This is a genomic window from Pseudomonas sp. B16(2017) (genome assembly GCF_002113205.1).
Lineage (GTDB): Bacteria > Pseudomonadota > Gammaproteobacteria > Pseudomonadales > Pseudomonadaceae > Aquipseudomonas > Aquipseudomonas pharyngis.
On the sequence record NZ_NEKA01000007.1, the window covers coordinates 282,641 to 376,160 of the forward strand.

A 93,520-nucleotide genomic window follows, 5' to 3' on the forward strand; every position below is an offset into this window, starting at 1 on the left:
AATCATGACTGCCTGTTCATGCGACTGATCCGGGCGCGGGCAGTTCACTTTGACTGGCTGCCCGCGCCCGATGGACAGTCAATCGACGAAGACGATCTCGTAGGGCAGGCGCATGCGCTCCAGAATTGACTTGGGCAGCAGCGGCGCGATTCCGATCGCCGGTTCGCCATTGAGCTGGCTGGCGTAGGCATGGGTGGCGTGGCTCTTGCGTGCGACGGTCCAGGTGTCGAGGCGCAGCTTGCGCGCGCGATGCCACGGAATCTGTCCCTGATCGCGTTCCGGCCAGTGCCAGGCCCAGACCGGCACGTCGTGGTAAGTGGCGCCGACCTGTTGCGCCGCTTTGGCGCTCGCCCGGCCGACCACTTCATGATCGGCGGTGCCATCTTCGCACCAGGTGCTGAAGACCACATCACCGGGGCGCAGGTAGCGGGCGATGAAATCGGTCAGTTGGGTTTCCTGGTCGAGCAGGGCCTTGTCGGTAAAACCGCCGCGCACCCATTTCAGGCTGTGCATCGGCAAACCGAGGCGGCGCAGGGCTTCGACGCTTTCCTGCGGGCGGAAAACGCTCAGGCGTTTTTCCGACCACTGGCGCGAGCCCGGATGACTGGCGCTGCCATCGGTGATCGACAGCAGTTGCAAGGGATGTCCGAGGCTGGAAAGCAGTTGCAGCAAACCGCCGCAGGTCACCACTTCATCGCCGGGGTGCGGGGCGATGACCACGGCGCGGGCGCCGGGTGGCACCAAAGTGTGGGTATTGATGACGGGAATGTTGTCGAGCTGCGGGGCGCTGTTCCAGATCTGCGCCGGCAGACCGCTCTCGCTGAGGGATAACGGTTTCATGAGTGATACGTCCTTGTTGTGTCTCGCCCTCAGTCGCACAAGCGCCGGTCTCCAGGCGTGTTCGACCCGTGAAGGCTGGTGGATAGCCCTGCAGCGCTCCGAACCCTGGATTGCTGCGCAGCAGAGTATTGCTCAAGACGGGCGGTTCGTCGCGTCACAGATCAATCTGATCCGCTTTTTTTTATTCAGTCTGTGCCAACTGTCGCAGATAGTCGCCAAAACCACCGCGTGCGCGGCTGTCCAGACGGGCGCTGGTAATGACCTGCGGCCGATGGCTCCAGGCGATGCTGGCCCCTGAACGTTCGAGCTGACGCACCAGCTGCACGTCTTCATCGCAGGACAACGGCTCGAAGCCGCCGGCGCGGACGTAGGCTTGTGCGCTGACACCCAGATTGGCGCCATGGATGTGCCGGTGACCCTCACAGGGCTGGTAATGACCGTGATAACGAATCTGCGCTGCTTCATCGAACCCGTCATGCCAACGCTCGACCGTCACCGTGCCGCACACGGCATCGGTGCCCAGCCCCAGTTGCGCCACCAGCCAATCCTCCGCGACGCGGCTGTCGGCGTCGGAGCAGGAAATCCAGCGCGCACCGCGCTCAAGCAATTGCTGCGCACCGATGGCCCGCGCCTGGCCGACATTGCGCGCTTCGATGCTCAAAGCTTGCACCGGGTATTGGCTGACGATGTGCGCCGAACGATCGGTGCAACTGTCCAGAACCACCAGAATTTCCACTGGCTCACCCGCCAGCATGGGATGTCCGCCAGCCCGCAGTGCGGCGTGCAGGCAGTCATCGAGCCACTCTTCTTCGTTGTGTGCCGGGATCAGGATGCCAATCATCGCAAACCCTCCAGCGCGGCCACCGAACGCGGTTCGCGGCTCCAGACTTCCAGCAGGAAATCCGCTTCCTGATGCAGGACCAGTCGTGGCATGTGCAGCTGTTCGTGAATCAGGTCATGGACCTGGCGAGCATTGAGCGGGCAGCCATCGATGGGCGGGCGCCAGTGACAGGCCAGCAATTGACCGTCTGCCGTCAACGAATCGCTGATGCGACGGATGACCTCTGTCAGATCCTGTCGATCAAGGTAGTAGCCGATTTCGCTGAATACGATCAGGTCGAATTTTTCCTCAGGCCAGTCAACAGGAAGGCGACCCTGCCGCACCTCGGCGTGGTCGAACAGGCTCAGCCGGGTACGCGCCAGATTCACCGCGGCGGCGCTTGTATCGCAGCACAACAGTCGATCACAGCGTTCGGCCAGCGCGGCACTCAGTTCACCGTTGGCGCAACCCGGTTCGAAGATCGCGCGGTAATGCGGGCGGGGCAGTGCCGCCAGGGTCACCAGGCGTTTACGCTGCTCGTACCAGCGCTGGCGAAATCCCCAAGGGTCGTTATTGCCGGCGAACAGGCCTTCGAAGTAACGATCCTCGACGCTCATAGAAAGACCACCTCGAACGGTTGCAGCAAACGGTCGATGACATAGGGCGCGAGCACCGGTGGCAGTCCCGCGTCGGGATCACCCTCCAACTGACTGGCGAAGGCATGCACTGCGTGACGCTTGCGCGCGACCTGCGCCGGGTTCAGCAGAATCTTGCGCGCCCGCTCCCAGGGCACGATGGCGTCTTCCGGCGTCGCCCAGTGCCAGGTCCAGACCGGCAGTTCGTGGCAAATTGCACCCACACGGCGCGCCGCCTCGATGCTGGCACGGCCGACAGCCTCATGGTCGCTGTGGCCGTCTTCGCGCCAGGTGGTGAAGATCACGTCGTCGGGTTGCAAGTAGCGGGTCAAGTAGTCACACAGCATCGACTCGCGCGCGGCGACCTGAGTGTCGGGGAATCCGCCGCGCAGCCATTGCACCTGATGCATGGGCAGGCCGAGGCGACGCAGGGCCTCGGCGGACTCCTGCGGGCGCACCACGCTCAGGCGCTCCACCGGCCAGCGCTCCGAGCCAGGGTGACTGGCGCTGCCATCGGTGACCGAAATCAGTTGCAGGGTGCGGCCCGCCGCGGCGAGCTGTTGCAACAGCCCGCCGCAACCGAGCACTTCATCATCCGGGTGCGGCGCGATCACCACGGCCCGCGACCCCGGCGGAACCAGGTCGAGAATGTCGATGCTCTCCACCGCTGCCAGATGACGCGAGCCCTGCCACTCATGCAAGGAGGTTCCTTCACCGATGATCGGATTGCGCTTCATAGGGCCCAACCCTCGCGCGGTTGCTGCGCAGCCAGTTGGCCCAGTACTGCCAGATCCCGTTCGGCATGGCTCTGGCGCAGATACACCGGCAGGTCGGCCGCCAGGCGGGCAAAGTGCAGGTCCTTGCAGAACGGCCCGGCGCCAAGTGCCCGGCCAGTCTCGCGCATGACCTGTGCAGCGGCGTCCTCGACCACGGCACGCACACGCCGGGCCAACAACTCGGCGTCGGCTCCGGGATTGCTGTCGATGTCCAGGGCACTGACGCGCAGCACCTGTGCGGCGCCGTGCAGCGCGCTGTCGACGGCGCCGAGACTGGCCAGTGCGTGAGGGTCCTCACGCCGCGCACAGTCTTGGCGCAAGCGTTCGCCGATCGCCCTCGCGGCGCCGTACCAGCACGCGGCGATCCCGATCCCGCCGTGCCAGAAACCCGGACGTTGCAGGTAGTCGCCAGGATCGCCGATCGCCTGCGCCTCGACCTCATCGAACAGCACCTCGACGCTGCCGGTGGCGGCCATGCCGACCGCTTGCCAGCCTTGATCGGTGACGGTCACCCCCGGTTGGTCGAGGGCCACGGCTACCAGTTGCTGATGATCGTCCTCATCCCACGCCGTCAGCAGGGCATGACTGAGCACTGCCGCCCCGGAGCACCAGGCCTTGCGTCCATTCAGCCGCACCATTTGCCCCGAACGGCTGACCCGAACCCGCGCCTGCGGTGGTTCGGCTGCCCACATGCCCCACGTGCTGCCGGGCGTCGGCGAGCCACCGAGTTGTTCGATGATTGCCAACGCATCGGTATGGCCTTCGTAGAGTTTGCACAGCCCCAGATCGTGCCCACCGACCTCGGACAGCCGTTGCCAGCGCTCCAGCGTACGACCGCTGCCGGGTAACGGCAGGCGATCGAGGCCGGCCTCGACCAGTTGCCGCAGACACAGGCCGAGGGCGGCAGTGTCGCGGTAGTCCGGCGCGTGCCGTGAGAGATAGGCGGACAAGTTCATGTCAGTCCTCTTCATCACGTTGCAGTTCAAACAGCAGCAGCGAGCGTCCGGTGACCGAGTACTCATGACCGAACTCAAAACGCTCCTGGCCACGGATCGATGGCTGGTTGGTATCGATCATGCACGTCCAGAAACTGCCTTCAGGCACTTCCGGCAAGGTGAAGTTGACGATGTCGTGATGGGCGTTGACCACCAGCAGCAACGTGGCGTCGCCACCCTTGCGGCGGATCCCGGTTTCCTGGGCACGGCCGTCAAGCAACATGCCCATGCAGCGATTCTGCGCGTCATGCCAGTGTTCGGTGGTCATTTCCGTGGCGTCCGGCGCGAGCCAGGTCACGTCCTTGACGCCGATGTCCTCGTTGTATTCGCCGACCAGGAACCGCCCGCGTCGCAGGATCGGATACGCCAGGCGCAACTTGATCAGGCGTTTGACGAATTTCAGCAGCGCTTTGCCGTCCTCGCTCAGGTCCCAGTTGACCCAGCCGATTTCGCTGTCCTGGCAGTAGGCATTGTTGTTGCCGTCCTGGGTACGAGCGAATTCGTCACCGGCCACCAGCATCGGCGTGCCTTGGGACAGCAACAGGGTGGCGAAGAAATTGCGCATCTGCCGGTGGCGCAGCGCATTGATTTCCGGGTCGTCGGTGGGGCCTTCGACGCCGTGGTTCCAGGACAGGTTGTTGTTGCTGCCATCCTGATTGTTTTCGTCGTTGGCCTCATTGTGCTTGTCGTTGTACGACACCAGATCGTTGAGAGTGAAACCGTCGTGGGCGGTAACGAAATTCACCGACGAATAAGGCCGGCGACCGCGCTGGTTGAACATTTCCCCGGAGGCGGTCATGCGGCTGGCGAAATCGGCGAGCTGGCCGTCGTCGCCTTTCCAGAACGCCCGCACGGTGTCGCGGAACTTGTCGTTCCACTCGACCCAGCCCGGCGGGAAATTGCCGACCTGATAACCGCCGGGGCCACAGTCCCAAGGCTCGGCGATCATTTTTACCTGACGCAGCACCGGATCCTGGCGGCAGGCCACGAGGAAACTGTGCCGTTCATCAAAGCCGTCGTGATAGCGACCGAGGATGGTCGCCAGGTCGAAGCGGAAGCCATCGACATGCATTTCACTGGCCCAGTAGCGCAGCGAGTCGGTGACCATTTGCAGCACGCACGGGTGGCTCAGGTCGAGAGTATTACCGGTGCCGGAATCGTTGATGTAGAAGCGTTTGTCGTCCGGCATCAGGCGATAGTACGAGGCGTTGTCGATCCCGCGCATCGACAGGGTCGGGCCTTGCTCGTTGCCTTCGGCGGTGTGGTTGTAGACCACGTCGAGAATCACTTCGAGATTGGCGTCGTGCAGGTGCGCGACCATCTCCTTGAATTCGGCAATCTTGCCGCTGGCCAGATAGCGCGGGTCCGGGGCGAAGAACGCGATGCTGTTGTAACCCCAGTAATTGGTCATGCCCTTGTGCAGCAAGTGCTGGTCATTGACGAAGGCATGGATCGGCAACAGTTCGACGGTCGACACCCCGAGTTTGCGGATGTGCTCCAGCACATCGTCGACCATCAACCCGGCAAACGTGCCGCGCACATTCTCCGGCACCGAAGGGTGGCGCATGCTGATGCCGCGCACGTGGGTCTCGTAAATGATGGTCTTGTCCCACGGCACGCTGACGCGATGGTCGTGGCCCCAGGTGTGCGCCGGGTCGATGACCTTGCACTTGGGGACGAAGGGCGCGCTGTCGCGCTCGTCGAAACTGAGGTCGGCGTCCGGGTGGCCGATGGTGTAGCCGAACAGTGCTTCGGACCATTTCAATTCGCCCACCAATTGCTTGGCATAGGGGTCGATCAGCAACTTGTTGTGGTTGAAGCGGTGGCCGTTGGCCGGGTCGTAGGGTCCGTAGACCCGGTAGCCGTAGATCAGGCCCGGATGTGCATCGGGCAGATAGCCGTGGTAGATCTCGTCGGTGTATTCCGGCAGCTCGATGCGCTCGAGCTCAACTTCGCCGGCGTCGTCGAAAATGCACAGTTCGACCCGGGTGGCGTTGGCGGAGAACAGCGCGAAGTTCACCCCCAGACCATCCCAGGTCGCGCCGAGCGGGAAGGGCAGGCCTTCACGGATGCGCGAGGGTTCGGCGTGCGCGGCGGGCTCGGCTTTCTTTGGACGGGTCATAGGTGCTCCTGCAAAAAATCGGGGGGTAGGTGTTTTTCGAGGACGAGCGAGCCCTCGGTGGCGAGCGAACCCGCCACACGGTTATTCAAATCAATGGTTCGGGGGGCGTCAGACCGCAGGCGGCTTGCGCGGCGCGCGGGGCTTTTTCTCGGTGGCTTTTTCGCCCGGAGGAATCACTTTGGCAGCACCGGCGGGCTTGGCCTTCGTCGTGGTGGCTGTCTTGGGTTTGGCAGCTGTCCCTTTGCCGTCGAGCGCTTTGCTGGTGGCGGTCTTGCCGGCGGTTTTACTGCCGGCGGCTTTTGGCGATTTTTTCGGCGCCAATGCCTCGGCTTCGGCCAGTTTGCGCGCCATCTCCCAGTGGCGGGCGTCCTGGCCCTCGGGTTTACCTTCGGATTCCCAGATCTGATAGGCGAATTCGCGGATGCGTTTATCGTCGGTACTCATCGCAATGCTCCTGAACTGAACTCATGCTGCTAGACGTGTTGGATAAGCAGATTGACCGGGAAATCCCCCAGCGCGGCGCTGACCTGCAGCTCCCTGTTTTTTGTGACTGCGGTGCTCGAAAAAAGTCCCTTCGGATTTTCGTCAGAGGTGTCGAACGGTAAAACCACCCGCGTATCGCCCCAGCGCAGCGCGTCAACCATCGGCACAGCACTGTTTTCCAGCAAGGTTGAGCAACGGATTGGCACGATCACGATGATCCGTCGCTCCCCATGCTCGCGGGCAAACGCGAGCACGTTGTGCGCCTGGCTGCCCAGCACCTCGAGGGCCTGGTACGAACCCTGGCGAAACAACTCGGTGTGGTCGGCGCGCAGACGCAGCACCTCGGCGATCAATGCTTGCTTGATTCGCCCGTCGCGCCAGCTCGCCAACAGCTCCTGAACCGGCCCGGGTGCCTCCAGCGCCTGCTGCCTGGCGGCGTAGTCCACTGGCCGGCGGTTGTCCGGGTCGACCATGCTGAAGTCCCAGAACTCGTTGCCTTGATACAAGTCCGGCACTCCCGGCACCGTCATGCGCAGCAAGGTTTGCGCCAGACCGTTGAGGGCGCCGGCGGCGGCGATGCTGTTGAGGGTCTTGGCCAGCGCTGCGCGCAGCAGTTCGCCTTCAGGAGCCAGCAGTAATTGTTCGGTGAACGCCTGGGCTGCGTTTTCGTAGGCTTCGTTCGGCGCGCTCCAGCTGCTTTGCAGCTTGGCTTCGCGCAGGGCTTTCTGCTGCCACTGCCAGACACGTTTGGCGTAATCGGCGAAGCCCGCCTGATCGTCGTCACGCAACTCCAGCGGCCAACTGCCGAGCAGCGCCTGATAAAGGATCAGTTCGTCCGCAGACGACGGCAGCTGATCGTCATGGCGCAGCGGTCGGGCGAGGGCGCGCCACAGCTCGATCTGTTCGGCGTACCAATGGCTGCGCTCGCTGAGCACGGCCAGCCGCGCGCGGGTGTCTTCCCCGCGTTTGTGGTCGTGGGTGGCGGTGGCCAACAGATTGTCGGGAAAGCTCTCCAGACGTTGCAGGTTCACCGCGTGAAAGTCGCTGACCGGCGCACTGAACTGCTCGGTGTTGTAGCCGACGTCATTGCGCGAAAGCAGCACCGCCGAACGATACAGCGCGGTGTCTTCCACCGCTTTGGCGGCGGCCGGCGAAGTGAGCTGTTGAAAGCGCACGCAGGCATGGCGCAGGATTTTGCGCGAGCGCCCACGGGGTTTGCGCCGCCATGGCTGGCCACCGAGCCAACCGGCTACGGAATCCAGCACTGGCCAATCGGCTTCGCTCAATGTCTGCCGTGCACCGTCCATGGCCTGCTGGAAAAACACCTCGTCCCGGGCCGAGCGGCCCATCGGGGTGATGTAGGTGCGATAGACCGGGAAGTGCACGATCAGCGCCTGCAGCACCCGGCGGATCGAGCCGAGCGTAAGGTCGCGTGTCATCAGGTCGTCGCGCGCCACTTGCAGCAGGGCGTGGGCGACGCTTTCGCAATCGCTGGCCAGCGAACCGTTGAGGATCTGCTGGCGCGCCAGTTGGGCTTCTTCGATGAACGCGGCGGGGCGCTCGGTGCGGCGTTGCCACAAGTCACCGAGCACGTGTTCGCCGTCCGGGTCGTGTTGCAGCAGCGACAGCTGGTTCATGAATTCGTAACCGGTGCTGCCGTCCACGGCCCAGTCGGTGGGCAGGGTTTCGCCGTCGCCGAGAATCTTCTCGACGTAGATCGGCAAGTGCCGGCCCGGCGCCAGGTGATCGAGGCGGCGGCGCAGCTTGCGGCAGTAACCGCGTGGGTCGGCGAGGCCGTCGATGTGGTCGATGCGCAGGCCGTCGATCAAGCCCTCGCCGATCAACTGGAAAATCTTGCCGTGGGTGGCCTCGAACACTGCCGGACGCTCGACTCGCAAACCGCCGAGTTCGTTGATGTCGAAGAAGCGCCGCCAGTTGATGTCGTCCGCCGCCGTGCGCCAGCTCGCCAGACGATAGCTTTGCCGCTCCAGCAATTGGTGCAGGCGCTGAAAACCGTCTTCGGTCTTCGAATCGTAGTGCGTCAGGTTGCGCTCAATGGCCTGCAGAATCTGCGGGTCGCTGGCCAGTTGCTGAAGTTCTTCCTTGAGCGGAATCGCCAGCGCGCGAGCGTCGGTCTGATAACTGAGCGCGCTGAAACGTTCAGCGAGGGCCCTGAGGGCTTCGTTCGGTGTGTCAGCGGACCTGAGCAGTTCGCCGTAGTCGCCGGGGCAGATGGGGAAGTGATGCTCGTAATGCTCGACATGGAAGGTGCCACTTTCGGCGTTGAACACCAGCGGCAGAGTCGCGTCCTGCAACGCGACGCCATAGTCACTGCCGAGAAACGGCAACAGCAACTGGCCTTCCATCAATGGGTCGGGCGAGTGCCACTGAATGTCGAAGAACTCGCCGTAGGGGCTGAGCCGTCCCCATTCCAGCAGATCGAGCCACCACGGGTTGTCCCCGCCACCGACTGCCATGTGATTGGAGACGATGTCGAGGATCAGCCCCATACCGTGCTCGCGCAGGCTGGCGACCAGACGACGCAAGGCTGGCTCGCCGCCAAGTTCCGGATTGACCCGGGTCGGGTCGACCACGTCGTAGCCATGCATGGAGCCCGCACGGGCGGCGAGCAACGGCGAGGCATAAATGTGGCTGATGCCGAGTCGGGAGAAATACGGCACCAGCGGCACCGCCTGATCAAGGGTGAAACCGCGATGAAATTGCAGGCGAACCGTGGCGCGCAGTGTCGGGATAGGCAATGCACTCATTGGTCACGCTCGGCTGCTTGAAGGCGGGCACACGCCAATAGTTCCAGGCGTCTTGCGGCGTCTACACCGTCGAGCAGTGTCTCACTGGTGGCCGGCAAGCGGCGCGACCAGTTCGGGTGGGTGTCGATGGTGCCGGGCAGGTTGGCCTGTTCGTCGAGCCCCAGCGCATCTTCCAGTGGCAACAGCACCAGCGGCGCGCGAGTGTGGCCGAGGAAACGCACAGCGGCGTCGACCACCTGATCGGCCTCGTGGGATTCCTCGCGAAAGTTCTGCGGGTCCTGGCTCAAGGCACTGCGCAGGCCTTCACGCTCGCGTTCACGATAACGGCGCCAATCGATTTCGCCGTTGGCATCGACCAGCCCGAGCCGCGCGTTCCAGTCGATGTCGCGGCCATGCCACCAGCCATTGAGCGTCGGCAGATCGTGGGTGCTGGTAGTGGCCAGTGCGTTGTCCGGCCAGTCGAGGATCGGTTTGAAATGGGTGTTGTCCTGTTCGAACAACAGCACGCGCATGCCGAGCATGGCGCGGGCGATCAGTTTCTCCCGCAGGCCGTCGGGTACGGTGCCGAGGTCTTCACCGAGCACTATCGCTTGATGACGATGGGATTCGAGGGTCAGCAGACGCAGCAAGTCGTCCACCGGGTAATACAGGTACGCACCGTCTGCCGGGGCGGAACCGTTGGGGATGACCCATAACCGTTGCAGGCCCATGACGTGGTCGATGCGCAGCCCGCCGGCGTGGGCGAAGTTGGCGCGCAGCATCTCGATAAACGCGCGAAAACCGTTGCGCACCAGGCCTTCCGGGGAAAACGCGGAAATACCCCAGCCCTGTCCGGAGCGATTGAGAATGTCCGGAGGCGCACCGACGGTCAGCGAGGCGAGCAGTTCGTCCTGAAAACTCCAGGCCTGGCTGCCGGCGCCGTCGGCACCCACCGCCAGGTCAGCAATCAGGCCGATGCCCATGCCGGCGCTGCGAGCGGCGGTCTGGGCACGTTCCAGGCAGCGGTGAATCAACCATTGGCAGAACGTGAAGTAACTGATGCGCTCGGCGTATTCCTCGGCAAATGCGCCGAGCGCTGCGCCGCGCGGGTCGTGCCAGTGTTCTGGCCATTCGCGCCAGTCGAGGCTCTCGCCACGGGCGGCGCGCATTTCCTGGATGGCTTCGAAGCGGCAGTGGTTTTCCAGCGCTTCACCGCCGGCATCGCGGAAACTGGAGAAGTCGGCGTGCAACGGGTGTTCGCCGCTGATGAAGCCGTCGTACAAGGCTTGCAGCAGTTTCAGTTTGGCCTCGGCCGCTTTCGGCCAGTCGACCAGTTTCAGGTCTTCCAGTTGCTTGAACTGGTCGGTCAGGCCGGCGGCGTCAATCGCATCACGCAGCGCGCGCTCGCCGAGGATGGTCCCCGGTGCGGCATACAGCGGATTGAGAAACAGCCGACTGGACGGCGAGTAAGGGCTGTAGCGCCCGGTGTCGGCGCTGAACATCGCGTGCAATGGGCTGATCGCCAGTGCATCGGCACCCCGTTCGCCGGCCACCCGGGCCAGTTCTTCCAGGGCCTGGGTATCGCCGAAACCGCCATCGCCAGGGCGACGCAAACCATAAAGCTGCACGCTCAGGCCCCAAGCGCGCGGGATCGGACTGTCCACCGCGTCACCCACGCTGAAGCAGCGTTCCGGCGCCACGGCCAGGGTGAATTGCTGATCGGCGATGTGCACTTGCTGATAGCCGACCGGAATCTCTCCGGGCAGTATCGACTCCGCATCAAGCCGCAGGCTCAAGCGCGAGCCATCTTCAAGGTGAACCTCACAAGGGGTTTCTGGTTCGAAATAGCGGGCCAGATCCAGGCCCTTGCCGAGATCGGCAGTAAGCAGTGGCGGCAGTTGGCGATTTTCCTGTACCTGTTGCAGTTCAAGCAGGCTGGCGTCGATTTCCTGGGCAGTGCTGGCCGGGTGGCCGAGACCGATCAGCACATTGCGAAGCACGGCCGGGGCGACTTTTTGGGCTCGCCCGTTGGCGTCGATCCAGTCGACGGCAAGGCCGGCTCGGCTGGCGAGAATTTCCAGTTGCGCATCGCTCATAGGCGCTCTCCATCCAAGGGGGGCAAAGGGGTTGCGGCCGTGAGGCTGACGAGCGCGCAATACGGGGGCAGAAGGCCCTTATCCGACATCTCGGCAGCGGGGGGCTGTTGAAACAGCCACACCGCGCCGGTCCGTGGAGGGTTGACCACTGCCGTCTCGCTGAGGTTCAGGTCAATTCGCAACTCACTGCCATCGCCCAGACGCCAGCGTGCGCTGACCGCACCACGGCCCAGCATTTGCGCGCCAAGGGCCTGGGTGCCGGACAGGTTCGGGATGATGTAGCGGTGACGCAATTGCAGCAGGTGACGATAGAGCTCATTCGTTGCCTGCTGGCGCGGTGTGCCATTACCGGACCGCGTTGGCCGCGAGGCGTGGAAGGTCGATTCGGCGTTGGGGTCGGGTATCCGTTCGCGCTTATGCGGGTCGGTGAACGCACTGAATGCAGCGAACTCGTTGCGACGGCCTTCTCGTACCTGTTTCGCCAGTTCGCCGTGGTGGCTGGTGAAGAACAGAAACGGTTGCTCGGCGGCATATTCATCGCCCATGAACATCAGCGGAATCATCGGCGACAGCAACAGCAGCACCGTCGCCGCCTCGAGCGCGCGCGGATCGGCCAACTGATGCAGGCGCTCGCCGAAGGCACGGTTGCCGATCTGGTCATGGTTTTGCAGAAACAGTACGAAGGCAGTGGACGGCAGATGCTCGCTCGGTTCGCCGCGTGGTTCGCCGTGGCGGGTGATATGCCCCTGAAACACGAAACCCTGGCTCAGGCAGCGGGCCAGTTGTTCGGTCGGTTGCAGAGCGTAGTCGGCGTAGTAGGCATCGGTTTCGCCCGTCAACAACACATGCAAAGCGTTATGGCCGTCGTCATTCCATTGGGCGTCGTAATTTTCTTCCAGCAGGCTCGATTGGTTGAGTTCGTTCTCGACGGTCAACCATACATGACGGGCAGGGTCGACCTGCTGGCGGACACGCTGCGCCAGTTCGGGCAGGAAGTCCTGACTTTCTATTGCATGGACGGCATCCAGGCGCAAACCGTCGAAACGGTATTCCAGCAGCCACATCAGTGCGTTTTCGACGAAGAAGTCCCGCACCTCACGACGGCGAAAGTCGATGGCCGCGCCCCACGGGGTGTGTTTGTCTTCGCGGAAAAAGCCCTTGGCGTAGCGATGCAGGTAGTTGCCGTCCGGACCGAAATGGTTGTAGACCACGTCGAGAATCACCGCCAGACCGTGGCCATGGGCGCTGTCGATCAGATGCTTGAGTTGTTCCGGAGTGCCATAGGAGGCTTGTGGCGCAAAATGCAGTACGCCGTCATACCCCCAGTTGCGATAGCCGGGGAATTGTGCGATCGGCATCAGTTCGATAGCGGTGATGCCCAGGGCGGCCAGTCGGGCCAGATCCTTTTCGACCTCATCGAATCCGCCTAGCGCACCCACATGCAACTCGTAGATCACCGCTTCATTCCACGGCCGACCTCGCCACGTTACGTGTTGCCATGGATAGGCGTGGGGATCGACCACCACGCTGTGACGGTCGATATCACCGTCCTGCGCCCTGGAGGCCGGGTCGGGCACCTCCAGTTCGCCGTCGATGTTGAAGCGGTAGCGGCTGCCGGCAGGGCAGCGGGTCTTGATGACAAACCAGCCATCGCCCTGGGGCAGCATGGGCAGCGACTGGCCGTTGCCCAGCTCGACGCTGACGTAAAACGCATCCGGCGCCCACAGCGCAAATTGTGTGTGGTCGGCATCCAGCATGATCGCGCCGTGGGGCCAGCTTTCAGGTGTCCGTGACGGCATTGTTGTAAAGCTCCCTGGTTATTTGTGGTGCGTTTTTCCCAGCGACTTGGCCACCAGTTGTTCGTAGAGTTCGGCGTAGGGTTCGACCGCCTTGCACCAGTTGAATGGCGCGGCCATTGCCCGGCAGCGCATGGCGTTGAGCAGTTCGGGAAAGGCAAATACCTTGAACGCGCGGCTCAGGGCTTCGCGGTAGCTGTCGGCGGTCGATTCGTTGAACAGGAAACCGGTAACACCGTTTTCGATGGTGTCGGCCAGCCCGCCGGTGTTGCGCGCGACCGGCAACGAGCCGAAACGCTGGGCGTACATCTGGCTCAGACCGCACGGTTCATAACGCGACGGCATCAGCAGGAAATCGCTGCCGGCGAACATCCGCCGGGCGTCGGTTTCGTTGAAGCCGATGCGCACGCCGATCTGGCCGGGGAAGCGCAGCGCCAGTTCGCGCATGGCTTGTTCTTCTTCCGGCTCGCCACGACCGATGATTGCGATCTGGCCACCGTTCTGCACGATGTATTCCGACACCGCCTCGGTCAGGTCGAGGCCTTTTTGATAGACCAGCCGCGAGACCACGGCAAACAGCGGACCTTCCGATTGTTCCAGGCCGAACAGTTCGCGAACGTGGGCGGCATTGACCGCTTTGCCTTCCCAGTCGCCGATGGCGAACGGTGCGAACAGGTGCGGGTCGGTGGCGGCGTCCCAGCTTTCATCGATGCCGTTGGGGATGCCGCTGAGCAAACCTTGCTGGGTCTTGGCAGCGAGAAAACCGTCGAGACCGCAGCCGAAATCCGGTGTGGTGATTTCCTGCGCGTAGGTAGCGCTGACCGTGGTGATATGGCTCGAATAGGCCATGCCGGCCTTGAGGAACGACATTTTGCCGTAGAACTCCATGCCTTCCTGTTGCAGGGCATGGGCGGGAATCCCGAGTTCGGGGCATGAGCCCAGGCTGGTCACGCCTTGATAAGCGAGGTTGTGAATGGTGAACAGGGTCGGCGTGCGTTGCCCGCGCCAGTGCATATAGGCAGGCGCGAGACCGGCCGGCCAGTCGTGGGCGTGCACCAGATCCGGGCACCAGTGGATTTGCGCGAGGTTGGCGGCGATATCGGCTGCGGCCAGACCCAGACGAGCGAAGCGAATGTGGTTGTCCGGCCAGTCGCGACCATTGTTGGCGCCATACGGGCCACCGTCACGGGCGTAGAGTTCAGGGCAGATCAAGACATAAATGACCAGACCGTCGGGCATGTCCATGCGCCCGATCTTGCAGGGTGGCAGTGCAGCGTGGCCACCCAGTTCGCCGATGATGTGGATCGGATTTTCGCTGTTCATGACCTGCGGGTAACCCGGGATCAATACCCGCACGTCATGCAGATGTGCCATCGCGCGGGGCAGGGCGGCAGAAACGTCTCCCAGACCGCCGGTTTTCACCAGATCGGCGATTTCCGAGGTCACGAACAACACTTTTTTCTTGTTGGGGTTCTGACTGGCTATCGGCGTCAGTGTCTTGGTGATCGGGACGCTGATCGATCGGCTGCCGGGAACGCTTAAAGTGCTCGATTCACCCATCGGCTGATGAGCCCGTTCTCCCTGAATTTCCAATGCCGCACTGATCATATGAATCTCCCGTCTTTTTGATCTGATTCTTGTCTTGAACATGCGATGTCCATGGCCAGGTCCTGTGGCCGGGCGCAAACACGCCACGCATGAGTGAGCAAAACGCTACCCAACACGTGCAAGCAGAATGGGTGAGGGGGCCATTGCAAGACTTGAACCAGTCGCTTTGGCCCTGCCTATCAGATGACCCGCCGCGATCTGCAAAAGTTTCGACGAATTTTTGACTTTGTGACCGGCCGGTTTTACCCCGCGAAAACCAGTCTAGGCCAGATCCTAGAGCGGGCCAGGGCAATTGGATGAATTGTTCGACAATCTGTTGCAGGCTCACGAAATCCGTGGCTTCGGGAGGGGGTGCGCCCCGACGAAGTGCATGTCTGGCGGGTTCGGTGACGCAAAGTGGTGACCGGCCAGTCACGATTTCGGGCGCTGGGAAAGTGCGGGCGCACTGTTGCGGTGCGGACAGCTGTGTTGGCGGGCAGACAGTGGGTGCTGCTTCGCGGGCAGGGATTGCCCGCGAAGGCGAGGGGACTCAGTTAAGCAGGCGGATAGATTCCCCGGCTGACCACCCTCGAATGTCTTCGATCATCTGCGAAAAGAACAACTCATAGTTCTGGCGGCTGACGTAGCCGACATGAGGCGTGGCCAGCACATTGTCGAGGGTGCGAAACGGGTGCAGTGCCGGCAGCGGTTCCTGATCGAACACGTCAAGGGCCGCACCGCCGATACGCTGTTTCTGCAAGGCCTTGATCAGCGCCGCTTCGTCGACAATCGGCCCGCGCGCCGTGTTGACCAGCAGGGCGGTCGGCTTCATCCAGTCCAGCGCCTGGGCATCGACCAGGCCCCGGCTGCGATCGCTGAGCACCAGGTGCACCGACAGCACGTCAGCCTGTTCGAACAATTGCTGCTTGCTGACATAGGTGACGCCAGCCTGTTCGGCGCGTTCGGCGGTGAGGTTTTCGCTCCAGGCGATGACGCGCATGCCGAATGCCTGACCGAACTGCGCCACCCGCTGGCCGATGCTGCCGAGCCCGAGGATGCCCAGGGTCTTGCCGTGCAGGTCGCCGCCCAGACCTTGCTGCCACTGGCCGGCGCGCAGGGCGTTGGCTTCGCTCACCAGATTGCGGGTGGCGGCCATGATCAGCGCCCAGGTCAGTTCCGGCGCTGCGTGTTTGTAGCTGTCGGTGCCGCAGACCTTGATCCCGAGGCGGGCCGCGGCCGGCATATCCAGCGCCGCGTTACGCATGCCGCCGGTGACCAGCAGCTTCAGGTTCGGCAAGCGTTTGAGCAGGTCTTCGTCGAAGCGTGTGCGTTCGCGCATCACGCAGATCACTTCGAACCGGCCCAGACGTTCGGCCAGCGTGGCGTTGTCCGCCGGGTACTCATGGACGAAGGTGACTTCGCCGAGACTGTCGAGCACCGACCAGTCGACTGCGCCCCGCGCGACGTCCTGCCAGTCATCGATCACCGCAATCTGCACCGCCATCAGCGTTACCTCTTCAACGAACGGGATTGGTTTTGTCCAGCCAGCCGAGCAGCGCCTCGTGGAACTTCGCCGGCTCTTCCATCTGCGGGGCGTGGCCCATGCCGGGGAATTCCACCAGCGTGGACTGAGGAATCAGTTTCGCCACCTGCTTGCCCAGCACCTCGTAGTGACCGATTTTCGCCTTCACTTCGGGCGGCGCGATGTCCTTGCCGATGGCGGTGGTGTCGGAGGTGCCGATCAGCAGCAGGGTCGGCATCTTCAAATCCTTGAACTCGTAGTACACCGGCTGGGTGAAGATCATGTCGTAGATCAGCGCCGAGTTCCATGCGACCTGAGTCTTGCCCGGACCGTTGCTCAGGCCGGCGAGCATGTCCACCCAGCGGTCGAATTCGGGTTTCCAGCGGCCGTCGTAATAGGTCGTGCGTTCGTAGTCGCGAATGCCCTGGGCGGTGACTTTCAATTCGCGCTGATACCACTGATCGACGCTGCGGTAAGGCACGCCAAGGGCTTTCCAGTCTTCCAGGCCGATCGGGTTGACCAATGCCAGTTGCTCGACTTGATCCGGGTATTGCAACGCGTAACGGGTGGCGAGCATGCCGCCGGTGGAGTGGCCGAGCAGGGTGGCCTTCTGGATGCCCAGCGCCTTGAGCAATTGTTGGGTGTTGGCCGCCAGTTGCTGGAAGGTGTACTGGTAGTGATCGGGTTTGCTGGAGGTACAGAAACCGATCTGATCCGGGGCGACCACCCGGTAACCGGCTTCGCTGAGGGCCTTGATCGAACTGTCCCAGGTCGCGCCGCAGAAATTCTTGCCGTGCATCAGCACCACGGTGCGCCCGTTGGCCTTGCCGTGGGCGGCGACGTCCATGTAACCCATCTGCAGCGACTTGCCCTGAGACTGAAAGGCAAAGTGCTTGAGGGTGTAGGGATACTCGAAACCCTGCAATTGCGGGCCGTATTGCGGGCCTTCGGCATGAGCGAGCAGGGGCAGGGCGGCGGTCAGCAGCAGGCCGGGCAGCCAGCGGGTCAGCGATACAGACATAGGACAACTCCACAAGAAATCGGCCGATGCTGGAACGGCCGGATTAGGGCGACGTTAAACACAGGCAATCCCCGGGCCCGATCGTTCAACCGAGCCAGCCGAGGGTGAGCATCGCCAGCACCCCGTAGCGGGCGCCTTTGGCGAGAGTGACGATCAACAGAAAACGCCCGAGAGGTTCGCGCATGACCCCGGCGATCAGCGTCAGCGGATCGCCGATGACCGGCAACCAGCTGAGCAGCAACGACCAGTGACCGTAACGCTGATAGTGAACGCGGGCTCGCTCCATATGCCTGGGGCTGACCGGAAACCAGCGCCGGTCCTGAAAGCGTTCCAGCCTGCGCCCCAGCCACCAGTTCACCAGCGAACCGAGGACGTTGCCCAGCGTCGCCACGGCCAGCAGCCCCCAAAGCCAATAGCGCTCGCTGACCAGCAGCCCGACCAGTACGGCTTCCGATTGCAGCGGCAACAGCGTCGCCGCACCGAACGCGGCCAGGAACAGCCCGAGATAACCCGCCGTCATCAATGGGCCGGGTAATCCGCCACCACCACATCGGCACCGTCTTTCTTCAGGCCGATCACTTGATACGCGTCGCTCATGCCGTCCATTTCCATGCCCGGCGAGCCCATTGGCATGCCCGGTGCGGCAACGCCCAGCAGGTCGTCACGTTTGCTCAGGGCCAGCACCTGTTCCGCCGGAACATGGCCCTCGACGAATTTGCCGTTGATGATTGCCGTGTGGCAGGACGCCAGACGTGGCGGTACGCCGTGTTGCTGCTTGAAGCTGCTCATGTCGCTTTCGACGTGGTCTTCGACCTTGAAGCCATTGGCTTCCAGATGGCTGATCCACTTTTTGCAGCAGCCGCAGTTGGCGTCGCGGTGGACTTCGATCGGAATAAGATCGGCGGCTTGCGCCAGGGAGGAGATGAACAGCGCGCTCAGGGCGGCCAGACGCAGATGGTTTCGCATGAATGGCTCTCGGCTTAGAGGAGAAACGGTCAAAAAAGGAAGGCATTTTGACCGGTTTTTCCTGCCGGGCATCAACGGAGTGTTTCCAAGTGATACGAGGCAGGCCTGCCAACATGATCGTAGATCAAAGCTGACAGGCCACTGAGCGCAAGATGACAAAACGGTCAGCGAACCTTGAACCGCCCCATGATCGCGCTGACCCGGCTGTTGGCTTCCAGCAACTGGCGGGTGTTGAGTTCGCTGGCCTGACCGCTTTCCACCAGCTCATCAACCATGTGGCGGATCTGCACCATGCTGCGGTTGATCTCCTCGGTGACCGCGCTTTGCTGTTCGGCGGCAGTGGCGATCTGGGTGCTGAGGCTGTTGATGTGGCTGACCGAACCGGCCATCTCGTCGAGGCCACTGTTGACTCGCGCCGTGGCATCGGCGGCCGACTGGCAGCTGGCCTGGGTGTTTTCCATGGCGCTGACCGACGAGCTCACGCCCTGGGTCAGACGGCTCAACATCTCGTTGATTTCGGAGGTGCTGGCCTGGGTGCGGGCGGCAAGGGCACGCACTTCATCGGCCACCACCGCAAAGCCGCGACCCTGTTCACCAGCGCGGGCCGCTTCGATGGCAGCGTTGAGCGCCAGCAGGTTGGTCTGGCCGGCAATGGCGCCGATCACGCCGAGGATTTCGGTGATGCGCTGGGCGTCCTGCTGCATGCTTTCGACCTTGTGGGTGGCGCTGGCCACTTCGTCGATCAACGCCACCACGCTGCTTGACGCTTCGCCAACCACCACGCGCGAGCGGTCGGCGTTTTCATTGGCGCGTTGGGTGAACGCGGCGGTTTCGGCAGCATTTTGCGCCACGCTTTCGGCGGTCGAACTCATTTCATTGATTGCAGTAACCGTCTGGTCGGTTTCCGAGGCGTGGCGCAGCAGAATCTGGCTGGTGTGCGCCGAGGTGCGTTGCAGGTTGTCGAGGCTCGAGGCCATGGCGCCGGTGGCCTGGGTGACTTCGCCGATCATGTTCTGCAGGTAGGTGATGAAGGTGTTGACCGAATGCCCGATGGCGCCGAGTTCATCTTCAGCGCGTATGGTGATGCGTCGGGTCAGGTCGGCATCGCCGCTGGACAGCGAATCGATGTTGGCTTTCAGCGCTTTCATGCGCGAGACCAGTTGGCGGATCGCGTAGACCTGCAGCAGCACGAGCAGGATCACCAGCGGAATCTGCAACAGGCTCAGGCTGCTGAGCACGTCATCACGCTGGGCGGTGAGCATTTTGGTCGGCAGCGCGGTGGCGAGGAACCACGGGGTGCCTTCGATCGGGCGCATGAAGAAGGTGCTGGCTTCACCGTGATTGTCGAATTCGACGCGCTGCGCCTGATCGCGGTTTTGCAGCCCGGCCTTGACCTGGCTGGCGAAGGTCGAGCCACCGGCCAGTTCGCTGATGTTCTTCAGCACGATCGGCCCGCTGATGCGCGAGCTGTTGCTGATGATCTTGCCGTCAGCCTCGACGATCAGCATTTCGGCGTTGAGGTCTTTTTCCTTGCGCGCCACCAGATCGTTGAAGAAGCCCAATGTCACGTCGATGGTCGAGACGCCCCAGGCGCTGCCGTTTTTCTGGATGGCCATGGCGCAGTTGGTGCGCGGTTCGGCGCTGGCGTCATCTTTATAGGCAGCGGCCCACGCGCATTGGCCGCGCGGGGTCTGCATGCCGCCCTTGTACCAGCTCTGGTCGTAATAGTTGGGGGCTGCGTCGCTGTTCCAGAAGGTGTTCACCGCCAGTTTGCCGGAGGCGTCGCGGTGCCAGAACGTACTGAACTTGTTGCGTCCGGCCTCACGCTGGCCGGGCAACGGCCAGATGCCGCCGCCGAATACTTTGAGCTCGCCGTATTGATCCACCAGCCCCGGCAACACGGTGTCGATGGCTGCGCTGTCGAGCAGCGGGATGGTCTGGGTGATGCTGCGCTGTTGCGCCTGGACCTTGTTCAGTTCGCCCTGGATCTGCTCGGCCACTTCAGCAATGCGATTGAGCACCACCTGTTCTTCGGTATGGCGCAGCTTGGGCGCAACCAGCTGGCTGATGCCAACCACGGTCAGCACCGACAACAACAGAATGAACAGAACCAGAAACAGCGTGTAGCGAGCCTGAATGGTGCGGAATGCGGGCATGGAAACCGGTCCTTGAGCAGGGATTCTTATTGTGGGCAGGGGGAAAACAGCGCGGGTTTCCTAACGTATCGTCGCGACTTCGGGAAGCTTTAGGTACTTGCGTCCTAAAAGATGCAATCCCGACCGATGGAGCGTATCCGGCCTGATACACGAGGACTAACTGTCCCGAACATTAGAGCGATAAACCCACTTTCATCACATTGTCATGAATGCTCTGGTCCCGTATTTCCGGGGCTGTTGTCGGTTTGTATCGTGAATGTACGAAAATTGTAAAAAAGTGCAGAAAGGAGTTGGTGCCATTAGTTTGCCGGCCGATACTCCGGGCAACTCAAAAGTCGTCCAACAAGGAATTTTTCATGTTTTCCTCGCAAGGAGCCTGCTCATGACTATCGGCTATACCGGTGCCTGGCAACCCAAGGCGGGTTTGCTGGTTCGAGACACAGGAAGCTCGAGCAAACCGGTTTCCCAAAGCGTGAAGGTCAAGCAGATGCTGGCTCTGGTCGGCAACGACCCCAACGCAATCAGCATCGCCGAGATGGACAAGCAGGGTCTGCACAAAAACATCAAGGGTTTCGATCCCACCAATGTTTCGGCCAAACAATTGGGCAGCCTCAGTGCAATGCTGCGCAGCCGTGGCCTGATTTCCGAAGTCACGTCCATTACTCTGCTCAACGCCGGCGACAAGTTTGATCGCTTCGGCATTCAGAAGGATCCGGACGCCAAGTTCAATGCGCTGGAGTACTTCGCGACGCAACTGGATACCATCCAGAACAACAATCTCAAGGGCAACAAGTACGCCAATACGTTGATCCCCGAGTACAAGAAAGCCATCTATGTGCTGCAGAATTTGCAGACCTACGGTCAGGGTGGGGAGCGCAAGCCTCCTACCGACAAGGGTGTCAGCGCCAAGGCGTGATCACGCAGGCCCGCCCGGTTAACGGAGCGGGCCTCGTCGTTCATGGCACATTGAGTTCCCGACGCCGCATGTCTTCCTGCAGACGTTGCATCCGCGGACAGTGCAATGTCAGCGTTCCTGGCTGGAACCCGCGATGAAACAGGGCCAGCCATCCCGAGCCTTTTTCATCGGGCGCCAGCCCGGTGAAGGTGAAGTCCATGGTCGACAACTGGCGCCAGGCACTGTCGAAACCCTGCGCGAGTCTGAGCCTGATCGAAATCAGCCAATGGTCCGGCAACTGCTGCAGTTGCTTGAGCAATCCGTCGTCAAGCGATTCCAATACGCCGTCATAGCGCCCCCAACGCTGATCCAGTTGTATGGGGTCGCCGACCCAGGGTGATGGGTTGTCCCGTGTCCCGAACATGTCGACCATCTGCTGCATGAACTCGCGGCAGCCATCCGGCCATGCGAGGCTTGGCAACGGTCGCTGGTATCCGTCGATCTGGAGATAGCCGAGCACCAACGACTCCGGCACCGGTTCGCCAAAGGGCGAAGGGGCATGATCGGGTAGCAGCCCGGTGTTGTGAAACCCCAGACGGGCGGCCATCCGTTGCGTGTAGGGATGGTGGGTCATCTGCTTGATCGTCACGCCGTGGCATCCGAGCGCCTGGGCATGAACCAGCAATTGCCGGCTCAGTCGGGTGGCCACGTTCTGGCCACGGCTCTGCGGATCCACCACGCTCAATGCGAGTTCGGCAATGCGCGACTCCTTGTCGCGAATCAATGCCGCGTGCCCCAGAATCTTTCCCTCCGACACCGCCACCAATGAATGCCAGCGACCGCCGACATGGTTCTGCGTGATCATGCGCGGCAGGTAAACATGGGGCTGAGCGTATTGGTTGGCGTAGACCTTTCTGAAAAGCTGGCTGACGGCACGGGCGTCGCTGTTACGGTAACTGCGCAGGATCAGGGTTTCCATCAACGGTCCTCCCGGTGCAGATTGTCGTATACCCGCAGATCGACTACACGCTGCTGTTTACCTGACCGAGGATGGCGTGACAGTGACTGAATCGTGCAGCGCCGGATCTGCAATTCGAGCAAATGCCCGGTGCTCAACTCTTCGATCAATGGATAGTCTTCGATCAACGCACGGTGCAGTAACCGGTCTGCCTGCTCAGCCATCGCAGACAGGGCATCCGGTACCCAGCGCAGGCGCAGAATATCCCTTGTGCCTTCCTGTTCGATCACCAGTTGCCAGTCTTCACTGCCGGTAATCTGCTGTACGGTTTGGCCGATGGCCTGAGGCAGGAGGGTCAGTATGCCGACACGAACCCGCTGACTGTCGGCACAGCGTCCCATCAACGCGAATTTGCGCCGAGGAACATTACCGGGCTCTCGCCAACAGGCGCGATCGCCGACCGGATAGCGAATCAACGGCATCAAGCGACGGGTCATGTTGGTCACCACCAGTCGTCCCACCCGGTTGCACCCGTCAATCACCTCTCCGGTTTCTTCGTCGAGAATCTCCAGCACGCTATGGTTGTCCGCCGCATGATGTTCGCCCAACGCGCAGTCACGTTGACTGGCGCCGATGAAACCGGCGTCGACACTGGCATAGCCCAGAGACGCAATGCGCGCACCGGGAAAGATACGGCCCAATCGTCGCAGTTGTGCCGGGAACAGACTTTCCCCGGCGTAGAGCAGGGTGGTCACGCCCTCGAGTACCCGCCCGTGCTGCTCAAGCCAGGCCGCAAAGGTCAGCAAATGGGCGGGCAGTCCGGCCAGCACATTGATTCGGTGCCGAACGACGGCATCGGCGAGGATGGCCGAGTCGACATGACCGGTGAACGGAAATTCGACGATATCCGTTTCCACATGCGCCAGCGCATCGTGGGTGAAGATGAAACTGGCGTAGAGGTCGCCAGCGAAAAACAGGTTGGCGATGCGGTCGCCCGCGTTCAACTGGCCGCTGAGACTGCGACCGAAATCCGTCACCAGTGTTTGCCATTCCTGGCGCCGGAAAATCGAGAATTTGCCGGCGCTGGTGGTTCCCCCCGTCTTGAATACCAGTGCGTTTTCCAGAGAGCCGGTCAGTGCAGGCCAGTGGTCGAGATCCTGGCTGCCTTCCCAGTAGGCAGCGGGATCGATCACCGGCAATTCAGCCAGCGAAGTGACGTGCTCGGGCACATCAGCGAAGTGGCCTGCGTAAAAGCTTGAATGGCGACGGGCAAACGCCACGAGCTCGTTCAACTCAATCCTTGTGTTCATGTTGCATTCCTTGCAAGTCAGTGGGCGGGACCACGCTGCGGTTGTCGATCACCTGCGGCGTCTTTCCGCTGTGTTTGTTTCGGGCGAACTGATCGATCGCACAGTGTTCTGCGTCCACCGTCAGCAGTCCCGTGCGGATGAGGGTCGCCAGCGTCGGGTAATTCAGCAGGCGGTCATGAACTTCGCGGGCGGGCAGCGAACTGCGAAACCGCATCCGCTCCAGCCCGTCGGGTGCGTGCTCCAGGACCAGCTGGAACTCGACCTGCAGATGCCGAGCCAGTGTTTCCAGACAGATGAAGTCCGTGCCGATGCGCAGCAGCCGGCCGTGACGTTGCAGCAGCTCGAAGCGTGGAGCCGGCAGCCCGCATGGACACCGGCCGGGTATCCAGCGGCCGCTGTCGCCAAGGTCGTATCGCTGAACGTCCTGGCCTTGTCGTTCTATCGAGGTGAACACCAGACGGCCGATTTCATCGCCATTCACCGGCTGATCGGCTTCAAACGCGACGATTTCCAGATGTTGAATATCGCTCATCAGATGGAATACGCCATCAGACGTTGCCGGGCAGGCATGACCGAGCGGCCCGGCATCGACGCTGCCGTAAATGGCCGAACGGATCAGCCTGACGCCACAGCTGTGCATCAACGCAAGGCTCTGTTCGCCGGGATGCTCACCGCCGAGAAAGACCTTTTCGATGCCGCCATAGTCACGCAATCGTGACTGCTCGTTTAGAAACAGACGATGCAGGGTGCTCGGCATGCCGACCAGTGTGGTGACGCGTTGTTCGATGATCAAACGGGCGATTTCGCGGTAATCGTCATCGGCGGGCGCGCCCATCGGCAGATGAGTGACACCCAGTAGCTCCAGCACTTTGGAAAAGCTGAAGAAGCCGCCATACAGCCCGCCACTGAAGAACAGGTTCATCACGCGGTCGCGGGCCGGGTCGAGGCCTGCGGCAAACAGCCCGTCGGCGGCGGCACGCATTTGCCGATCAAAATCGCGGTAACTGAAACCCGACAACACCGGAACGCCGCTGCTGCCCCCGGAGCGGAAGTACAGGCGGGCCGCCGGATTGATCGGGCGGGCGATAAACGTTTCCTTTGTCATGATCGGGCGACCTGCGACGCCGGGCGGCACCGGTAGCGGATCGAGCGTGGCACAGGCCGTCAGTGTCGCAACCGGCAGGCTGACCGAGACCCGCCGACTCAGGCGCTGCAAGGCATAGACACCGTCGTGGGGTTCGCCCTCGTAACCTTCGTGAATCGATTCAACGGGGGCGATTCGCGTGACGCCTGCTGCGATCAGCATCTGCGAAAGTTCTGCTGTCTCGTGTTCGGAGCAGATCAGGGCGCAGCTTTGCAGCATGTTTCGCCAAGGCACGAGCGCCTCGATGACTTGCGTTCGTGGCAGTGGTTTGAGCAGCACACTGCGAAACAGCGGCGAGGGCGCGAGTTGCTGGTCATGCGTCCAGATCACCCGCCAGCCCGGTGCTTTCCAGACATGTCCGGGGGGGCCGACAAAACTCTGGGTCAACTGCGCGATCGCCGTGTCTGTGGTGATTTGCGACGCCTCTTGAAGTGACGGCATCAAGGCCGGCCAGTGCTGGGCCCGACGTTCCAACGCCTTTGCCAGGCCCGCGCCGATGATGCGCAGAACAGCTTCGTCATCGCTGTCCACCAGCAGCCATTGCGGGCTGGAACAGGCCTGTTGGTCGAGACGACAGACTTCATCCGCCACCGCGTCCAGCGCCTCTGGCGAGGCGGTCTCGGGAGTCAGGTAAACAAAACTGATCCGATGACCCCAGTCGATCCAGCGACAGCCGGCCGGGATCTGCCGGCGGATGGATTGAAGCGCCGATTCGCCGCCCCAGGCTGAAATGCCGTTGGCGCGTTCGCAGAGTTGGCCGATTTGCTCGGTCGTTGCTGGTATGACCGCGACGTGTCCTGCGATCTGGCCGGTGGCGTCGCACTGAGTCAGCGCATGGAGCAAGCGAGCGGTCAGGCCCTGGTCACTGCTGCTGGGGCGCAGCCAGTTGACGTTGCCGGCCAGCAGGCTCTCGATCACGGCGCAGAAGGCCAACAGCGGTGCATTGCCAGGGGTGATGTGCACCACCAGACCCAGCGGGCTCCAGCGTTCGAAGTGCGACTCGCGATAGTCGATGCGGCGCAAGGCATCCGGTTGCTCCCCCAGCTCACGTTGCAGTTTGTGCTGCAGGGCATCAGGCTGGCAGAACTCGATCAGGGATTGACGGTGTTCAGGTTCAAGAGGCAGATCCGGATCGTGCAGTCGGGTGGAGAAAACCGCTACCGCATCGAGGACTGTCCCACGCTGGAGTGCCGTGCCCAGTCGCTGTGGCAGGTCCAGATGAAGTTGCTCCAGTGCGGCGTCGAGCCGGTAGTCGGGGTGAAGCTGTCCGTTGATCAGATACATGTCAATGCCTCCCCAGCAGTTCAGCGGCGGCCAGGGCGCAGCTTCTGCCGGCCGTGGTCGCGGCGCGGCCATGCAGTTCGAACCAGTCTGCAGATAGACCGCAGCCACAGCTGGCGCCTGGATGCAGGGTGGCCAGATCGCTCATGACCACGGCGTGGGCCGGACTCGATGAAATGTAGGGCGAGACGAAACTCAGCAAGCCTTGACGGCCATACGGCAGAACCGTGAAGTCGGACGGATTGCGCACGAAGACCTGCGAATAGACGGGCACATGGAAATGATGATGAGCACATTCAAGGTAAGGCACCGGATGCTCGACCGCGCCGTAACCGTCACGGCAGCGAGAGACCTCAAGGCCCAGTTGTCGGTGCATGCGCTCGTACAGTTGCTGACGGGGAATCTCCTGCGCGGCATGGGTTTTCCAGCCACCCCCGAAGAGTGCCAGCGAGTCCGGTGTCAGTTGCAGTTCGCGAACGCCGGTGGCCCGCATGCGTTCAAGGGTCTGCCAGAGAAAGGCGGGAAAGCCGAGAATCCGTACGGGCAAGCCTTCTTCGGCGAAGGATTGCAGGGCGGCAATGACGCCGAAACTGTCGAACTCGTGGCCGCCGCCGGTACGGCGCAGGGCATAGGCCACTCGATTGACGGGGGCGAACCGACACAGGAACTGGTCAGTAAAGGAGGTTCCCAGGCTGATCGTGCCCTCCGGCTCATAGCTCAAAAGCAAGTAGTTGCACGGGGTTTGCGGGTTGCTCCAGCCATAATGGTGAAAGATGCGTTCGACCATGTACTGGGCGGCGCCCAGGCTGCGTTCGTCGTAACGCATGCGACTTTTCTGACCGCTGGTGCCTGAGGATGTCAGCTCCAACGCGTGGGTACCGGTGGGGCTGAGCAATAGGTGCTGCTTGAAAAAACTGGCGAAAATCGGCGGTAGACGCGACCAGTCGTCGAGGGTGTTCAGATTGTCCACGGTCAGCCCGTTGGCGTTCAGCCAGCGTTCGTAGCCCGGGGTATGCAGGCTGTGGAAACGGCTGATCTCGACCATGGCCTGATCGAACAGCCCGTCCGGCACAGAGTCCGGGCAATAGGGGTGCGTCAACGCGCAGAGCTTGTCGCTGTGGGGGAAATGGAACATCAGAAGTCCTTATCGTTATGGTGAACGGTCGGCCTTGCCGCAGCAGGCAAAAACCGGTTGAGCAGGGGCAGGCACAGCAGGCCGCCGACCGCGGCCCACAGCGCAAAGAAATCGAGGCGAAGGCCGCCGCCGATGGCGGCAATCAACGATCCACCGGCACCCATTACGGCAATCGAAATCATGCCGATCGCGGCCGAGACCAGTCCTTTGCTGTCATCGCTGCAAAACAGCGCCAGCCGATACAGGGCTGCGTTGCTCATGCCCAGCCCTACGGCGTACAGCGCGAGGCCGGCAATCAGTGCGGTGAGGGAGAGACCGGTCATGGCAACGGCCACCAGGGTCAGCAGCCCCAGGCAGTACGGCCACAGTGCCAGGCGAATCAATTGCGGCAATTCACGTGTGGGCAGCAACCGGTCGAGAATCAGATTGCCGAGAATGACGGCTGAAAAGACCGGTATCTGCCACAGGGCATATTCCCGCGTTGTCAGCCCCAGTGACTGGATCAGCAACAGCGGTGCAAGACCGATCCAGGCGATCAGCGGCAGGCTCATCAGGCCAAGTGCAACGCAGGTCCCGAGAAAGTTTTTGTTGCGCGCCAATGCAAGGTATCGAACACCGATCTGGCGAAGGGAAAAGGCCATGGGCGGTTGCTGAGTGCCATCACGACGGACCACGCCGATGGTTTCGGGCATGCAGGCGTACAGTCCGGTCCATGCAAGTACGGCAACCAGGGCCAGGCCGAGAAACAGTTCGCGCCAGCTGAGCCATTCCAACAACAGACTGCCCAGCAGCGGACCGATCAGCGGCGAAAGCAGTGCAACATTGCCGAGCAGCGCCATCAGGCGCACCGCATCGGCTTCGCAGAATACTTCCTGAAGTGCGGGATAGCTGACAGCCACCACAAACCCCAGCCCCATGCCCTGGATAAGCCTTAATGCGTTGAAAACTTCAATACCGGGCGTAAAGACTGTCGCTGCACACGTTGCACCGAACAGTGCGCAACCGGCCAGCAACAACGGGCGTCGACCGAACCGGTCGGCAAGCGGTCCGATCAGCCATTGCAGGCACACTCCACCGATCAGGTAGAGATTGAAAGCGTTGGGGATATGACGGGCATCGGCTTCAAGATCCCGAGTGACGGTGAGCATCGCCGGCATGACCATGTCGCTGGCCATGTAGGTCAGCCATTCGAACAGCATGATGGCGAGGCAGAAACCGAGCGCCTGCCGCGGCGAGAGATTGATGAGAGTTCTTTGCATACGCTTCCACGGGATTCGAGAGAGAGCGCAAAGGGTAGAGGCGGGGTCAGACTGTTCCTACGTCATTGCTGTGACGCTCTATGACGGGGGGTTGCGTGATGTTGCACAAGTCGGGATGCCTACTCGCAAGAGCGAATTGCCTGACAAGATAATGGGGGGAGTCTTAAGAAAAATGCCCACATTCCTGTGGGCATTTCGGCTGACACTAAATCAGTTGTTGCATTTGAATGAATGGACGCTGGCATCCTTCTCGCAACATGACTTAACGATGGTCGTAGTAGCCCGGACCTTGCGGCGCGTAGTGGCGATGGTCGCCATGCCAGCCGCCGTGGGGAAAAATGATGCAGCCGCTCAGGGTGAGCAGTGCAAGGACAGGAATCAGCCAGGTGATTCGACGCAGCATTTCGAAAATCCTCATGGTTAAAGCCGCCTGAAGCCAAAGCTCTTCATCGGCTGTAACATGAGACCCCGTTTGCAGCGGCATATCCCCGTGAAAGGGTATGTGCATGGCATCGACGCCGATACAAACCCGATACATTCCAACGGTTCAGGAACCTGTAATGACCCAGAAGCAACGCTTGAAATATTCGATTCTGATCGCCCTCGCCGTACTGCTGATCATGCTCGGCCTGTCCTGGCTGCAAAACGCCGGCAAGCTCAGCGAGCAAACGTTCCAGTACATCGCCATCGGTGTGGCGGTGGTGGTTGTGGTGATCAACGGCGTGATGCGCCGCAAGGTCAAGCCCTGACGGCATCTGCCGGGCGCTTCAATCGTGGTTGAGCACGGCGGCAGCCTGGGGATGGAGGCTGTAGCTCTTGTCGTCGTTGAACGTGATCACGCCTTCGGCGCACAGGCGCTTGAGTACTTCGCGCACGCTGAGGAAGGACAAGGGAATGTCCAGATCCAGCAACTGGCTGTGAACACCACGCACACCCAGACGACGGTCGTCCTCGGCGGCGACCAGCAGGGTGTCGATGACTTTGAGGCGAATCAGGCTGGTGCGCAGGCCGAAGCTTTTAAGCAGCATACGGATGCGTTCATTGCCGTGACGCTCGACCCGTTGCCCGAATACGTCGGCGTGTGAACCCATGGGCGCTCCTTGTGGGGTCTGGCTACCTTCCGATGGTAGGGGTGGGTTGTACATGCGATTACTCCTTTCAGAGCCTGATCAGGAAAGGTTTTTCGTGCTCTCCCTAAACAAGACGTTTCAGCTCGACAAATCATGAAGCGGAAAATGTAGAAAATTTGTCGTGGTTTTGTCTTTTCCCCGTGATTGCGGCACGAAACAGGTGTGTGACCGACTAAATTTTTTTTCCACGGCTTCGTTTTCTGGACAGGCTCATTGCGTGTGACGCGTGGGTGATTTCAGAGCGAGCCGGGTCCGACGTGTTCACGGTGGCGGGCGGTTCGCTCTTCGGCATTTCGATCAGGAGCGAGCGTGACTATTTCCAGGCAATTCACCGGACTGACCCTTGCCGGCCTGTTTCTCGGGCTGAGTCTGTCGGCGCAGGCGTTCAGCCCTTCCGGCCAGACCGGCGCCGATATCCGCCGCACCGGTTTTGGCGTACCGCACATCCGCGCGGAAAACGAACGTGGTCTCGGGTTCGGCATCGGTTATGCCTATGCGCAGGACAACCTGTGCCTGCTGGCCAACGAAGTCGTGACGGTCAATGGCGAGCGGTCGCGGTACTTCGGGCCGGAGCAACTGACAGTCGAAGAGCGCGAGAACCGCGTCAGCGACGTGTTCTTCCAGTGGCTCAACACGCCGCAGGCAGTGAACGCTTTCTGGCAGGCCCAGCCGGTCGAAGTGCGTGATCTGGTGGAAGGTTATGCCGCCGGCTACAACCGTTATCTGGCCGAACGCCGTCAGCAGGGCTTGCCACAACAGTGCCAGGGTGAATGGGTGCGCGATATCGCCGCCGAGGACCTGGTGAAGCTGACCCGTCGTCTGCTGGTCGAGGGCGGGGTGGGCCAGTTCGCCGAAGCGCTGGCGGGTGCTACTCCGCCGCAGGCCACTGCGAAGATTGAAAACGATGCGCGGGCCTATCAACTGGCGGACACGCGCCTGCAACGCTTCGCACTGGACCGTGGCAGCAACGCCGTGGCGGTCGGCAGCGAGCGTTCGTTCAATGGCCGTGGGATGCTGTTGGCCAACCCGCATTTCCCGTGGGTCGGCGGCATGCGCTTCTATCAGATGCACCTGACCATTCCGGGCAAACTGGATGTGATGGGCGCGGCGCTGCCGGGCCTGCCGGTGATCAACATTGGCTTCAACCAGCACCTGGCCTGGACCCACACCGTCGATTCGTCAAAGCATTTCACCCTGTATCGCCTGCAACTCGATCCGAAGGATCCGACCCGTTACCTGCTCGACGGCCAGTCCTTGCCGATGAACAAGCAGACGGTCACCGTGCAGGTCAAACAGGCGGACGGTCAGGTGGTGCCGGTCTCGCGGGATGTCTACAGTTCGCAGTTCGGCCCGATTGTGCAATGGCCCGGCAAGCTCGATTGGGACAATCAGTTCGCCTATAGCCTTCGCGATGCGAACCTCGACAACGATCGGGTGTTGAAGCAGTGGTACGCCATGAACCGCGCCGGCAATCTCAAGGATCTGCAGGATTCGGTGCACACGATTCAGGGCATCCCGTGGGTCAACACCCTGGCCGTGGATGACAAGGGCCAGACGCTGTACATGAACCTGTCGGTGGTGCCGAACGTCAGCGCCGACAAACTGGCCAGGTGCAGCGACCCGCGCGCCGGTCTGAAAATGATCGTGCTCGACGGTTCCAACAGCACCTGCACCTGGGACATCGACCCGCAAGCCGCACAGAAGGGCATTTACGCTTCCAGTCAGTTGCCACAATTGTTGCGCAAGGACTTCGTCCAGCACTCCAACGATTCGGCCTGGCTGGCCAACCCGGCGCAACCGCTGACCGGCTTCTCGCCGCTGATCAGTCAGGACGGCCAGCCATTGGGCCTGCGCTCGCGCTTTGCGCTGGATCGTCTGGCGACCCTGAGCAAGAAAGGCCCGGTGTCGGTGCAGGATCTGCAACACATGGTGATGGACGATCAGGTATTCCTGGCGACTCAGGTGGTGCCGGACCTGCGAAAGTTCTGTGCTTCGCAGTCTGAGGCCGCGTTGAAATCGGTATGCAGCAGCCTGAAGGCGTGGGATGGTCGGGCGAATCTGGAGTCGGGCGTCGGCCTGGTGCATTTCCAGAACATCATGCAAGCGATGCAGGAATCGCCGCAGGCCTGGCGCGTGGCGTTCGATCCCAAGGATGCTCAGCACACCCCGCGCGGGCTGGCCGTTGAAAAACCGGAAGTGGCCAAGGCACTGCGCGAGGCCATGCTGGCGTCGGCCGAATCGGCGGTAAAAATGGGCCTGAACGCCAGCACCCGCTGGGGGGATGTGCAGGTGGTCAGCAGTGGTGGCCAGCAAACGCCGATTCACGGTGGTCCGGGCACGCTCGGCATCTACAACGCCATCCAGAGCGTGCCCCGTGAAGACGGCAAGCTGGAAGTGGTCAGCGGCACCAGTTACCTGCAAGTCGTGACGTTCGATGACAAGGGACCGCATGCCCAGGGCCTGCTGGCATTCTCGTTATCCAGCGATCCGGCGTCGAAGTATTCCCGGGATCAGACCGAGGCCTTCTCGAAGAAACAGTGGAGTGTGTTGCCGTTCACCGAACAGCAGATCGAGGCCGATCCGCAATATCAGGTGCAGACCGTGCGCGATGACCTGGAAAAAACGGGGAAAGTCGCGGCGCAGTAATCAGCTGTTCAACCTGCGGACAACCGCAAAAGCACAAGGCCGCTCCCTCACGGGAACGGCCTTCAGTTTTTTGGCGGTTGCTGCGGCATCGGGTTGATCACCGGGTTGCCGTCCTTGTTGCGGGTCAGGAAGACCGGCAGGACTTTGGGCAGAGAACTGGCGAAGCTGTTCAGTTCCTTGATGTTGTAAATGCCGCCGACCCGGATCGAACCGGTGGCGTTGTCGGCCAGCATCAGGGGCTTGTCCAGGTAACGGTTGATCTGCGGCAATGCTTCGTTCAGCGGCAGGTTGTCGAGCACCAGTTTGCCGCTGCGCCAGGCCAGTGCGTTGTCGTTGGCATAGGTCTGGCTGATCTGCGGAGTGAAATCGCCATGCCTGTAGCGTGCCTGCATCGAAGGCCCCAGGCGCAGACCATCGCCGGGCAATTGAGTGTTGCTGGTGACCAGCACGGAACCCTCGATCAGGTTGACCTTCACCTGATCCTCATACATCCAGACGTTGAAGCGTGTGCCGGTGACGCGAATCCTGCCTTCGGCGGCCCTGACGACGAACGGGTGGCTCAGGTCGTGGCTGACTTCAAAGAACGCCTCGCCCTTTTTCAGGGTGACGCGACGCTCGTCCCTGTAATTGCTGTAGGTCAGTTCGGTGTTGAGATTCAGCTCGACCTGGCTGCCATCGCCCAGGGTGACATGGCGGACATTGTCGGTGGCCGCGAAATGCTGATAGCTGTCAGGCAGCCAGCCGAGGTTCCATCCGGTCCAGGCCGCCAGCGGCAAAGCCAGTGCGCAGACGCAAGCCGCTACGGCGTACTGGCGCCATGACCGGGTCGCCGTCGGATGAATCGGCAGGGCCGGTGCCGTTGCCGGCCGGGGCAGGTGTTCAGCGACGTCCCAGATTTCCAGCATCGCCTCATACTCGAACGCGTGAAGCGGGTGCGCATCGCGCCATTGCTCGAACGCCATGCGCTCTTCAGCGGTGCAGTCAACGGCGTGCAGGCGCATGCACCAATGCGCGGCGGCATCGGTGATTGCATCGTATTCGGCTTCCGAGAGAGGGTTCTGGGTCATTGACTCATCCTGATTTCGCGCATTCTAACCTTGGGCGGAAGGCGCCGAGAACAGCCGTCATGGCATTTACCCATCAAACGTGGAACTTTTTTTCGCTGCAGCGCCCCAAAAAACAGGACATCCCGCGAACATTAACCATAAATGGAGTGAAAACATGATCAAAAGAACCTTGGCCGCTGTGGTTGCAACCGCCAGTCTTCTGAGCGCAGGCGCGGCACTGGCCGACCGCCCGGGCGCAGGATGGATCACCATCGAAAAGGCCATCGAAACCGTGAAAACCAAGGCCGGATATGTCGAGGTCTACGAAATCGAGGCCGACAACGACGGCTATTGGAAAGGCGAAGGACGCAAGGCCGACGGGATGGTGTACGAATTCCGTATCGACGGCGCCTCCGGCAATGTCCTTCGCGATCAGAAAGACTGACCCCCACGGTTGTGGAGCGATGCGCAGGTGTCGAGCCTGCGCATTTTTTATGCGTGAATCAAACGCTCGGATCGGCTCCAGCTGGCCGACCCTTTCTACCCGGTGCTTTGGGCGACATTGATGTGATCGAGGGCAAATTCGACGAGGTTTCTGGCGGGGCCGGCCAGTGTCAGATTGGGATTGATCTGAATGTGAAGGGTATTGAGCCCGCTGTCTGGAAATCGGCTGTCCATTGCGGGGTTGACAGGCCACCGGCCAGCCGTGGTTAATCCTCTGGCGGGTTGTTCGTTCGCTGTTGTTCCCTCCAATAATTACTCTGGAGCTTCAGATGTCTGCGCCACACGATCATGCGGTCTCGTCCAAGGTGTCCCTGGACGAGCTGACTCAACTGCTGGAAACGATTTTCACCCGTCACGGCACCTCGGCCGAAGTCGCCAGAACCCTGGCCGCCAATTGCGCCAGTGCCGAGCGGGACGGTGCTCACAGTCACGGCGTATTCCGGATTCCCGGTTATGTCTCGACGCTCAACAGCGGCTGGGTCAACGGCAAGGCCGTGCCGAAAGTCGAGGACGTGGCTTCAGGGTTTGTCAGCGTCGACGCCGGCAACGGTTTTGCCCAGCCTGCGCTGGCGGCGGCACGTCCACTGCTGATGGAAAAGGCCCGCAGTGCCGGGATTGCGGTGTTGGCGATCCGCAACTCCCACCACTTTGCCGCGCTGTGGCCGGACGTCGAGCCTTTTGCCGATGAAGGTCTGGTGGCGTTGAGCGTGGTCAACAGCATGACCTGCGTGGTACCCCACGGTGCCGACCGGCCATTGTTCGGCACCAACCCGATCGCCTTCGCCGCACCCCGGGCTGACGGTGCGCCGATCGTGTTCGACCTGGCCACCAGCGCCATCGCCCATGGCGACGTGCAGATCGCAGCGCGCAAAGGCGAGAAACTGCCGGCGGGCATGGGGGTCGACAGCCTCGGCCAGCCGACCTGCGACCCAAAGGCGATTCTGGAAGGCGGTGCATTGCTGCCGTTTGGCGGACACAAAGGCTCGGCGCTGTCGATGATGGTCGAGCTGCTGGCCGCCGCGCTGACCGGTGGAAATTTCTCGTTCGAGTTCGACTGGAAGAACCACCCCGGCGCCAAGACCCCGTGGACCGGTCAGTTGCTGATCGTGATAGATCCAAGCAAGACCGCCGGGCAAAGCTTTGCCGAGCGCAGTCAGGAACTGGTGCGGCAGATGCACGGGGTAGGGCTCAAGCGCTTGCCGGGGGATCGGCGGCATTTGCAGCGGGCCAAGTCACTGGCCAAAGGGATCGAACTGGATCAGCAGACCCTGGCGCAGTTGCGTGAACTGGCCGGCGAATGAGTTTTTGCCGGGCATGAAAAAGGCGAGCCCGAGGGCTCGCCTTTTTTGTTCGCGCTCAGCGGCGACCGAGCAACAATCCGACCACCAGGCCGAACCCGGCGGAAATCGCCACGGTCTGCCACGGGTGCCCGCCGATGTAGCTCTCGGTGGCGTCCACCGCCGGTTTGGTGCGGTCACGCACGCTGGTGACCGAATCCAGCGCCTGCTGCAATTTCTGGGCGATTTGCCCGCGCAGGGTCTCCGCTTCCTCGCCGACCAGGGATGCACTGCTCTTGAGCAGTTTTTCCGACTCTTCGATCAGCGCCTGAAGTTCGCTGAAGGCCTGGTCCTTGATTTGGTCTTCGGCGGCTTGAACGGCGGTTTTCCGGGCCATTGGGTGACTCCTTGCAGGTGAATGGACAGTGAACAATGGAGTGTGGCGCGCCTTGAAAAGTTGCAGCGATTTTCCATCCGGAACAAAAACCAGCGTCAGAGGTTTCCGTCCAGCGTGTAAGATGTCGCCATTTCATGCAGCAGGTAATTCCCGATGAGTTTCAATCTGGCCGACAAATCCCTCGCAGAGCGCGCCGCGCTGGAAGATGAGAAATCCCGACTGTTCGAACTCTGGCAGAACAATCTGGGCAAAGCCAAGGGCGAGGCCGCGCGGTTGTTCGGCGAGCGCTCCAAGCGCAAGGGTAAATGGGCCGAGTTCGTGCGCGCGGAACTGGACGGCATGTCGCCGCCGGAATTCGCCAACATGGTGCGCAGTGAAGTCAATCGTCTGATGGCGGCCAACAAGTAATCACTCGGACCTGAAACTGGCGCCTATCGCTTCGCGCACCGTCAGCACCACCGGATCGATCTGGGTGCTGGTGCGCCAGCCCAGTTCGATCGGGTAACGCGGCAGCGCCAGCGGGCAGGGCAGCAGTGCCAGCCCGCTCAGTGAGGCAATGGCCTGCGCCGCGTGGGTCGGAATGGTCGCCACCGCCTCGCTGCCCTTGAGCAGATGCGGCAACGCGGCGAAATGCGTGGTCGAGGCGCAGACCCGGCGAGTCCGGCCCAGCGCCGCCAGCCCTTCATCGGTGATCCCGATAAAACCGCCAGACGACACCAGCAGGTGCTCGCGGGTGACGAATTCTTCCAGATCGATCTGCTGCTGACCCGGCGCCAGGCTCGCCGGATCCACCAGACACGCGTAACCCCCTTCACCCAACACCTGACGGCTGAGCAGCCGCTCGGCAAATCCGCCGGCGGTGATTGCCAGATCGATGCTGCGTTCCATCAGCGCCCGGGCGACGATCTGGCTGTGGGTCTGGCGGAAGATCAGCCGCAGTTTCGGTGCGCGACGGGCGATTTCCTCGATCAGCCGACGGCCGTAAGCGATCTCGAAGTCATCCGAAAGGCCCACAGTGACCGAACGTCCTTCGTAATGATTGGCGGTCGGGTCGACCATCGCCAGGCTTTGCCGGCATTTGTTCAGGGCATCGCTGACCACCGGTTTCAATTGGTTGGCCTTGAGCGTCGGCGCCAGGCCGCGGCCGGTGCGCACGAACAATTGATCGCCATACACTTCGCGCAACCGGCGCAAGGCCGCGCTGACCGCCGACTGGGTCACGCCCAGGCGCAACGCCGCGCGGCTGGCACTGGACTCTTCATGCAGGGCTTCGAAGACTTTCAGCAGGTTGAGGTCGACGGTTGCGATATTCATTTGGCTCATATCATTCAGCAGTGGATCGATCTTTATTCATGATCCCGTGGCGCCGGAGAATGAGCAACACCTGAACTTAACGGAGTGACCACCATGCCCAAATCAATCGTTGCCGCCCTGCAGATCGGCGCCTTGCCCGGTGGCAAGGCTGAGACCCTGGAGCAGATCCTGAGCTGGGAAACCGCGATCATCGAGTCCGGCGCCGCGCTGGTGGTGATGCCCGAAGCTTTGCTCGGCGGTTACCCGAAAGGCGAGGGGTTCGGCACGCAGCTGGGTTATCGCTTGCCGGAAGGCCGCGAGGCCTACGCCCGTTACTTCGCCAACGCTATCGATGTGCCGGGGGCGGAAACCGAAGCGCTGGCCGGGCTGTCGGCGCGTACCGGGGCCAACCTGGTGATCGGCGTGATCGAGCGGGCCGGCAGCACTTTGCATTGCACCGCGCTGTATTTCGACCCGCAGGCGGGCTTGGTGGCCAAGCACCGCAAACTGATGCCCACCGGCACCGAACGGCTGATCTGGGGCAAGGGCGACGGCTCGACGCTGCCGGTGCTCGACACTCAGGTCGGCAAGCTCGGCGCAGTGATCTGCTGGGAAAACATGATGCCGCTGATGCGCACGGCGATGTACGCCAAGGGCATTGAGGTCTGGTGTGCCCCGACAGTGGACGAGCGCGAGATGTGGCAGGTGAGCATGCGCCACATCGCCCACGAAGGGCGCTGTTTTGTGGTCAGCGCCTGTCAGGTGCAGGCCTCGCCGAATGAGTTGGGCGTGGAAGTTGCCAACTGGCCGGGGGATCGACCGCTGATCGCCGGCGGCAGCGTGATCGTCGGGCCGATGGGCGATGTGCTGGCCGGGCCGTTGCGCGGCGAGGCCGGCTTGCTCACCGCCGAGATCGACACCGCCGAACTGGTGCGCGCCCGCTACGACTACGACGTGGTCGGCCACTATGCGCGCCCGGATGTGTTCGAGTTGAGCGTCGATGAGCGGGCTAAACCGGGCGTGCGTTTCACGGTTTGACGGATTGTCGGCGCCGCCATTCTTCGCGGGTGATTTCCCAGATTTCCCGTGGGAAGCGACCGCCGACAAAGTCGTCCTCATCGGTGCGGATCAAGCGCATGCCACTGCGCTCCGAGAGCTTTCGCGAACCGAGGTTCGGTGCGGCTTTCGGTACGCGCATCAACGGTTGATCGAGGGTTTCGAACCAATACCGGGTCACGGCTTCGCTGGCTTCGGTCATCAGGCCCTGACCCTGCCAGGCCGGGGCGAGCCAGAACCCACGGTGGTTGTCCGGCTCGTCCATCAGGCTGATGTTGCCGATCAATTGCTCTGGCGCCGATCTTAGGCGAATCGTCCAGTGCCACTCTTTGCCGGCCGCAACGGCAGGCAGCGCAATGTCGCACAGGTAGGTGAGGGCGCCGTCGTCCGGGTAAGGCCAGGGCACGAAAACGTTTAGATATCGCACCACTTCCCAGTGGGGAAATTGCTGCTGGATGGCCTCGGCATCCGCGAGTTCAAGCGGACGCAAAATCAGCCGTTCGGTGTACAGCGTGGGCGTGTCTTGCATAAACCACGACTTCCATGTTCTGACAGTGGGCCGTGCAGACTACCGCATCTTTACCAGGTTGCGGCACTGGCCCTCGGCAGACTGAGCTTGCCGGTATCGACAAAGCGCATCGTGCCAAACAGCCCGCCCGCCAGTTTGCCGCGCAGCACATAGGGCAGGTTGTCGAGAGTTTGGGTCTGGCTCAGGCCGAGGGTCTGGCGCAGCACCGAGAACGCGGAAATGCTCACAGGGACGCTGACAATGGTTTCGGAAAACCGTGGAATCGAGCCGCTCTGATCGCTCACACCCGACGCCAGCGAGTGGCCGTTGACCTCCAGATCCAGCGCGATGCCGTTGTAGTCGATGGGCGTTTCGTTGGGGTTCTGCACCCGCAGCTTGATCGCGAAGCGTACTTCCAGATCCTGGCTCGGCAGCGGTTCGAGGCCGACCACGTTGATGTTCACCGGGTCGCGGTTGGGAAACAGCGCGCAGGCGCTGAGGGAGAGCAGAAGCAGGGACAGGATGACGGCTTGGAGGCGGCGCATTGATGCTCTCTCATTGAAAAAGGGCTGAACCGTTGCCGGTATCAGCCCTTTTTGATGGAGCGGACAGGATCAACGGTTCAACTGTGCGACAGCGGCGTTTGTTGCGGGTTCAGCTTTGGCCGGCAGGTCGGGGTTTTCCATGACCTGAAGGATAGAGGCTTCCGGATCGAAGTCATCCTCTTCCAGTTCGATGAATTCTTCCGGCAGGAAGATATTCAGCACGATGGCACACAGCGCGCCGACGGTGATCGGCGACTCGAAAATATTGCGCAGCGCCTGCGGCAGCTCGCGCAGCACTTCCGGCACGGCGGCGATGCCCAGGCCCATGCCGACGGAAATCGCCACGATCAGCATGTTGCGCCGATGCAGGCCGGCCTCGGCGAGGATCTTGATTCCGGCCACCGCCACAGTGCCGAACATCACCAGCTCTGCGCCGCCGAGCACCGGTTTCGGCATCAGTTGCAGCACCGCGCCGATCATCGGGAACAGTCCCAGCAACACCAGCAGACCGGCAATGAAGAACGCCACGTAGCGGCTGGCCACGCCCGTCAGCTGAATCACCCCGTTGTTCTGGGCGAAGGTCACCATCGGCATGCTGTTGAACACCGCCGCCATGGCCGAGTTGAGGCCGTCGGCGAGCAGGCCGGACTTGATCCGGCGGATGTACAGCGGGCCTTTGACCGGCTGCCGCGAGATCATCGAGTTGGCGGTCAGGTCACCGGCCGCTTCCAGCGGCGACACCAGGAAAATCACCGCCACCGGCACGAACGCCACCCAGTCGAAGTTGAAACCGTACTTGAACGGCACCGGCACGCTGACCACCGGCACTTCGGGCAGGTTGGCGAAATCCACGGTGCCCATCAGCCACGCCACCACGTAGCCGAGGGTCAGGCCGATGACGATTGCGCCCAACCGCAGGAACGGCACGTCGACCCGGTTCAACACCACGATGGTGCCCAGCACCAGCGCTGCCAGGAACACGTGACTGGCCGCGCCCAGATCCGCCGCGCCGAAGCCGCCGGCAATGTCGGTCATCGCCACTTTGATCAGCGACAGGCCCATCAGCGTGATGATGGTGCCGGTCACCACCGGGGTGATCAGCATGCGCAACTTGCCGATGAACTGGCTCAGCACCACTTCGATGAACGCGGCAAAGAAGCACACGCCGAAGATCGTCGAGAGGATTTCATCGGTGCCGCCGCCCCGGGCCTTGACCATGAAGCCGGCGCTGAGAATCACGCTGATAAAGGAAAAACTGGTGCCTTGCAGGCACAACAGCCCCGAACCGACCGGGCCGAAGCGCTTGGCCTGAACGAAGGTGCCGAGGCCGGAAACGAACAGCGCCATGCTGATCAGGTACGGAATTTCGCTTTGCAGGCCGAGGGCGCCGCCCATGATCAGGGTCGGGGTGATGATGCCGACAAAGCTGGCCAGCACGTGTTGCAGGGCGGCAAACACCGTTGCGGTGAAGTGCGGACGGTCGTTGAGGCCGTAGATCAGATCGTTGTTGCGCGGGGCTTTTTCAGAGACGGTCATGGTGGTTTGCGTGCCGCAATGCGGGGCCGGGTCGGAAAATGGGTGCGCAGGATGCCGTAAGCGGGAGACGAGGGCAACGCATTAAAACTGCCCAAAAGGTCAGGTTCGACCAAAGGCTGACAGCAGGTCTTCTTCAAAAGCCTTCTGCGCATCGCCGGGCACTTGCGCCCGATGGCGGGCCAGATGGAACGCCACGTCAAAGCTCAACTCGCCTTCGCGCACTGGCCGCAACAGGCCCTTGTCCTGCCATTGGCGGGCGTAATGGTTGGGCAGATAACCGACGTGTTTGCCGGACAGAATGAAGGCAAGGGTGCCTTCGACCTGTTCCGAGCGTGCCGAGCAGACCTTGCCCTGAAATGGCTCGTCACTGCGCAAAAACCGATACGGGTGATCGACCCGGTCGCAGGCCTGCAACGCCGCGTCATCAGGGGCCTCGTCGGTAAACAGCGGATGGCCGGGCGCGCAATACAGATGCTGGGTTTCGCTGAACAGTTCGCGGTAGTCGAACGCGCTCTGTACCTGGGAGAAGTAACCGATGGCCAGGTCCAGCCGCTGTTGCAGCAGCAGGCGCTCCATTTCGCCGGGCATGGCGCTGATCAACTCGATGCGCACCGATTCGTCCCGCTCGCGAAAGCGCCGGATCGCCTCGGCCACCCGTTGCAGCACCGTTTGATCGACCGCTTCCGACAGGCCCAGGCGCACTTCACCAATCAAGCGCCCGGCGACGCCGTTGGATTGATGGCGGAAGGTTTCGATCGAATCGAACAGCGCCCGCGCGGCAATCAACAGTTGCTCGCCCTTGGGCGTCAGGCTGAAACCGCCCTTGCCCCGGTTGCACACCCGATAGCCGAGACGGGTTTCAAGCTTGGCCATTTGCTGGCTGATGCTCGACTGGCTCAGCCCCAGTTCACCCTGGGCTGCGCTGAAACCATTGGATTCGACCACGCCGAGAAACAGCCGCAGAAGCTGAAGATCGACATCGTGGAGCTGACCGAGCATCACATTACTTCTGGATAAAGTCAGGTTAACAAACTTGATATTTTTCGAATGTATCCGACGGCGCATCCTGCCACCACTTCCTTCGGTCAGGTGTTCGTCATGGCTCCCGTCTTCAAGCTGTGTTTGCCCGCGTTGTTGCTTACCGTCTCCATCGCCGCCCAGGCCGAAGAGAAGACGCTCAATCTCTACAGCTGGGCCGATTACGTGGCGCTGGAAACCTTGCAGCGCTTCGAAAAGGAAACCGGCATTCACGTGCGCTACGACACCTTCGATACCTCAGAGGTGCTGGAAACCAAGCTGCTCACCGGTGGTAGCGGTTATGACGTGGTGGTGCCTTCGTCCAGCGTGCTGGCCCGTGGGTTGGCCGCCGGCGCGTTGAAGGAAATCCCTCACGAAGGGCTCAAGGGTTACGCCAATCTCGATCCGGATCTGCTGGAAAAACTGTCAGCGGTCGATCCCGGTAACCGTTACGGCGTGCCTTACACCTGGGGCACGCTCGGTCTGGGCATGAACGTCGAAGCCGTGAAGCAGCGGCTGCCCGACGTGCCGCTCAACAGCCTCGATCTGCTGTTCAAGCCCGAATACGCCAGCAAGCTCAAGGATTGCGGGATCGCGATTCTCGATTCGCCACAGGAAGTGATCGGCCTGGCGCTGCACTATCTCGGGAAAGATCCCTACAGCACCGACAAGAAAGATCTGGCCGCCGCCGAAGCCTTGTTGCAGCAGTTGCAGCCATCGGTGCTGTACGTCGCCACCGGTCGGCAGATCAATGATCTGGCCAACGGCAGCGTCTGCCTGGCGCTGACCTACAACGGTGACGCGAGTATGGCCGCCGATCAGGCGCGCAAGGCCAACAAGCCGTTCGAAGTCGCTTACCGGATTCCCAAGGAAGGCACGCTGGTGTGGCAGGACAACCTCGCCATCCCGAAAGACGCGCCCCACCCCGAAGCCGCAAGGACTTTCATCGAGTTCATGTTGCGCCCCGAATCCGTGGCGGCGCTGACCAATACGCTGTTCTTCGCCACTGCCAACCAGGCCGCCATGCCGCTGGTGGATGAGGCGGTGCGCAGCGATCCGGACATTTTCCCAAAACCCGAAGTGCGCGAGCGGCTGTACGCCGACCACAGCATGAGCCTCAAGGACATGCGCCAGCGCACACGCCTGTGGACCACTTTCCGTAGCCGCCAATAGCCTTTCATAACAACAGGAGCACACCGATGGACGTGCCAGTGCAAAACGATCAGGCCCTGACCCGTGACAGCCTTTACGGCACTGCTGCCGAAAGCACTTACGCCGGGATCACCAGTTTCATGCGCCGACGCTACAGCCGCGACCTGCGCGGCGTGGACGTGGCGGTCAGCGGTGTGCCGTTCGACACCGCCACCAGCAACCGTCCTGGCGCTCGTTTCGGGCCGCGCGGGATTCGCGTAGCGTCCACCGGGATTGCCTGGGAACGGCACTGGCCATGGACGTTCGACCCGTTCGATCATCTGGCGGTGATCGATTACGGCGATTGCGACTTCGATTACGGCTCGCCGCACACCATCCCGGAAAGCATCGAAGCCCACGCCGAGCACATCCTCAGCTCCGGCAGCGCCATGCTCACCTTCGGCGGCGATCATTTCATCAGCTATCCGCTGCTCAAGGCCCATGCGCGCAAGCACGGCACGTTGTCGCTGATCCACTTCGATGCCCACAGCGACACCTGGCCGGACGAGGGCGGCAAACGGGTCGATCACGGCACCATGTTCTGGCACGCAGCGCGGGAAGGGTTGGTGGATCCGGCGCGTTCGGTGCAGATCGGTTTGCGCACCACCAATGACGATCATCAGGGCTTTCAGGTGCTCGATGCGCGGCAGGTGCATCGCCGTGGTTGCGAAGCCATTGTTGACGCGATTCGCGCGCGGGTCGGCGATCACCCGGTGTACCTGACGTTCGACATCGATTGTCTGGATCCGGCCTTTGCGCCGGGCACCGGTACGCCGGTGTGCGGCGGCCTGAGCACAGTGCAGGCGCTGGAGATCCTTGGCGGCCTGCGCGGGATCAATCTGGTGGGCATGGACGTGGTGGAAGTGGCGCCGGCCTATGACCATGCGGATGTGACGTCGCTGGCGGCGGCAACCCTGGCCATGGAGATGCTTTGCCTGTACGCGGCCAGGCATAAAGTCGACGCGTGATCCCCTCCGAGCCTGGTGAAAGCTCCTGACAATTTCTGACACCAGGCTCTGCTAAGCTCCGGCAAATTTTCTGCCCAGAGCCTCACACCGTGTCGCGAACCACTCGACTGTTGACCCTGTTGCAAGTGCTGCGTGGCAAGAAGCGCCCGGTCACCGCAGCAACACTGGCCTCCGAGCTGGAAATCTCCGAACGCACCCTCTATCGCGATATCGCCGAACTGACCGCCCTCGGCGCGCCGATCCATGGCGAGGCGGGCATCGGGTATGTGCTGCGCAGCGGTCTGTTTCTGCCGCCGCTGATGCTCAACGCCGACGAGACCGAAGCCATCGTGCTGGGCCTGCGGTATGTCGATCAGCGCGGCGACGAGGTGCTGAGCAAAGCGGCTGCGGATGCACTGGCGAAAATCGCTGCGGTGCTGGACCCGCAGGCCCAGGAGGCGCTGCGCAATCCGACCGTCATGCCCGGGCCGCCGGGTTACAGTTTTCCGCAAAACGCCGTGCCGTTGAACGTGTTCCGCCACGCCATCCGCGATCAGGCCAAGCTGCACATCGATTACGCCGATGCGCAGCAGGTGCAAAGCCAGCGGTTGATCTGGCCGCTGGCGCTGGGCTTTCTCAACGAGGTGCGGATCATCGTCGCGTGGTGCGAATTGCGCGGCGCCTATCGTACGTTTCGCACCGACCGGATTGCCGCCGCCAGCCTGCAGGGCGAGCGCTATCCGGGGCGCCGCAGCGACCTGTTGCGCACCTGGCAGCGGCTGATGCAACTGGACGAAAACGGCCGTTTCACTCCTGACAGGAATTGACGCAGGGCTGTTCTAGGATGGCGACAGAACCCGAAAAAAGGAGCTGCACTCATGTTTCATCCCACCTCGATACTCGCCCCGGCCATCGTTGAGTACATCAATGCTGCCAATGCTCGCGATACCTCCCGGGTCGGCAGTTTTTTTGCCGAGGATGCCCATGTGTTCGATGAAGGCCATCATCAGGTCGGCCCGCAGGCCATCGCCAATTGGATGCAGGACACCGCCCAGCGCTATCAGCCACGGGTCGAAGTGCTCGGCGTCCAGCAGCGCACCGGCAAAGTACTGGTGCAAGGGCTGATCTCCGGAACGTTTCCCGGCAGCCCGCTGGAGCTGCGTTACACGTTCCGCCTCAACGAACAGGGCAAAATCGCTCGGCTGGATATTTCCCTGTAGCCGTCGTGGCATACTGCCGCGCATGACTTTCGACTCCCCCTTGAGCGCCTGGCAATACGCCGTCGACCACAAGGGCTTCATCCAGGATGAAGCTCAGGAACACGCGGTCTGGGCCTTGCAAAAATGCCATGAAGCCCTGCACGCCGGTGCCCGTTCGGTCACCGGCGTTTACCTGTGGGGCCCGGTCGGGCGCGGCAAGACCTGGCTGATGGATCAGTTTCATCAGAGCCTGCGGGTGCCGGCGCGGCGGCAGCACTTTCACCACTTCATGGGCTGGGTGCACCAGCGTTCCTTTCAGTTGACCGGGATCGCCGATCCATTGCGGGTCCTGGCCCGTGAGCTGGCGGCTGAAGTGCGAGTGCTGTGTTTCGACGAGCTGTTCGTCAATGACATCGGCGACGCGATCATTCTCGGGCGCTTGTTTCAAGTGATGTTCGACGAGGGCGTGGTGGTGGTCTGCACTTCCAACCTGCCGCCGGATCAGCTGTATGCCGACGGCTTCAACCGCGACCGCTTCCTGCCGGCGATCACCGCGATCAAGCAGCACATGCAAGTGGTCGCGGTAAACGGCGCCGAAGATCATCGATTGCATCCCGGCGCCATCGAGCAGCGCTACTGGGTCACTCAGCCGGGGCAGGGTAGCGCGCTAAGCCAGGTGTTCGACGCCTTGGCGGCCGGGCAAACCGTCAGTGGCGAACCGGTGCCGGTCGGTTACCGTGCCCTGAACGTGGTGCAGGCCAGCGATTCGGTGCTGTGGTGCCGTTACGCCGACCTGTGCGAGCAACCGTTCGCCGCCATGGATTTCATCGCGCTGTGCGACACCTACCGGGCTATCCTGTTGAGCGAGGTGCCGAACCTCAGCGCGAAAAAACGCGAAGGGCGGATCGCCCGTGGCACCGAGGATGGCGCGGAGCGGGTGGTGGCCGGCGATCGCGAATTGCCGCAGTTGTCGGTGCACGACGACGGCGTGCGCCGCTTCATCGCGCTGGTCGACGAGTGCTACGACCGCAAGGTGCCGCTGTTCATCGAGGCTGAAGTGCCGATGGACGCGCTGTATACCGAGGGCTATCTGGAATTCCCGTTCCGCCGGACCCTCAGCCGCTTGCAGGAGATGCAGCTGCAACGCTTCGCCGAGACCTGAAACACGGAGGCGCCACATGACTCAGCCCCTGTCCCACCATTTGCTGACCATGGCTTATCAGAATGCCTGGGCCAACCATCGACTGGCCAAGGCCTGGAGCCAGCTCGACGACACGGAGCTGGCGGCGCCACGGGCCAGTTTCTTCCCGAGCATCCGCCTGACCCTCAACCACATCCTCACCTGCGACTGGTTCTACGTCGACGCGCTGGAGCGTGAGTTGCGCGGTGACGAACCGCATCCCGATTGCTACGTGTTCTTCAACGCTGACGAACCCTTCACCGAGTCACAGGCCTTGCGCCGTGAACAGGCCCATGTCGACCGCAGGCTGATCGCCTACTGCGAGCAACTGCGCGATGCCGATCTGGGGCGCATTGTCACCATCGCCCGCGACACGCCACAGCACGACAGCCGTCTGCGGATGATCTCGCACCTGTTCGAACATCAGATCCACCACCGTGGCCAGGTCCACGCGATGCTCAGCGGCACCTCGGTAAAACCGCCGCAACTGGACGAGTTTTTCTGTGCCGGCGAATCCGGTATGCGAGCCGAGGATTTCGCCGAACTGGGCTGGACCGAAGGGCTTATCTGGGGGCACTGATGTCTTGGATTCTGCCGACCCAGGATCAGCAGGCATAAAAAAGGGCGCCCGCAAAGGGCGCCCAACTGTCATCTGCGAGGCCAGAGCCGGGCTAGCGCAGGTCCATCGGTAAAGCGTTCGCTCAAGGGCGATAGGACTCAGTGACCTGGGCGGTCTGGTCGTCCGGGACCTTGAGTTCGTTGGTCTTCGCCTCAGCCTGCTGGCTCTGTGCGGAATGAACCGGGAAGTTTGCCCAGTAATGTCTCATGCGCTCGGCGCCGCCTTCGGCGAATGCGCTGGCGGATGCCAGGGTGAGTAGACCGGCAAGGATTGCAGTCGTGGTTTTCATGGTGCCTCCTACGAAAAATGTCGGAGCCGTTCATCCATGAATCTAAGCCTCGGGGCGCAGTGTCCGTCGAGGGCATTAACAAGAGGTTAACGCTCGTTCAGTGTAGGTTTTACCGTAAGTTTCCAGGGCGTATCGGATGAACGCTGCACGCGCAAATGACGCGTGCAGGTCGCGGGGGAAGGGCGTCAGAGTTTCCAGTCGAGACTTAGCGTGACGGTGCGTGGATCGCCCCAGTACACGCCGTTATAGAAGCCGACGTTGTCGTAATACTTCTTGTCGAACAGGTTGTCGACGTTGAGGGACGCGGACAGGTGTTTGTCGAACTCGTAGCGCGACATCAGTTTCACCACCGTGTAGGCGTCCTGACTGATTCGCGCACGCTCGGTGATGATCCGGCTATTGGCACCGCGCCCGACCGGGCGCTTGGCGTTGCCGTAGACGTCGCTCTGCCAGTTCACCGCGCCGCCCACGGTCAGGGCATTCCAGTTGCCCGGCAGGCGATAGGCCGTGGACAGGCGGAGCAGGTTCAGGGGCTGGTTGGTGTTGGTGCGGTTTTTCTCGCCGTTGACCGAGTGGGTGTAGGTATAGCCGGCGGTCATGTTCCAGCCATCGAGGATTTCGCCCGAGACCTCGGCTTCGAACCCGTTGACCTTGTTGCCCTTGCCGCCGGACTTGTAGAACTGCTCACCGGTGTCCGGATCGGGCAGCACCGACTCATCGACCTCGGCGACGTTGTCCTGCTTGCTCCAGAACACGGCGGTGGACACGTTCAGGCGCTCCTCCAGCAAGCTGCCTTTGAGTCCCACTTCATAGTTGCTGCCAACCACCGGATCGATGTAGTTGCGACTGGCGTCACGCACGGCCTGCGGTTTGAAAATGTCGGTGTAACTGACGTAAACGGTGTACTCCGGTGTCAGGTCGTAGAGCAGGCCGGCGTAGGGCGTCCACATGTCGTTGTGTTGCTGGCTGCTGGCATCGACGCCGGTCAGTTGCAGATTCTGATCGTAGGCGTAGGTCTTGCTCGAGGCCTCCCAACTGCCGTAGCGGCTGCCCAGCACCGCGTGCAGTTCGTCGGTCAGGCTCAGGCGCGTGGCAAGGTAGCCTGCCTTTTGCCGAGTACTGTCCTTGAAGCTCGGCAGGCGGGTGGTGGTGTCGGGGAACTTGTTGATGCCGCCCATGTATTTCCAGTCGCGCACGCTTTCGTAATCGGATGCGCGCGGGCCATCAACGTTGTACGGATCGTTCGAGCGGCGCTCGGCCTCGCCGTAGCCGAACATCAGTTCGTGTTCGCGGCCAAACAGCGAGTAAGGGCCGGACAGATTGAGGTCGTAGGCGCGCATGCTCTGGTCGCCGATCATGTGGCCGATGGTCGCGGTCATGCCGCTGCGGTCAGGCTCCGGGAAGCCGGAGCCGGCGTAGTAGACCTTGCCGTCACCGTCGCTCTTGCGGTGGGTGTAGGCCGCCTTCAAATGCCAGCCGGCCGCCAGTTGCTGATCGAGGGTGGCGAACGCGGTCTTGTCGCGCAATGGCCATGAGCTCCACGAAGTCGCCATATTGGTCGAACGACCGAGACCGGCCTTGCTGCCGTCGGCATTCCAGTACGGCGTGGTGCCCCACGAGGTGCCTTGCACCTGCTTGTCCTGGTAGTCGTAACCGACGGCCAGCACGGTGGAGTCGGTCAGATCCGCTTCGAGGATGCCGTAGCCGACTTCCCGTTGCAGGGCGTACTTGTCTCGGAACGACTGGCTGTCGCGGTAGGCCAGCACACTGCGCCCGCGCAGGCGTCCGTCAAACGCCAGCGGACCGCCCACATCGACGTAGCTGTAGTAGTCGTCATAGCTGCCACCGCTGGCGCCGGCCTGAGCCTGCCATTGTGCGGTGGGGCGTTTGCGCACCATGTTGATGGTGGCAGAGGGGTCGCCTGCGCCGGTCGTCAGGCCGGTGGCACCGCGCACCACTTCGATACGATCGTAGATGATGGTGTCGGCGTCGCTCTTCATGTAGCTGAAGGTATTCAGCATGCCGTCGATCTGGAAATTGTTGATCGAGTAGCCGCGAGACGAATAGTTGACCCGATCCGAATCGTTGTGCTGCACCACGACGCCTGTGGTCTGGCTCATGGCCTCGGACAATGTACCGAGCTTGAAATCATCCATCTGCTGACGGGTGATCACGGACACTGATTGCGGGGTCTCCTTGATCGACAGGTTCAACCGCGTCGCCGTGCTCATCGCGCCAGTGGTGTAGGCGTGGGTGTTTTCGGTGGTACTGCCCAGGCCTTCGGCGGTGACACTGGTGGAGGCCAACTCCAGGGCCGGCGCAGCGGAGGGCGACTGTTTTTCCTGGTCGGTTTCAGCCAGCAGATCCGGGCTCAGTGCAACACTGCACAGACCGAGGGTGAGGGTCATGGAACGGGTGATGGGCGCAAACATCGCAGCCGACTCCTTGTCTTCGAGGGAAAAATTCCGTTTGCTCAAAGACGAAGGCGGGCAGTGCGATTTAGTGTCAAACGAGAAATATTGTTATTTGAAAATGTTTCGCCGATATGAAAAAAGGGCCGTTTCCGGCCCTTTTTGTTACTGCTGCAACACCACTTCCGTGGTCGTGGCCGCGGGTTTTTTCGGCTTCATCAGGCTGAAGTCGATCAGGGCTCGCTGCTCGCGTTCGTAAGGGTTGCCGATCAACAGCGGACGCGGCTTGAAGCTGTCGCTGACCAGGCTCTTGCTGCGATCCAGTTCATCGAAACTCAAACCGGCCAGGTCCGCCCAGGTGTGGATCAGGTGCGAGCTGCTGTAAGGGCGGCTCAGATCCCCGGCGAAACTCCAGTCGTGGTTTTCACGCCACTTCGGCGACGCCCAGGCCATGAACGGAATGGTGTACATCGGCGCCGTCGGCTTGTTTTCGTTGCGGCCCAGCGTGCTGTGGCCCACCGAGTCGAACACGTCTTCACCGTGGTCGGAGAGGTACAGCAAAAAGCCGTTCGGATCGGATTTGGCGTAATCCTTGATCAGGCTCGAGACCACGAAATCGTTGTACAGCACCGCGTTGTCGTAGCTGTTGTAGGTCGGCACCTGATCGTCACGCACACCGGCCGGAACGCCGTTGCGATCCTGGAACTTGTCGAAGCTCGGCGGATAACGGTACTGGTAGCTCATGTGCGTACCGAGCAGGTGCACGACGATCAACTTGCGCGGCGCCGCGTCGGCCAGGGCCTTGTTGAACGGCTCGATCACGTCGCCGTCGTACTGCGCGGCGTTCTGGTTGCGGTTGTTGTTCAGGTACACCTGCTCGTCGGCCTGTTCGGAGAAGGTCGTGAGCATGGTGTTGCGTTTGGTCATGGTCTGCTGGTTGGTGATCCAGAAGGTCTTGTAGCCGGCCTGTTTCATCATGCTGACCAGCGACGGCGTGGACAGGTACAGGTCCGGGTTTTCTTCGTCGGCGAAGGTCAGCACCTGTTGCAGCGCCTCGATGGTGTAAGGGCGCGGGGTGATGACGTTGTCGAAAACCGTCAGCTGATCCTTGAGCTTGTCCAGTTCCGGCGTGGTTTTGCGCGGGTAACCGTAGAGGCTCATGCGCTGGCGGTTGGTGGATTCGCCGATCACCAGCACCAGGGTCGCCGGCTGATTGGCGGCCGAGTCCTTGAGGTTTTTCAGCGGCGGGATCTTGCTCGCGCTGTGCAGCATGCCCTGCATGTCGGCCAGGGTTTCCTGATAGCGGTGATAAGCCACGGCCATCTGCCACGGCACGGCCGGCTCGATACGGGTTTCGAATTTCTCGAAGCCTTGCTCGAAGCTGCCGGTGCGCATTGTCTGCTTGACCAGCGGATAACCGATCACGGCCACCAGAATCGCCATGGCGGCGACGAATGCCCGGCCACGGGGCAGGTATACCGGACGCAGTCGGGTCCACAGGAAATAGGCGAACGCGGTGTGCGCGAGGAACGCCGGGACCATCCACCAGGCGAAGTACTGGGTCATGTACTCGCCAGCTTCGGACACGTTCGACTCGAACATGATGAAGATCACGCTCTGGGAGAATTCCTGTTGGTAGATGAAGAAGTAACCCAGGCTGGCCATCGAGCAGGCCCACAGCACCACGCCGACCACCGCGGCGAGCAGACGGGTGCGTTTGGGGAACAGCAGCATCGGCGCGAGCCACACGGCGCTCATCACGAAGGCCTGGCGGAACCCGGTGAACCCAGAGGTGCCCGTCAACTGGATCAGCAGTTGGGTGATACCGGAGAAGTACCAGAAGAACACGAACAGCCAGATAAAACCGGCCCAGTCGAAACCTGTCGCAGTCGTATTGCTGCGTTTGAACACCGCCATTCAGCACTCCAGCTCAGTCGTTACATCCACCACCGGGCGTTTCATGCAAAGGACGCATGAGCCCGACGAACGGAGGCCATGCGCACAGACGCACGGCCAGAATGCGCGGGAGTATCAACAAGCGAATGTGAAAACTTTGTTAGTTGCCGAAAAGGGCAGGAGGTGCAGCATGTCGGGAACAGCAACGGCTGCTCCCGAAGCGGGCGGGGATCAGGCGTGGGGCGAGCGCTGTACGCGTGGCAAGGGCTGCGGCTCGGCGCCTTGGGTCAGCAGGCGCAATTGCGCGAGTTCCTGCTTGAGCTGGTCGCGTTCATCTTTCAACTGACGCAATTCATCACGACGGATGGTGACGTACAGGGTTTGTGGCGGCATTGCTGTGTGTACTGTGCCCATTGCTCACCTCGCAAATGGCGTGTCTCAACTGTAGTTCAGCCCCGAATTCGGTTGCTGACATACTATCGGCGCCGATTTTGATTTCTTTTGCTCGTGAATGGAACTTTTTTATTTTTCATGGTCGTTGTGTCTTCGGCACGTTTCCCGACGTTATCAGTCTGGATCGGGCACAATGCCCGGAAACTTCACACCGACGCTCTGGACTAAGCTCCATGATTCACGTTGGGCTATAACCTTTGACACACTTTTATTTGTAGTAAGGAGCATCAGCACATGCAACTCGGGATTATTGGACTGGGCCGCATGGGCGGCAATATTGCGCGACGTCTGATGCTCAACGGTCACACCACCGTTGTTTACGACCGCAATACCGCCTTTGTCGACACCCTGGCCGCCGAGGGCTCTACCGGCGTCGCCGATCTGCCTGCACTGGTCGCAGGCCTGGCCAAGCCGCGTGCGGTGTGGGTCATGCTGCCGGCCGGCGCACCGACTGAAGACACCATCGAAACCCTGAGCACGCTGCTCGAGGCGGGCGACACCATCATCGATGGCGGCAACACCAACTACAAGGACGACATCCGCCGGGCCAAGACTCTGGCCGAGAAGGGCCTGCACTACATCGACGTCGGCACCTCCGGCGGCGTCTGGGGCCTGGAGCGCGGTTACTGCATGATGATCGGTGGCGATGCCGAGACCGTTAAGCGTCTGGATCCGCTGTTCGCCGCTCTGGCGCCGGGCATGGGCGACATCCCGCGCACCAGGGACCGCAAGTCCGATGACCACCGTGCCGAGCACGGCTACATCCACGCCGGTCCCGCCGGTGCCGGTCACTTCGTGAAGATGATCCACAACGGGATCGAGTACGGGATGATGGCGGCTTTCGCCGAAGGCTTCGACATCCTCAAGACCAAATCCAGCGAGCTCCTGCCGGAGGACCAGCGTTTCGACCTGAACGTGGCTGACATTGCCGAAGTCTGGCGTCGTGGCAGCGTGGTGTCGTCCTGGCTGCTCGACCTGACCGCCGATGCCCTGGCGGTCGATCCGAAACTCGACGGCTTCTCCGGCTCCGTGGCCGACAGCGGCGAAGGTCAATGGACCATCGAAGCGGCCATGGAACAAAAGGTGCCGGTACCGGTGCTGTCCAACTCGCTGTTCTCGCGCTACCGCTCGCGCGGCCAGGGCACTTTCGGCGACAAGATTCTTTCGGCCCAGCGCTTCGGCTTCGGCGGCCACGTGGAGACTCCGAAGAAATGACCCATACGATCCGCAGGAAATCCAAGGCAGAACCCGCGCCACCGACCACGCTGTTTCTGTTCGGCGCCCACGGTGATCTGGTCAAGCGCCTGCTCATGCCGGCGCTGTACAACCTGAGTCGCGACGGCCTGCTGGATGATGGCCTGCGGATCGTTGGCGTTGACCACAACGCCATTACCGATGAAGCCTTCGCGCAAAAGCTCGAAGACTTCATCCGCACCGAAGTGGCAGCGAAAGTAGGCAAGGGCGATCAGATGCTTGATCCGGCCTTGTGGGCCAAGCTCGCCAAAGGCATCAGCTACGTCCAGGGCGACTTCCTGGACGACAGCACTTATTCAGCCCTGGCGGCGAAAATCGCCGACAGCGGCACCGGCAATGCGGTGTTCTACCTGGCCACCGCGCCACGTTTCTTCAGCGAAGTGGTGCGCCGTCTCGGCAGTGCCGGGTTGCTCGAAGAAACCCCGGAAGCCTTCAGAAGGGTGGTGATCGAAAAACCGTTCGGTTCCGACCTGCAAACCGCCGAGGCATTGAACGCCTGCCTGCTCAAGGTCATGTCGGAAAAGCAGATCTACCGGATCGATCACTATCTGGGCAAGGAAACCGTGCAGAACATTCTGGTCAGCCGGTTCTCCAACAGCCTGTTCGAAGCGTTCTGGAACAACCACTACATCGACCACGTGCAAATCACCGCCGCCGAAACCGTCGGCGTCGAAACCCGTGGCAGTTTTTACGAACACACCGGCGCCCTGCGGGACATGGTGCCCAACCACCTGTTCCAGTTGCTGGCCATGGTGGCGATGGAGCCGCCGGCCGCGTTCGGCGCCGATGCGGTGCGGGGCGAGAAGGCCAAGGTGGTCGGCGCGATCCGCCCCTGGACTATCGAAGAAGCACGGGAAAACTCGGTACGCGGCCAATACAGCGCCGGTGAAGGCGCTGGCAAACCGGTGTCCGGTTATCGCGACGAGAACAACGTCTCGCCCGAAAGCACCACGGAAACCTACGTGGCGCTGAAAGTGATGATCGACAACTGGCGCTGGGTCGGCGTGCCGTTCTACCTGCGCACCGGCAAACGCATGAGCGTGCGCGACACCGAGATCGTCATCTGCTTCAAACCGGCGCCGTATGCGCAGTTCCGCGATACCGAGGTCGACGAATTGCAACCGACCTACCTGCGTATCCAGATCCAGCCCAACGAAGGCATGTGGTTCGACCTGCTGGCCAAACGGCCGGGGCCGGCGCTGAACATGGCCAACATCGAGCTGGGCTTCGCCTACAAGGACTTCTTCGAAATGCAGCCGTCCACCGGCTATGAAACCCTGATCTACGACTGCCTGACCGGTGACCAGACGCTGTTCCAGCGCGCCGACAACATCGAGAACGGCTGGCGCGCGGTACAGCCGTTCCTTGATGCCTGGCAACAGGACGCCAGTGTACAAACCTATGCCGCCGGCGAAGACGGGCCGAAAGCCGCCGATGACCTGCTGACTCGCGATGGTCGCGTCTGGCATGGTCTCGGATGAGCGAGTCGATCCGTTTTTTTCTGAGCGACATGGACGGCACGCTGTTGCTGCCCGATCACAGCCTGAGTCAGCGCACGATTGACGCGGTTCGTTCGCTGCGCGAAGCGGGCGTGCTGTTCAGTCTCGCCACGGGGCGGCCGCCCAAAGCCATGCTGCAGCAGATCGAAGCGCTGGGTGTCGATCTGCCGACCGCTGCGTTCAACGGCGGCACGATCGTCAACCCGGATGGCAGCATTCTGGTCGCGCATTACCTGCCGGCCACGGCCGCGCTGACGGCGCTGGCGTTGTTTGCCGATCAGCCGGATGTCGAAATCTGGGTGTTCAGCGGTGGTGACTGGCTGCTCAAGGATCCGCACGGGCCGATGGTGCCGCGCGAGCAGCACGGGCTGGGTTATCCGCCGGTGGTGGTGGAGAGTTTCGAGCCGTATCTGGAGCGCATCGACAAGATCGTGGCCACCAGCAACAACACCGAACTGCTAATCGAGCTGGAGGCGCGTTTGCTGCCGAAGGTCGAGGGCCTCGCGCAGGTGTCGCGCTCGCAACCGGTGTACCTGGACGTGACGGCAGTCGAGGCGAACAAGGGCTCGGCGCTGGTCACGCTGGCTGAACACCTCGGTGTGCCGCTGGCGCAGACGGCTGCGATTGGCGATGGCGGCAATGATCCGGCGATGTTCCATGTTGCCGGGTTGTCGATAGCCATGGGGCAGGCAGAAGACGCGGTGAAGCGTCAGGCCGACGTGGTGACGGGGCCGAACACCGAGGATGGTGTGGCGCAAGCCATCGAAAAGTACATCTTGCCGCATTGATCGAGGCATAAAAAAACGGGAGCCTTTTCGGCTCCCGTTGTTGTTTTTACAGCCAGTAACTCACGGCATACCAGCCAAGCAATCCCATCACCACGGTGTAAGGCAACGCCATCCACACCATCCGCCCGTAAGACAACCGCACCAGCGGCGCAATCGCCGACGTCAGCAGAAACAGAAACGCCGCCTGACCATTGGGCGTCGCCACGCTCGGCAGGTTGGTGCCGGTGTTGATCGCAATCGCCAGCGTCTCGAAATGTTCGCGGCTCATATGTCCGGACAGGAACGCCTGTTTCACTTCGGTGATGTAGATCGTGGCGACGAACACGTTGTCACTGATCGCCGACAGCAAACCGTTGGCGATGAACAGCATCCCCGGTTGCTGCTCCGCCGGCAGTGCCAGCACCCATTGAATCAGTGGTGCAAACAGTTGCTGGTCGTGAATCACCGCCACCACGGCGAAAAACACTACCAGCAGCGCGGTGAACGGCATGGCGTCCTTGAATGCGCTGCCCAGTCGGTGCTCGTCGGTGATCCCGGTGAATGCAGTGATCAACACAATCACCATCAGGCCGATCAACCCGACTTCCGCAATATGGAACGCCAGCCCGGCAATCAGGATCAGCGCAGCGCAGCCTTGTACCAACAGGGCGGCGCGTTGGCGTGGCGTGCGTTCGGCGTTGTCTTCGGCGGCGTAGTTGGCGAGCACTGCACGTACGTTGTCCGGCAGCAGCGTGCCGTAGCCGAACCAGCGAAGTTTCTCCAGCAACAGGCAGGTCACCAGTCCCGCGACCAGCACCGGCAGCGACACCGGCGCGACCTTCTGGAAAAACTCGGCGAAGTGCCAACCCATTTCGTGGCCGATCAACAGATTCTGCGGTTCGCCGACCAACGTGCAGACACCGCCCAGTGCGGTGCCGACCGCGCCGTGCATCAGCAGGCTGCGCAGAAAGGCGCGAAACTGTTCCAGATCCTCGTGGTGTAGTTGGGGCAGATGCCGGTCATCGCTGAATTCGCTGTCCTGGCGCGGGTCGTTGCCGGAGGCCACCCGGTGATAAACCGAATAGAAGCCGACGGCGGCGCTGATGATCACTGCGGTGACGGTCAGCGCGTCGAGAAACGCCGAAAGAAATGCCGACAGAAAACAGAACATCAGGGCCAGCAGTGCCTTTGAACGCACGCCCAGCAGCAGGCGCGAGAACAGGAACAGCAGCAGGTCTTTCATGAAGTAAATGCCGGCGACCATGAACATCAGCAGCAGAATCACCGGGAAATTGTGCTGCAGCTCTTCGTACAGCGCCTGGGGCGTGGTCATCTTCAGCAGCAGCGCTTCGATCAGCAGCAAGCCGCCGGGCATCAGCGGGTAGCACTTGAGCGCCATGGCCAAGGTGAAAATGAACTCGATCACCAGCAACCAGCCGGCCGCGACCGGGCCGACAGTCCACAGCACCAGCGCATTGAGCAGCAGAAACCCGACGATGCACGCCTTGTACCAGCGGGGTGAATGCCCGAGAAAGTTGTGCGCGAACGCCTGGGCCATCGAACCGGACATTGGTTGCTCCTTGTATTAAGAAGCGCGCAAGTTGCCGTAAGCGATGGGCAAGATCAAGTGCAGTCGGATTCGCATCAGTGATTCAGATACCGCGCCACCATTGCACGGTAGTTGCCATCCAGCGAATAGCCGCCCACCAGAATTCCCCCGTCAGGCTGTATCGCCACCGAGGTGGCCGTATCGAGGCTGCGCCCCAGTCGCGTGCGCAACCAGCCATTCCCGGAACCGAAGCTTCGATCAAGGCTGCCGTTGGCCAGATAGCGGGCGACGATGAAATCGGCTTCAACACCGCCGATCGTCGCGCCAACCGCGATCATGCGTCCGTCCGGCATTACCTGCGCCGCGCTCCACTGGCAGCCGCTGGAGCCGATTTCCAGCAAATGCGGTTGACCACCGTTGCAGTGCAGGTCAGGGCGGCCGTTGCCATGGACAGACTGCGCCATGCATCGAATCGGATCGCGGCTGCTGCCAAAACAATGCAAATGCTCCGCCGAATGGATGACCTGATTGACCAGTGCACTGTGCCCCTGGACTTTGAAGGCCATGAAGCCGTCCACCGCAAAACGTTCATCGAGCTGGCCGTCCGGCAGGTAGCGGGCGAGCAGACCTTCCTGTGGGAAATCGATGGAGCCGGCCACCACGATTCTCCCGTCTCCTTGCAGCAGCACGCTGCCGAGCCAGGTATTGAGGAGCAAGTGGCGAACCATGACGAAGCCGCGACCGTTGAACGACGGGTCGAGTCTGCCATCGGGTGTGAGGCGGATCAGCATGCCGACGTGATCGGCCAGTTCGAAGTGATGGTTGGCGATCAACAGGATACGTCCGTCCGGTTGCACCGCAAAATCGCAGGCTTCGGCGCCCGGAACGCCCGGCGGCAACCAGGCGTCGCGGGTGCCCATGGACAGGTCGCCGTGCAAGCGAACGATTTGTCGGCCGTTGTCGCCGAAGTCCGGGTCAGGCCGGCCTTGGGCGTCGAACAGGGCCAGGGCGGGAAGGGTGCAGTGTTCCGATTCATAGTGCAGGCCTGCCAGCAGAATCCGCCCGTCGGGCAAGACCTGAACCTTGCTGCCCGTCGCTTCGAATCCGCTGGCGAACCGGCCGATCACGCTGCCTTGATTGCCGAAACCAAGGTCCGCCGATCCGTCCCCGAGCAAGCGGGCCAGACCGAAGCAGTTGCCCTGAGCCGTGCCGACTTTGGCGGCGACCAGAATCCGACCTTGCGCATCAAGTGCCACGCTCTGGGTCAGGCTGGACGTACTGCCGGCGAAGTAAACCTGCGCCACGCCATTACTGGAAAAAGTTTTGTCGAGTTGTCCGGCGTTTTTCGCTAGCGTCGGCAACGCGATGGCGGTCTGGGTTGACATGCATGCTTCTCCTTGCGAGTCGACCGATTTCCGGGAGGCGGAACGGGTAACTGCATGAGCGAGACATTCAATCCCTGAATACGCGCAAGTACAACTGACAGAACTAACAGGTGGAGAGTCGCACTGTGCCAGAACAGTGTCTTTTTGAACCAGTCGCAAGCCTGCCAAGTATTCAGGCGCGAAAGTATCGAGGAAAGTTGTACAAAAGACTGAAGTTGGAAAAAGATTGGCAACTAACAGAAGAGGGCGGATGACTTGAGCGTCATCCGCATTACCCGCAACTATCAGTGTGGCATCGACCAGGATTGCAACGTATAGCCTTCTTCGCTCAGTTCGGCGCGGGCTTGTTGCAACAGGTGTTCAAGTTGCGCTGGATCAGAGTAGGCACTGCTTGGGATCTGGGTGCGACCGATGTGGGAGTTGGTGCGGTCGATCACGGTGAGGCAAAGTTCGCCATTGCCATCTTGTGGGGCCCAGGCGACGCATTGAAACGGTTCAAATGCGCGGTTGGCAATCAAAAGAGCTTCGTTGATACGGAGCGGGGCGGTCATGGGGTCTTCTCTCTTTAAGTGCCCAGTCAAGTGATGTGCCGTCGGTTGGGCTTACCGTTCGGCGAGTTACTTGTACTGATGCACGCAACCCGTTGGCAGGTCACACCGAATTTGAAGAAATTTCGAATTTCTTTCATACCTTCAATATTGCGACCGGTTTTGAAAGCCTGGTGAAAGAATCAAGTCGATAGCTAACTAATAAAGCGCTTTCTTATAACTGCTTCACTTGTACACCTATAAGCAATCGATACAAGGCCCCGTCAAATTCTTGCTAATGTAACAGTCAGGTTCGCCAAATGACTGTTTTTACGATCATTTCCTAAAATTTGGCGCCAAGGAACAGTCATGAACGAAGCGCCTGCATTACGACGTTTACTGGTCGTCGACCCGTGCGACGACTGTCACCGATTGTTGCCGGGTTTGCGTGCCGTGGGTTGGGACGTCGACAGTTGCAGCCTGGAAAATGCCGCCGACCGAAGTTGCGATGTCGGCTTGCTGCGTTTACAGCCTTTTCACCTGGAACGTCCCGAAGCCGTCAAAGAACTGATCAGCCGCAGCGGCACCGAATGGATCGCCGTGCTGAATCAGGAGGTGCTGCGCTTGCAGAACGTCGGCGACTTCGTCTGCGAATGGTTTTTCGATTTCCATACCTTGCCGTTCGACGTTTCGCGGGTGCAGGTCACCCTCGGCCGCGCGTTCGGCATGGCGCGCCTGCGTGGCCAGGGCACGATTCACGTCGATCAGCCGGAGCACGAGCTGCTGGGCGACAGCAAACCGATCCGCGAGCTGCGCAAACTGCTGAGTAAACTGGCTCCCACCGAGTCGCCAGTGCTTATTCGCGGAGAAAGCGGGACCGGTAAAGAACTCGTCGCCCGGACCCTGCACCGGCAGTCGCAGCGCCACAGCAAACCTTTCGTGGCGATCAACTGCGGGGCAATTCCCGAACATTTGATCCAGTCCGAGCTGTTCGGCCACGAGAAAGGCGCGTTCACCGGCGCCCATCAGCGCAAGGTCGGACGTATCGAAGCAGCCAACGGCGGCACCTTGTTTCTCGATGAAATCGGCGATCTGCCACTGGAACTGCAAGCCAATCTGTTGCGCTTTCTTCAGGAAAAACACATTGAACGGGTCGGCGGCAGTCAACCGATCCCGGTTGATGTGCGGGTGTTGGCAGCGACTCACGTCGACCTTGAGGCCGCCATCGAGAAGAAGCGCTTTCGTGAGGATTTGTACTACCGGCTCAATGTGCTGCAAGTGGTGACCGCGCCGTTACGCGAGCGCCACGGCGACCTGTCGATGCTGGCCAACCATTTTTCCCATTTCTACAGTCACGAAACCGGCCGTCGTCCGCGCAGCTTCAGTGAAGATGCGCTGATTGCCATGGGCAAGCACGACTGGCCGGGCAATGTCCGCGAACTGGCCAACCGCGTGCGTCGGGGGCTGGTGCTGGCCGAAGGACGGCAGATCGAGGCCCGTGACCTGGGGCTGATCAGCCAGCAGTCGATCGCGGCACCCATGGGCACCCTTGAAGACTACAAGACCCGCGCCGAACGCCAGGCCTTGTGCGATGTGTTGAACCGCCACAGTGACAACCTCAGTGTTGCCGCCAAAGTGCTGGGAGTCTCCCGGCCGACCTTCTACCGTTTGCTGCACAAGCACCAGATCCGCTAGGGCGCGGTGTTTCCTGGACAGGGAAGCTGAAAAGACCCGCTGCGACTTGCATCGCAGCGGGTCTTTTTATGGTATTGCGGTTAGAAGTAGTACGGGAATTTCAGGCTGAAGGAGAAGTCCGGGGCATCGTCCGTCATGCCGATGGACAGGTTGGGCACGATAGTCAGGTTGTCGGTAGCCGCAATGGTCATGCCGACGTTGAAGTAACCGGCGTTGGCGTCGCTGGACACCACCGATTCCCAATCTCCGCCATCCTGTTTCAGCTTGCTCTTGCGTTGCACCAGGTCCGAGACAGAGAACGACATACTCATCTTCTCGTTCAGTGCGAAGGCAACACCCGCGCCGATCTGGAAGCTGTCGCCGATGCGGACCTTGCCCGGGTTTTTCTGGTTGACGGTCGAACTGATGTCGTCGAACGATTCCTCGAAGTTATGGGTGTAGGACAGGCTGCCGAACAGCACGGCCGGGTCAAACGTCTTGACCAGCGAGATGCCCGGGGTGATCGACCAGACGCCGTTGCCGGTGGGCAGGGTGTCAGGCACAAACAGGTTCGAGTTGGCATCGGTCTGGCGCAGCTTGATCCCGAACGGGTCCTTGCCCGTAGGCGCCTTGACCCGCAAGGAAACCACGGCGTCCGGGGTATTCACCGACTCGTCCAGGAACTTGTACGCAATGCCGAAGTTGACGTCGCCCAGAGTCGGGTCGCGGCTGACGTCCTGTTCGGTGGTGACGTTGGAGGCGCCCCCGTTGCCGCCGCCGGATTGATAGGTCGATTCACGGTAGACCACCGGTACGTTCAGGTCGAACTGCCAGCGGTTGTCGAAGTTGTAGCGCCCCGTCAGGTCCAGCGTCCAGGTATCGGCCTTGATCCGGTCGAGGTTGATGTTGCCGAGAAAAATCGAGTCCAGGGCGAGGAAGCCGTTGAGAATCAGCTGGCGGGTGTCGTAGCGTGAATAGGTCACGCCGGTTTCAAAGCTGAACTTGCCGCCGCCAAAGAAGCCGCTGGCTTCGTCGTACAGGTTGGACACACTCTGTGCCGGTTGTGAATCGTCGGCCAGCGACTGGCCATAGGATGCGCCACTGCCCCCGGCGGCGCCCCCCGACGCTGCTGCAGCCCCAGTCCCCGCAGCCACCCGGTTGCCTTTCATGTCCGAAGGCGATTTGGCCAGGCGTTTTGGGGGCGGAGAGGCGGGTTGTTCTTCAACCTGGCGGACCCGCTGTTCGAGTACCGCCAGGGCTTTTTGTTGTACTTCGTATCGTTGCTTAAGCTCCAGAAGTTCCTGTTTCAGGGCTTCTACATCGGCGTCGGGTGCAGCTTGCAACATTGCCGCGGGTAGAAGAGTACTCAAACATACAGCAGCACGCAGTGATACTGATCGATACATGAATAAGCCGTCCCTTTAAGCCCAATGATCGAGACTCAGCGTAGTTCAATATCCGATGTTGCGTAGTGCCCTGAGTTGAGTCAGGTTGCAGTCCAGTGCGCCGGCAGTCATGCCGTTATTGTTCAGGACAACGTTGAGTTGGGTCAGGTTGTTGACTACGTTCGCGTTACCCAGCAAGCGGGTATTTTGCAGCAGTCCGCCCTGGGCGACCTGTTGCAAGGCTGTCCCCTGATTGCCGGAGGCCTGAATGGCCATTTGCACACCGCCATTTGTGGCTGAAACCGCGACGCTGCCGGCACCGTTGCTGCCGGAAATGGTCTGGCCGGCCATCAAGGCCTGGCCTTGTGCAGGCATCAGTGCAGGTGCCTGGCTGGCTTCTTTGACGTTGATCGCAACGTTGTTGTAGGCGGAGTTGCCGTCGCCAGCGGCGCGCACACTCTGCGTCACACCCTGGCTGGAGTTGAGTCCCGCACCGCCAACGACCGAACCAGTGCCCAGTTCCGGGGTACTGCCGTTGCCGTGTTCCTTGATGGTCGAGACGTAGAATTCGGGTTTGACCGTTGCTGCCTGGAGTTGCATCGAGGCGGCTGCCCCAATCAGATCTCCACTGGCATTGCGCCAGGTACTGCTCATGACGATGCCGAAACTGATGATCCGGCCCGGCATGACGTAGCGACCGCGTAGCTCCGCGAGCTCCTGGTCCTTGATTTCAATGGGTTTGAATCCTGCATTGGCATAGCCTGACGCGCTCGCTGCCAGGCAGGCGGCGGCCAGCCAGTATGAGGTTTTCATCTGCTGCTCCCGGGACATCCAGCCCCACTCTTGTAATCGGCGATTAAAAGAAGTCGCTCTGTATGAACCCGAAGTCCATCAATTCAGCATCTTTGACCGGGTTGAAAGCATCCAGCGTGTTTTTGGCTGTCAGCGGTACCGGAGGACTGCGCAATGCATTGGTCTTGTCGTATCCGGGGCCGACGATGGCAAAGACAATGCCGTTCCAACCTTTGACAAAGTCATCATGGGAGTAGCGTTTGTGTCCTAAAACCGGGTCTCCGATGTAAACCCAATCCTTGTCCGCCCGCTGCATCACCACGAAATGCTTGTAGCCGCGAATTTCCATCAGTACCACCACCGGGATCGTGACTGCGTCGAGTTTTTCCGGTGGGATCTTGTAGCCCCTGGCGCGCATGCCGATGCTTTCTATGTAGCGCTTCATGTCGAGCATGGAGAAACCTTGAGTACGAACAAGGTCCTGGTCAGCGTTGACCAGCATGCCTTTGATGATGTGCTCTTCATCGACGTCGAGCCAATAAGCCTGGCGCAATACCGTTGCCAGTGCGGCGGCGCCGCAGCTGAAGTCGGTTTTCTGTTCGACGATGTCGGCAAACTTGCGCTCACGAATGCTTTGCACGTTCTTGTAGACGAGCGTGCCGCCAGGCAGGGCAGCAACAGGCATCTGGGCAGCCTGGGTCAGGCCGCAGAAGCAAAGCAGAGCGAGGAGGGCAGTCTTACGCATGATCGATACGCCTTTGGGACTGAGGAAAAGCCCCGTTTCCGGGGCTTTCGTTTCGATCGCGATTACATGCAGGCTTTGCAACCTGCAGCGATGGACAGCGAGTTGCTTTGTTGGTTGCCCACACCCGCCGAGACGTTGGCTCCGCCGTTGCCGGAGAAGTTGTTCATCGAGTTGGTCATGTTGGCATTGTTCACAACAGGTGCTTTCCAGCCATCTTTGGTCAGCACTTGCTGAGTGGTGACGCCAGCGAGGCCAAAGGTACCCACGGCTTCGAACTTGGCTTTCTGGTCATCGTTGCCGCCGTGGCCGCCGCCACGATTGCCATAACCACCGTGGTGGTCATCGTCTTCGATGGTCGCAGTGCCTTTGGCCTTGAACACGCCAGCGGCTGCGAAGGTACCGGTAAGGGTGTCTTTTTTGTAGGTCTGCACGCCTTTGTTGTCGACGACCAGGCCAGTGGAGGACTGGTTGGCAGCAGCAGCGGCAGTGGCTACACGACCACCCGATACAGCGATTGCCAGGTTGTTTTTCTGTTGGTTGAAGTTGCCGGAGGTCACGTTGATACCGATGTTGCCGGAACCATTGTTGCCTGCATTGTTGAGCGTGGCGTTATTGAAGGTGGACGAGTTTTTCACATAGTTGTTGTTGTTGACTTGAGTGGCACTCGAGGCAGCAACAGCGGTGCCGAAGATGAAGCTTTCGTCGGCGGTAGCCAGGGCGGCGGCGTTGTCTTGTTGGTTGCCGTCACCGGCTGCAACGTTGGCGCCCATGTTGCCGTTAGAGCCATTGAGCGAGTCACTGGCGTTGGCATTGTTGACGGTGCCCTGGTTTTTCACCACGTTGCCATCGCTGTTTTGTGCATCGAGCACTGCAGCGCCGGCGCCGGCGGTAATTTGCAGCAGTTGTTCCAGGGTTGGGCCTTTCGGACCATGGTTGCCATGACCGTTGCCGTGCCCGTTACCATGACCGTGATCATCATCACGACCGCCTGCCTGTGCTGCGATTGCCATCACTGCTGCGAGTGCGAAAACCAGTGGTTTGAGGGCCATTGTAGGTTTCATGGTGTTTCTCCGTGCTTATTAGTTGGTTAAGTGTTGGTACTTTCTAATTGCACTGCTTTTGTTGTTTGGGTCAGTCAGCGACCCGGATGCTCAGGGTGTTAGCCATTCGGTTCCCCACCCCGGCACTCTGGTTCACCTGGATTACCCCTCGGCTGCCGGTGAAGGCCTGATCACTTGTCGTGACCTGGCGACTGCCGGGTGAGGTGCCAGTTGCTCCTGAGCTCGGTAACAACGCCACGTTCTGTTGGGAAAGGGCGCTATCGTCAACGGCCTGCGGGCCAGCACTGATGCTGACGCGCGTGACGTTGGCCATCTGGTTGTTGGCCCCGGCGCCCTGGTTCACGCCAAGGATCCCGTTGCCGTTACTGAAAGAGGTGCCGCCGATGTTGGCGCTCGCGTTGATCGAGCGGTCGGCGGGGGTGTCGATTTTCTGCTGCACGCTGGTCCTGGCGTGGGACTCGGTGCCAATGGCAATCGCCTTGACGTTGGCCTGCTGCATCTGATCGCCAGCGGCCTGGTTGACGTTGAAGTTGCCGCGGTACTGAGCACCGGAGTCTTGAATGTTCGCGTTGTTCACAGCGCTGGGATCGGCCATCACACTGGAGCAGCCGAGCAGGGCAAGCAGGAGCAGGGAACGATTCATGTCACTGGCCTCCAGCCATGCGGGTCAACGGAGCGAGACCGGAACTCATCGCGCGGTTTACGGTATTGGAAATCGAGCTGCCGGCACCGCCGCCATGACCGCCGCTCATGCCGGGCAGGCCGTTCTGGTTGGTCAGGTTGTTCATGCCGGGCAGGTTCGAGCTGGGGGTGTTGATGTTGCCGCGGATGGAAGAGCCGCTGGCTACACGGGCAAAGTCACCATCACTGAGTTCGGTATTGCTGAGCGTCGAATTGATGCGGGCAGACGGGTTGGCATTGACAGTGGTCGGATAGGGGTCTTTGCCACCGCTGCGACCGATCGGGATCGGCTGGACATCACGATTGAGCACGATCACGCCATTGCCTTCGGCATGAACGTTGAAACTGAGAAACGGGCTGGCGGCTGATCCGATCAGCAGAAGGCAGGTAAAGGCTTTTTTGATATTCCCCACGGCGGCAATTCCTTCTTCAGTGGGCTGAGCCTGTTCAGCGTTGTGAAGGAGAGAGCGAAAGCTGTGCCGCTTTTGAAATGTCTTTGAGTTTCAATGTGTTGAGTGGATTGAGCGTGGGGCTGATACAACAGCTGTTTCATCGATGAAACAAAACACTGCCTGCGCAACCCGTTAAAGACAGTGCAAAGCTCTGGACCAAGGGTTTGCGCGCAGGTGTTTCAGTGGCGTAACAAGTCGGATGACAAAGGGATGAAGGGCCTTGAGACGGGCACTTTGCACCTGAAGGAGTGTTTCAGGAATGGACACTTTTCCCCCAAAACAGGGGGATACAGCGGGTCAAACACCCCGCAAATCGGGTCAGCCCGCGAGCAGGGTGTGCACCGCGTCGAAGGCTTGCTGCTGGCGCTCGAGCCAGTTGCCCTGAATGATCTGCAAGGGTTGGTGATGGGTTTCCAGCCAGGTTCGGGTGGCCTGATAGAACGCGAGCCGTTCGCTCAAGTCGGGCTGGCAGCGCTGACCGTCGTCCGTCCATTCGATCTGCTCCGGGGAGAGCAGCAAGTGCAGGTCGTAATGACGGGCCAGCAACTCGGTTTCCAGCCAGGGCGGGCACTCGCCGAATAACGTCTGGCTCCACAGCATGTTGCTCAGCAGATGCGTGTCGAGAATCAACAGGCGCGGCTGCTGCGCGCGTGCTGCGTCTTCCCATTGCAACTGGCCGCGCGCGATCTCGGGAATATCGGCCAGGCAGGTATCCCGAGGGTACTGCTCGATAAACCAGCGCACATATTCGTCTACCCGCAAACCGCCGAACTGCTGTTGGATTCCGGCGGCGAGCCAGCTCTTGCCCGTGGATTCGGGGCCGGTCAGGACAATCACTTTCATCGCTGCAACGCCGGATCGGCGCGCCATTCGCGCCAGCCTTGCACCGCGATCAGGGTGAACAGCGCATACAGCGCCGCCGTGAGGTACAGCCCTTTATAGAGGAACAGCCCGACGAAGATCACATCCAGCACGAACCACAGCGCCCAGCATTGCAGGCGTTTGTGGGCCATCCAGAATTGCGCGACCAGGCTGAAACCGGTCAGCGCTGCGTCGAGCCACGGTTGCGCCGCTTCGGTCCAATGGGCCATGGCCGCGCCCAGCAGCAGACTGCCGACCGCACCGATGGCCAGGCCCTGCGCAATCGAGCGATTGTCGAGCCGGCTGACTTCACGCCCGTCATGCATCGTCCCGGCCCGCGTCCATTGCCACCAGCCATAGATTTGCAGCCCGGCATACACGACCTGCAGCAGCATGTCCGAATACAGTTTCACCTCGAAGAACACCCAGGTGTAGAGCGACACCATGACCAGTCCGATCGGCCAGCACCACGGATTCTGTTTGACCGTGAGCCACACGGCGATCACGCCGAGGGCGGCGGCAAACAGTTCTAGCCCGGACATGCAGGATCCTTGGGGGAGTTGGGAAGGGAGCGGATTGTACCGAAAAACAGGTGGGAAACGAGTTCCCACCTGTTGCAGGGATCAGACGCGGAACTGGCGCAGCAGCCCGTTCAGTTGTTCGCTGAGCTGGCCGAGTTTCACACTCGCCACGCTCGACTGCTCGGCCGCCAGTGCCGTGCTGTGAGACAAGCCCGCCGCCTGGGTAACGTTCTGGTTGATGTCTTCGACCACGTGCGCCTGTTGCAGCGTTGCGCTGGCAATCGAGGCGTTCAGACCATTGAGGTTGCGCAGGGCCTGGCCGATGGCATTCAGGCTCGCACTGGCCAGGCCGGCCTGTTCGATGGTCAGCTGCGAAGCCTTGCTGCTGTCGCCGATCACCTTCACGGCGGCTTCGGAGTGGTTTTGCAGGCGTTCGATCATCGTCTGGATTTCCGCCGTGGACTTCTGCGTACGCTGTGCCAGCAAACGCACTTCGTCGGCCACCACCGCAAAACCGCGACCCTGTTCGCCGGCCCGAGCCGCTTCAATGGCGGCGTTGAGGGCCAGCAGGTTGGTCTGCTCGGCGATCGAGCGGATCACCTCCAGCACGCTGCCGATCTGCGTGCTTTCAGTCGCCAGCGTGCGGATGACTTCCACCGCTTGATCGATGGTGCCGGAGAGCTTGTCGATCTGTTGCAGGCTGCCGTCGATGTTGATCTGGCCCTGCTGGGCCTGGGCTTCGGCGTCACGCATTTCGCTGGCGGCGTGTTCGGCGTTCTTCGCCACGTCCTGTACGCCGTAGGTCACTTCGTTGACGGCAGTGGCTACCAGCTCCATCTGCTGCGACTGCTGCTGGCTGCGTTGCTGGGCCTGCGCAGCATCGTTGCCCAGCTCGCTGGATGATTGGCCCAATGCGCTGGCGGATAGCTGCAAGTCCCCGATCACCCGGCGCAGTTTGGCGGTGAAGGCATTGAAGTGATGCGCCAGCTGAGTGACTTCGTCCTGGCCGTGGGTGTCGAGGCTGCGGGTCAGATCGCTTTCGCCGCTGGCGATGTTGGCCATGGCGTTCACGGTTTCCTGCAACGGACGAACGATGCTGCGGGCAATCAGAATCACCAGCAACGCCATGATCACCGCGATGACCAGTCCGACCACGGATGCCTTGATCACCTGGTCCTGGAACTCGGCCTGCACGTCGTCGACGTACACGCCCGAACCGATGACCCAACCCCATGGCTCGAACAATTTCACGTAAGAGGTCTTGGCCACCGGTTCACTGGCACCGGGCTTGGGCCAGCGATAGTCGACCATGCCGGCGCCCTTGGCCTTGGCGATGGCGACCATTTCATTGAACACCGCAAAGCCGTCCGGGTCGCGGATCGCCGAGAGGTTCTGGCCTTCGAGCTTGGGATTGGTCGGGTGCATGACCATCACGGGCGTGAGGTCGTTGATCCAGAAATAGTCGTTCTGGTCATAGCGCAGGCCACGGATCGCGGTCAGCGCCTGTTTCTGTGCCACATCGCGGGTCAGGGTTCCTGCGGATTCGAGGCCTTGGTAGTAAGTCAGCAAACCGCTGGCGGTCTGCACCACATGCTGGGTTTTCTGGGCCTTGGCGTGGTAGAGGTCATCATGGATCTGCTTGAGCATCAACACGCCCAACGTCAACAGCATGACCACGGCCACAATCAAGATGAGCCACAAGCGTCGGCTGATCGACACACTGCGCAAGCTGTTCATAACGCTGTCACTCCGGATTCTTTTTCTTGTAATAAACCACCGCCAGCATCCAACCACGTTTCGGTGACCGGGCATACGCGACCCAAGTCGTAGAACGCGGCAGCGCTATTACGGCTTGTCTGTTAGGATTTCGGCCCCGCGCGTGAAAACCTGAATCGAAATTGATTTTTCACGGAATTTTGACTGTTTCGTGTGGATCCTGTGCGCGCGGAATCGGTACAGCTTTAACAAGCTACGCTGAACGCAGTGAACGTAAAAAATACTATCGGGGCATGCTTCTGTGCATCGCTCTCTGGGGGATTGATGGATCTTTGGACGGCCTTGCAGGCACTGATTCTAGGAGTTGTAGAGGGGCTGACGGAGTTTTTGCCCATTTCCAGTACCGGACACCAGATCATTGTTGCCGACTTGCTCGATTTCGGAGGCGAGCGGGCCATGGCGTTCAACATCATCATCCAGCTTGGTGCGATTCTCGCGGTGGTCTGGGAATTCCGACGCAAGATTCTCGACGTGGTCATTGGCCTGCCGACCCAGCCAAGTGCGCGGCGCTTCACCGCCAACCTGCTGATCGCCTTCCTGCCCGCCGTGGTGCTGGGTGTGGTCTTCGCCGACTTGATTCACCACTACCTGTTCAATCCGATCACCGTGGCCGCCGCGCTGGTGGTGGGCGGCATCGTGATGTTGTGGGCCGAGCAGCGTCAGCATGAAGTGCACGCCGAAACGGTCGACGAGATTCGCTGGACGGATGCGCTGAAGATCGGCTTCGCCCAGTGCCTGGCGATGATCCCCGGCACTTCGCGCTCCGGCTCGACCATCATCGGCGGCCTGTTGTTCGGCCTGTCGCGCAAGACCGCCACCGAGTTCTCGTTCTTCCTGGCGATGCCGACCATGGTCGGTGCGGCGGTGTATTCGGGCTACAAGTATCGCGACCTGTTCGTACCGGCGGACTTCCCGGTGTTCGCCATCGGTTTCGTCACCGCGTTTATCTTCGCCATGATCGCGGTGCGCGGCCTGCTCAAGTTCATCGGCAGCCATAGCTACGCGGCGTTTGCCTGGTACCGGATCGTCTTCGGTCTGGTGATTCTGGCAACGTGGCAGTTCGGCTGGGTCGACTGGACGGCAGCCAAGCCATGAGCGACTCCCGCGCACGCCGCCCGGATCGCGGTCCTTCCGGTGGCAATATCCAGCACTTGAAATTGAAACTGGTGGTGCTGCTGATCGTCTGCGCGTTGCCACTGTTCGGCTCATTGTCGATGTGGCTGCGCGGGATTTCCCTGGTACCGCTGACGGCCTACGGGCTGGTCAGCGTGCTGGCGTTTTTCCTGTACTGGGCGGACAAGCGCAAGGCGCGCGCCGACGCCTGGCGCACACCGGAAAACATCCTGCACGCGGTGGAACTGGCCGGTGGCTGGCCGGGCGCGTTGATCGCCCAGCAGGTCTTCCGGCACAAGACGCGCAAGGTGTCGTTTCAGGTGTTGTTCTGGATGATTGTGGCTTTGCATCAGGTGTTCTGGATCGATCAGTTGTTTCTCGGTTCGAACCTCCTGGCGTTGTTCTAAAGCAGCAGCCCGACCTGCAAGCGCTTGGGCAGCTTGCTGACCACCAGTTGGTGGGAACGCTGCAGCAAGCCTTGCAGTTCCTCGGCGCCCAGCGGGTAGGGCGGGTGCATGATGATCCATTGCGCCCGGGCCAGGTACGGCGCCGGGTGAATGCCCGGCCGGTCGCAATGACCGAGAAACAGGTCCTTGTCGACCTTGAACGCCAGCGAATCACCGCGCAGCCCCTGCAAGGCGAACATCTTGTTGCCGGCAATCGAAAACACTCGCACGCCACCCCATTTGTAGTCTTCCCTGGCACCGGGCAGGGCCAGGCAGAAGTCCGCGACATCCTGTTCGCTCATCTTTCCTTGTTTCATAACAGCCGTTCTCCACAGGCATTGAACGATTCGACCAGATGATCGATCCATGCGCGCACCGTCGGCATCACCCCGCGCCGATGCGGATACACCGCTTGCAGCCAGCCGCCGGGCAGTGACCAATCAGGCAACAACTGCACCAGCGTGCCGTTGTTCAGTTCCGTTTCGCAATACATCATCGGCAGCAGGGTGAAACCCTGGCCGGCCAGCACACAGGCCTTGCGCACGATGAAGTCGTCGATGCCCAGTCGTGCCTCCAGCGCCAAATCGCAACTCTTGCCGTGCTGATCGAGCAGGCGCACATGCACCATGCGATCGGCCTCCAGGGCGCCCAGCACCGGCAGGTTCTTCAAGTCCTGCGGATGATTGATTTCCACGCCCTGTATAAAGGAAGGGCTTGCGACCACCACCATCTGCGCCTGACGCAGGCGGCGGGTCACCAGCATCGGTTCTTCATCGCCGTGTTCGCGCACGCGCAGGGCCACGTCGATGCCTTCGGTGATCAGGTCGACCCGTCGATTGATCAGGGTGACTTCCAGCTGCACCTGAGGGTATTTGCCAAGGAAATTGCTGATCACCACTGGGAGCATTTCATGGGCCAGCCCCGTGGGACTGGAAACCCGCAAGCGTCCGCGAGGCTCGCTGGACATGCTGGCCACTGTTTCATCGGCCATTTCCGCTTCCAGCAGCATGGCCTGACAGTGACGCAGATAGCGTTCGCCGACCGCCGTCAGCTTCAATTGGCGGGTGGTGCGTTGCAGCAAACGTGCGCCGAGGCGTTCTTCAAGCTCGGCGATGCGCCGCGAGAGCCGTGACTTTGGAATGCCGAGCAAGCGGCCGGCGGCGGCGAAACCGCCAGCCTCGACCACTTTGGCGAAATAGTAGAGATCGTTGAGGTCTTGCATCTGGAAGTCCGACTGTTCTATCAGTGGGACAAACTATCGCATTGTTGCCGTCTAATCAGCTATTGGTTTCGTCGGTAGGATTGTCTCCATTCCGTCGCCACCGGCGATTCATTCCAGGAGATTCCACATGAAACTGCTGCACATCGATTCGAGCATTCTGGGCGACAACTCCGCTTCCCGTCAGCTGAGCAGTCAAGTCACTAAAGCTTGGCAGGCCGCCGAGCCAAGCGCTGTTGTGACCTACCGCGATCTGGCCGCTGATGCCATCAGCCACTTCTCGTCGACCACCCTGGTTGCCGCCGGCACCACCGCTGAACTGCGCAACGCCGCACAACAGCACGAAGCCGAACTGAGCGCCACCACCCTGGCCGAATTCATCGCCGCTGACGCCATCGTCGTCGCTGCACCGATGTACAACTTCACCGTGCCGACCCAGCTCAAAGCCTGGATCGACCGCATCGCCGTCGCCGGCCAGACCTTCCGTTACACCGAAGCCGGCCCTGAAGGCCTGTGCGGCGGCAAGAAAGTAGTGATCGTTTCCACCGCTGGCGGCATCCACGCCGGTCAAGCTTCGGGCGTGGCACACGAAGACTACCTGAAACTGGTCTTTGGCTTCCTCGGCATCACCGACATCGAAGTCGTGCGTGCCGAAGGCCTGGCCTACGGCGAAGAAGTGCGCAACAACGCCATGAGCGCCGCTCAGGCGAAGATCAGCGAGCAGCTGTTCGCCGCCGCGTAAGGCTTGCGTAAAGAACAGCTCCTGTTCAGGCAAATCTCCAAAAACTCTGTATTCTGGTTCCGCAAGGGCCAGATACGGAGTTTTTTGTTTCTGACTGTTACATGATCTGGCCCGGGTTATGCAGTCTGATGATCAACGTCTGAGTGCAACGCCGCGCCGGGTTACCGAATTTCGGAATTTCGGGCGTCGAACACAACGGATCTTTCGATTGAGTAACAACAGGGTGGGGCATCCCATGATGCGTCTTTGTGCAGCGTTACTGATTTGCCTGCTCGGCAGCCTGAATTCAGTGCACGCTGCGCCCGGGCAGCACCCGCGCTGGAGCGTCGGCTATCACGAGATGACATTCCTCGATCCGCTCGACCTGCAACCGATGCGCGCCATCGCGTTCTATCCCTCCAGCGACCGCGAACACCTGAGCCTGCTCGAAGGTTATTCGGTCGAGGCCGGCGAAGACACCAAAGTCGCCATCGGCCGTTTCCCCATGCTGATGCTCTCTCACGGCAACACCGGCACGCCGCTGGCGCTGCACGACCTCGCTACGTCACTGGCACGCAAGGGGTTCGTGGTGGTGGCGGTGATTCACCCCGGCGACAACTCCAAGGATCACAGCCGCCTCGGCACGTTGAGCAATCTCTACGGCCGGCCGATCCAGATTTCCGAAGCCATTACCGCGACCTTGGGCGACCGCATGCTCGCGCCGTACGTGAACGCCGAGCAGGTTGGCGTAATCGGCTATTCGGCGGGCGGCGAAACGGCATTGATTCTGTCCGGCGCGCAGCCGGATCTGGATCGCCTGCGCCGTTACTGCCAGGAGCGCCCGGACGACCGCGACGCCTGCAACACTCAGGGCGAATTGATTGTCGACCGCGACGATCTGCAACCGGTGGCCGATCCGCGCGTGCATGCGTTGCTGCTGATGGCGCCGCTGAGCCTGAAGTTTGGTCGTCACACTTTGGCTGATGTGCATGTGCCGGTGCTGCTCTACAGCGGTGATGGCGACAAACTGGTGGCCTTCGATAAAAACGCTGCCGCCCTGGCGCGCAAGCTGCCGACCGCACCCGACTTCAAATTGCTGGCCGGGGCAGGGCACTTCGTGTTCATGGCGCCATGCAATGAAGAGCAGATCCGGGCGATGCCGGCGCTGTGCACCGACGCGGACGGGGTCGATCGAGAAGACATCCACCGCAACCTGATTTCCGAGGCCGGACGGTTCTTCTCCCATGCCTTGGGCAGGCCGACCCGCGCGGGGATGCAGACGGCGGATCAGTGAGCGTTTACGCCATGGCCCGGCGCTTGAGCAGCAAGGTCAATCCCAGTCCGGTCACGGACAGCAGCGCCGCACTGAAGAAAATCCACGAATAGCCCAGATTCAGCGCCACCGCGCCCATCAACGGCCCGGCAATCGCCAGCGCCAGATCGAAAAACACCGCATAAGCACTCAACCCGGCGCCACGACTGGAGTTGGGCACCTGCTTGATCGCCTCGACGCCCAGCGCGGGGTATACCAGCGACAGGCCGAACCCGGCCAGACCGGCGCCGACCAAGGCATACGCGGTCGAGGGCGCCAGCCACAGCATGACCAGGCCGACAGTTTCGATGGTCATGCAGGCAATCGCCGAGGTGAATCCGCCAAAACGGCCGATGGCGGAAATGAACAGCAGCCGCGAAAGGATGAAACACACACCGAACACCGTCAGGCAATACGCAGCGCCGCTCCAGCCGCGATTGAGGTAATACAGGGTGATGAAGGTGGTCAGCGTGCCATAGCCAATCGACGCCAGGCTCAGACTGGCGCCGAACGGCGCAATCCGTCCGAACACCGCCCAGAACGGCAGGCGTTCACCGCGTACCACCGGCACCGAGGGCTTATTGCGGATCAGCAGCAAGGCGCCGGCCGCGAGTAGCGACAGCGCAATGCCAAGGCTTTCGAAGCCATAGTCGGCGACCATCACCACGCCCAACGGCGCGCCAATGGCAATCGCGCCATAGGACGCGATGCCGTTCCACGAAATCGAGCGCGCGGTGTGTTCGGCACCGACCTGGCCCATGCACCAACTGATGGTGCCGACGCCGATCAGGCCCTGGGCAATCCCCAGCAACAGGCGCCCGACAATCAGGATCGACAGGCTCAACAGCGGCAAGCTCTGCAGCAACGTCGAAACCAGCGTCAGCACACCGCTGAGCACAATCCCCGACAAACCATAAACAATCGCCCGTTTGGTGCCGATGGTGTCCGACATGCGCCCGGCCATTGGCCGGCTGAGCAGGGTAGCCAGGTATTGCGAACCGATCACCAGCCCCGCGATCACGGCACTGAAACCCAATTGTTCGTGCACGTAGCCGGGCAGCACCGCAATCGGCAGGCCGATGCAGAGGAAGGCAATAAAGGTATAGAAAACGATGGAGACGATCTGCAGGGTGATCGCCATGGAGCTTTGCGGTGGCTGTTGCTGCGCAGACATGAGGGCTCGTTCGCGGGCGGCGGTGGGAGAGTCCGCATCATGGCGTGGCGCTGGATTAAAAGGAAGCAGGCTAACGATCTTTTCCTCGACGAAAAAAAAGCCCTGTCACAAGGACAGGGCTTTCTGTTTACCGCTCGTTTCGACTCAGAACACCACGCCTTGGCTGCGCAGGTAGTCGTCGTAGGTGCCGCTGAAGTCGGTCACGCCGTTCGGGCTCAGCTCGATGATGCGCGTGGCCAGGGACGATACGAACTCACGGTCGTGGCTGACGAAAATCAACGTGCCCGGGTAGTTTTCCAGCGCCAGGTTCAGCGCCTCGATCGACTCCATGTCCAGGTGGTTGGTCGGTTCGTCCATCACCAGTACGTTCGGCTTTTGCAGGATCAGCTTGCCGAACAGCATGCGACCTTGCTCACCACCGGAAATCACCTTCACCGACTTGAGGATCTCGTCGTTGGAGAACAGCATGCGACCCAGGGTGCCACGGATCACTTGCTCGCCCTGAGTCCACTGACCCATCCAGTCGAACAGGCTGACGTCGTCTTCGAAATCGTGGGCGTGGTCCTGAGCGTAGTAGCCCAGCTCCGCGCTTTCGGTCCACTTCACGGAACCTGCGTCCGGGGTCAGTTCGCCCATCAGCGTGCGCAGCAGGGTGGTCTTGCCGATACCGTTCGGGCCGATGATGGCTACGCGCTCGCCGGCTTCAACGGTGAAACTGAAGTTCTTGAACAGGGTCTTGCCGTCGAAGCCCTTGGACATCTGCTCGATGGTCACGGCCTGGCGGTGCAGCTTCTTGGTCTGTTCGAAACGGATGAACGGGCTCACGCGGCTCGATGGCTTGACTTCGGCCAGCTGGATCTTGTCGATCTGCTTGGCGCGGGAAGTGGCCTGCTTGGCTTTCGAGGCGTTGGCCGAGAAGCGGCTGACGAACGTTTGCAGTTCGGCAATCTGGGCTTTCTTCTTGGCGTTGTCCGACAGCAGTTGCTCGCGGGACTGAGTCGCCGCGGTCATGTACTCGTCGTAGTTGCCCGGGAACAGACGCAGCTCGCCGTAGTCCAGGTCGGCCATGTGGGTGCAGACGCTGTTCAGGAAGTGACGGTCGTGGGAAATGATGATCATGGTGCTGTTACGCGCCGTCAAAATCGTTTCCAGCCAGCGGATGGTGTTGATGTCCAGGTGGTTGGTCGGTTCGTCGAGCAGCAGCACTTCCGGATCGGAGAACAGTGCCTGAGCCAACAGAACGCGGAGTTTCCAGCCCGGCGCGACTTCGGTCATCGGGCCGAAATGCTGTTCCAGCGGAATACCCAGACCCAGCAGCAGTTCACCGGCGCGGGATTCGGCCGTATAGCCGTCCATCTCGGCGAACTCGGTTTCCAGCTCGGCCACGGCCATGCCGTCTTCTTCGCTCATTTCCGGCAGCGAGTAGATGCGGTCGCGCTCGGCCTTGACCTTCCACAGCTCTTCGTGACCCATGATCACCGTGTCGATCACGGTGAATTCTTCGTAGGCGAACTGATCCTGGCGCAATTTACCCAGGCGTACATTAGGCTCCAGCATGACCTGGCCGCCGGACGGCTCGAGGTCGCCGCCGAGGATTTTCATGAAGGTCGACTTGCCGCAACCGTTGGCGCCGATCAGGCCGTAGCGGTTGCCGCCGTTGAATTTGACCGAAACGTTTTCAAACAGCGGCTTGGCGCCGAACTGCATGGTGATGTTAGCTGTAGAAATCAAAGGTTTTTCCTGCGAAGCGTGCTGAGTAGCGAGGGTGCAGCCGGAGCGCTTGGCCCGAGTCGAAGTGCGCTGAGGCGGGGCAATCCCGTCATCAACCAAGGGGGGCGCGTAAAGTTTGGCGGCGATTGTACTGGTCTGGCTCTTTAAACGATAGGGCGGTGACATTCCGATTGCCGGTTGGTGCTATCGCGAGACAGTTTTTCACAGATGAAGGTTCACTATTGGTTACAAACTGTGGCTAAAATGCCATCCATTCACCCAATGCCTTGTCCGGCATGGGCTCAAGGATGCGCCACCGGGACGTTTTTTTTGATTTCAGACCACTGCCACAGACCTTGGGCCACAGCCCGAAAGGCGCGCAGTTTGTTCACTTCTGACGTGTGACGATTTCCGTGAAACTCATCATTGCCGCTGTATATGTCATTTCCATTGCGTACGTTCACCTGCGCGGTCGCGTACGCCACAAACTCGGTCGTCAACTGAGCGATCACTCCTCGTTCCTGGCACCGATCAACTGCTTCCTTTATCTGTTCTCGAAAAAGCCCAACACGCCTTACCTTGATCCAAAGGACTTTCCCGATCTGACTCCGTTGCAGACCCACTGGGAAGAAATCCGTGAAGAAGGTCGTAACCTGCTGCGTGCCGGCGAGATCAAGCGCTCTAACCAGTACGACGACGTCGGTTTCAACTCGTTCTTCAAGACTGGCTGGAAGCGTTTCTACCTGAAGTGGTACGGCGACAGCCACCCGTCGGCGCTGCAACTGTGCCCGCGCACCACCGAACTGGTGCAGAGCATCGGCTCGATCAAGGCTGCGATGTTCGCCGAGCTGCCGCCGGGCTCGAAACTGGTGCGTCACCGCGACCCATACGCCGGTTCGTACCGCTATCACCTTGGCCTGGAAACGCCGAACGACGCCGGTTGCTACATCAACGTCGATGGCGAGAATTATCACTGGCGTGATGGCGAAGCGGTGATGTTCGACGAGACGTTCATTCATTACGCGGAAAACACCACCGACCAGAACCGCATCATCCTGTTCTGTGACATCGAGCGCCCGATGAAGTATCGCTGGGCGGCGGCGTTCAACCGCTGGTTCAGCCGCACCGTGATGTCGGCGGCCGGTGCGCCGAACGATGCGGGTGACCGCACCGGTGGCATTAACCGGTTATTTACCAAGATCTACAAGATTCGCCTGCGCGGAAAAGAGCTGAAAAAGCGCAATCGCAAACTCTACTACATGGAAAAGTGGGCGATCTTCGGCGGTCTGCTGGCGATCTTCATCCTGATCTGACGAATCGGGCGACTGTTGAAAGACAGTCGCCCGATTTCATTTTCACGACGCTTTTTTGGTCTTCTTCGCCGCTGTTGTCTTGCTGGCCGTCTTCTTCGCCGGTTTGGCCGGGGCTTTCCCGCCGAGGCTGCGCTTGAGCAGTTCGGTCAGGTCAATAACATCGGCCGATTTGCGCTCTTCTTCAGCGGAAACGGTTTCAACGTCTTCGATCTTGCCTTCATGGGCCTTCTTGTCCACCAGCGCCATGATTTTGTCTTCGAACTCGTCGTTGTAATCCTCGGGCGTCCAGTCCGCTGTCATGTCTTCCACCAACCGTTTGGCCATGTCCAGTTCGCCCTTGGCCAGTTGCGGCTTGGTCACTTCGCTGCCCAGCTCAAGTTCGTCCAGGCTGCGCACTTCCTGCGGCCAGCGCAACTTCACCAGCACCAGCGCCGACTCCAGAGGCATCAGCGCCGCCAGGTATTGGCGCGTATGTAAAACCACTCGGGCGAGGGCGACCTTCCGGGTTTTGCTCAGGGTTTCACGCAGCAAGGCATAGACCTTGCCGCCACGCTTGTCCGGCGCCAGGTAATAGGGCGTGTCGATGTTCTGCAGCGGGATCTGTTCACTGTCGACAAAGGCGAAGATATCGATGGTCTGGGTTGAAACCGGGTGTGCCGAGCGGATTTCTTCTTCGCTGAGCACCACATAGCGGCCCTTTTCGAACTGCACACCTTTGACGATGTGCTCCTTGGTGACTTCCTTGCCGGTCACCTTGTTGACCCGTTTATAGCCGACCGGGTCCATGCTGCGGCTGTCGAGCCAGTCGAAGTCGACGCCTTGGGATGACGTCGCCGAGACCAGCGCCACGGGGATGTGGACCAGACCGAAACTGATTGCGCCTTTCCAGATTGCCCGAGCCATGTGCTGTTCTCCGAGTGATGTTCGGGTGACCCGTGGCCCGGCGTAAAAGTTTCCGTTGTTTGCTGGGGGCCGCTAAACGTCAGGTCAAGCCGTGTTACATCTTGTTTAGCGGTGACGGGTTAACAAATGCGAACCCACGGCGTAGCGTGGACTCGAAGGCTCTAGTCCCTGCGCACCGAAAGAGGCCGTTCATGAACCGTTTCCTGCTTGGCATTGCGTTGCTCGCCCTCAGTGGCGGGCTGGTTCACGCCGATGGCGCAATAAGCCATACATCGCTGTTGCTGGCACAAAGTCCGACCGGCAACAGCAACAACCCCTACAACAGCCCGATCCGCCGGGCGAACCCCAACAGCATGCAGGGCACCCAGCCCGGCACTCCGCCCATTCGCGGGCCGAACACCGTTCCCGTGCCGCGTCCGCCGACCCTGGAGAATCGCGGTATCGGCAATGGCCAGCCGCTGCGCTCCGTGCCGAGCACGCCACCCACCTTCATCCCCAACCCTCCAGCCCGTGACAGCGGGAGCAACCGTTGAATGGCAGAACCGCTTCTGTCAGCCCTTCAAACGAACAAAAGGAATCGTGCATGTTGCGTAAAACCCTTCTGGCCGGCCTGTGTGCCAGTGCACTGATCGCCGCCCCGGCATTCGCTGCGGCTCCCAAAGAGCTGCAAAGCGAGCAGGGCACCCTTGAAGTCACAACGATTACCCAGGGCCTCGAGCATCCATGGGCTCTGGCCTTCCTTCCTGATCGCCAGGGCATGCTGGTGACCGAACGTCCCGGTAACCTGCGCGTGGTGGATGCCGACGGCAAGCTGTCTGCGCCGATCACCGGTGTGCCAGACGTCTGGGCCAAGGGGCAGGGCGGATTGCTCGATGTGGTGCTGTCACCGGATTTCAAACAGGATCGCCTCGTGTACCTGTCGTACGCCGAGGGCGGCGGTGCGGGTGACAAGGCCGGAACGGCGGTGGGGCGCGGGCGCCTATCGGACGACCTGAAAACCCTGAAGGACTTCAACGTGATTTTCCGTCAGGAACCGAAACTGTCGGTCGGCAATCACTTCGGCTCGCGGCTGGTGTTTGACCGGGACGGTTATCTGTTCATCACTCTGGGCGAAAACAACGACCGCCCGACCGCGCAGGACCTGGACAAGCTGCAAGGCAAGGTCGTGCGGATCTACCCCGACGGCAAGGTGCCCGATGACAATCCCTTTGTCGGCCAGTCCGGCGTGCGCCCGGAGATCTGGTCCTACGGCCACCGCAATCCCCAGGGCGCCGCACTCAATCCATGGACCGGCACCTTATGGGAAAACGAGCACGGCCCGCGCGGCGGCGATGAAGTGAACATCATCGAACGCGGCAAGAACTACGGTTGGCCGCTGGCAACCCACGGCATCAACTACTCCATGCAACCGATCCCGGAAGCCAAGGGCAAGACAGCCGAAGGCACGGTCGGGCCGCACCATGTCTGGGAAAAATCCCCGGGCGTCACCGGCATGGCTTTTTACGATGCCGATCGCTTCAAGCCGTGGCAGCACAATCTGTTCATCGGTGCGCTGGTGACGCAGGAGCTGATCCGCTTGCAGTTCGACGGCGACAAGGTGGTGCATGAAGAGCGCTTGCTGGGCGAACTGAAGCAACGGATTCGTGATGTACGCCAGGGGCCGGATGGTTACCTGTATGTGCTGACGGATGAATCCGACGGTTCGCTGTACAAGGTGGGACTCAAGTAGCCCCGTTCATGCGGGTGACCGCGCGTAGAGCACCACCGCCGCCCGCAACTTGCCACGACCAAAGCGGCACATCTTCTCGAACTCCCCATGGCTGACCGGCACGTGCTGGCAGTCCATGGGCTGGCGATGCTGGCTGTGGTCGACATCCGGGTCGTGCAGGTAGACGAAGTCTTCGTCGCAGTCGGTGACGATCACCCAGTGCGGCGACTTGGAGCGGGTGAGGCGATAGCTGCTGATCAGCACCAGGGGTTGTCCACCGTTGGCCAGCAGCGTGGGTAAATCCAGCGTTACGCCGATGACCTGATCGACATCGGTGTCGTTCAGTTGCGCCATGAACTCGTCATGGACCAGGCGCATGACGTCTTTTTTATGCGCATCGCGCACGCCGTCGAGAAACAGGGGCCCGGTCATGCTCAGTTGCAATCGCACTCTGAAACCCCGGCGCCAGGCCGTCAGTGCCAGGCCTTGCGGGCTGCAACCGCCATGGCCGGCCGTCATGAACACCGTGGTTGCCTCGCGCCACAACTGCAATTCCTCGCGCCGCTCCAGCAAACGATCGGCCTGCAACGCGCCCATGGCCATCAGCAAGCAGGCCGGGCCGCAGGTGAAATCGGTGGTTTGTCGGTAATAGGGGACTTTGATGTTGCGCGAATCGTGGTGCTGGAGAATGCGTTTCTCCAGACGCAGCGCGTCGGCGTGATCCTCGTAGTAGTCATGGATCAGTGCAAAGCGCCGGTAGCCGTTACGCTCGTACAGGGCGATGGCGGCGGGGTTGTCGGTGCGCACTTCCAGCCGCAGATAGGCGCAGTCGTGCTCAAGCGCACAGGCCTCGATCCGTTGCAGCAATTGCTTGCCCAGACCACCGCCGCGCGCCTCGGGAGCAATCGCAATGGAATACAGACGGGCCAGCGAGGTGCCGCGATGAAACAGCACCAGCGCATAACCGGCCAGTTGACCCTCGCGTTCGGCCACCCACAATTGCCCGTGGGCCCGGGTGATCATCCATTGGAAACTGCGGCGTGTGAGCCGGTCCGTGGTGAAGCAGTGCATCTCCAGCGTGAGCAACGCTGGCAAATCATCAACGACCGCCAGGCGAAAAACAGCATTCATATGACCACCGTAAAAGTTGCGTAACGAAACGGGACTTTCGAAAAACTTCGTGCTTAATAGAAAAGGTCTTGTTCTCCAACGGATCAATTTCTATGTCAGCGGTACAGGGTCATTGGCGCGAAGTATCCAGTCAAAGTTTGCCACCGGCAACTTATTTAAAACCGCAGATCAGAACGTCCAGTCAAGTGTTGATCATCGTCGAACGCAAGGAAGACTGGGCCTCGTACTTTCCAAGCGAAGACATCCTGACGGCCCAGGAATATCTCGAACAACCGCCCGACAGCGAGCCGGGAAAACGGGTGCAGGTGATCAATCTGTGCCGCAGCTACAAGTACCTGGGCCACGGCTACTATTGCTCTCTGCTGGCGGAGGCTCGAGGGCACAAGGTGATTCCGTCGGTACGCACCATCAGCGAACTGACCCGAAAATCCCTTTACGGTCTGGCGCTGGATGACCTGGATAAAACCCTGGAAAAAGCCCTCAGCCATCATCTCTACAGCGACACTGAAGGTTTTACGCTGACACTTTATTTCGGCAGAACGCATATAGAGCCGTTGCAGGATCTGGCCCGGCAATTGTTTGAAGTATTCCCGTGTCCGATTCTGTTAGTTGAGTTTCGTCGAACTAACGGCTGGCACATCGAAGGTATAAAGTCTGGCGCCTTGCACAAGTTGCGCGACGATCAGGAAGATCAGTTCGCCAATGCGCTGGACGGCTTCAGTCGCAAGATCTGGCGTGTACCGCGTTCGCCGCAAGTGGCGCGATATGACCTGGCGATCCTGCATGATCCGCAGGAAGCCTTGCCGCCATCCAACGCCCGCGCACTGGAAAACTTCGTGCGGGTCGGCAAAAGCATGGGCATCGATGTCGAGCTGATCGAACGCAAGGACTACGCAAGGCTGGCCGAGTACGACGGCCTGCTGATCCGCGAGACCACCAGCGTCGACAACCACACTTACCGATTCGCCAAGAAGGCTGAAAGCGAAGGGCTGGTGGTGATGGACGACCCGACGTCGATCCTGCGCTGCACCAACAAGGTCTACCTCACCGACCTGCTCAACAGCCATCAACTGGGCATGCCGGCCACGGAAATTCTCTACAAGGAGCGACCCGAAGACTTCGAGCGGGTCGGCGAACGCCTCGGTTTTCCGCTGGTGCTGAAGATCCCTGATGGTTGTTTCTCCCGTGGCGTGATCAAGGTCGAGAGCCAGCAGGCCTTGCTGGAAGCCACCGCCGAGCTGTTCGAGCATTCGGTGCTGTTGCTGGCCCAGGAGTTTTTCTATACCGAGTACGACTGGCGCATCGGCGTGCTCAACCGCAAACCGATCTTTGCCTGCCAGTACTTCATGTCCAAGGGCCATTGGCAGATCTACAACCACAAAGCCAAGGGCCAGGACGTCAACGGCGAATGCCGCACGCTGGCGATCCACGAAGCGCCGCGCGCGGTGGTGGAACTGGCGGTGAAGACCGCCAACCTGATCGGCGACGGCTTGTATGGCGTCGATCTGAAACAGGCCGGCGACAAAGTCGTGGTGATCGAGGTCAACGACAACCCGAACCTCGACGCGGGCATCGAAGACGCCTACCTGCAAGACGATCTGTATTCGCTGGTGCTGGAAGAATTCGTGCGCCGTCTCGAGCTCAAACGTCGTGGCCAGGCCTGGTGAGCGGCCGATGATCAACAGCTTTGCACTGAACCACGGCGGGTTGCAGCGGGTCGAGCGGCTGGACGCCGAGGTGATGCTGTTCAGCGACCCGGACGCCGCCGAGCGCGACTTGCTCCACAGTCACTTCAAACTCGATGAACACGCGCTGGCCTCGGCGCTGGATCCGGACGAGGTGTCACGGATCGAGTTTCACCCCGATCACTTGTTCCTGATCTGGAAACGCCCGGAAAACTATTCCGGAGGTGGCAGCCTGGCATTCGAGGTGTCGTCCTGCGGTTTGCTGTTTTCGCCGAGCCAGTTGCTGGTGATCGCCACCGACGACACGCCGTTGCACGGTGTCGGCACCCGCCAGCCATTGAACACGCCGCTGGATGTGCTGCTGGACCTGCTGTTCAACAATATTCATCACTACCTCGGGCATCTGAAGGTGATCAAACTGGTCGCCCGGGAGTTGCAGCAGAAATTCAACGCCTCGATGCAAAACCAGCATCTGGTGCAGATGTTCAACCTCAGCGAAAGCCTGATCTATTACATCAACGCCTTGCACAGCAACGGCGCGGTGCTCACGCGGCTGCGCAATCACGCGGAAAAACAGCACTTCGGCAGCGAAGACATCGGCCTGATCGACGACCTGATCATCGAAAACAACCAGTGCTACAAGCAGGCGGAAATCTATTCGACGGTGTTCTCCGGGCTGATCGACGCCCGAGGCAACCTGATGAACAACAGCATGAACAACCTGCTGCGCAAACTGACGCTGATCAACGTGGTATTCCTGCCGCTCAACCTGATCGCGAGCATTGGCGGCATGTCGGAATTCAGCATGATGACCGCCGGCACACCGTGGTGGGTGTCGTACCCGTTGTTCCTGGCGGCGATGCTGCTGGGGGCGGGCGGGATGCTGTTCGGGCTCAGGCGTCTTGCGAAGTGACCGGGGCCGAACGCTTGCGATCCTGCAGGCCCCGAACAACCAGGTACATCAGCGGCCCGATTGAAACAAATACCGCCGTCAGCAACAGATAAGGCACCACCGACCAGCCCGACTGCCCACGCTTGCGCGCGTCCTTGTACATCCAGACGCCCGCCAGGGTTGCCAGCAGATAGAGATCGATCACCACCTGCGCAGTGTCCGGACGCGACATCAGGCTGATGCCGAAGTCGATCAGCGACTGTTCCGCCTGAAGCATCACGGAGACGGTGTAGCCGCTGAAGGCAATCAACGCAGTGAGGGGCAGGGCGATGGACATCAGGTATTCCTTCCTTGGGCAGATGAGTCGGAATTTCAAGTTGCGCAGCTATCAGCCGTTGGCAGTTGCCAACGGCGTTGAAGCGTTCAGGGCAGCAGTGGGCGTAGAAAACTGCGCTCGTAGCTGATGATGAACTTCTTTTCGACCAGATCGGCCACCAGCGCCGTGCTTTCCGGGTCGGTCAGTGCAATGTGGCGATAACTTTCGTAATCTGCCAGCGACGGGAAACTGAACAGGCAATACGCGATATTGCTCGCGCCTTCCGAGGGCAGGAAGTAACCATGATGCGTTCCTCCCAGCCGTTCGACGATGCCGAGCCAGGTCTTGGCGTAGGCTTCGAATGCGTCCAACTGATAGGGATCAATCACGTATCTGACGTGGCAGGTAATCAAGGCTGCGGCTCCTTTGCAGATTATTCAGGTATTGCCACGCCAATCTTGTCCGAAGCCGACCAGATACGGAAACGCACTTCAACGTCCTGCGGTGCGTAAACCACGATCGGCAGCTTGCTGTTGTAGCGCACGGTAAAGCCATCGCCGATCACCGGCACGAATGCGCGTTTTTTCTGAGTGCCGGGTGGGCAGGCCATCAGGGTGCTCATCGGGCCGCTGACTTTTTCCAGGCGATAGAACGGATAGCCCCAGCCTTCGAGGTTTTTCTCTTCGAGGGTGCCGCCCAGACGCTGGCGGTTGCAATCGACTTCGAGGGTTTTGCCGGCGAGGATTTCGACTTTGAAGTTTTCTTCTTGGGCCTGTTGCGGCAGGTGGATGACCTGGCGCGTGAAGCCCGCTTCGGCCTTCGGATAAGGCGCGGTGTCTTCAAGCTTGGCGGCGTGGGCGAGGGTGAACAGGCTGGCGAGCATCAGGCCGGCCGTCGCGCGGACGGTGAAATTTCCCATTGAAGCCTCCTGGCGGGTGTACGTTGGTTGACGGGCATTCTCACTGTCGCAGGCGATGAATGCAAACCGCCAGCCGCTTGCAAATTGCAGTGCCTGCACGATCGAATCTTGCATTTTGCAACTGGCCAGTTGCCTGCGTTTTGGCCAAGTCATTGATTTGCAAGGAGGTGAATGCAACCTGATGAAAGGCACGCTTTATGCGTTGATTTGGTGCAGCGCACCGAGTTCGGGCGCCTACACTCCAATGGGCATTTCGCAGTACAGCCGCTTGTCACAACCCAAGGATTCAGCGGGGACACACCCGTGGGAACCGTGGCATCGGTCGACGTGAATACTTGATTGGCAGTCTCACAGTAAGGAGAGGTTTCGCCATGTTTCTGTCTGCCTTGGAACTCCGCAACATCATTGAAAGCAGCTTTCTACCGAAACGCTGCCAGTGCACGCTGTCCCCGGATCTGTCGATGACCGTCAAGGTGTATGGCGATCACCAGACCGATCAGGTTGAGCTGCAGGTGAGTGGCATCGATGCCAGTCATTTGAACAGCTGTCGCGAAATCAACGGCCTGATCGCCGGGTTGCGCTCGGATCTTGCGCAACAATCGACAAGCCATCATGCAATGCCGCGATCCCGAGTCGTCTAACCGACTGTTTCACCCAGTTCGACCGTCACGCGCCGGGCCTGCAAGAAGCCAAGGCCCAGCGCGAACTCGACCAGCACCGCAAGCAGAATCCCGGGGCCGGCGTGGCCGTTGAGCCATTCAGCAAACCCCAGCACCGCCAGGCCAAAACAGCCGACGATAAAGCCGTTGCTCAGCGCATTGCGCGCGATCGATACCGGCGCGTTGCGCACCAGATAAAACATCACCCCCAACGCCGCAAACAGCACCGCGCTGCGCCGTGCGACGAATCCGGCGGCTTCCGAATACTCGATGCTCCAGATCGCCAGCAACATCTGTGGTGCCAGACCCCACGCCAAGGAAAGCAGAAAACAAAGGGAGAAGGTGAGGGTCGAGAGCGTGCGGAACGACAACTGCATGGCGAATCCTTGCGGCAGTGAGGAGGGCCCCGAGCATACTCTTCGAGACCCGTGCTCGCCTACCGCAAAGCCGCAAATCAGAGCTTTCTGTCAGTTCTGGAAGCTGCAGGCGTCAGATAATTTCCGGTAACTGATTTCTTCCGGTTTACCGGTGTTGTCGAGGTACTTCATGTCGGCGGTGATGACCTTGCACTCCTGCGTCTGCGGCTCGGTCAGGGAAACCACTTTGGCGACATGCAGCGGCATGCCGTATTCATAGGGAACAGCCTTGGAGGTGTCATTGGCCTGGGCCAGCCCGGCAAACGCGGTGCAGGCGAGGGCGGTGGTGAGCAGGAACGGACGAATGTTCATGATGGACTCCGGTGCGACGGAAATGGAGTTCGGCGGATTGCCAGCCAAACCTGCCGCACTCGGCGTCAGCCAGGGCTGAGGGTGTGCGGTTCAGTAGAGTTTTTGACCGCGGCGTTAAGCGATGGTTAACCGGGCTGAACGCCGGCTGTCTGGGTGAGGATTGTTTCGCGGGGGAGACTCGGCGGATTCCTACAAGGGTGGATGCCTTGTCTGCTTTCGGGGGCTGGAGCGGGGCGGTTATGGTTTGGCGTCGCTGCAAAATCAGCGACTTAGGTTTGGTCACCTGAAAAACTCGACACATCTGTGCCATGATTCGCGCCGCGGACATTCATGTCTTCGGAGTACATTGCTGTGGCGGCTGTGTGCAGGGGCGCCTTCGGGCGAGCTGATCGGGTTTCTCAGTTGACCAAGCCTTGCATACAGTCCGCCTCCCATCGTTTGGTCACGGTGTCGGCGGGTCATTGAAGCCTATCGAGTAATGACAATGCCAATACTGAAACTAAGCTCCGCTCGCTACCTCCCGCTCAACAGCGGCGTCACTGACAGCGCACCGCTGGTCATCGACACCCAAGCCAACCCAAAAGACCTCTTCGAAGCCGCCGTGCAACGTATCCGCGCCGCAGCCGACCTGCTCGAAACCCTGCACTGCCTGTGCTTCAAACACGCCGACGTCCAGGACATTCCCCACATCACCCATGCGCTGTACCTGCTGACGCAGGATGGCAGTGATTTGCTGCAGGTTGCGCAGCAGAAAATGTTGAACTGGACTGCACCTGCCTGACATCCGTAAGGATTTAACGGGAAACAGACTGTTTTCCCGTTAAACCCCACGTTTTCACTTCAAGCCATGCTGGCAGACGTAGAAGAAGGAATTTGCGCGAGACGCACAGACTCCTGGTTCTCACGATGTTCAGCCCATCTGTCGATGTGGATTTGCAACTCTGGCAGTGAGCTGCAATCGCCATAGAGGTCCGTCATCGTGAGTTTGGTTTTGCTCAGGGTGATCACCGTTTGCAGCGTACCCTCAAGGGCTTTGAGTTCTTTTTCATTGTGTCGAATGGCCTGGCGGATGGCTGTCTGGCGATCCTGAAGGTCCGACATGGTCGAGCGACGTTGCAGCGCAGTAGCGCGATCCTGGGGCCGGCTTTCGATTGTGCCGCCCGGGAACTCGGCACTGGCTTCACGCTGCCATTTCTCCAGTTCCGTGCGATACGTCTCGATTTCCAGCTTCAGACGATTGGACTCCGTCGTACTGATGATGTAGCCGCCGGTTTGCTGTGTGTCCTGCCAGCGGCGAAGCGATGCCCAACACGCTGGAATATAGCCGTCCAGCATCTTGTGGTCGGCGCCGTTGGCCGCCTGAGTCAAAAAGTTCTTGCGGTCTGGCGTGTCGTTGTTTTTCAGCTGCTTCAGACAGCGATTCATGGCGGCTTCTTCATAGCCTTCGCATCCCGGGGTCCACAGAACGGAGGAGAGCTGTCGGCCGGGCAGTTGCAATGGCATGAAATAGCGCTGCTCGCCATGGTGCCAGTAAGGCTTACCGCCGAAGCGCCCCATACCGACCGCCATAACCACTCCGCCTGCGGCTGGCGTCAGAACGCCGGATACCGTTGCGGCGAGGCCGGTGATCCAGATCGGTTTTTTGGTGTCCATCCAGCCGGCCGGGACGCTGGGAACCGGGTCGTTCTGGTTGACGATTCGGTGGTGAGTCAACCCGCTCGCTGACTCGACAAAATCTTTGTCACCGGCGCGGGGAGAACCGAAGGTATAGAGAATGACGTCATCGGTGATCTCGCGGTGCAGCCATTCGGAGAGCAGCAACGCGATGGCACCGCCGAGGCTGTGGCCGCAGACGAGGATTTTTTGGTCGGTGCGGAAGCGAAGAACGTAACGCTCGATGAATGGACGCAACGCCATGAATGCTTCGTAGAAACCTTGGTGCGCTTTACCCGTTCCACCCTCAATCGGCACTTGTTGGGCATCGACATCACGCCAGGCGTCCCAGCCTTCCGCTGTACCTCTCACACCGATGAGAATTACCCGGTCATCGTGAGTGGCATAGGCCTGGGTGTCGGTGTTCTTCCAGTCAGTGGAGCCCTTTCTCGAATCGTTGAAAAAGTGCACGCTCATTGGCGTTTCCAGCTCTTCACCGGAAGATGGGTCGTTTTGTGGGTAAAGCTCAGGGTCGAAAGGCACTATTTCCAGGCGCTTTGAATAGGGAACATCCTCGACCAGTGGGAACGATGGTTTCTTGGAGTCCGCGTAACTTGACGGCTCTTCGAAGCAAGCAAGGCAGGTATTCAGCACATGGCCAATGGTGCCGCGCTTGGGATAGGTGAACTCGAAATCTTTTTTGGGGGCTGTGTCAGGTTTTTCTGGCGTCTGACCAAAAGCACCGTAGCTCAATGTGGCGAGCAACGATAGTTGATACAAGTTCAGCGCACTAAACTCGGGGGCCAAAGACAAAAGTGGCCTGAACGCGCGCAAGGCGCGTACTTCGAGAACGTAATGTTTCTCAGGAAGTAGGCCCACTCCAAAACTTGGAACTTTGTCTCCAGCGAAATCACGGGCGAGTTTGGCGCAACCTGCGGGCACAGGGCTGGAAAGTTTGGCGGCAGGAGGCAAATGCTTGGTGAACTCGACAAGGTCGCGGACTTCGACGTTGTGATATTCGCCTTTTTCGGCCGAGGCGCGGTAAGCGCCTGTTTTGCCTGTGCTGCCGATTGGGCGTCTAAGTGTTTGCTCAGCGGCGGCTTGAAACTCAGTTACAGGTATATTGTAATAATCGCGACCTGAAATAAACTTATAAAATTTGTCTGCGCCATTATATGTTTTGTTTAATGTGAGAATCGCTGGGCCTGCATAACTGCCTTCTATTTTTGCATACCCATCTGCATCCAGTGTCCCAGATTTTTTTTCGCCTTCGGTGTCTGAAAGCTCATAGGATAGGCCCGCATATGGCTTGCCTTCTCCAAACTCGTCTACTAAACGGAAACTGATCCAGTTCCCTCTTAAAGGGCACGAACGTCGCTGATCGCTCAGTTGTGAAGCTTCATTTTTATCCATCGATTTAATCCCTTTAATTGCAGCCCGGATAAACCGTGCATTCCTTTCCATTCAGTTTGAAGGTTCTAAACTTGTCAGTTAGTCCACCGCAAAATCCATATGGATCATCCTGTCCCTCTCCGAGGCATGGCTTCCAGCCTTCGGGAACCTTTATCCATGTGTCATTTATCGCTGGGCGCTCTTCAGCTGAGAGCCGAAATTCTATTTTTACGGTTTTATTCGCCAATTCCGCTCTCTGAATTGCGCCACCTGGTTTACGCCGTTTAGACCTATTGTCGGAGATTTCCCAGTTTTCATTGGCTGCATAGCAGGACAGAATTTTCTCGACTTGTCCTTTTGTTATTTTTGAATTGCTGATTTTAAAGAGCCAGGAACATAGTCCTCTCTGCTCGACCGTTCTTTCGTGTGCTTCTGGATTGGCTCTGGTTTTTGTAGATGTTGCCGAAATACCTCCAGCCAACTCTAAATCACTATCCAGCGACCCCGTCCCATATCTGGCGCTCACCTCGTAGCTAACGCGCGTAAGCTCCATTGAACAATCAGCAATGTGGTACTCCAACGGAATGTCTGTGGATACTGTTTGCTCGATGTCTTTGGCGTCAGTTGTATTCGAATTTTGTTGCTGGCGAGTAACATTTCCACCGAGGCCTGGGCTGTAGGTCTCGCATTTTTCACCACTTTTAGGCGAGTAGATGGCTTTGGATGTGAAACCAAATTTAGCAGGAATCGTGGCAACTAACGTGAAGTGTTCCCGGCTGTAATAGCTGGTAGCTCCTTCAACGGAGTCCTTAGCAATCTGTCCCGCAAAGCTGCATGCACCTACCAATGGCAGAGCAAGGAAGAACACGGCTTGAGGACCACATGAAAAATACTTGCTAGTCATGAACTACTCCCTGTTCAACGCAATTAGGATAGATGGTGCACTCGCGTTTATTCATTTTGAAGGTTCTGAAGTTTCTGTTGTTTTTAGTGCAGAATCCATAAGGGTCATTGAGCCCATCTCCAAGGCAAGGCTTCCAGCCTTCAGGAAATCTCAGCCAAGTATCGCCCACCGATGGATACTCTTCAGTGGATAGGCGAAAGTCGACTTTTACAGTTTTCCCAACTAATTGACTTCTTGCGAAGGAGCCACCCGGGTTACGTTTTTCGTATTTTTTCTTTGAGACTGACCAGCGTTCATCGGCGGCCTTACATGAGAGAAGCTTTTCTATTTCGTCGAGTTTTGCCTTGGACTTGCTGATCTGAAACATCCAAGCGCAGAGTCTTCTTTGTTCAATAAGATCTGGAACTGGCGTTTCAACGACGCTTGGCGGTGCTTCGCTTACTGATAGTCCCCCAGCCACTGCCAACCCGTGGTCCCAAGCGTCCGGCCCATAAGTCGCATTTACTTCATAAATAACCCCACCAAGCTCCATAGAACAATCTGCAATATGAAACTCCAGTGGTATTTTAGTGGACACTGTCTGCGCTACATTCTTTGCCACCGTGTTATTGGACATCTGTTGTTCACGAGTCACCATTCCACCCAGCCCAGGACTGTACTTTAAGCAGCTTTCACCCGCCTTCGGGTAATAGTGGGCCTTGGAGGTGAAGCCAAACTTGGCAGGCACCGTAGCAACAAGCGTGAAATGATCCCACGAGTAGTAACTCACGCTGCTTTCAGCCATCTGACGCGCGAAGCTGCAACCACCGAGTATTGGCACCGCCGCGACTGCAATCCACAGTCGAGCCCTCAAGCCGTGGCACCTGCTTTCGGATCCGCGAACACGCGTTGGCATCGGTCGAAGTGTTGTTCCGGCGTTTCCCCGGGGATGGGCTCCCAGGCAATGTCAGCGGCGCAGGGTGGCGAAAGGCGCAGGCTCAGCATCAGCTGTCGTTGCTCTTCGGTTCGCCAGCCCCACTCATCAAGCAAATCCATCTGGTCTTCCAGCCATTCACTGACCACGCGGGTTTCTGCCAGTGCAGCGGCGGCGTCGACGTGGTAAGTCAGCAACCAGCGCTTGAGGTTGTCACGCAGGATGCTTCTGGCCTGTTCGCCTGACTCGGGAGTACGGAGCCACGGCGCGGGATTCGGTACCGGATACAGATCCGGTCTGGCGTTGGCCGCGCTCTTCCACTGATCTTCATCCCAATACAGCACACTGCTGATCGGTCCGAGCAGCAGCGGCCATTCAGTTTCTTTCATGTTGGCCAGGCAACGGGCGAGTACGCGGTTGTCCTGAAAGCGGAACAGTGAGCGGTCGCCATCCTCATCGATGACCATGCGTGCGATCCAGTGCTGGGTCAGGCTGTCGAGATCGGCCTTGTCCATGCTGCCGATCCAGCCCCAGTTACGCTTTGGATCATCCAGCAGCTTGCGGAACGCTTCGTTGCCCGAGTTTTCGAGTTCAGTCAGCCATGGGCTGATGGACGCGAACTGGGCGAACTCGGTACGTCGGTAGAGTTGCACCGAGCGCTGCATTACACCGGCGCTGTACAACGGCGTGACCGGGTTCGGTTCGGCGAGGCTGTCGAGAGCGAGGATCAGGACGCGATTGAAGCGAGACTGTTCGCCCAGCCAGTTATTGAACGCATCACTCATGCCACGACTCCCAGATCACATTTGCCTTCGCGGCAGGCCTCACAGATAGGGCAGCGGGTGTCACCGGCCTTGCGCGCAGCTTTGGCCAATGCCATTTGGGCGGCAGCCGGGACGAGCAAGGCGCCAGCCTTGTCTTTGGCCGCTAGCCACGGGATAACGGGTTCGAGAATCCCGATGCCTGTTCCGACACCCGGCGCACCGCCGGTGTTGGCCTTCACTTCCGCACCGCTGATGGTCACGCCACCCGCATCGACCTTGACGAAACTGCCGCCAGCCTTGGCCGTCAGCTCCATACCACCCTCGATCACGACCTTGTCGCCGGCGTGGTAGTGAATCTCCGTGCCCGCTTCCACGAACTGCCCGGTGCCGACCTTCACATGCTGGGTCACGCCGACGGTGAGGTGATCGTTGGCGCGCATTTCGCTCTTGCGGTCCAGGTGGGTGATGCGGTGTTCCTCGACTTTGAATTCACTTAAAACATTGGCTTCGACCGTGTCATGCCGTTCGTTGCCAACGCGGATCTTCTGGTCGTGCTCGATGTTTTCGTCCCAGTCGCGCTGGGCGTGGATGTAGATCTGTTCCGCGCCTTTCTTGTCTTCGATGCGGAATTCGTTGTAGCCCTTGCCGCCGGGTGAACTCAGGGTCTTGAAGGTGCTGCGGGTCTTGTTCGCCGGCAGGTCGTAAGGGACGACGTTTTCCTTGTGGTACAGGCAGCCGGTCACCAATGGCTGGTCGGGGTCGCCTTCGAGGAAGGTCACCAGCACTTCCATGCCGATCCGTGGGATGGCGATGCCGCCGTAGGCTGCGCCGGCCCAGCCGCTGGCGACGCGCAGCCAGCAGGTGGTTTTGTCGTCGGCCTGGCCTTCTCGGTCCCAGTGGAATTGCACCTTCACGCGGCCGTACTGGTCGCAGTGGATTTCTTCGCCGGCGGGGCCGGTGACGATGGCGGTCTGGCTGCCGAGCACTTTCGGTTTCGGGTGTTCGAGGGCAGGGCGGTAGTGGGCGTCCCACGGGGTGGCCACGAAGCTGTTGCGGTAGCCCTGGTGGAAATCGCTCTTGTGGTCGGTGACGTCGCTGGTGACGTTTTCGCCCAGCACTTGCGGCTGTTTGCCTTCGTGGAAGACTTCCAGCAGCAGCCACAAGTCGTTCCACTCGGCGCGCGGGTGTTCGGCCAGGGTCATGAAGTGGCCGCTGGTCAGGGTCGGTTCGTCCCCTTTGCCTTCGGCGAGTTTGTAGTCGCTGCGATGGCGTTCCAGCGCGCGGGTCGAGAGGAACTTGCCGCGCTCACGCGTGGTGAAGCGGCCGGGGTAG

General features: G+C 60.6%; 89 protein-coding genes and 2 pseudogenes. 28 read left to right on the forward strand and 63 right to left on the reverse strand.

Annotation, left to right across the window (positions count from 1 at the left end; genetic code table 11):
* Positions 1-78: 78 nt before the first annotated feature.
* The 17 genes and pseudogenes from CAG25_RS14780 to CAG25_RS29120 all read right to left on the reverse strand — a co-directional run.
* Complete coding sequence (locus CAG25_RS14780; RefSeq protein ID WP_085611716.1) at positions 79-840, reverse strand: PIG-L deacetylase family protein; 762 nt, start codon at positions 838-840, stop codon at positions 79-81.
* Positions 841-1,021: 181 nt separating this feature from the next.
* Entirely contained in the window at positions 1,022-1,681 is a 660-nt protein-coding gene (locus tag CAG25_RS14785) for a glycosyltransferase family 2 protein (RefSeq protein WP_085611715.1), read from the reverse strand.
* The gene (locus CAG25_RS14790; protein WP_085611714.1) at positions 1,678-2,277 is read right to left on the reverse strand and encodes a class I SAM-dependent methyltransferase; all 600 of its coding nucleotides are present in this window, start codon (positions 2,275-2,277) and stop codon (positions 1,678-1,680) included. The genes CAG25_RS14785 and CAG25_RS14790 overlap by 4 nt, the downstream gene beginning before the upstream one ends.
* On the reverse strand, positions 2,274-3,032 hold the full coding sequence (locus CAG25_RS14795) for a PIG-L deacetylase family protein (protein ID WP_085611713.1): 759 nt from the start codon (positions 3,030-3,032) through the stop codon (positions 2,274-2,276). The genes CAG25_RS14790 and CAG25_RS14795 overlap by 4 nt, the downstream gene beginning before the upstream one ends.
* Entirely contained in the window at positions 3,029-4,027 is a 999-nt protein-coding gene (locus tag CAG25_RS14800) for an acyl-CoA dehydrogenase family protein (RefSeq protein WP_085611712.1), read from the reverse strand. The genes CAG25_RS14795 and CAG25_RS14800 overlap by 4 nt, the downstream gene beginning before the upstream one ends.
* A 1-nt stretch (position 4,028) precedes the next feature.
* The gene (gene glgX / locus CAG25_RS14805; RefSeq protein WP_085611711.1) at positions 4,029-6,188 is read right to left on the reverse strand and encodes a glycogen debranching protein GlgX; all 2,160 of its coding nucleotides are present in this window, start codon (positions 6,186-6,188) and stop codon (positions 4,029-4,031) included.
* A gap of 108 nt (positions 6,189-6,296) precedes the next feature.
* A complete protein-coding gene (locus tag CAG25_RS14810) occupies positions 6,297-6,632 on the reverse strand; it encodes a DUF2934 domain-containing protein (RefSeq protein ID WP_085611710.1) in 336 nt (111 codons plus the stop codon).
* A gap of 29 nt (positions 6,633-6,661) precedes the next feature.
* On the reverse strand, positions 6,662-9,439 hold the full coding sequence (locus CAG25_RS14815; protein ID WP_085611709.1) for a malto-oligosyltrehalose synthase: 2,778 nt from the start codon (positions 9,437-9,439) through the stop codon (positions 6,662-6,664).
* Positions 9,436-11,514 (reverse strand): 4-alpha-glucanotransferase, encoded by a 2,079-nt coding sequence (gene malQ, locus CAG25_RS14820; RefSeq protein WP_085611708.1) that lies wholly within the window; start codon positions 11,512-11,514, stop codon positions 9,436-9,438. Before malQ ends, CAG25_RS14815 begins: the two co-directional genes overlap by 4 nt.
* Positions 11,511-13,313, reverse strand: a complete 1,803-nt coding sequence (gene treZ, locus CAG25_RS14825) for a malto-oligosyltrehalose trehalohydrolase (protein ID WP_064596307.1) — start codon at positions 13,311-13,313, stop codon at positions 11,511-11,513. The genes malQ and treZ overlap by 4 nt, the downstream gene beginning before the upstream one ends.
* Positions 13,314-13,331: 18 nt before the next feature.
* Positions 13,332-14,918 (reverse strand): glycogen synthase GlgA, encoded by a 1,587-nt coding sequence (glgA, locus tag CAG25_RS14830; RefSeq protein WP_039768136.1) that lies wholly within the window; start codon positions 14,916-14,918, stop codon positions 13,332-13,334.
* Between the two features lie 529 nt (positions 14,919-15,447).
* A complete protein-coding gene (locus CAG25_RS14835) occupies positions 15,448-16,401 on the reverse strand; it encodes a D-2-hydroxyacid dehydrogenase family protein (protein WP_085611707.1) in 954 nt (317 codons plus the stop codon).
* Positions 16,402-16,414: 13 nt separating this feature from the next.
* Entirely contained in the window at positions 16,415-17,440 is a 1,026-nt protein-coding gene (locus tag CAG25_RS14840; protein ID WP_085611706.1) for an alpha/beta fold hydrolase, read from the reverse strand.
* An 85-nt stretch (positions 17,441-17,525) separates the two neighbouring features.
* Positions 17,526-17,960, reverse strand: a complete 435-nt coding sequence (locus CAG25_RS14845; RefSeq protein WP_085611705.1) for a YqaA family protein — start codon at positions 17,958-17,960, stop codon at positions 17,526-17,528.
* A complete protein-coding gene (locus CAG25_RS14850; RefSeq protein ID WP_007957572.1) occupies positions 17,960-18,406 on the reverse strand; it encodes a DUF411 domain-containing protein in 447 nt (148 codons plus the stop codon). The genes CAG25_RS14845 and CAG25_RS14850 overlap by 1 nt, the downstream gene beginning before the upstream one ends.
* 164 nt (positions 18,407-18,570) lie before the next feature.
* A pseudogene (locus CAG25_RS29115) lies at positions 18,571-19,098 on the reverse strand (methyl-accepting chemotaxis protein); the annotation flags it as partial.
* A gap of 333 nt (positions 19,099-19,431) precedes the next feature.
* Positions 19,432-20,562 (reverse strand): annotated as a pseudogene (locus CAG25_RS29120) (cache and HAMP domain-containing protein); the annotation flags it as partial.
* A gap of 382 nt (positions 20,563-20,944) precedes the next feature.
* Between CAG25_RS29120 and CAG25_RS14860 the strand changes: the two are divergent.
* Positions 20,945-21,478 (forward strand): hypothetical protein, encoded by a 534-nt coding sequence (locus tag CAG25_RS14860; RefSeq protein WP_064596317.1) that lies wholly within the window; start codon positions 20,945-20,947, stop codon positions 21,476-21,478.
* 40 nt (positions 21,479-21,518) lie between these two features.
* Here CAG25_RS14860 and CAG25_RS14865 read toward each other — a convergent pair whose 3' ends face one another.
* From CAG25_RS14865 to CAG25_RS28660, 6 genes are all read right to left on the reverse strand, one after another.
* On the reverse strand, positions 21,519-22,436 hold the full coding sequence (locus CAG25_RS14865) for a GNAT family N-acetyltransferase (RefSeq protein ID WP_085611703.1): 918 nt from the start codon (positions 22,434-22,436) through the stop codon (positions 21,519-21,521).
* On the reverse strand, positions 22,436-23,725 hold the full coding sequence (locus CAG25_RS14870; protein WP_085611702.1) for a phenylacetate--CoA ligase family protein: 1,290 nt from the start codon (positions 23,723-23,725) through the stop codon (positions 22,436-22,438). Before CAG25_RS14870 ends, CAG25_RS14865 begins: the two co-directional genes overlap by 1 nt.
* Positions 23,709-26,153, reverse strand: coding sequence for an aldehyde dehydrogenase family protein (locus tag CAG25_RS14875; protein ID WP_085611701.1), 2,445 nt, complete (start codon positions 26,151-26,153; stop codon positions 23,709-23,711). The genes CAG25_RS14870 and CAG25_RS14875 overlap by 17 nt, the downstream gene beginning before the upstream one ends.
* A 1-nt stretch (position 26,154) precedes the next feature.
* The gene (locus CAG25_RS14880; RefSeq protein ID WP_085611700.1) at positions 26,155-27,285 is read right to left on the reverse strand and encodes an acyl-protein synthase; all 1,131 of its coding nucleotides are present in this window, start codon (positions 27,283-27,285) and stop codon (positions 26,155-26,157) included.
* Entirely contained in the window at positions 27,285-28,544 is a 1,260-nt protein-coding gene (locus tag CAG25_RS14885; RefSeq protein ID WP_085611699.1) for an MFS transporter, read from the reverse strand. Before CAG25_RS14885 ends, CAG25_RS14880 begins: the two co-directional genes overlap by 1 nt.
* Before the next feature lie 262 nt (positions 28,545-28,806).
* A complete protein-coding gene (locus CAG25_RS28660) occupies positions 28,807-28,947 on the reverse strand; it encodes a hypothetical protein (protein WP_178076145.1) in 141 nt (46 codons plus the stop codon).
* Positions 28,948-29,104: 157 nt separating this feature from the next.
* Between CAG25_RS28660 and CAG25_RS14890 the strand changes: the two genes are divergently transcribed.
* Positions 29,105-29,293, forward strand: coding sequence for a hypothetical protein (locus tag CAG25_RS14890; protein WP_039768149.1), 189 nt, complete (start codon positions 29,105-29,107; stop codon positions 29,291-29,293).
* An 18-nt stretch (positions 29,294-29,311) separates the two neighbouring features.
* On the opposite strand, the gene CAG25_RS14895 is transcribed toward CAG25_RS14890, so the two are convergent.
* Positions 29,312-29,689: a fe2+ zn2+ uptake regulation protein gene (locus CAG25_RS14895; RefSeq protein ID WP_085611698.1), complete on the reverse strand. Its 378-nt coding sequence runs from the start codon at positions 29,687-29,689 to the stop codon at positions 29,312-29,314.
* A 294-nt stretch (positions 29,690-29,983) separates the two neighbouring features.
* Here CAG25_RS14895 and CAG25_RS14900 point away from each other — a divergent pair, with 294 nt between their 5' ends.
* Positions 29,984-32,320, forward strand: coding sequence for an acylase (locus tag CAG25_RS14900; RefSeq protein WP_085611697.1), 2,337 nt, complete (start codon positions 29,984-29,986; stop codon positions 32,318-32,320).
* 62 nt (positions 32,321-32,382) lie between these two features.
* Here CAG25_RS14900 and CAG25_RS14905 read toward each other — a convergent pair whose 3' ends face one another.
* Positions 32,383-33,387, reverse strand: coding sequence for a FecR family protein (locus CAG25_RS14905; protein ID WP_085611696.1), 1,005 nt, complete (start codon positions 33,385-33,387; stop codon positions 32,383-32,385).
* Positions 33,388-33,541: 154 nt separating this feature from the next.
* On the opposite strand from CAG25_RS14905, the gene CAG25_RS14910 reads away from it, so the two are divergent.
* Positions 33,542-33,811 carry a PepSY domain-containing protein gene (locus tag CAG25_RS14910; protein ID WP_085611695.1) on the forward strand — a complete coding sequence of 90 codons (270 nt, stop codon included), beginning with the start codon at positions 33,542-33,544 and terminating at the stop codon, positions 33,809-33,811.
* 328 nt (positions 33,812-34,139) lie between these two features.
* A complete protein-coding gene (locus CAG25_RS14915; RefSeq protein WP_085611694.1) occupies positions 34,140-35,171 on the forward strand; it encodes an Ldh family oxidoreductase in 1,032 nt (343 codons plus the stop codon).
* A gap of 55 nt (positions 35,172-35,226) precedes the next feature.
* Here the strand turns inward: CAG25_RS14915 and CAG25_RS14920 are convergent, their stop codons facing one another.
* Positions 35,227-35,544 (reverse strand): YqjD family protein, encoded by a 318-nt coding sequence (locus CAG25_RS14920; protein WP_007957537.1) that lies wholly within the window; start codon positions 35,542-35,544, stop codon positions 35,227-35,229.
* A 153-nt stretch (positions 35,545-35,697) separates the two neighbouring features.
* Between CAG25_RS14920 and CAG25_RS14925 the strand changes: the two genes are divergently transcribed.
* Positions 35,698-35,952: a hypothetical protein gene (locus tag CAG25_RS14925; RefSeq protein WP_007957535.1), complete on the forward strand. Its 255-nt coding sequence runs from the start codon at positions 35,698-35,700 to the stop codon at positions 35,950-35,952.
* Here CAG25_RS14925 and CAG25_RS14930 read toward each other — a convergent pair whose 3' ends face one another.
* Entirely contained in the window at positions 35,953-36,867 is a 915-nt protein-coding gene (locus CAG25_RS14930; protein ID WP_085611693.1) for a LysR family transcriptional regulator, read from the reverse strand.
* An 84-nt stretch (positions 36,868-36,951) separates the two neighbouring features.
* On the opposite strand from CAG25_RS14930, the gene CAG25_RS14935 reads away from it, so the two are divergent.
* The gene (locus CAG25_RS14935) at positions 36,952-37,875 is read left to right on the forward strand and encodes a carbon-nitrogen hydrolase family protein (RefSeq protein WP_085611692.1); all 924 of its coding nucleotides are present in this window, start codon (positions 36,952-36,954) and stop codon (positions 37,873-37,875) included.
* Here CAG25_RS14935 and CAG25_RS14940 read toward each other — a convergent pair.
* The 4 genes from CAG25_RS14940 to CAG25_RS14955 all read right to left on the reverse strand — a co-directional run bounded on the left by CAG25_RS14940 (position 37,865) and on the right by CAG25_RS14955 (position 41,481).
* Positions 37,865-38,422 carry a GNAT family N-acetyltransferase gene (locus CAG25_RS14940; protein WP_085611691.1) on the reverse strand — a complete coding sequence of 186 codons (558 nt, stop codon included), beginning with the start codon at positions 38,420-38,422 and terminating at the stop codon, positions 37,865-37,867. The genes CAG25_RS14935 and CAG25_RS14940 overlap by 11 nt on opposite strands.
* A 50-nt stretch (positions 38,423-38,472) precedes the next feature.
* Positions 38,473-38,946: an LEA type 2 family protein gene (locus tag CAG25_RS14945; protein ID WP_007957522.1), complete on the reverse strand. Its 474-nt coding sequence runs from the start codon at positions 38,944-38,946 to the stop codon at positions 38,473-38,475.
* Positions 38,947-39,015: 69 nt separating this feature from the next.
* Complete coding sequence (locus CAG25_RS14950) at positions 39,016-40,482, reverse strand: nucleobase:cation symporter-2 family protein (RefSeq protein ID WP_085611690.1); 1,467 nt, start codon at positions 40,480-40,482, stop codon at positions 39,016-39,018.
* A gap of 99 nt (positions 40,483-40,581) precedes the next feature.
* Positions 40,582-41,481, reverse strand: coding sequence for a LysR family transcriptional regulator (locus CAG25_RS14955; protein WP_085611689.1), 900 nt, complete (start codon positions 41,479-41,481; stop codon positions 40,582-40,584).
* A 99-nt stretch (positions 41,482-41,580) separates the two neighbouring features.
* Between CAG25_RS14955 and CAG25_RS14960 the strand changes: the two genes are divergently transcribed.
* The 6 genes from CAG25_RS14960 (at position 41,581) to CAG25_RS14985 (ending at position 46,596) form a co-directional block, all read left to right on the forward strand.
* Positions 41,581-42,672: a polyamine ABC transporter substrate-binding protein gene (locus CAG25_RS14960; protein WP_085611930.1), complete on the forward strand. Its 1,092-nt coding sequence runs from the start codon at positions 41,581-41,583 to the stop codon at positions 42,670-42,672.
* A gap of 26 nt (positions 42,673-42,698) precedes the next feature.
* Positions 42,699-43,658, forward strand: coding sequence for an agmatinase (speB, locus tag CAG25_RS14965; RefSeq protein WP_085611688.1), 960 nt, complete (start codon positions 42,699-42,701; stop codon positions 43,656-43,658).
* Between the two features lie 89 nt (positions 43,659-43,747).
* Positions 43,748-44,464, forward strand: a complete 717-nt coding sequence (locus tag CAG25_RS14970) for a YafY family protein (RefSeq protein WP_085611687.1) — start codon at positions 43,748-43,750, stop codon at positions 44,462-44,464.
* Between the two features lie 51 nt (positions 44,465-44,515).
* Complete coding sequence (locus CAG25_RS14975; RefSeq protein ID WP_007957516.1) at positions 44,516-44,857, forward strand: nuclear transport factor 2 family protein; 342 nt, start codon at positions 44,516-44,518, stop codon at positions 44,855-44,857.
* Positions 44,858-44,879: 22 nt separating this feature from the next.
* A complete protein-coding gene (zapE, locus tag CAG25_RS14980) occupies positions 44,880-45,998 on the forward strand; it encodes a cell division protein ZapE (RefSeq protein ID WP_085611686.1) in 1,119 nt (372 codons plus the stop codon).
* A 16-nt stretch (positions 45,999-46,014) separates the two neighbouring features.
* Positions 46,015-46,596, forward strand: coding sequence for a DinB family protein (locus CAG25_RS14985; RefSeq protein WP_064596359.1), 582 nt, complete (start codon positions 46,015-46,017; stop codon positions 46,594-46,596).
* A 121-nt stretch (positions 46,597-46,717) separates the two neighbouring features.
* On the opposite strand, the gene CAG25_RS14990 is transcribed toward CAG25_RS14985, so the two are convergent.
* The 4 genes from CAG25_RS14990 to CAG25_RS15005 all read right to left on the reverse strand — a co-directional run bounded on the left by CAG25_RS14990 (position 46,718) and on the right by CAG25_RS15005 (position 51,645).
* Complete coding sequence (locus CAG25_RS14990) at positions 46,718-46,924, reverse strand: hypothetical protein (protein ID WP_085603949.1); 207 nt, start codon at positions 46,922-46,924, stop codon at positions 46,718-46,720.
* A 185-nt stretch (positions 46,925-47,109) separates the two neighbouring features.
* The gene (locus tag CAG25_RS14995) at positions 47,110-49,356 is read right to left on the reverse strand and encodes a TonB-dependent siderophore receptor (protein WP_085611685.1); all 2,247 of its coding nucleotides are present in this window, start codon (positions 49,354-49,356) and stop codon (positions 47,110-47,112) included.
* 144 nt (positions 49,357-49,500) lie between these two features.
* On the reverse strand, positions 49,501-51,252 hold the full coding sequence (locus CAG25_RS15000) for a phosphoethanolamine transferase CptA (protein WP_085611684.1): 1,752 nt from the start codon (positions 51,250-51,252) through the stop codon (positions 49,501-49,503).
* A 210-nt stretch (positions 51,253-51,462) separates the two neighbouring features.
* Positions 51,463-51,645 carry a DUF6026 family protein gene (locus CAG25_RS15005; RefSeq protein WP_007957508.1) on the reverse strand — a complete coding sequence of 61 codons (183 nt, stop codon included), beginning with the start codon at positions 51,643-51,645 and terminating at the stop codon, positions 51,463-51,465.
* A 273-nt stretch (positions 51,646-51,918) separates the two neighbouring features.
* Between CAG25_RS15005 and gnd the strand changes: the two genes are divergently transcribed.
* The 3 genes from gnd to CAG25_RS15020 are packed head-to-tail and all read left to right on the forward strand — an operon-like array spanning position 51,919 to position 55,225.
* On the forward strand, positions 51,919-52,899 hold the full coding sequence (gene gnd, locus CAG25_RS15010) for a phosphogluconate dehydrogenase (NAD(+)-dependent, decarboxylating) (RefSeq protein ID WP_064596363.1): 981 nt from the start codon (positions 51,919-51,921) through the stop codon (positions 52,897-52,899).
* The gene (gene zwf, locus CAG25_RS15015; RefSeq protein WP_085611683.1) at positions 52,896-54,419 is read left to right on the forward strand and encodes a glucose-6-phosphate dehydrogenase; all 1,524 of its coding nucleotides are present in this window, start codon (positions 52,896-52,898) and stop codon (positions 54,417-54,419) included. The genes gnd and zwf overlap by 4 nt, the downstream gene beginning before the upstream one ends.
* The gene (locus CAG25_RS15020; RefSeq protein ID WP_085611682.1) at positions 54,416-55,225 is read left to right on the forward strand and encodes a Cof-type HAD-IIB family hydrolase; all 810 of its coding nucleotides are present in this window, start codon (positions 54,416-54,418) and stop codon (positions 55,223-55,225) included. The genes zwf and CAG25_RS15020 overlap by 4 nt, the downstream gene beginning before the upstream one ends.
* 46 nt (positions 55,226-55,271) lie before the next feature.
* On the opposite strand, the gene nhaB is transcribed toward CAG25_RS15020, so the two are convergent.
* The 3 genes from nhaB to CAG25_RS15035 all read right to left on the reverse strand — a co-directional run bounded on the left by nhaB (position 55,272) and on the right by CAG25_RS15035 (position 58,689).
* Positions 55,272-56,774, reverse strand: coding sequence for a sodium/proton antiporter NhaB (gene nhaB, locus CAG25_RS15025; RefSeq protein ID WP_085611681.1), 1,503 nt, complete (start codon positions 56,772-56,774; stop codon positions 55,272-55,274).
* A gap of 74 nt (positions 56,775-56,848) precedes the next feature.
* Positions 56,849-58,138 carry a hypothetical protein gene (locus CAG25_RS15030; protein WP_085611680.1) on the reverse strand — a complete coding sequence of 430 codons (1,290 nt, stop codon included), beginning with the start codon at positions 58,136-58,138 and terminating at the stop codon, positions 56,849-56,851.
* A gap of 284 nt (positions 58,139-58,422) precedes the next feature.
* Positions 58,423-58,689 (reverse strand): hypothetical protein, encoded by a 267-nt coding sequence (locus CAG25_RS15035; protein WP_085611679.1) that lies wholly within the window; start codon positions 58,687-58,689, stop codon positions 58,423-58,425.
* Positions 58,690-59,034: 345 nt separating this feature from the next.
* Between CAG25_RS15035 and CAG25_RS15040 the strand changes: the two genes are divergently transcribed.
* Positions 59,035-60,360, forward strand: coding sequence for a sigma-54 dependent transcriptional regulator (locus CAG25_RS15040; protein WP_039768186.1), 1,326 nt, complete (start codon positions 59,035-59,037; stop codon positions 60,358-60,360).
* A gap of 80 nt (positions 60,361-60,440) precedes the next feature.
* On the opposite strand, the gene CAG25_RS15045 is transcribed toward CAG25_RS15040, so the two are convergent.
* The 9 genes from CAG25_RS15045 to CAG25_RS15085 form a co-directional block, all read right to left on the reverse strand.
* The gene (locus tag CAG25_RS15045; RefSeq protein ID WP_011334008.1) at positions 60,441-61,745 is read right to left on the reverse strand and encodes a transporter; all 1,305 of its coding nucleotides are present in this window, start codon (positions 61,743-61,745) and stop codon (positions 60,441-60,443) included.
* Between the two features lie 45 nt (positions 61,746-61,790).
* Positions 61,791-62,537, reverse strand: coding sequence for a hypothetical protein (locus CAG25_RS15050; protein WP_085611678.1), 747 nt, complete (start codon positions 62,535-62,537; stop codon positions 61,791-61,793).
* A 43-nt stretch (positions 62,538-62,580) separates the two neighbouring features.
* Entirely contained in the window at positions 62,581-63,261 is a 681-nt protein-coding gene (locus CAG25_RS15055) for a C39 family peptidase (RefSeq protein ID WP_085611677.1), read from the reverse strand.
* A gap of 62 nt (positions 63,262-63,323) precedes the next feature.
* Positions 63,324-64,322, reverse strand: coding sequence for a hypothetical protein (locus tag CAG25_RS15060; protein ID WP_064596376.1), 999 nt, complete (start codon positions 64,320-64,322; stop codon positions 63,324-63,326).
* Positions 64,323-64,392: 70 nt separating this feature from the next.
* Positions 64,393-64,965 carry a hypothetical protein gene (locus CAG25_RS15065; RefSeq protein ID WP_039768194.1) on the reverse strand — a complete coding sequence of 191 codons (573 nt, stop codon included), beginning with the start codon at positions 64,963-64,965 and terminating at the stop codon, positions 64,393-64,395.
* Between the two features lies 1 nt (position 64,966).
* Positions 64,967-65,416, reverse strand: a complete 450-nt coding sequence (locus tag CAG25_RS15070; RefSeq protein ID WP_085611676.1) for a hypothetical protein — start codon at positions 65,414-65,416, stop codon at positions 64,967-64,969.
* Between the two features lie 357 nt (positions 65,417-65,773).
* Positions 65,774-66,298 (reverse strand): AAA family ATPase, encoded by a 525-nt coding sequence (locus tag CAG25_RS15075; protein WP_085611675.1) that lies wholly within the window; start codon positions 66,296-66,298, stop codon positions 65,774-65,776.
* Entirely contained in the window at positions 66,295-66,858 is a 564-nt protein-coding gene (gene pnuC / locus CAG25_RS15080) for a nicotinamide riboside transporter PnuC (protein ID WP_085611674.1), read from the reverse strand. Before pnuC ends, CAG25_RS15075 begins: the two co-directional genes overlap by 4 nt.
* Before the next feature lie 81 nt (positions 66,859-66,939).
* The gene (locus tag CAG25_RS15085) at positions 66,940-68,574 is read right to left on the reverse strand and encodes a methyl-accepting chemotaxis protein (RefSeq protein ID WP_085611673.1); all 1,635 of its coding nucleotides are present in this window, start codon (positions 68,572-68,574) and stop codon (positions 66,940-66,942) included.
* A gap of 303 nt (positions 68,575-68,877) precedes the next feature.
* Here CAG25_RS15085 and CAG25_RS15090 point away from each other — a divergent pair, with 303 nt between their 5' ends.
* Both CAG25_RS15090 and CAG25_RS15095 read left to right on the forward strand, forming a co-directional pair.
* Positions 68,878-69,708 (forward strand): undecaprenyl-diphosphate phosphatase, encoded by an 831-nt coding sequence (locus CAG25_RS15090; protein WP_039768199.1) that lies wholly within the window; start codon positions 68,878-68,880, stop codon positions 69,706-69,708.
* Entirely contained in the window at positions 69,705-70,133 is a 429-nt protein-coding gene (locus tag CAG25_RS15095; RefSeq protein WP_039768201.1) for a DUF1294 domain-containing protein, read from the forward strand. Before CAG25_RS15090 ends, CAG25_RS15095 begins: the two co-directional genes overlap by 4 nt.
* Here CAG25_RS15095 and CAG25_RS15100 read toward each other — a convergent pair.
* Both CAG25_RS15100 and CAG25_RS15105 read right to left on the reverse strand, forming a co-directional pair.
* Positions 70,130-70,489, reverse strand: coding sequence for an MmcQ/YjbR family DNA-binding protein (locus tag CAG25_RS15100; RefSeq protein WP_039768203.1), 360 nt, complete (start codon positions 70,487-70,489; stop codon positions 70,130-70,132). The genes CAG25_RS15095 and CAG25_RS15100 overlap by 4 nt on opposite strands.
* The gene (locus CAG25_RS15105; protein ID WP_085611672.1) at positions 70,486-71,394 is read right to left on the reverse strand and encodes a LysR substrate-binding domain-containing protein; all 909 of its coding nucleotides are present in this window, start codon (positions 71,392-71,394) and stop codon (positions 70,486-70,488) included. Before CAG25_RS15105 ends, CAG25_RS15100 begins: the two co-directional genes overlap by 4 nt.
* Before the next feature lie 127 nt (positions 71,395-71,521).
* Here CAG25_RS15105 and CAG25_RS15110 point away from each other — a divergent pair, with 127 nt between their 5' ends.
* On the forward strand, positions 71,522-72,133 hold the full coding sequence (locus CAG25_RS15110; protein ID WP_039768205.1) for an FMN-dependent NADH-azoreductase: 612 nt from the start codon (positions 71,522-71,524) through the stop codon (positions 72,131-72,133).
* Between the two features lie 235 nt (positions 72,134-72,368).
* Positions 72,369-73,406, forward strand: a complete 1,038-nt coding sequence (locus tag CAG25_RS15115; protein WP_011334022.1) for a dienelactone hydrolase — start codon at positions 72,369-72,371, stop codon at positions 73,404-73,406.
* A 4-nt stretch (positions 73,407-73,410) separates the two neighbouring features.
* Here the strand turns inward: CAG25_RS15115 and CAG25_RS15120 are convergent, their stop codons facing one another.
* Positions 73,411-74,598, reverse strand: coding sequence for an MFS transporter (locus CAG25_RS15120; protein ID WP_085611671.1), 1,188 nt, complete (start codon positions 74,596-74,598; stop codon positions 73,411-73,413).
* A 144-nt stretch (positions 74,599-74,742) separates the two neighbouring features.
* Positions 74,743-76,329 (reverse strand): ABC-F family ATPase, encoded by a 1,587-nt coding sequence (locus CAG25_RS15125; protein ID WP_039768209.1) that lies wholly within the window; start codon positions 76,327-76,329, stop codon positions 74,743-74,745.
* Between the two features lie 392 nt (positions 76,330-76,721).
* Between CAG25_RS15125 and lpxO the strand changes: the two genes are divergently transcribed.
* On the forward strand, positions 76,722-77,621 hold the full coding sequence (gene lpxO, locus CAG25_RS15130) for a lipid A hydroxylase LpxO (protein ID WP_039768931.1): 900 nt from the start codon (positions 76,722-76,724) through the stop codon (positions 77,619-77,621).
* A 42-nt stretch (positions 77,622-77,663) separates the two neighbouring features.
* Here lpxO and CAG25_RS15135 read toward each other — a convergent pair whose 3' ends face one another.
* Complete coding sequence (locus CAG25_RS15135) at positions 77,664-78,524, reverse strand: Ku protein (protein ID WP_085611670.1); 861 nt, start codon at positions 78,522-78,524, stop codon at positions 77,664-77,666.
* A gap of 191 nt (positions 78,525-78,715) precedes the next feature.
* Between CAG25_RS15135 and CAG25_RS15140 the strand changes: the two genes are divergently transcribed.
* The gene (locus CAG25_RS15140) at positions 78,716-79,057 is read left to right on the forward strand and encodes a hypothetical protein (RefSeq protein ID WP_085611669.1); all 342 of its coding nucleotides are present in this window, start codon (positions 78,716-78,718) and stop codon (positions 79,055-79,057) included.
* Between the two features lie 50 nt (positions 79,058-79,107).
* Positions 79,108-80,253 carry a PQQ-dependent sugar dehydrogenase gene (locus CAG25_RS15145; protein WP_085611668.1) on the forward strand — a complete coding sequence of 382 codons (1,146 nt, stop codon included), beginning with the start codon at positions 79,108-79,110 and terminating at the stop codon, positions 80,251-80,253.
* Positions 80,254-80,259: 6 nt separating this feature from the next.
* Here CAG25_RS15145 and CAG25_RS15150 read toward each other — a convergent pair whose 3' ends face one another.
* Positions 80,260-81,363 carry a GNAT family N-acetyltransferase/peptidase C39 family protein gene (locus CAG25_RS15150; RefSeq protein WP_085611667.1) on the reverse strand — a complete coding sequence of 368 codons (1,104 nt, stop codon included), beginning with the start codon at positions 81,361-81,363 and terminating at the stop codon, positions 80,260-80,262.
* Positions 81,364-81,455: 92 nt separating this feature from the next.
* Between CAG25_RS15150 and CAG25_RS15155 the strand changes: the two genes are divergently transcribed.
* The gene (locus CAG25_RS15155; protein WP_064596402.1) at positions 81,456-83,030 is read left to right on the forward strand and encodes a RimK family protein; all 1,575 of its coding nucleotides are present in this window, start codon (positions 81,456-81,458) and stop codon (positions 83,028-83,030) included.
* 7 nt (positions 83,031-83,037) lie between these two features.
* Entirely contained in the window at positions 83,038-83,961 is a 924-nt protein-coding gene (locus tag CAG25_RS15160) for a magnesium transporter CorA family protein (RefSeq protein WP_085611666.1), read from the forward strand.
* Here the strand turns inward: CAG25_RS15160 and CAG25_RS15165 are convergent.
* From CAG25_RS15165 to eco, 3 genes are all read right to left on the reverse strand, one after another.
* The gene (locus tag CAG25_RS15165) at positions 83,942-84,280 is read right to left on the reverse strand and encodes a DUF2834 domain-containing protein (RefSeq protein WP_085611929.1); all 339 of its coding nucleotides are present in this window, start codon (positions 84,278-84,280) and stop codon (positions 83,942-83,944) included. The genes CAG25_RS15160 and CAG25_RS15165 overlap by 20 nt on opposite strands.
* Positions 84,281-84,363: 83 nt before the next feature.
* Positions 84,364-84,669 (reverse strand): NIPSNAP family protein, encoded by a 306-nt coding sequence (locus CAG25_RS15170; RefSeq protein ID WP_039768220.1) that lies wholly within the window; start codon positions 84,667-84,669, stop codon positions 84,364-84,366.
* Positions 84,670-84,689: 20 nt separating this feature from the next.
* Positions 84,690-85,175, reverse strand: a complete 486-nt coding sequence (gene eco / locus CAG25_RS15175) for a serine protease inhibitor ecotin (RefSeq protein ID WP_085611928.1) — start codon at positions 85,173-85,175, stop codon at positions 84,690-84,692.
* 371 nt (positions 85,176-85,546) lie between these two features.
* Between eco and CAG25_RS15180 the strand changes: the two genes are divergently transcribed.
* A complete protein-coding gene (locus tag CAG25_RS15180; protein ID WP_064381742.1) occupies positions 85,547-85,816 on the forward strand; it encodes a DUF1652 domain-containing protein in 270 nt (89 codons plus the stop codon).
* Here the strand turns inward: CAG25_RS15180 and CAG25_RS15185 are convergent.
* Positions 85,813-86,211 carry a hypothetical protein gene (locus CAG25_RS15185; protein ID WP_011334037.1) on the reverse strand — a complete coding sequence of 133 codons (399 nt, stop codon included), beginning with the start codon at positions 86,209-86,211 and terminating at the stop codon, positions 85,813-85,815. The genes CAG25_RS15180 and CAG25_RS15185 overlap by 4 nt on opposite strands.
* Positions 86,212-86,301: 90 nt before the next feature.
* On the reverse strand, positions 86,302-86,562 hold the full coding sequence (locus tag CAG25_RS15190; RefSeq protein WP_011334038.1) for a DUF2790 domain-containing protein: 261 nt from the start codon (positions 86,560-86,562) through the stop codon (positions 86,302-86,304).
* Between the two features lie 484 nt (positions 86,563-87,046).
* Between CAG25_RS15190 and CAG25_RS15200 the strand changes: the two genes are divergently transcribed.
* Positions 87,047-87,343 (forward strand): hypothetical protein, encoded by a 297-nt coding sequence (locus CAG25_RS15200; RefSeq protein ID WP_085611665.1) that lies wholly within the window; start codon positions 87,047-87,049, stop codon positions 87,341-87,343.
* A gap of 59 nt (positions 87,344-87,402) precedes the next feature.
* Here CAG25_RS15200 and CAG25_RS15205 read toward each other — a convergent pair whose 3' ends face one another.
* The 5 genes from CAG25_RS15205 to tssI all read right to left on the reverse strand — a co-directional run.
* Positions 87,403-89,628, reverse strand: coding sequence for a lipase (locus CAG25_RS15205; RefSeq protein WP_085611664.1), 2,226 nt, complete (start codon positions 89,626-89,628; stop codon positions 87,403-87,405).
* A 13-nt stretch (positions 89,629-89,641) separates the two neighbouring features.
* Positions 89,642-90,511: a hypothetical protein gene (locus CAG25_RS15210; RefSeq protein WP_085611663.1), complete on the reverse strand. Its 870-nt coding sequence runs from the start codon at positions 90,509-90,511 to the stop codon at positions 89,642-89,644.
* A complete protein-coding gene (locus CAG25_RS15215) occupies positions 90,504-91,364 on the reverse strand; it encodes a hypothetical protein (RefSeq protein WP_085611662.1) in 861 nt (286 codons plus the stop codon). Before CAG25_RS15215 ends, CAG25_RS15210 begins: the two co-directional genes overlap by 8 nt.
* Positions 91,361-92,209, reverse strand: coding sequence for a DUF4123 domain-containing protein (locus CAG25_RS15220; protein WP_085611661.1), 849 nt, complete (start codon positions 92,207-92,209; stop codon positions 91,361-91,363). The genes CAG25_RS15215 and CAG25_RS15220 overlap by 4 nt, the downstream gene beginning before the upstream one ends.
* On the reverse strand, positions 92,206-93,520 hold a 1,315-nt coding region (gene tssI, locus CAG25_RS15225; RefSeq protein WP_143515447.1), incomplete at its 5' end, for a type VI secretion system tip protein TssI/VgrG. The genes CAG25_RS15220 and tssI, both read right to left, overlap by 4 nt.

Bases quoted from the DNA above. Each gene is read 5' to 3' on its own strand.
- CAG25_RS14780 (WP_085611716.1), bottom strand. From the start codon at position 840: ATGAAACCGTTATCCCTCAGCGAGAGCGGTCTGCCGGCGCAGATCTGG.
- CAG25_RS14785 (WP_085611715.1), bottom strand. From the start codon at position 1,681: ATGATTGGCATCCTGATCCCGGCACACAACGAAGAAGAGTGGCTCGAT.
- CAG25_RS14790 (WP_085611714.1), bottom strand. From the start codon at position 2,277: ATGAGCGTCGAGGATCGTTACTTCGAAGGCCTGTTCGCCGGCAATAAC.
- CAG25_RS14795 (WP_085611713.1), bottom strand. From the start codon at position 3,032: ATGAAGCGCAATCCGATCATCGGTGAAGGAACCTCCTTGCATGAGTGG.
- CAG25_RS14800 (WP_085611712.1), bottom strand. From the start codon at position 4,027: ATGAACTTGTCCGCCTATCTCTCACGGCACGCGCCGGACTACCGCGAC.
- glgX (WP_085611711.1), bottom strand. From the start codon at position 6,188: ATGACCCGTCCAAAGAAAGCCGAGCCCGCCGCGCACGCCGAACCCTCG.
- CAG25_RS14810 (WP_085611710.1), bottom strand. From the start codon at position 6,632: ATGAGTACCGACGATAAACGCATCCGCGAATTCGCCTATCAGATCTGG.
- CAG25_RS14815 (WP_085611709.1), bottom strand. From the start codon at position 9,439: ATGAGTGCATTGCCTATCCCGACACTGCGCGCCACGGTTCGCCTGCAA.
- malQ (WP_085611708.1), bottom strand. From the start codon at position 11,514: ATGAGCGATGCGCAACTGGAAATTCTCGCCAGCCGAGCCGGCCTTGCC.
- treZ (WP_064596307.1), bottom strand. From the start codon at position 13,313: ATGCCGTCACGGACACCTGAAAGCTGGCCCCACGGCGCGATCATGCTG.
- glgA (WP_039768136.1), bottom strand. From the start codon at position 14,918: ATGATCAGTGCGGCATTGGAAATTCAGGGAGAACGGGCTCATCAGCCG.
- CAG25_RS14835 (WP_085611707.1), bottom strand. From the start codon at position 16,401: ATGGCGGTGCAGATTGCGGTGATCGATGACTGGCAGGACGTCGCGCGG.
- CAG25_RS14840 (WP_085611706.1), bottom strand. From the start codon at position 17,440: ATGTCTGTATCGCTGACCCGCTGGCTGCCCGGCCTGCTGCTGACCGCC.
- CAG25_RS14845 (WP_085611705.1), bottom strand. From the start codon at position 17,960: ATGACGGCGGGTTATCTCGGGCTGTTCCTGGCCGCGTTCGGTGCGGCG.
- CAG25_RS14850 (WP_007957572.1), bottom strand. From the start codon at position 18,406: ATGCGAAACCATCTGCGTCTGGCCGCCCTGAGCGCGCTGTTCATCTCC.
- CAG25_RS14860 (WP_064596317.1), top strand. From the start codon at position 20,945: ATGACTATCGGCTATACCGGTGCCTGGCAACCCAAGGCGGGTTTGCTG.
- CAG25_RS14865 (WP_085611703.1), bottom strand. From the start codon at position 22,436: ATGGAAACCCTGATCCTGCGCAGTTACCGTAACAGCGACGCCCGTGCC.
- CAG25_RS14870 (WP_085611702.1), bottom strand. From the start codon at position 23,725: ATGAACACAAGGATTGAGTTGAACGAGCTCGTGGCGTTTGCCCGTCGC.
- CAG25_RS14875 (WP_085611701.1), bottom strand. From the start codon at position 26,153: ATGTATCTGATCAACGGACAGCTTCACCCCGACTACCGGCTCGACGCC.
- CAG25_RS14880 (WP_085611700.1), bottom strand. From the start codon at position 27,285: ATGTTCCATTTCCCCCACAGCGACAAGCTCTGCGCGTTGACGCACCCC.
- CAG25_RS14885 (WP_085611699.1), bottom strand. From the start codon at position 28,544: ATGCAAAGAACTCTCATCAATCTCTCGCCGCGGCAGGCGCTCGGTTTC.
- CAG25_RS28660 (WP_178076145.1), bottom strand. From the start codon at position 28,947: ATGCTGCGTCGAATCACCTGGCTGATTCCTGTCCTTGCACTGCTCACC.
- CAG25_RS14890 (WP_039768149.1), top strand. From the start codon at position 29,105: ATGACCCAGAAGCAACGCTTGAAATATTCGATTCTGATCGCCCTCGCC.
- CAG25_RS14895 (WP_085611698.1), bottom strand. From the start codon at position 29,689: ATGTACAACCCACCCCTACCATCGGAAGGTAGCCAGACCCCACAAGGA.
- CAG25_RS14905 (WP_085611696.1), bottom strand. From the start codon at position 33,387: ATGACCCAGAACCCTCTCTCGGAAGCCGAATACGATGCAATCACCGAT.
- CAG25_RS14910 (WP_085611695.1), top strand. From the start codon at position 33,542: ATGATCAAAAGAACCTTGGCCGCTGTGGTTGCAACCGCCAGTCTTCTG.
- CAG25_RS14915 (WP_085611694.1), top strand. From the start codon at position 34,140: ATGTCTGCGCCACACGATCATGCGGTCTCGTCCAAGGTGTCCCTGGAC.
- CAG25_RS14920 (WP_007957537.1), bottom strand. From the start codon at position 35,544: ATGGCCCGGAAAACCGCCGTTCAAGCCGCCGAAGACCAAATCAAGGAC.
- CAG25_RS14925 (WP_007957535.1), top strand. From the start codon at position 35,698: ATGAGTTTCAATCTGGCCGACAAATCCCTCGCAGAGCGCGCCGCGCTG.
- CAG25_RS14930 (WP_085611693.1), bottom strand. From the start codon at position 36,867: ATGAGCCAAATGAATATCGCAACCGTCGACCTCAACCTGCTGAAAGTC.
- CAG25_RS14935 (WP_085611692.1), top strand. From the start codon at position 36,952: ATGCCCAAATCAATCGTTGCCGCCCTGCAGATCGGCGCCTTGCCCGGT.
- CAG25_RS14940 (WP_085611691.1), bottom strand. From the start codon at position 38,422: ATGCAAGACACGCCCACGCTGTACACCGAACGGCTGATTTTGCGTCCG.
- CAG25_RS14945 (WP_007957522.1), bottom strand. From the start codon at position 38,946: ATGCGCCGCCTCCAAGCCGTCATCCTGTCCCTGCTTCTGCTCTCCCTC.
- CAG25_RS14950 (WP_085611690.1), bottom strand. From the start codon at position 40,482: ATGACCGTCTCTGAAAAAGCCCCGCGCAACAACGATCTGATCTACGGC.
- CAG25_RS14955 (WP_085611689.1), bottom strand. From the start codon at position 41,481: ATGCTCGGTCAGCTCCACGATGTCGATCTTCAGCTTCTGCGGCTGTTT.
- CAG25_RS14960 (WP_085611930.1), top strand. From the start codon at position 41,581: ATGGCTCCCGTCTTCAAGCTGTGTTTGCCCGCGTTGTTGCTTACCGTC.
- speB (WP_085611688.1), top strand. From the start codon at position 42,699: ATGGACGTGCCAGTGCAAAACGATCAGGCCCTGACCCGTGACAGCCTT.
- CAG25_RS14975 (WP_007957516.1), top strand. From the start codon at position 44,516: ATGTTTCATCCCACCTCGATACTCGCCCCGGCCATCGTTGAGTACATC.
- zapE (WP_085611686.1), top strand. From the start codon at position 44,880: ATGACTTTCGACTCCCCCTTGAGCGCCTGGCAATACGCCGTCGACCAC.
- CAG25_RS14985 (WP_064596359.1), top strand. From the start codon at position 46,015: ATGACTCAGCCCCTGTCCCACCATTTGCTGACCATGGCTTATCAGAAT.
- CAG25_RS14990 (WP_085603949.1), bottom strand. From the start codon at position 46,924: ATGAAAACCACGACTGCAATCCTTGCCGGTCTACTCACCCTGGCATCC.
- CAG25_RS14995 (WP_085611685.1), bottom strand. From the start codon at position 49,356: ATGTTTGCGCCCATCACCCGTTCCATGACCCTCACCCTCGGTCTGTGC.
- CAG25_RS15000 (WP_085611684.1), bottom strand. From the start codon at position 51,252: ATGGCGGTGTTCAAACGCAGCAATACGACTGCGACAGGTTTCGACTGG.
- CAG25_RS15005 (WP_007957508.1), bottom strand. From the start codon at position 51,645: ATGGGCACAGTACACACAGCAATGCCGCCACAAACCCTGTACGTCACC.
- gnd (WP_064596363.1), top strand. From the start codon at position 51,919: ATGCAACTCGGGATTATTGGACTGGGCCGCATGGGCGGCAATATTGCG.
- zwf (WP_085611683.1), top strand. From the start codon at position 52,896: ATGACCCATACGATCCGCAGGAAATCCAAGGCAGAACCCGCGCCACCG.
- CAG25_RS15020 (WP_085611682.1), top strand. From the start codon at position 54,416: ATGAGCGAGTCGATCCGTTTTTTTCTGAGCGACATGGACGGCACGCTG.
- nhaB (WP_085611681.1), bottom strand. From the start codon at position 56,774: ATGTCCGGTTCGATGGCCCAGGCGTTCGCGCACAACTTTCTCGGGCAT.
- CAG25_RS15030 (WP_085611680.1), bottom strand. From the start codon at position 58,138: ATGTCAACCCAGACCGCCATCGCGTTGCCGACGCTAGCGAAAAACGCC.
- CAG25_RS15035 (WP_085611679.1), bottom strand. From the start codon at position 58,689: ATGACCGCCCCGCTCCGTATCAACGAAGCTCTTTTGATTGCCAACCGC.
- CAG25_RS15040 (WP_039768186.1), top strand. From the start codon at position 59,035: ATGAACGAAGCGCCTGCATTACGACGTTTACTGGTCGTCGACCCGTGC.
- CAG25_RS15045 (WP_011334008.1), bottom strand. From the start codon at position 61,745: ATGTATCGATCAGTATCACTGCGTGCTGCTGTATGTTTGAGTACTCTT.
- CAG25_RS15050 (WP_085611678.1), bottom strand. From the start codon at position 62,537: ATGAAAACCTCATACTGGCTGGCCGCCGCCTGCCTGGCAGCGAGCGCG.
- CAG25_RS15055 (WP_085611677.1), bottom strand. From the start codon at position 63,261: ATGCGTAAGACTGCCCTCCTCGCTCTGCTTTGCTTCTGCGGCCTGACC.
- CAG25_RS15060 (WP_064596376.1), bottom strand. From the start codon at position 64,322: ATGAAACCTACAATGGCCCTCAAACCACTGGTTTTCGCACTCGCAGCA.
- CAG25_RS15065 (WP_039768194.1), bottom strand. From the start codon at position 64,965: ATGAATCGTTCCCTGCTCCTGCTTGCCCTGCTCGGCTGCTCCAGTGTG.
- CAG25_RS15075 (WP_085611675.1), bottom strand. From the start codon at position 66,298: ATGAAAGTGATTGTCCTGACCGGCCCCGAATCCACGGGCAAGAGCTGG.
- pnuC (WP_085611674.1), bottom strand. From the start codon at position 66,858: ATGTCCGGGCTAGAACTGTTTGCCGCCGCCCTCGGCGTGATCGCCGTG.
- CAG25_RS15085 (WP_085611673.1), bottom strand. From the start codon at position 68,574: ATGAACAGCTTGCGCAGTGTGTCGATCAGCCGACGCTTGTGGCTCATC.
- CAG25_RS15090 (WP_039768199.1), top strand. From the start codon at position 68,878: ATGGATCTTTGGACGGCCTTGCAGGCACTGATTCTAGGAGTTGTAGAG.
- CAG25_RS15095 (WP_039768201.1), top strand. From the start codon at position 69,705: ATGAGCGACTCCCGCGCACGCCGCCCGGATCGCGGTCCTTCCGGTGGC.
- CAG25_RS15100 (WP_039768203.1), bottom strand. From the start codon at position 70,489: ATGAAACAAGGAAAGATGAGCGAACAGGATGTCGCGGACTTCTGCCTG.
- CAG25_RS15105 (WP_085611672.1), bottom strand. From the start codon at position 71,394: ATGCAAGACCTCAACGATCTCTACTATTTCGCCAAAGTGGTCGAGGCT.
- CAG25_RS15110 (WP_039768205.1), top strand. From the start codon at position 71,522: ATGAAACTGCTGCACATCGATTCGAGCATTCTGGGCGACAACTCCGCT.
- CAG25_RS15115 (WP_011334022.1), top strand. From the start codon at position 72,369: ATGATGCGTCTTTGTGCAGCGTTACTGATTTGCCTGCTCGGCAGCCTG.
- CAG25_RS15120 (WP_085611671.1), bottom strand. From the start codon at position 74,598: ATGTCTGCGCAGCAACAGCCACCGCAAAGCTCCATGGCGATCACCCTG.
- CAG25_RS15135 (WP_085611670.1), bottom strand. From the start codon at position 78,524: ATGGCTCGGGCAATCTGGAAAGGCGCAATCAGTTTCGGTCTGGTCCAC.
- CAG25_RS15140 (WP_085611669.1), top strand. From the start codon at position 78,716: ATGAACCGTTTCCTGCTTGGCATTGCGTTGCTCGCCCTCAGTGGCGGG.
- CAG25_RS15145 (WP_085611668.1), top strand. From the start codon at position 79,108: ATGTTGCGTAAAACCCTTCTGGCCGGCCTGTGTGCCAGTGCACTGATC.
- CAG25_RS15150 (WP_085611667.1), bottom strand. From the start codon at position 81,363: ATGAATGCTGTTTTTCGCCTGGCGGTCGTTGATGATTTGCCAGCGTTG.
- CAG25_RS15155 (WP_064596402.1), top strand. From the start codon at position 81,456: ATGTCAGCGGTACAGGGTCATTGGCGCGAAGTATCCAGTCAAAGTTTG.
- CAG25_RS15160 (WP_085611666.1), top strand. From the start codon at position 83,038: ATGATCAACAGCTTTGCACTGAACCACGGCGGGTTGCAGCGGGTCGAG.
- eco (WP_085611928.1), bottom strand. From the start codon at position 85,175: ATGGGAAATTTCACCGTCCGCGCGACGGCCGGCCTGATGCTCGCCAGC.
- CAG25_RS15180 (WP_064381742.1), top strand. From the start codon at position 85,547: ATGTTTCTGTCTGCCTTGGAACTCCGCAACATCATTGAAAGCAGCTTT.
- CAG25_RS15185 (WP_011334037.1), bottom strand. From the start codon at position 86,211: ATGCAGTTGTCGTTCCGCACGCTCTCGACCCTCACCTTCTCCCTTTGT.
- CAG25_RS15190 (WP_011334038.1), bottom strand. From the start codon at position 86,562: ATGAACATTCGTCCGTTCCTGCTCACCACCGCCCTCGCCTGCACCGCG.
- CAG25_RS15200 (WP_085611665.1), top strand. From the start codon at position 87,047: ATGCCAATACTGAAACTAAGCTCCGCTCGCTACCTCCCGCTCAACAGC.
- CAG25_RS15205 (WP_085611664.1), bottom strand. From the start codon at position 89,628: ATGGATAAAAATGAAGCTTCACAACTGAGCGATCAGCGACGTTCGTGC.
- CAG25_RS15210 (WP_085611663.1), bottom strand. From the start codon at position 90,511: ATGACTAGCAAGTATTTTTCATGTGGTCCTCAAGCCGTGTTCTTCCTT.
- CAG25_RS15220 (WP_085611661.1), bottom strand. From the start codon at position 92,209: ATGAGTGATGCGTTCAATAACTGGCTGGGCGAACAGTCTCGCTTCAAT.